Annotated in this window: 125 protein-coding genes and 2 tRNA genes (1 of these 127 running past the window's edge); 102 read left to right on the forward strand and 25 right to left on the reverse strand. The window is 42.3% G+C overall.

What is annotated here, in order from left to right; translation table 11 throughout:
- Positions 1-191 precede the first annotated feature (191 nt).
- The 10 genes from VB083_RS02505 to purC form a co-directional block, all read right to left on the reverse strand.
- Complete coding sequence (locus VB083_RS02505; protein ID WP_213690555.1) at positions 192-1,268, reverse strand: hypothetical protein; 1,077 nt, start codon at positions 1,266-1,268, stop codon at positions 192-194.
- A 104-nt stretch (positions 1,269-1,372) separates the two neighbouring features.
- Positions 1,373-3,187 carry a phosphoribosylamine--glycine ligase gene (gene purD / locus VB083_RS02510; protein WP_323401684.1) on the reverse strand — a complete coding sequence of 605 codons (1,815 nt, stop codon included), beginning with the start codon at positions 3,185-3,187 and terminating at the stop codon, positions 1,373-1,375.
- A 12-nt stretch (positions 3,188-3,199) separates the two neighbouring features.
- Entirely contained in the window at positions 3,200-4,729 is a 1,530-nt protein-coding gene (gene purH, locus VB083_RS02515) for a bifunctional phosphoribosylaminoimidazolecarboxamide formyltransferase/IMP cyclohydrolase (RefSeq protein WP_213690554.1), read from the reverse strand.
- Entirely contained in the window at positions 4,716-5,321 is a 606-nt protein-coding gene (gene purN, locus VB083_RS02520; protein ID WP_213690553.1) for a phosphoribosylglycinamide formyltransferase, read from the reverse strand. The genes purH and purN overlap by 14 nt, the downstream gene beginning before the upstream one ends.
- Positions 5,318-6,316, reverse strand: coding sequence for a phosphoribosylformylglycinamidine cyclo-ligase (gene purM / locus VB083_RS02525; protein WP_213690552.1), 999 nt, complete (start codon positions 6,314-6,316; stop codon positions 5,318-5,320). Before purM ends, purN begins: the two co-directional genes overlap by 4 nt.
- A complete protein-coding gene (purF, locus tag VB083_RS02530) occupies positions 6,300-7,673 on the reverse strand; it encodes an amidophosphoribosyltransferase (protein ID WP_213690551.1) in 1,374 nt (457 codons plus the stop codon). The genes purM and purF overlap by 17 nt, the downstream gene beginning before the upstream one ends.
- Complete coding sequence (purL, locus tag VB083_RS02535) at positions 7,674-9,827, reverse strand: phosphoribosylformylglycinamidine synthase subunit PurL (RefSeq protein WP_323401685.1); 2,154 nt, start codon at positions 9,825-9,827, stop codon at positions 7,674-7,676. It lies immediately after the preceding gene.
- 1 nt (position 9,828) lies between these two features.
- Complete coding sequence (gene purQ, locus VB083_RS02540; RefSeq protein ID WP_213695906.1) at positions 9,829-10,533, reverse strand: phosphoribosylformylglycinamidine synthase subunit PurQ; 705 nt, start codon at positions 10,531-10,533, stop codon at positions 9,829-9,831.
- A 4-nt stretch (positions 10,534-10,537) separates the two neighbouring features.
- Positions 10,538-10,789 carry a phosphoribosylformylglycinamidine synthase subunit PurS gene (gene purS / locus VB083_RS02545; RefSeq protein WP_213690548.1) on the reverse strand — a complete coding sequence of 84 codons (252 nt, stop codon included), beginning with the start codon at positions 10,787-10,789 and terminating at the stop codon, positions 10,538-10,540.
- The gene (gene purC, locus VB083_RS02550; RefSeq protein ID WP_213690547.1) at positions 10,790-11,509 is read right to left on the reverse strand and encodes a phosphoribosylaminoimidazolesuccinocarboxamide synthase; all 720 of its coding nucleotides are present in this window, start codon (positions 11,507-11,509) and stop codon (positions 10,790-10,792) included.
- Between the two features lie 268 nt (positions 11,510-11,777).
- Between purC and lepA the strand changes: the two genes are divergently transcribed.
- The 3 genes from lepA to VB083_RS02565 are packed head-to-tail and all read left to right on the forward strand — an operon-like array spanning position 11,778 to position 15,290.
- Entirely contained in the window at positions 11,778-13,589 is a 1,812-nt protein-coding gene (gene lepA, locus VB083_RS02555) for a translation elongation factor 4 (RefSeq protein ID WP_213701063.1), read from the forward strand.
- An 11-nt stretch (positions 13,590-13,600) separates the two neighbouring features.
- Complete coding sequence (gene hemW / locus VB083_RS02560; RefSeq protein WP_323401759.1) at positions 13,601-14,698, forward strand: radical SAM family heme chaperone HemW; 1,098 nt, start codon at positions 13,601-13,603, stop codon at positions 14,696-14,698.
- Positions 14,699-14,717: 19 nt separating this feature from the next.
- Positions 14,718-15,290 carry a hypothetical protein gene (locus tag VB083_RS02565; RefSeq protein ID WP_213695741.1) on the forward strand — a complete coding sequence of 191 codons (573 nt, stop codon included), beginning with the start codon at positions 14,718-14,720 and terminating at the stop codon, positions 15,288-15,290.
- Positions 15,291-15,308: 18 nt separating this feature from the next.
- On the opposite strand, the gene yedF is transcribed toward VB083_RS02565, so the two are convergent.
- Positions 15,309-15,917 carry a sulfurtransferase-like selenium metabolism protein YedF gene (gene yedF, locus VB083_RS02570; protein WP_213690518.1) on the reverse strand — a complete coding sequence of 203 codons (609 nt, stop codon included), beginning with the start codon at positions 15,915-15,917 and terminating at the stop codon, positions 15,309-15,311.
- A 163-nt stretch (positions 15,918-16,080) separates the two neighbouring features.
- Between yedF and selA the strand changes: the two genes are divergently transcribed.
- From selA to VB083_RS02690, 24 genes are all read left to right on the forward strand, one after another.
- A complete protein-coding gene (gene selA / locus VB083_RS02575; RefSeq protein WP_307880011.1) occupies positions 16,081-17,481 on the forward strand; it encodes an L-seryl-tRNA(Sec) selenium transferase in 1,401 nt (466 codons plus the stop codon).
- 2 nt (positions 17,482-17,483) lie between these two features.
- Positions 17,484-19,418, forward strand: a complete 1,935-nt coding sequence (gene selB, locus VB083_RS02580; RefSeq protein WP_213699397.1) for a selenocysteine-specific translation elongation factor — start codon at positions 17,484-17,486, stop codon at positions 19,416-19,418.
- A gap of 99 nt (positions 19,419-19,517) precedes the next feature.
- Positions 19,518-19,757, forward strand: coding sequence for a Veg family protein (locus VB083_RS02585; protein ID WP_213690520.1), 240 nt, complete (start codon positions 19,518-19,520; stop codon positions 19,755-19,757).
- A gap of 76 nt (positions 19,758-19,833) precedes the next feature.
- Positions 19,834-20,709 (forward strand): 4-(cytidine 5'-diphospho)-2-C-methyl-D-erythritol kinase, encoded by an 876-nt coding sequence (locus VB083_RS02590; RefSeq protein WP_213695739.1) that lies wholly within the window; start codon positions 19,834-19,836, stop codon positions 20,707-20,709.
- A complete protein-coding gene (locus VB083_RS02595; protein ID WP_213690522.1) occupies positions 20,706-21,503 on the forward strand; it encodes a phosphoribosyltransferase family protein in 798 nt (265 codons plus the stop codon). Before VB083_RS02590 ends, VB083_RS02595 begins: the two co-directional genes overlap by 4 nt.
- Before the next feature lie 84 nt (positions 21,504-21,587).
- Complete coding sequence (locus VB083_RS02600; protein WP_213690523.1) at positions 21,588-21,770, forward strand: ferredoxin; 183 nt, start codon at positions 21,588-21,590, stop codon at positions 21,768-21,770.
- A 106-nt stretch (positions 21,771-21,876) separates the two neighbouring features.
- Positions 21,877-21,953, forward strand: a tRNA-Ile gene (locus VB083_RS02605).
- Between the two features lie 83 nt (positions 21,954-22,036).
- Positions 22,037-22,813 carry a Nif3-like dinuclear metal center hexameric protein gene (locus VB083_RS02610; protein ID WP_213690524.1) on the forward strand — a complete coding sequence of 259 codons (777 nt, stop codon included), beginning with the start codon at positions 22,037-22,039 and terminating at the stop codon, positions 22,811-22,813.
- A 72-nt stretch (positions 22,814-22,885) separates the two neighbouring features.
- Positions 22,886-23,881 carry a tryptophan--tRNA ligase gene (gene trpS, locus VB083_RS02615; RefSeq protein ID WP_213695737.1) on the forward strand — a complete coding sequence of 332 codons (996 nt, stop codon included), beginning with the start codon at positions 22,886-22,888 and terminating at the stop codon, positions 23,879-23,881.
- Positions 23,882-23,894: 13 nt separating this feature from the next.
- Entirely contained in the window at positions 23,895-24,659 is a 765-nt protein-coding gene (locus VB083_RS02620; RefSeq protein ID WP_213690526.1) for a segregation and condensation protein A, read from the forward strand.
- Positions 24,631-25,173, forward strand: a complete 543-nt coding sequence (gene scpB / locus VB083_RS02625) for an SMC-Scp complex subunit ScpB (protein WP_213690527.1) — start codon at positions 24,631-24,633, stop codon at positions 25,171-25,173. Before VB083_RS02620 ends, scpB begins: the two co-directional genes overlap by 29 nt.
- Before the next feature lie 4 nt (positions 25,174-25,177).
- Positions 25,178-25,900: a pseudouridine synthase gene (locus tag VB083_RS02630; RefSeq protein ID WP_213690528.1), complete on the forward strand. Its 723-nt coding sequence runs from the start codon at positions 25,178-25,180 to the stop codon at positions 25,898-25,900.
- A gap of 31 nt (positions 25,901-25,931) precedes the next feature.
- The gene (locus VB083_RS02635; protein WP_213690529.1) at positions 25,932-26,822 is read left to right on the forward strand and encodes an HDOD domain-containing protein; all 891 of its coding nucleotides are present in this window, start codon (positions 25,932-25,934) and stop codon (positions 26,820-26,822) included.
- A gap of 3 nt (positions 26,823-26,825) precedes the next feature.
- Complete coding sequence (gene cmk, locus VB083_RS02640; RefSeq protein WP_213690530.1) at positions 26,826-27,503, forward strand: (d)CMP kinase; 678 nt, start codon at positions 26,826-26,828, stop codon at positions 27,501-27,503.
- Positions 27,500-28,126 carry a lysophospholipid acyltransferase family protein gene (locus VB083_RS02645; protein WP_323401686.1) on the forward strand — a complete coding sequence of 209 codons (627 nt, stop codon included), beginning with the start codon at positions 27,500-27,502 and terminating at the stop codon, positions 28,124-28,126. The genes cmk and VB083_RS02645 overlap by 4 nt, the downstream gene beginning before the upstream one ends.
- Positions 28,119-29,246 (forward strand): GTPase HflX, encoded by a 1,128-nt coding sequence (gene hflX / locus VB083_RS02650; RefSeq protein ID WP_323401760.1) that lies wholly within the window; start codon positions 28,119-28,121, stop codon positions 29,244-29,246. The genes VB083_RS02645 and hflX overlap by 8 nt, the downstream gene beginning before the upstream one ends.
- A gap of 25 nt (positions 29,247-29,271) precedes the next feature.
- Positions 29,272-30,156 carry a YicC/YloC family endoribonuclease gene (locus VB083_RS02655; protein WP_213690533.1) on the forward strand — a complete coding sequence of 295 codons (885 nt, stop codon included), beginning with the start codon at positions 29,272-29,274 and terminating at the stop codon, positions 30,154-30,156.
- A gap of 5 nt (positions 30,157-30,161) precedes the next feature.
- Entirely contained in the window at positions 30,162-30,425 is a 264-nt protein-coding gene (locus tag VB083_RS02660; RefSeq protein ID WP_213690534.1) for a DUF370 domain-containing protein, read from the forward strand.
- Positions 30,409-30,993 (forward strand): guanylate kinase, encoded by a 585-nt coding sequence (gmk, locus tag VB083_RS02665; protein ID WP_213690535.1) that lies wholly within the window; start codon positions 30,409-30,411, stop codon positions 30,991-30,993. Before VB083_RS02660 ends, gmk begins: the two co-directional genes overlap by 17 nt.
- A 15-nt stretch (positions 30,994-31,008) precedes the next feature.
- Positions 31,009-31,260, forward strand: coding sequence for a DNA-directed RNA polymerase subunit omega (locus VB083_RS02670; protein ID WP_213690536.1), 252 nt, complete (start codon positions 31,009-31,011; stop codon positions 31,258-31,260).
- Positions 31,241-32,467 (forward strand): bifunctional phosphopantothenoylcysteine decarboxylase/phosphopantothenate--cysteine ligase CoaBC, encoded by a 1,227-nt coding sequence (coaBC, locus tag VB083_RS02675; RefSeq protein ID WP_213690537.1) that lies wholly within the window; start codon positions 31,241-31,243, stop codon positions 32,465-32,467. The genes VB083_RS02670 and coaBC overlap by 20 nt, the downstream gene beginning before the upstream one ends.
- Positions 32,464-34,278: a prephenate dehydrogenase gene (locus VB083_RS02680; RefSeq protein ID WP_323401687.1), complete on the forward strand. Its 1,815-nt coding sequence runs from the start codon at positions 32,464-32,466 to the stop codon at positions 34,276-34,278. Before coaBC ends, VB083_RS02680 begins: the two co-directional genes overlap by 4 nt.
- 30 nt (positions 34,279-34,308) lie before the next feature.
- Entirely contained in the window at positions 34,309-35,619 is a 1,311-nt protein-coding gene (der, locus tag VB083_RS02685) for a ribosome biogenesis GTPase Der (RefSeq protein WP_213699394.1), read from the forward strand.
- 119 nt (positions 35,620-35,738) lie between these two features.
- A complete protein-coding gene (locus VB083_RS02690) occupies positions 35,739-36,014 on the forward strand; it encodes an HU family DNA-binding protein (RefSeq protein WP_213695726.1) in 276 nt (91 codons plus the stop codon).
- Between the two features lie 56 nt (positions 36,015-36,070).
- Here the strand turns inward: VB083_RS02690 and rsmA are convergent, their stop codons facing one another.
- Both rsmA and catB read right to left on the reverse strand, forming a co-directional pair.
- Positions 36,071-36,880 (reverse strand): 16S rRNA (adenine(1518)-N(6)/adenine(1519)-N(6))-dimethyltransferase RsmA, encoded by an 810-nt coding sequence (gene rsmA / locus VB083_RS02695; RefSeq protein WP_213699393.1) that lies wholly within the window; start codon positions 36,878-36,880, stop codon positions 36,071-36,073.
- A gap of 21 nt (positions 36,881-36,901) precedes the next feature.
- A complete protein-coding gene (catB, locus tag VB083_RS02700; protein WP_213699392.1) occupies positions 36,902-37,561 on the reverse strand; it encodes a type B chloramphenicol O-acetyltransferase in 660 nt (219 codons plus the stop codon).
- A gap of 515 nt (positions 37,562-38,076) precedes the next feature.
- Here catB and VB083_RS02705 point away from each other — a divergent pair.
- Positions 38,077-38,661, forward strand: a complete 585-nt coding sequence (locus VB083_RS02705) for a hypothetical protein (RefSeq protein ID WP_323401688.1) — start codon at positions 38,077-38,079, stop codon at positions 38,659-38,661.
- A gap of 269 nt (positions 38,662-38,930) precedes the next feature.
- Here VB083_RS02705 and VB083_RS02710 read toward each other — a convergent pair whose 3' ends face one another.
- From VB083_RS02710 to VB083_RS02730, 5 genes are all read right to left on the reverse strand, one after another.
- Positions 38,931-39,710, reverse strand: a complete 780-nt coding sequence (locus tag VB083_RS02710; RefSeq protein ID WP_323401689.1) for a DUF5131 family protein — start codon at positions 39,708-39,710, stop codon at positions 38,931-38,933.
- Positions 39,711-39,775: 65 nt separating this feature from the next.
- Complete coding sequence (locus VB083_RS02715) at positions 39,776-40,897, reverse strand: three-Cys-motif partner protein TcmP (RefSeq protein WP_323401690.1); 1,122 nt, start codon at positions 40,895-40,897, stop codon at positions 39,776-39,778.
- A 253-nt stretch (positions 40,898-41,150) separates the two neighbouring features.
- Positions 41,151-41,357 carry a hypothetical protein gene (locus VB083_RS02720; RefSeq protein ID WP_323401691.1) on the reverse strand — a complete coding sequence of 69 codons (207 nt, stop codon included), beginning with the start codon at positions 41,355-41,357 and terminating at the stop codon, positions 41,151-41,153.
- Between the two features lie 22 nt (positions 41,358-41,379).
- Positions 41,380-41,994 (reverse strand): PDZ domain-containing protein, encoded by a 615-nt coding sequence (locus VB083_RS02725; protein WP_323401692.1) that lies wholly within the window; start codon positions 41,992-41,994, stop codon positions 41,380-41,382.
- Between the two features lie 186 nt (positions 41,995-42,180).
- The gene (locus VB083_RS02730; RefSeq protein WP_323401693.1) at positions 42,181-42,900 is read right to left on the reverse strand and encodes a LexA family transcriptional regulator; all 720 of its coding nucleotides are present in this window, start codon (positions 42,898-42,900) and stop codon (positions 42,181-42,183) included.
- A gap of 163 nt (positions 42,901-43,063) precedes the next feature.
- Between VB083_RS02730 and VB083_RS02735 the strand changes: the two genes are divergently transcribed.
- The 40 genes from VB083_RS02735 (at position 43,064) to VB083_RS02930 (ending at position 72,025) form a co-directional block, all read left to right on the forward strand.
- The gene (locus VB083_RS02735) at positions 43,064-43,291 is read left to right on the forward strand and encodes a helix-turn-helix transcriptional regulator (protein ID WP_323401694.1); all 228 of its coding nucleotides are present in this window, start codon (positions 43,064-43,066) and stop codon (positions 43,289-43,291) included.
- A gap of 123 nt (positions 43,292-43,414) precedes the next feature.
- Positions 43,415-44,128, forward strand: a complete 714-nt coding sequence (locus tag VB083_RS02740) for a hypothetical protein (protein ID WP_323401695.1) — start codon at positions 43,415-43,417, stop codon at positions 44,126-44,128.
- 256 nt (positions 44,129-44,384) lie between these two features.
- Positions 44,385-44,600, forward strand: coding sequence for a helix-turn-helix domain-containing protein (locus VB083_RS02745; protein WP_323401696.1), 216 nt, complete (start codon positions 44,385-44,387; stop codon positions 44,598-44,600).
- 2 nt (positions 44,601-44,602) lie between these two features.
- Positions 44,603-44,806: a hypothetical protein gene (locus tag VB083_RS02750; RefSeq protein ID WP_323401697.1), complete on the forward strand. Its 204-nt coding sequence runs from the start codon at positions 44,603-44,605 to the stop codon at positions 44,804-44,806.
- Positions 44,807-44,823: 17 nt separating this feature from the next.
- Positions 44,824-45,048, forward strand: coding sequence for a hypothetical protein (locus VB083_RS02755; protein ID WP_323401698.1), 225 nt, complete (start codon positions 44,824-44,826; stop codon positions 45,046-45,048).
- An 84-nt stretch (positions 45,049-45,132) separates the two neighbouring features.
- Entirely contained in the window at positions 45,133-45,816 is a 684-nt protein-coding gene (locus VB083_RS02760; protein ID WP_323401699.1) for a hypothetical protein, read from the forward strand.
- Positions 45,816-46,847, forward strand: a complete 1,032-nt coding sequence (locus VB083_RS02765; RefSeq protein ID WP_323401700.1) for an AAA family ATPase — start codon at positions 45,816-45,818, stop codon at positions 46,845-46,847. The genes VB083_RS02760 and VB083_RS02765 overlap by 1 nt, the downstream gene beginning before the upstream one ends.
- A gap of 179 nt (positions 46,848-47,026) precedes the next feature.
- Positions 47,027-47,449, forward strand: a complete 423-nt coding sequence (locus tag VB083_RS02770) for a hypothetical protein (RefSeq protein WP_323401701.1) — start codon at positions 47,027-47,029, stop codon at positions 47,447-47,449.
- Entirely contained in the window at positions 47,409-48,233 is an 825-nt protein-coding gene (locus tag VB083_RS02775) for a hypothetical protein (RefSeq protein ID WP_323401702.1), read from the forward strand. Before VB083_RS02770 ends, VB083_RS02775 begins: the two co-directional genes overlap by 41 nt.
- A 5-nt stretch (positions 48,234-48,238) precedes the next feature.
- The gene (locus VB083_RS02780; protein ID WP_323401703.1) at positions 48,239-48,667 is read left to right on the forward strand and encodes a hypothetical protein; all 429 of its coding nucleotides are present in this window, start codon (positions 48,239-48,241) and stop codon (positions 48,665-48,667) included.
- Between the two features lie 12 nt (positions 48,668-48,679).
- Positions 48,680-49,060, forward strand: a complete 381-nt coding sequence (locus VB083_RS02785; protein ID WP_323401704.1) for a DUF1937 family protein — start codon at positions 48,680-48,682, stop codon at positions 49,058-49,060.
- Positions 49,039-49,449: a single-stranded DNA-binding protein gene (locus tag VB083_RS02790; protein WP_323401705.1), complete on the forward strand. Its 411-nt coding sequence runs from the start codon at positions 49,039-49,041 to the stop codon at positions 49,447-49,449. Before VB083_RS02785 ends, VB083_RS02790 begins: the two co-directional genes overlap by 22 nt.
- 9 nt (positions 49,450-49,458) lie before the next feature.
- On the forward strand, positions 49,459-49,941 hold the full coding sequence (locus VB083_RS02795) for a hypothetical protein (RefSeq protein ID WP_323401706.1): 483 nt from the start codon (positions 49,459-49,461) through the stop codon (positions 49,939-49,941).
- A complete protein-coding gene (locus VB083_RS02800) occupies positions 49,938-50,372 on the forward strand; it encodes a hypothetical protein (RefSeq protein WP_323401707.1) in 435 nt (144 codons plus the stop codon). The genes VB083_RS02795 and VB083_RS02800 overlap by 4 nt, the downstream gene beginning before the upstream one ends.
- A gap of 192 nt (positions 50,373-50,564) precedes the next feature.
- On the forward strand, positions 50,565-50,909 hold the full coding sequence (locus VB083_RS02805) for an HNH endonuclease signature motif containing protein (protein WP_323401708.1): 345 nt from the start codon (positions 50,565-50,567) through the stop codon (positions 50,907-50,909).
- A gap of 102 nt (positions 50,910-51,011) precedes the next feature.
- On the forward strand, positions 51,012-51,476 hold the full coding sequence (locus VB083_RS02810; protein ID WP_323401709.1) for a phage terminase small subunit P27 family: 465 nt from the start codon (positions 51,012-51,014) through the stop codon (positions 51,474-51,476).
- Positions 51,439-53,118 carry a terminase large subunit gene (locus VB083_RS02815; RefSeq protein WP_323401710.1) on the forward strand — a complete coding sequence of 560 codons (1,680 nt, stop codon included), beginning with the start codon at positions 51,439-51,441 and terminating at the stop codon, positions 53,116-53,118. The genes VB083_RS02810 and VB083_RS02815 overlap by 38 nt, the downstream gene beginning before the upstream one ends.
- Positions 53,119-53,133: 15 nt before the next feature.
- Positions 53,134-55,542, forward strand: coding sequence for a phage portal protein (locus VB083_RS02820; RefSeq protein WP_323401711.1), 2,409 nt, complete (start codon positions 53,134-53,136; stop codon positions 55,540-55,542).
- The gene (locus VB083_RS02825) at positions 55,502-56,107 is read left to right on the forward strand and encodes an HK97 family phage prohead protease (RefSeq protein ID WP_323401712.1); all 606 of its coding nucleotides are present in this window, start codon (positions 55,502-55,504) and stop codon (positions 56,105-56,107) included. Before VB083_RS02820 ends, VB083_RS02825 begins: the two co-directional genes overlap by 41 nt.
- Positions 56,108-56,144: 37 nt before the next feature.
- Positions 56,145-57,326 carry a phage major capsid protein gene (locus VB083_RS02830; protein WP_323401713.1) on the forward strand — a complete coding sequence of 394 codons (1,182 nt, stop codon included), beginning with the start codon at positions 56,145-56,147 and terminating at the stop codon, positions 57,324-57,326.
- Positions 57,327-57,368: 42 nt separating this feature from the next.
- Complete coding sequence (locus tag VB083_RS02835; protein WP_323401714.1) at positions 57,369-57,572, forward strand: hypothetical protein; 204 nt, start codon at positions 57,369-57,371, stop codon at positions 57,570-57,572.
- Entirely contained in the window at positions 57,523-58,089 is a 567-nt protein-coding gene (locus VB083_RS02840; protein WP_323401715.1) for a head-tail connector protein, read from the forward strand. Before VB083_RS02835 ends, VB083_RS02840 begins: the two co-directional genes overlap by 50 nt.
- Positions 58,086-58,415 carry a phage head closure protein gene (locus VB083_RS02845; RefSeq protein WP_323401761.1) on the forward strand — a complete coding sequence of 110 codons (330 nt, stop codon included), beginning with the start codon at positions 58,086-58,088 and terminating at the stop codon, positions 58,413-58,415. The genes VB083_RS02840 and VB083_RS02845 overlap by 4 nt, the downstream gene beginning before the upstream one ends.
- A gap of 3 nt (positions 58,416-58,418) precedes the next feature.
- A complete protein-coding gene (locus VB083_RS02850; RefSeq protein ID WP_323401716.1) occupies positions 58,419-58,832 on the forward strand; it encodes an HK97-gp10 family putative phage morphogenesis protein in 414 nt (137 codons plus the stop codon).
- Positions 58,825-59,187 carry a DUF3168 domain-containing protein gene (locus VB083_RS02855; protein WP_323401717.1) on the forward strand — a complete coding sequence of 121 codons (363 nt, stop codon included), beginning with the start codon at positions 58,825-58,827 and terminating at the stop codon, positions 59,185-59,187. Before VB083_RS02850 ends, VB083_RS02855 begins: the two co-directional genes overlap by 8 nt.
- An 11-nt stretch (positions 59,188-59,198) precedes the next feature.
- Positions 59,199-59,621, forward strand: coding sequence for a phage tail tube protein (locus VB083_RS02860; protein ID WP_323401718.1), 423 nt, complete (start codon positions 59,199-59,201; stop codon positions 59,619-59,621).
- A gap of 14 nt (positions 59,622-59,635) precedes the next feature.
- The gene (locus VB083_RS02865) at positions 59,636-59,983 is read left to right on the forward strand and encodes a hypothetical protein (protein ID WP_323401719.1); all 348 of its coding nucleotides are present in this window, start codon (positions 59,636-59,638) and stop codon (positions 59,981-59,983) included.
- A 32-nt stretch (positions 59,984-60,015) separates the two neighbouring features.
- Positions 60,016-60,324 carry a hypothetical protein gene (locus VB083_RS02870; RefSeq protein ID WP_323401720.1) on the forward strand — a complete coding sequence of 103 codons (309 nt, stop codon included), beginning with the start codon at positions 60,016-60,018 and terminating at the stop codon, positions 60,322-60,324.
- Complete coding sequence (locus VB083_RS02875) at positions 60,311-63,262, forward strand: phage tail tape measure protein (protein WP_323401721.1); 2,952 nt, start codon at positions 60,311-60,313, stop codon at positions 63,260-63,262. The genes VB083_RS02870 and VB083_RS02875 overlap by 14 nt, the downstream gene beginning before the upstream one ends.
- 2 nt (positions 63,263-63,264) lie before the next feature.
- Positions 63,265-63,675 (forward strand): hypothetical protein, encoded by a 411-nt coding sequence (locus VB083_RS02880; protein ID WP_323401722.1) that lies wholly within the window; start codon positions 63,265-63,267, stop codon positions 63,673-63,675.
- Positions 63,676-63,678: 3 nt separating this feature from the next.
- The gene (locus VB083_RS02885; RefSeq protein ID WP_323401723.1) at positions 63,679-66,744 is read left to right on the forward strand and encodes a hypothetical protein; all 3,066 of its coding nucleotides are present in this window, start codon (positions 63,679-63,681) and stop codon (positions 66,742-66,744) included.
- Positions 66,705-67,133 (forward strand): NlpC/P60 family protein, encoded by a 429-nt coding sequence (locus tag VB083_RS02890; protein ID WP_213692102.1) that lies wholly within the window; start codon positions 66,705-66,707, stop codon positions 67,131-67,133. Before VB083_RS02885 ends, VB083_RS02890 begins: the two co-directional genes overlap by 40 nt.
- Positions 67,124-69,298 carry a phage tail protein gene (locus tag VB083_RS02895; protein WP_323401724.1) on the forward strand — a complete coding sequence of 725 codons (2,175 nt, stop codon included), beginning with the start codon at positions 67,124-67,126 and terminating at the stop codon, positions 69,296-69,298. The genes VB083_RS02890 and VB083_RS02895 overlap by 10 nt, the downstream gene beginning before the upstream one ends.
- A gap of 4 nt (positions 69,299-69,302) precedes the next feature.
- On the forward strand, positions 69,303-69,866 hold the full coding sequence (locus tag VB083_RS02900) for a hypothetical protein (protein ID WP_323401725.1): 564 nt from the start codon (positions 69,303-69,305) through the stop codon (positions 69,864-69,866).
- A complete protein-coding gene (locus tag VB083_RS02905) occupies positions 69,866-70,213 on the forward strand; it encodes a hypothetical protein (RefSeq protein WP_323401726.1) in 348 nt (115 codons plus the stop codon). Before VB083_RS02900 ends, VB083_RS02905 begins: the two co-directional genes overlap by 1 nt.
- Positions 70,214-70,225: 12 nt before the next feature.
- On the forward strand, positions 70,226-70,786 hold the full coding sequence (locus VB083_RS02910; protein WP_323401727.1) for an N-acetylmuramoyl-L-alanine amidase: 561 nt from the start codon (positions 70,226-70,228) through the stop codon (positions 70,784-70,786).
- Positions 70,787-70,791: 5 nt separating this feature from the next.
- Positions 70,792-71,034, forward strand: coding sequence for a hypothetical protein (locus VB083_RS02915; protein ID WP_213690226.1), 243 nt, complete (start codon positions 70,792-70,794; stop codon positions 71,032-71,034).
- A gap of 5 nt (positions 71,035-71,039) precedes the next feature.
- Positions 71,040-71,279 carry a hypothetical protein gene (locus VB083_RS02920; RefSeq protein ID WP_213690225.1) on the forward strand — a complete coding sequence of 80 codons (240 nt, stop codon included), beginning with the start codon at positions 71,040-71,042 and terminating at the stop codon, positions 71,277-71,279.
- Positions 71,246-71,602, forward strand: coding sequence for a hypothetical protein (locus VB083_RS02925; RefSeq protein WP_213690224.1), 357 nt, complete (start codon positions 71,246-71,248; stop codon positions 71,600-71,602). Before VB083_RS02920 ends, VB083_RS02925 begins: the two co-directional genes overlap by 34 nt.
- Positions 71,603-71,887: 285 nt before the next feature.
- The gene (locus tag VB083_RS02930) at positions 71,888-72,025 is read left to right on the forward strand and encodes a hypothetical protein (RefSeq protein WP_213690223.1); all 138 of its coding nucleotides are present in this window, start codon (positions 71,888-71,890) and stop codon (positions 72,023-72,025) included.
- A 90-nt stretch (positions 72,026-72,115) separates the two neighbouring features.
- On the opposite strand, the gene VB083_RS02935 is transcribed toward VB083_RS02930, so the two are convergent.
- The 3 genes from VB083_RS02935 to nifJ all read right to left on the reverse strand — a co-directional run bounded on the left by VB083_RS02935 (position 72,116) and on the right by nifJ (position 76,999).
- A complete protein-coding gene (locus tag VB083_RS02935) occupies positions 72,116-73,060 on the reverse strand; it encodes a site-specific integrase (protein ID WP_323401728.1) in 945 nt (314 codons plus the stop codon).
- A gap of 170 nt (positions 73,061-73,230) precedes the next feature.
- A tRNA-Pro gene (locus VB083_RS02940) sits at positions 73,231-73,308 on the reverse strand.
- Positions 73,309-73,441: 133 nt separating this feature from the next.
- Positions 73,442-76,999 carry a pyruvate:ferredoxin (flavodoxin) oxidoreductase gene (gene nifJ / locus VB083_RS02945; protein WP_323401729.1) on the reverse strand — a complete coding sequence of 1,186 codons (3,558 nt, stop codon included), beginning with the start codon at positions 76,997-76,999 and terminating at the stop codon, positions 73,442-73,444.
- 349 nt (positions 77,000-77,348) lie between these two features.
- Here nifJ and trmB point away from each other — a divergent pair, with 349 nt between their 5' ends.
- Genes trmB through coaD form a run of 4 tightly spaced genes read left to right on the forward strand, consistent with a single transcriptional unit; the run spans position 77,349 to position 79,709 of the window.
- A complete protein-coding gene (gene trmB / locus VB083_RS02950) occupies positions 77,349-78,308 on the forward strand; it encodes a tRNA (guanosine(46)-N7)-methyltransferase TrmB (RefSeq protein ID WP_213701069.1) in 960 nt (319 codons plus the stop codon).
- Positions 78,305-78,703 carry an SAM-dependent methyltransferase gene (locus VB083_RS02955; protein WP_213690219.1) on the forward strand — a complete coding sequence of 133 codons (399 nt, stop codon included), beginning with the start codon at positions 78,305-78,307 and terminating at the stop codon, positions 78,701-78,703. The genes trmB and VB083_RS02955 overlap by 4 nt, the downstream gene beginning before the upstream one ends.
- Positions 78,700-79,212: an RsmD family RNA methyltransferase gene (locus VB083_RS02960; RefSeq protein WP_307880014.1), complete on the forward strand. Its 513-nt coding sequence runs from the start codon at positions 78,700-78,702 to the stop codon at positions 79,210-79,212. Before VB083_RS02955 ends, VB083_RS02960 begins: the two co-directional genes overlap by 4 nt.
- Positions 79,209-79,709: a pantetheine-phosphate adenylyltransferase gene (gene coaD / locus VB083_RS02965; RefSeq protein ID WP_213690217.1), complete on the forward strand. Its 501-nt coding sequence runs from the start codon at positions 79,209-79,211 to the stop codon at positions 79,707-79,709. Before VB083_RS02960 ends, coaD begins: the two co-directional genes overlap by 4 nt.
- Here the strand turns inward: coaD and VB083_RS02970 are convergent.
- On the reverse strand, positions 79,685-80,911 hold the full coding sequence (locus VB083_RS02970; RefSeq protein WP_213695722.1) for a nucleotidyltransferase family protein: 1,227 nt from the start codon (positions 80,909-80,911) through the stop codon (positions 79,685-79,687). The two genes, coaD and VB083_RS02970, sit on opposite strands and share 25 nt — an antisense overlap.
- Positions 80,912-81,010: 99 nt before the next feature.
- Between VB083_RS02970 and VB083_RS02975 the strand changes: the two genes are divergently transcribed.
- The 14 genes from VB083_RS02975 to VB083_RS03040 all read left to right on the forward strand — a co-directional run bounded on the left by VB083_RS02975 (position 81,011) and on the right by VB083_RS03040 (position 92,204).
- Positions 81,011-82,207, forward strand: a complete 1,197-nt coding sequence (locus VB083_RS02975) for an acetate/propionate family kinase (RefSeq protein ID WP_213690215.1) — start codon at positions 81,011-81,013, stop codon at positions 82,205-82,207.
- Positions 82,208-82,230: 23 nt separating this feature from the next.
- Positions 82,231-82,800, forward strand: coding sequence for a YceD family protein (locus tag VB083_RS02980; protein ID WP_213690214.1), 570 nt, complete (start codon positions 82,231-82,233; stop codon positions 82,798-82,800).
- Between the two features lie 20 nt (positions 82,801-82,820).
- Complete coding sequence (gene rpmF / locus VB083_RS02985; RefSeq protein ID WP_213690213.1) at positions 82,821-83,027, forward strand: 50S ribosomal protein L32; 207 nt, start codon at positions 82,821-82,823, stop codon at positions 83,025-83,027.
- A 170-nt stretch (positions 83,028-83,197) separates the two neighbouring features.
- On the forward strand, positions 83,198-83,776 hold the full coding sequence (fapR, locus tag VB083_RS02990) for a transcription factor FapR (protein WP_323401730.1): 579 nt from the start codon (positions 83,198-83,200) through the stop codon (positions 83,774-83,776).
- Between the two features lie 20 nt (positions 83,777-83,796).
- Positions 83,797-84,795, forward strand: coding sequence for a phosphate acyltransferase PlsX (plsX, locus tag VB083_RS02995; protein WP_213690211.1), 999 nt, complete (start codon positions 83,797-83,799; stop codon positions 84,793-84,795).
- Between the two features lie 2 nt (positions 84,796-84,797).
- Positions 84,798-85,796 (forward strand): beta-ketoacyl-ACP synthase III, encoded by a 999-nt coding sequence (locus VB083_RS03000; RefSeq protein WP_213695720.1) that lies wholly within the window; start codon positions 84,798-84,800, stop codon positions 85,794-85,796.
- On the forward strand, positions 85,786-86,754 hold the full coding sequence (gene fabK / locus VB083_RS03005) for an enoyl-[acyl-carrier-protein] reductase FabK (protein WP_323401731.1): 969 nt from the start codon (positions 85,786-85,788) through the stop codon (positions 86,752-86,754). The genes VB083_RS03000 and fabK overlap by 11 nt, the downstream gene beginning before the upstream one ends.
- Positions 86,755-86,772: 18 nt before the next feature.
- Positions 86,773-87,726: an ACP S-malonyltransferase gene (fabD, locus tag VB083_RS03010; RefSeq protein ID WP_213690208.1), complete on the forward strand. Its 954-nt coding sequence runs from the start codon at positions 86,773-86,775 to the stop codon at positions 87,724-87,726.
- A gap of 2 nt (positions 87,727-87,728) precedes the next feature.
- Positions 87,729-88,469 (forward strand): 3-oxoacyl-[acyl-carrier-protein] reductase, encoded by a 741-nt coding sequence (fabG, locus tag VB083_RS03015; RefSeq protein ID WP_213699391.1) that lies wholly within the window; start codon positions 87,729-87,731, stop codon positions 88,467-88,469.
- Positions 88,470-88,505: 36 nt separating this feature from the next.
- Positions 88,506-88,757, forward strand: a complete 252-nt coding sequence (gene acpP / locus VB083_RS03020; protein WP_213690206.1) for an acyl carrier protein — start codon at positions 88,506-88,508, stop codon at positions 88,755-88,757.
- A gap of 106 nt (positions 88,758-88,863) precedes the next feature.
- Positions 88,864-90,102: a beta-ketoacyl-ACP synthase II gene (fabF, locus tag VB083_RS03025; protein WP_213699390.1), complete on the forward strand. Its 1,239-nt coding sequence runs from the start codon at positions 88,864-88,866 to the stop codon at positions 90,100-90,102.
- Between the two features lie 8 nt (positions 90,103-90,110).
- On the forward strand, positions 90,111-90,845 hold the full coding sequence (gene rnc / locus VB083_RS03030; protein ID WP_213690204.1) for a ribonuclease III: 735 nt from the start codon (positions 90,111-90,113) through the stop codon (positions 90,843-90,845).
- A gap of 2 nt (positions 90,846-90,847) precedes the next feature.
- Positions 90,848-91,393, forward strand: coding sequence for a bifunctional pyr operon transcriptional regulator/uracil phosphoribosyltransferase PyrR (pyrR, locus tag VB083_RS03035; RefSeq protein WP_213690203.1), 546 nt, complete (start codon positions 90,848-90,850; stop codon positions 91,391-91,393).
- Positions 91,353-92,204 carry a hypothetical protein gene (locus VB083_RS03040; protein WP_213690202.1) on the forward strand — a complete coding sequence of 284 codons (852 nt, stop codon included), beginning with the start codon at positions 91,353-91,355 and terminating at the stop codon, positions 92,202-92,204. Before pyrR ends, VB083_RS03040 begins: the two co-directional genes overlap by 41 nt.
- Here VB083_RS03040 and VB083_RS03045 read toward each other — a convergent pair.
- Together VB083_RS03045 and selD are read right to left on the reverse strand one after the other, a co-directional pair.
- Positions 92,201-93,397 carry an MFS transporter gene (locus VB083_RS03045; protein ID WP_213690201.1) on the reverse strand — a complete coding sequence of 399 codons (1,197 nt, stop codon included), beginning with the start codon at positions 93,395-93,397 and terminating at the stop codon, positions 92,201-92,203. The genes VB083_RS03040 and VB083_RS03045 overlap by 4 nt on opposite strands.
- A 72-nt stretch (positions 93,398-93,469) precedes the next feature.
- The gene (gene selD, locus VB083_RS03050) at positions 93,470-94,516 is read right to left on the reverse strand and encodes a selenide, water dikinase SelD (RefSeq protein WP_307880015.1); all 1,047 of its coding nucleotides are present in this window, start codon (positions 94,514-94,516) and stop codon (positions 93,470-93,472) included.
- 191 nt (positions 94,517-94,707) lie between these two features.
- On the opposite strand from selD, the gene prfB reads away from it, so the two are divergent.
- The 11 genes from prfB to glpX all read left to right on the forward strand — a co-directional run bounded on the left by prfB (position 94,708) and on the right by glpX (position 105,328).
- A protein-coding gene (gene prfB, locus VB083_RS03055) for a peptide chain release factor 2 (protein ID WP_213690199.1) occupies positions 94,708-95,818 on the forward strand; the annotation gives its coding sequence in 2 pieces (ribosomal slippage) (positions 94,708-94,779 and positions 94,781-95,818; 1,110 coding nt in all).
- Positions 95,819-95,844: 26 nt separating this feature from the next.
- Positions 95,845-97,707, forward strand: coding sequence for a SpoIVB peptidase S55 domain-containing protein (locus VB083_RS03060; protein ID WP_307880016.1), 1,863 nt, complete (start codon positions 95,845-95,847; stop codon positions 97,705-97,707).
- Positions 97,708-97,709: 2 nt separating this feature from the next.
- Complete coding sequence (tmk, locus tag VB083_RS03065; RefSeq protein ID WP_213690197.1) at positions 97,710-98,339, forward strand: dTMP kinase; 630 nt, start codon at positions 97,710-97,712, stop codon at positions 98,337-98,339.
- Positions 98,317-98,751: a DUF327 family protein gene (locus tag VB083_RS03070; RefSeq protein WP_213690196.1), complete on the forward strand. Its 435-nt coding sequence runs from the start codon at positions 98,317-98,319 to the stop codon at positions 98,749-98,751. The genes tmk and VB083_RS03070 overlap by 23 nt, the downstream gene beginning before the upstream one ends.
- Positions 98,727-99,494 carry a DNA polymerase III subunit delta' gene (locus VB083_RS03075; RefSeq protein WP_213690195.1) on the forward strand — a complete coding sequence of 256 codons (768 nt, stop codon included), beginning with the start codon at positions 98,727-98,729 and terminating at the stop codon, positions 99,492-99,494. Before VB083_RS03070 ends, VB083_RS03075 begins: the two co-directional genes overlap by 25 nt.
- Complete coding sequence (locus VB083_RS03080) at positions 99,472-100,719, forward strand: PSP1 domain-containing protein (protein ID WP_213690232.1); 1,248 nt, start codon at positions 99,472-99,474, stop codon at positions 100,717-100,719. The genes VB083_RS03075 and VB083_RS03080 overlap by 23 nt, the downstream gene beginning before the upstream one ends.
- Before the next feature lie 23 nt (positions 100,720-100,742).
- Positions 100,743-101,675 (forward strand): signal recognition particle-docking protein FtsY, encoded by a 933-nt coding sequence (gene ftsY / locus VB083_RS03085; protein ID WP_213690194.1) that lies wholly within the window; start codon positions 100,743-100,745, stop codon positions 101,673-101,675.
- Positions 101,665-102,462 carry a hypothetical protein gene (locus VB083_RS03090; RefSeq protein ID WP_323401732.1) on the forward strand — a complete coding sequence of 266 codons (798 nt, stop codon included), beginning with the start codon at positions 101,665-101,667 and terminating at the stop codon, positions 102,460-102,462. The genes ftsY and VB083_RS03090 overlap by 11 nt, the downstream gene beginning before the upstream one ends.
- Positions 102,459-102,992 carry a DUF4416 family protein gene (locus VB083_RS03095; protein WP_213690192.1) on the forward strand — a complete coding sequence of 178 codons (534 nt, stop codon included), beginning with the start codon at positions 102,459-102,461 and terminating at the stop codon, positions 102,990-102,992. The genes VB083_RS03090 and VB083_RS03095 overlap by 4 nt, the downstream gene beginning before the upstream one ends.
- Positions 102,989-104,290: an adenylosuccinate lyase gene (gene purB, locus VB083_RS03100; RefSeq protein ID WP_213701073.1), complete on the forward strand. Its 1,302-nt coding sequence runs from the start codon at positions 102,989-102,991 to the stop codon at positions 104,288-104,290. Before VB083_RS03095 ends, purB begins: the two co-directional genes overlap by 4 nt.
- A 39-nt stretch (positions 104,291-104,329) precedes the next feature.
- Positions 104,330-105,328: a class II fructose-bisphosphatase gene (gene glpX / locus VB083_RS03105; protein WP_213690190.1), complete on the forward strand. Its 999-nt coding sequence runs from the start codon at positions 104,330-104,332 to the stop codon at positions 105,326-105,328.
- Between the two features lie 39 nt (positions 105,329-105,367).
- On the opposite strand, the gene hypF is transcribed toward glpX, so the two are convergent.
- Positions 105,368-107,644 carry a carbamoyltransferase HypF gene (hypF, locus tag VB083_RS03110; RefSeq protein ID WP_213690189.1) on the reverse strand — a complete coding sequence of 759 codons (2,277 nt, stop codon included), beginning with the start codon at positions 107,642-107,644 and terminating at the stop codon, positions 105,368-105,370.
- Between the two features lie 85 nt (positions 107,645-107,729).
- On the opposite strand from hypF, the gene VB083_RS03115 reads away from it, so the two are divergent.
- The 5 genes in view from VB083_RS03115 to VB083_RS03135 are tightly spaced (at most 11 nt apart) and all read left to right on the forward strand, a layout consistent with a single transcriptional unit that may run on beyond the window.
- Positions 107,730-108,266, forward strand: coding sequence for a cob(I)yrinic acid a,c-diamide adenosyltransferase (locus VB083_RS03115; protein ID WP_213690188.1), 537 nt, complete (start codon positions 107,730-107,732; stop codon positions 108,264-108,266).
- Positions 108,266-110,797, forward strand: a complete 2,532-nt coding sequence (locus tag VB083_RS03120; protein ID WP_213690187.1) for a cation-translocating P-type ATPase — start codon at positions 108,266-108,268, stop codon at positions 110,795-110,797. The genes VB083_RS03115 and VB083_RS03120 overlap by 1 nt, the downstream gene beginning before the upstream one ends.
- A gap of 11 nt (positions 110,798-110,808) precedes the next feature.
- Positions 110,809-111,867: a tRNA 2-thiouridine(34) synthase MnmA gene (gene mnmA, locus VB083_RS03125; RefSeq protein ID WP_213699387.1), complete on the forward strand. Its 1,059-nt coding sequence runs from the start codon at positions 110,809-110,811 to the stop codon at positions 111,865-111,867.
- Positions 111,854-114,295: a Lon protease family protein gene (locus VB083_RS03130; RefSeq protein WP_213690185.1), complete on the forward strand. Its 2,442-nt coding sequence runs from the start codon at positions 111,854-111,856 to the stop codon at positions 114,293-114,295. Before mnmA ends, VB083_RS03130 begins: the two co-directional genes overlap by 14 nt.
- Positions 114,270-114,587: the 5' portion of an endonuclease III domain-containing protein gene (locus VB083_RS03135; RefSeq protein WP_307880019.1), read on the forward strand. The gene runs 417 nt beyond the window's last position; 318 of the gene's 735 nt are visible here — the first part of the coding sequence; it begins with the start codon at positions 114,270-114,272; its stop codon lies beyond the right edge, outside the window. Before VB083_RS03130 ends, VB083_RS03135 begins: the two co-directional genes overlap by 26 nt.

A 114,587-nucleotide genomic window follows, 5' to 3' on the forward strand; every position in this document is an offset into this window, starting at 1 on the left:
AAGCCGCAACTTCCATTCCGCCACTACTATTGGACAGGGTGAGCCCATTTATCTTTGAATTGGCGGGAGCCAATCGTACGGACTGGGATTCCCGCCATTCACTTTATCACGTTATCAGGAAGCAAACTATGGCCCCTTACATATCCCCCCTTATATTTTAAAAAATATTCTTAACATATTATTAAATTATTTTACATGGATATTTTTACTTTGTAAAGCAATTCCCTGGCTATGAGAGCAATAAGGTTATCAAAAGCCCAGACAGTTTGCGTTTTGTCTTCTTGTTCGTATCCTAAGAGACCTTTATATTTGCCTTCATCAATAATGAAATCGCTCAATTTAGAATATGCTTTTTCGGCAGCTTCATCAAAACCGCAGTCTTTAAAAAAAAGAGAGGCAAGGGCATAAACAGTAATATTTTCATTGCCGCTTTTATCTGTAATTTTCCCAGTGGAGAGGAGTTCGATAGCGTATTTTCTCCCATATGATGTAGGAATTATTCCAATTGACGATAAGAAGTGTAGGTGAAGCATTGTATTTATGAGGTTTTCCTCATTATAAGTAAATTCTTTTTTTTCAAAGGAATATCCCCACGCATTTTTCTCTTCAAGAAAAAGCCCTGTTATGACGAAACCAGATGTTTTGACAAGTATAGGGAGCCAATTTTCATCACGTTTTGCTAGCATATTCATAGCGCGCAAATCTGCGTATGAGAGAGTCAATTCATTTGTATTTTTAGTGATTGCAAGAGGCTTAAACCAGGATTGTTTCCATGAAGCTCCGTCGAGTAAGGTGTCATTTTCTGTGTTGTATATTCGTATTTTTTCAGCCAAAGTTATAAGAGGTTTTTTAAAGTTTTCTTTTGGCCATAGTTCATCTGCAAGAAGCAGGGCGTAACATGTTCTGAGGTCATCTATACTTGCGTTTGATGTCGCTTTCTTTCCTGTAGATGAGAGTTCCCACGCCAGAAGTCCACTGGGAGAAACGAAATATTTCTGCATAAGCGAAACTAGTGTTTTAAATCGTTTCAGGTCTCCACGCAGAGCAGCAAGTTCCATTTCAAGGGAATGAGTTTCTGAAAGAAAGGTTTTCTTGTCGTTGCGCGTATAGAGAAGCCCATTAGGGGCGCGAAGAACACGTTCCAGGCCTATTTCAACAGCAGGCCCCCAGTCGGGTGATGGCAGCACAATATTATTTGCATAGGCTGGATTACATAAAAACATAGAAAGGCATATACAATTCAAGATTAACATTTTAAGTCTTTTCATAGGGGTTCTCACCTTATAAAAAAGATTTAGAAATAACCATTGATCATATCATAACTCAGGAGAAGAACTCCTGAGTTATGATATGTCTTTATATGTATTCTAAACTAATTTTCTGCGAATGCATCTGAAGGGGCAACTGGCAAATCAACAATACTTTCTCTGCCCTGTTGGATTTTTTGTGCTTCCTCTTTCATATATAAAGAAAGCTTATTTTTTACGTGGTCATCTTGGCGGGCTAAAATGCGAATAGCCATGAGAGAAGCATTTTTAGCGCCATCTATTCCGGTCGCTGCTACAGGTACACCAGGAGGCATTTGGGCTATGGAAAGAAGGGCATCTAATCCGCCTAGGGTTCCAGCTGAGATAGGAACACCTATAACTGGCAGAAGCGTATGGGCAGCAAGTACTCCAGGGAGCGCTGCTGATAATCCAGCCATAGCAATAAGAACCTCAATGCCTCTTTTTTCTGCCAGAGATGCGTATTTTGCAGCATCTTCAGGCGTTCTGTGAGCAGAAGCGATGGTTACTTCAAAGGGAATTTCAAATTGTTTAAGGATGTCTGCCGCTTTATGGGCTGCAGGCAGATCTGATTTCGATCCTAACACAATTCCAACGCGGGGTGTTTGCGCATTCATGCTGATCACTCCTCGTCTGGCTTTAGCCGTTATATCGTTACGATAATGGGCTCCTTCGAAATGTATCTTGGCAACACTGTCATACGACCGTTTCAAAGCCTCATCTAAAGTATCACCAATACCTATTACATTCAGAACTCTTCCTCCAGAAGTAACTATTTCTCCTTTTTCGTTCAGAGCTGTTCCAGCATGGAAGACCATAACGTTATCTGTCTTAGCGACCTTATCCAGCCCCGTTATGGGTAGGCCTTTTGTGTATGGACCAGGATAGCCGCCTGAAGACATGACAACATCAACAGCCCACTTTGCAGAAACTATTTCAGGCAATGTATCAAGTTCTTCATTGCAAGAGGCATTTATAAGCTCTGCGAAATCTACGCTAAGAAGCGGTAAAATGACTTCCGCTTCAGGATCACCGAAACGAACGTTGTATTCTACAACCCGAGGAGACCCATTATTATCTATCATAAGCCCAAAATAGAGAATACCGCAGAACGGAATTTTTTCAGATTGAAGCCCCTTAAAGGTAGGAAGAATGATCTTTTCTTCAATTTTCTGAAGCAATTCTTTTCCCACCCATGGTACTGGAGAATACGCACCCATTCCGCCGGTATTGGGACCTTCATCGTTATCAAAGACCCTTTTATGGTCCTGGCTGCAAGGCAGAATGCGGTAACTTTTCCCATCGCTGATACAAAGTACCGTTAATTCAAGGCCGGGCATAAAGTCTTCTACAACGATCTTTTCTCCTGATACTCCAAGTTCTTTTTTCACAAGGAGATTGGAGACTGTTGTCAAAGCATCCTCTTTTGTCTTTAAGACAAATGCGCCCTTACCTGCTGCCAGACCATCTGCTTTAACAACAAATGGGACAGTGCGTTTATCCAGGGCTTTCTGGGCTTCTTCTACAGTAGTACAAACATCAAAAGGTGCTGTAGGAATAGCGTTGCGCAACATGAACTGTTTAGCAAAGATTTTGCTTCCTTCCAGTTGAGCACCTTTAGAACCGGGACCAAAGACGGTAAATCCATTTTCTCTTAAAACATCTGCGGCCCCATTGACCAACGGAACCTCGGGGCCAATGATGATCACATCAGGATGAAGTGAATTTGCTAAAGAGAGCAGGTCATTGTTATTTGACACGTCAACTTTATGCAAGGTGGCAAGATTTGACATCCCTGCATTTCCTGGAGCGACGTGTATCGTCTCTACATGTTGCGATTGTGATAGAGCCCACACAAGAGCATGTTCCCGGCCGCCACTTCCTATAACGAGAAAGTTCATAGAGCTCACTCCTTAATGACGGAATGTTCGCCAGTCACTGATAAACATACTTAAGCCTAATTCTTCGGTTCTCTTGAAAACTTCTTCGTCTCGTACTGAGCCACCTGGTTGAATAATAGCTACAATCCCAGCTTTAGCAGCTGCTTCTACGCCATCTGCGAAGGGGAAGAATGCGTCACTGGCCATAACTGCTCCCTGCGCTTTTTCTTGTGCCTGCTGTGTAGCAAAATCAACAGCGAAAACGCGGCTGCAGAAACCCATGCCAATACCGACTGCTTCTTTATCTTTAACAATAGCAACCGAATTGCTCTTTGAAAGAGCTGCAACTTTCCATGCCAGAAGCATGTCATTCCACAGATCATCACGACGTTTTCCAATCCATGTGCCTTTATCAGGATTTGGAAGGGGAGGTAACATGTCTTCCTGCATGAGGAAGCCGCTCCACGTACTTGTGATTTGCCATGGAAGGACTCTGCCGCCCTGCCACTTTAAAATACGTAAAGAAGGTTTTTTCTCTTTGAAATAGTTAAGAGTGTCTTCGTCAATATCAGGAGTGAGGATTACCTCTGTGAAGTGTTCAGAAATAACAAGGGCCGTTTCCATATCAAGAGGACGGGAAAGGCCGACAACTCCTCCAAAGGCAGAGAGAGAGTCGCATCTGAAGGCTTTTTCATAAGCTTCCTTTATTGTAGCTCCATATGCCATTCCGCATGGAGTTGTGTGTTTTATAACAAGAGCTCCAGGCGCATCCTGTAAAAGGGAAGCACCTCTCATGGCGCAATCCAAGTCAAGTATATTATTGTAGGAAAGAGGTTTACCAGAAAGTTGCTCCCAAGGCAATTCTTTCAGTGCGGGTGTATATAACGCAGCTTTCTGATGAGGATTTTCTCCGTAACGAAGCTCCTGCTTTTTCTTCAAGGAGAAGTTGAGTTCCTCATGTAATTCTTTTTCTACGCCAATTTCTGCAGAGAGACCTTCTGTGATTGTTCCATCATAGGTGGCAGTATGGGCAAATGCCTTAAGAGCCAGTTTTTGGCGTGTTGCTGTGCGTACGCAACCTTCCGCATCAAGTTCATCAAGCACCGCTTTATAGTCTGACGGATCAGTAAGAATAATAACGTGAGGATAATTCTTTGCGCTGGCACGAATGAGTGTAACGCCACCAATGTCTATATTCTCAAGAAGCTCATCAATGGTTGCTCCCTTTTTTGCAACTTCTTCGAATGGATAGAGGTTACAAACCACCATATCGATAAGAGGAATTTTAAAGTTCTCAACATCCTTTAAGTCGCTTTCTAAATGGCGACGTGCGAGAATTCCTCCAGAGATAAGGGGATGGAGTGTCTTTACTCGTCCACCTAAAATATGGGGAAAACCTGTAAGATCTGAAACTTCAATAACCTCAAGTCCAGCTTCACGAAGTTTTTTAGCGGTTCCAGAACTTGAAACAATTTCCCAACCTCTTTCTACGAGGCTTTTAGCAAATTCTTCAATGCCCTCTTTGTCAAAAACAGAGATAAGGGCTCTTTTAGTTGCAGCCATCGATAGATCTCCTTTCACAAAAAGAATATGAACCTTCAAAAAGTTTTTTCAGAGTTTTCCAATATAATAAATGCTCTGTCTCATGTATTTTCACGGTGAGACTTTCAAGAGTATCTTGATTTTCAATGGGTACTGCCTTTTGAGCCAGAATAATTCCAGAGTCAACACCATGGTCGACTAAATGGATTGTAACACCTGTGATTTTTACCCCATAATCCCAAGCATCTTTTATCCCATTTGTTCCCGGGAAAGAAGGCAGCAAAGCCGGATGTATATTAACAATTTTATTTTCCCAACGACGCACAAATTTTGATGAGAGAATTTTCATGAAACCAGCAAGAACGATCCATTCAATATGTTCGGAAATGCAAAGTTCGTGCAAAAATTCTTCCGCATCTTCTCTTGATTGCGCTTTGTAAGGAAGAACAACTGTTTTTACGCCTATGCTCTCTGCATAGTGAAGTCCTCCGGCATTCGGATTATCACTTGCAACAAAAGCAACATCACATGGGAGGTCGCCTTTGTTAATCTTGTTGAGTATTGTTGCCATATTCGTGCCAGTTCCAGAAATGAGGATGGCTACACGAGTCATGACCGACAAACCTCACCGAATAGTACGGGATGTTCTCCTTCCTCAGTCAATATCTTCATAAAGTCATCAGCTTCTGAGGCAGGAAGAATAAATGTATATCCAATTCCAAGGTTAAATACGTGACGCATTTCTTTTTCTTCAACACCTGCATTGGCTATAACCTCAAAAATAGCAGGACGTTTCCACGATGAAAAGTCGACGTGTAACGTTAAACCTGAGGGAAGAACTCTCTGTATGTTTTCCTCAAGTCCGCCTCCCGTTATATGGGCCATACCATGAATTGGTGCCTTTTTAACGGTTTTCATAACAATTTTAGGGTAGAGGCGAGTAGGGCGAAGAAGAGCTTTCGAAAGAGGCTCTCCAAGCTCTGGAAGCGTAACGTCTATCGATAGGGCATTTTCGCCTTCTAAAAGGACTTTTCTTACAAGAGTATAACCATTGCTGTGAACGCCGGAACTCGGAAGGCCGACAAGCACGTCTCCTTCTTCTACATTGTGCCCATCTATTACATCTTTAGGGGAAACCATTCCGACGGCAAAACCTGCGAGGTCTATGCCTGTTTCGGGATATACGTCGGGCATTTCTGCCGTTTCTCCTCCAAGTAGGGCACATGTACTTTCCTCGCAAGCTTCGGCAACGCTTTTGACAATAGGTTCAAGAACGGTCTCATTGAGACGACCGCACGCAATATAATCAAGAAAGAAGAGAGGCTGGGCTCCGCATGTAATGAGGTCGTTAACGTTCATGGCAACGAGGTCTTGACCAAGTCCGCTGTAATCAGATGCAAGTTTGGCAACCTCAAGTTTTGTTCCCACTCCGTCGCAACATCCAGCAAGGAGAATGTCATCATTTATCTTGTAGAGGCCGCTGAAACCGCCGATTCCACCCACTACGTTCGGATTTTTAGGCAGAGATGACATAATACGGCCAATGGTTTTAACCCATTTGTTACCACCGTCAATATCAACTCCGGCTTCCTTATAACTCAAGCTCATCCTGTGTGTCTCCTTCCATATATTCTCCTGTAAAACAGGCAGTACATAATTCATTTCGGGGCAATCCTATCGCATTGATAAGATCTTCTTGGGTAATATATTCGAGAGAATCGGCCCCAATAATTTTACGAAGTTCCTCTATTTCCATTCGAGCTGCTGCCAGTTCCACCCTGCTGGGCGTATCTATGCCGTAATAACAGGGGAAACATACAGGTGGAGAAGAGATACGTACGTGAACTTCATCTGCTCCTCCGTCACGAATCATGGCGATAATTCGTTGACTTGTTGTCCCTCTAACGATGGAATCGTCGATGACAACCAATTTACGGTTTTTAATAAGATTGCAGATTGGGTTTAATTTTATACGTACGCCAAGTTCTCTTACCCGTTGTGTCGGATCAATGAAAGTACGTCCAACGTAGCGGTTACGAACAATAGCTTTTTCATAAGGAATAGTACTACCTTCAGCGAATCCCATAGAAGCAATAGTTCCGCTGTCTGGCATTCCTGTAACCATATCAGCGCTCGGACAAGGAGCTCTTTTTGCTAAGCAATGCCCCAACGCTTTACGGACGGCGTAAACAGAACGACCTGCAATAATACTGTCAGGACGAGCAAAATAGACGTACTCGAAAGAACACTGGTAATGTCGTTTTGTCTGTACAGGAATTTTAATGCTATGGATTCCTTCTTTATCTATGACAACAACTTCACCAGGAGAAACCTCCCGAACTAATTGAGCCCCAACAAGATCTAACGCACAAGTTTCAGAAGAGACATAAATAATATTGTCACGCTGACCTATTGAAAGGGGACGGAATCCCCAGGGATCTCTTGCAGCTACAAGTTTTCCCTCTAAGATCATTGCCAGAGAGTACGCCCCTCTAAGTCGTCGTAACGAATCGACAAAGGCGTCAATAGTTGGTTTATGGGGCTGATGAGCCATTAGGTGCAGAAGCACCTCTGTATCTGTGAGAGACTGAAAGATAGAGCCCCTATTCTCTAAATATTGTTTTAACGCTTCAGCATTCGTTATGTTTCCATTATGAGAAACAGCTACAGAACCTTTTGAGTTACTAGCTGTTAAAGGTTGTATATTTCGAGGATCGGAACCACCGGCAGTGGAGTAGCGAACATGACCAATTGCACATCGAGTGTCTATCTTTGCAAGTTCACTCTGGTCAAGGGCTAAATGGACAAGCCCGCTTCCCTTTTGTGTTCGTACTGCATTGTTTTCGTCTACCCAGGCCACTCCTGCAGATTCTTGCCCTCTATGCTGAAGAGCATAGAGGCCTAAATAGACATCTTCGAGAACGGGGCCTCCGTTTCTAGTGTAAGCGCCGAAGATTCCGCACATTTAACGACCCTCCCATTTTTCTGTAAGAACGGGAACGGGAAGATCAAAAATATTTTCAAGTGTAAGGTAGTTTCCACCAATCCTTCCCAGCTCAACAAAGGGGAAACCATTCCATATAAGACGGAACTGAACAACTTTGTTTGAAGGAACGGCATAAATAGCACGAGGAGTTCCTTCTCCAAATAAAAATACATCGAGACGGGTGGGGAAAGACATCTTCATGGCGGCACCGATTCCTGTCATGATTGCTTCTTTTGCCAATGCTACGGCAAGGCCTCCACCAGCTAAAGGACGACCGCTATGAGCTAATTCCTCATGGGCTACCTTAAGAGCTCTATCACGAAAATCTTTTTCTGTTTCTGGAGTAAAGGGCAATGGACGTCCTTGGTTTTTCCCAGTGGTGCGCAGAAGATATTGGCTTCCATTCAACGGCGCATTCATAGCACCGACAAGGAAAAGATGATCGCCTTCCTGCCAAGCGCCACTTCGGAGGTAATGTTCTGGAGTATCTATAACCCCTACAGTCCCTACAACAGGTGTGGGGAGAATTCGCTGAGTGGAACTTTCATTATAGAGGCTTACATTTCCTGAAACGACAGGACATTCAAGCTCTTTGCAGCAGTCAGACATTCCGTGAACAACTTCTTCCAGTTCCCAATATTGTTCGGGATTTTCTGGAGAGGGGAAATTCAAGCAGTCAGTCAAACCGAGAGGGGTAGCTCCTGCTACGGCGAGGGCTCTGATTGATCTCGCCACTGTCTCAGCTCCGCCACGATATGGATCAAGATAGCATTTCCAAGGATCCGACTCCATATCCATGGCAACAAGGCGCTTAGAATCTTTTATTCTAATAACGCTGACAGGAGCGCCAGGGCCCTGAACCGTATTAACCTGCACCATCTGGTCGTATTGTTCGTAAACCCATTTTTTGTCAGAAAGAGATGGAGATGTTACGAGATTCAGAACTGTTTCATTGAAATCTTCTGGTAATGGCAGGGTCTCAATTTCAAAATCCCATCGTTTTTCAAGGTCTTCCGGACGTTTTGAAGGCCAGTGAATGCCGGGACACTTATCGCCAATCAATGAAGCAGGCATTTGAGCAACTATTTCTGAATCCCATAAAATAGTATATTGATCACCTGGAACAGTTTCTCCTATATCAGTACAATCGAGTCCCCATTTTTTGGCGATTACTGCGACTTCGTCAAAATCATCAGGCTCGATAATGAGCAACATTCGTTCTTGTGACTCGGAAAGTGCTATTTCCCATGGAGTCATTCCTTCTTCACGAAGGGGAACTTTATCGAAGTGAAGAATCATGCCGACACCGCTTTTTGCGGCGATTTCACTGGATGATGATGTAATTCCTGCCGCACCCATATCCTGCATACTGACGATTAGATTTTTATCTCTTAGCTCAAGACAAGCTTCAATAAGTAATTTTTCTGCGAAAGGGTCTCCAATCTGTATAGATGGGCGACTTGACTTCGTATCATCAGAAAGCTCTGCAGAAGCAAAAGCTGCTCCGGCTATGCCGTCGCGTCCTGTTTTTGAGCCAAGAATGAGTACGCGGAGGCCAGGCTTTGCTGTCTGTGAACTAACGAGCTGATCAAGTCGAACCAGACCGAGATTAAAAGCGTTAACAAGAGGGTTGTCAGTATAACATGTATCATATGCTGTCTTCCCGCCTACTGTAGGAACGCCGACTGCGTTTCCATAGCCGCCTATTCCGGCTACGATTCCCTCAGAAAGGTTTTGAGTCCTCTTGTTTTCAGGATCTCCAAAGAAGAGTCCGTCCATGGAAGCTGCCGGTCTTGCACCCAATGCGAGAATATCGCGGATAATTCCGCCAACACCGGTAGCGGCTCCCTGGTAAGGGGCAACAGCTGATGGATGGTTATGACTTTCTGCTTTAAAAGCAGCTCCCCATCCGTCACCTACATCAACTACGCCTGCATTTTCCCCAGGCCCTAACACTACTTTTTCCCCTTTAGTAGGGAAATTGCGCAAAAGGTGTTTCGTCGATTTATAACTGCAATGTTCTGACCACATAACCCCCATGATTCTGAGTTCATTTTCGTTGGGTTCGCGGCCAAGAACACGTTTCATTTCTTCATATTCATCTTCACGTAATCCAGCCAGTCGATAATCCATATCAGACACCTGCCTTATTTATCCATGCATTGATTGATTGCCACATGAGTGCTCCATCCTCGCCGCCAAGAAGTTTTTCGCTCGCTCTTTCAGGGTGTGGCATAAGTCCGAGGATATTTCCTTTTTTATTTATAATTCCTGCAATATTGTTCAGAGCTCCATTAGGTGTGTGCTCTTCTGAAACTTCCCCGTTGACCGAAGCGTAACGAAATACAACTTGATTATTTTTTTCCAATTCGTTGAGTTCATTTTCGGGAAGATAGAAAAGGCCTTCATGGTGAGCTATGGGAAATTGAACGATCTGACCTTTCGTATAATTGAGAGTAAAGGGTAAATCGTTGCGTTCTACCCGTAAATAGCATGGCTTACAAATGAAGCGAAGAGTTTTGTTGGGGAGCAATGCACCTGGTAAGAGGCCAGTTTCTGTAAGAATTTGGAAACCATTACATATTCCTAAAACAAGGCCTCCCTCTTCAGCATATTTGTGTACGGCGTCCATGATTGGAGAAAGGGAAGCTATAGCGCCCGTACGAAGATAGTCACCGTAAGAGAATCCTCCAGGTAAAACGACAAGATCAGTGCCAGAAGGCAGCTCTTTCTCTCCGTGCCACAAGGTTTCTACTGTGGCTCCCACAACATGTCTGAGGGCATATACGACATCCTGGTCGCAGTTGCTTCCAGGAAAGACAATAACTTGTGCTTTCACGGCCCTAAGCCTCCACTGCGATGATGGAAAAGTCTTCTATAAGTGAATTGACAAGAAGATCATCACACATGTTCTCTACTTGCTTTCGGGCGTCTTCTGCAGTGTCGCTATTGATAGAGAGTTGAATATATCTACCTACACGAACGCTTTTTAAAGCTGTATAGCCTAAAGATGTAAGAGAGCTGGCTACCGCCTTGCCCTGGGTATCAAGTACGCCTTCTTTGGGATAAATGAGAAGTTTTACAAGAAATGACATTTATTTGCCCTCCTTTTCTGATACGCGACGCCAGATTTCTCTGTATGCGCCAAGAACATCTCCGAGATCTTTGCGGAATCTATCTTTATCAAGCTTTTGCATAGTTGTCTTATCCCAGAACCGGCATGTATCAGGGGACATCTCATCAGCAAGAATAATTTGCCCCTCTGTATCAACACCAAATTCCAATTTGAAATCGACGAGGATAATATTTAAAGAGTCAAAATATGCGCTCATTAGTTTGTTTACTTTTAAACTTGTTTCTTTCATAAAAACAATCTGTTCTCTTGTAGCCCACCCGAAGAGTTCTGCGTGATCTTCAAGAATAAGTGGGTCTCCCAGTTCATCGTTCTTATAATAAAACTCTACAAGAGGATGCGGAAGGTGGATGTTTTCTTCAACGCCGAGGCGTTTGCATAAAGTACCAGTCGTTATATTTCGAACGACAACTTCTACGGGAAGGATGCTAACTTTTTTGACGATCTGATGTGTATCGTCAACTTTTTCAACAAAATGATTAGGAATCCCGTTATTTTTCATGTAGGTGAAAAGAGATGAGCTAATAGCGTTATTGAGTGAACCTTTACCTTCGATAGAATCTTTTTTTTGAGCATTAAATGCTGTAAGGTCATTTTTGTATTCCACAAGAATGAGATTTGGATCATTGGTACTGTACATTTTTTTGGCCTTGCCTTCGTACAAGAGCTCTCTTTTTTCCATAAGAGGCACCTCCAGAAAGGTTATGTTGCTTACATTATCATTCCTTCTCTTTTAAATGTCAATGATAACAGGGTTGTTTTGAACACAATAAATAAAAAGTTTTTCCCTTACATTATGGATTCTTGTTCTTTATAAAGGGAATATGTTTGAAGCTTCTTTTCAGGTATAATTTCTCAGTACGATATAGGTGATGTGATATACTTCTGTCCCTTGGACAGAGAAGAAAGTAAGCCTTCGAAAAAGAAGAAGCGGAGGGAATAGTTTAAATATGGATCTTTCAAGAATTCGCAATTTTTGTATTATTGCTCATATCGATCATGGGAAATCAACGCTGGCTGATCGTCTTATTGAATCTACGGGTACTGTAGAAATAAGAAAGATGAAAGCACAGCTCCTTGATTCTCTTGATTTAGAACGAGAACGAGGAATTACCATTAAGCTTGTTCCGGTACGAATGCAATACAAAAGTAAGGATGGCAACAATTATATTTTAAATCTCATTGATACTCCAGGACACGTGGACTTTACTTACGAAGTGTCTCGATCTATAGCATCATGTGAAGGAGCGTTACTCGTTGTTGATGCTTCTCAGGGCGTTGAGGCACAAACAGTTGCAAATGCCTACATGGCTGTTGATCATGGACTAGAGATTATTCCTGTTGTTAATAAGATTGATCTTCCATCGGCTCATCCTGAAGCGGTGCAAAAAGAGATAGAGGAGATTGTTGGAATCGATGCTACTGATGCGATTCTGGCAAGTGCTAAAGAAGGTACGGGAATTGAAGAAATTCTTGAAAGAATAATAGAGCAGGTGCCACCTCCTGAAGGCGATCCTAATGCATCATTGCAGGCTCTTATTTTTGATTCTGTCTACAATAATTATCGAGGTGTCATTTGCTACGTTCGAGTTGTCAATGGCACAATCAAGGCAGGACAGACTGTTCGTTTTATGGTAACGGGCTCTTCCTATCAAATAGAGGAAGTAGGAGTTTTTAGACCATTATTCGAACCTGTAGAGAGTCTTTCGGCTGGAGAAGTGGGATATGTCATCGCAAATATAAAGACAGTTGCAGAAGCCCATGTGGGAGATACTATTACTGATGATGAAAGACCTGCTGTTAAGCCTTTGGCCGGGTATAAAAAAGTAAAACCAGTTGTGTTCTGCGGTTTTTATCCAGTAGAAAGAGACGATTATCCTCAACTTCGCGATGCTCTTGAAAAATTAACATTGAACGATTCGTCCATAACTTTCGAACCAGAGTCGTCTGAAGCTCTCGGATTCGGTTTCAGGTGTGGTTTCTTGGGGCTTTTACATATGGATGTGGCTAAAGAACGGTTACGTCGTGAATTTGGAGTTGAGCTTGTCGCTACGGCGCCTAACGTAATATATGAAGTAACGACAAAAGGGAAGACTGCTATAGAAGCTCATCGGCCTTCTGACTTCCCTGATATTTCTGATATAGAAGAAGTCAGAGAACCTATTATTCGCTTGACAATGTTCCTTCCATCTGAATTTGTAGGTAAGGTTATGCAGCTTTGTCAGGATAAGCGCGGGACATTTGTGTCGATGGATTATCTTTCCCCCGAACGTGTTCGACTTGTATATGATTTGCCTCTGGCAGAATTCATTCTTGATTTCCACGATAAACTGAAATCTCAAACGCGAGGTTTTGCTTCTCTTGATTATGAATATCGTGAATTAAAAGCAGCGGATCTTGTGCGAGTGGATGTTCTTATTAGTGGTGAGGCTGCTGATGCTTTTTCCTTTATTTGTCATAAAGACGCGGCTTTCCATAGAGGACAAGCTGTTGTAAGAAAGTTGAAGGAGCTTATCCCGAGACAGCTTTTCGAAGTTCCCATACAGGCTTCAGTGGGCCGACGTATTATTGTGCGGCAGAATGTAAAAGCTCTTCGTAAAGATGTTTTGGCAAAATGTTATGGTGGAGATATTTCTCGAAAGAGAAAGTTGCTAGAGAAACAGAAGGAAGGCAAAAAGAGAATGAAGCAGTTGGGAAAAGTTTCAATTCCACAAGAAGCCTTCCTTGCATTTCTTAAAGTTGACGAGGATGATGAACAATAGAACCATTATTTATCTATCTTCATGTTCCTTTTTGTTTTCAAAAATGCCCCTATTGTGCTTTTTATAGTATGCGAGGCACAAAAAATGACATTGATGCCTACCTAACGGCTTTGGAAAAAGAATTATTATGGTGGAAAGTGTATCTGGGCGACAAACCCAGGGCACTTTCCATATATATAGGTGGAGGAACTCCTACTTGCCTTTCTGTTGAGCAATGGCAGAGGCTTATTGATCTTTTACAAAGATATGTTAGAGTCAATAGCGATGTAGAAATTTCTGTGGAAGCTAATCCTGATTCCCTCACAGAGGAACATATGAAACTTTGGAAGGGATGGGGTGTCAAAAGGGTCAGTTTAGGCGTTCAAAGTCTATGTGATGAAGAGCTTTTGTGGTTGAAGCGAACTCATACAGCTAAAAGAGCTTTGTGGGCTATTGATCGACTTTTACATTTCGGATTCCACGTAAGTGGAGACCTTATGTTTGGTCTTGCAGGCCAGTCTTTAAGAAAGTGGCATACCTCTCTTTCCAACCTGGTTCATTCTGGAGTAACACATATCTCCATATATCAACTTTCAATAGAAGAAGGATCTGTTTGGGGGAAAAATCCTCCATCTGGAGTGCAGAATGGATATGTTCACTATAGATGGGCCCAATGGTATTTGGAAAAAAGTGGATTTTCCCAGTATGAAATAGCAAGCTTCTCTCGACCGGGATATGAATGTCGACATAATCAGGCATATTGGTTTGAGAAGAACGTGTTGCCTCTCGGCCCTTCTGCGTGGGGATATATAGATGGCACCCGTTTTTGGAATGTCAAAACTCTAGCAGAATACCTAAAAAGGGCCACTATGAATATTTCTCCAGTAGAGGGCAAAGAACGCCTGACTCTCGAAAAAAGCGGAAGAGAATCAGCTGTTCTCGCATTGCGAACTTCACGAGGAATACATATTCCTTCTTTTGAAGAACGTTACGGAGAAGATCTTATTAACTCTATTCTTTTTGAATTCGAAAATGTTCCGGAAGATTGTTTGTGTTGGAAGGGAGATTTTTTGAGCCTTTCTCGAAAAGGTATGCGTGTGGCCAATTCCATATGGTCACTTATTATCTAATAAAGAAAGGAAGAGGATATTGTATTGGTTACTGAAAATTACCGACGTTGACGAAGATCTTTTTCAACATCTCTTGTTTTTGATCCCCAAATTTTACGCAGAAAAAAGCAGACCACCTTTTGGATACGAGTTGAAGGTGAAAGAAGATTTTATGAGATTTATAGATCACATGGCAGATGTTTCAAGTGCCGTATCCTATTGTCTGAAACATATGGTGAGAGTTTATGCTGCTGATAATAAAGATGAGTTGATGGTTCTTTTAGTGGGCTCAGATGCAGAAAATATTGGGGCTTGGATTGAAAAAGATGAGCTTATGCAGAATGCTTCTGTAACAATAGGGAGTTTTTCCACTGTTCCTGAGGCTGATTGGACAATAATGGGCATTGCCTTCCCCGGATGGCTGGTTGTTTTTGATGATACGGCGGAAGTTGCCTGTAGGGATGATACAGATAAGGATTTTGACATTGTATATATTCCTCAAATAGAGAAATTTGAAGAACTCTTTGAGGATATGACTCCTGATAAAAATGCGGAAGAGGCTGCGTCTATCCTATTGGATATGACGTTTCACTCTCTCCCGCTACGTTTGTAATTTGTAAACGAAATAAAGTTACATTGAAATAACTTTTGAGGCTTTTAATAGGGTGTCGGTGATTTCAAACATATTTGAAATTGTTCCGACACCAATTTTTTCTGTAATTCCGAAATGATTAGAGCATGTCCCGCATACGAGAATTGTTGTTCCTTTTGACGCTATATCCTGAAGGTGTTCGCATGTTGGGGTTCCTTTAAGAGCCAGTTTTACGCCTTCGTTCATAAGCGCTATATATGCCGGAGGAACATCAAGCTGGGCCAACGTTCCTAAAAAGCCTTTAATTAAAACTTCCCCTAGCTCTTTGTCATCTCCACCCATTACGTTATGTGAAATAAAAATGGCATTTTTTTCTTCAGGGCAGGATTTTGCCTGAGCTGATGCAGCTTTTTTCTGAGGATCTTGGGAAAGGTTGCCTGTTAGCTGTGCTTCTACTATAAGATCGCCGTTATCATCACGAAGTGATACTGAAAATCCCTGTTTTGATAGAAAACGTTGTACGTTAGATGCAGCTACAGGGTTATCAAGAAAGACTGTCACATCTTTTGCACCGTTATCAACAGCTTGTTTTGTCATCATAACAGGTTGGGGGCATGCTTTGCCACGGGCATCAATTTTGGTTGTCATTGTTTGTTTCCTCCTTTATAGCGTGTACAATGGTTTTAACATCAAAGATATGTTACTCTAACTTTAGGAATAACAGTTATGAATGTATCTCATTATCTTAATTTTTTCCAGTTATTTTTAAGAGCATTGAATAAACTTCAAGTTATCAGGAAGGTAGGGAATAGTGGTGGAATCTGATAAAAACAAAATATTAAAAAATCTACCCGCCATGGATGTTTTGCTTAATCAAAAATGGGTTTCCCCCTATGAAAAAGAGCTCGGAAGAGACATGATCAAGAAGGTTTTTACCTCTTTGTTGGCGGAGACGAGAAAGGCAGTTCTTCAGAACGAACATGTAGAGACATCTATTGAGGGTCTGAACCAGAAAGCCCTTTCAATCTTTAAAAGACGAGTTGCTCATAGCTTGCAGTCTGTAGTTAATGCAACAGGAGTGACTGTTCACACAAATCTTGGACGTTCTTGTCTTCCTTCGGAAGCGGTGGAAGCCGTATGTAATGTGGCAGCGCACTATAATACTCTCGAATTTAACCTGGAGGAAGGAAAAAGAGGGCAAAGGAATTCTCATGTGGAATGGCTTCTTTGTGAAGTGACAGGTGCTGAAGCAGCCATTGTTGTTAATAATAATGCAGGAGCGGTTTTACTCTGTCTTGCCGCTTTGGCCCGTGATAAAGAGGTTATCGTTTCCCGTGGAGAGCTTGTGGAGATTGGTGGTTCCTTTAGAATTCCTGATATTATGACTTTTTCGGGTGCGCGGCTGGTAGAGGTTGGAGCTACGAACAGAACTCATCTCAAAGACTTTGTTCAAGCTTTTTCAGAAGAAACGGCTATGGTGTTAAAAGTACATCCATCCAATTTTAAAATAGAGGGATTTAGTTCTACTGTTCCCCGAGAGGATTTAAGCCGTTTGGCAAAGGATAAAAACGTTATCTTCATGGAAGATTTGGGAAGTGGAGTGCTTATTGATCTCTCTCCGTGGGGACTTTATGGTGAGCCCACAGTTAGGGATTGTATTGCGTCAGGCGTTGATATCGTTACTTTCTCGGGAGATAAAATGCTGGGAGGCCCTCAGATTGGAGCAGTGGTTGGCAAAAAAGAGCTGATAGATAAATTAAGAACGTATCCTCTTCTGCGAGCAATGCGCGTTGATAAGATGACTTTGGCAGCTTTTGAATCTGTTCTGAGAATGTATTTGCAGGGAAGGTGGCAAGAAATACCCACTCTTAATATGCTGACTGCTTCTTTGAAAGACCTAAAGAAAAAGGCACAACGACTTCGTCGGAAAATAAAAAGGGCTTTTCCTGATCTTGATGTTTCGGTTGTTGAGGTCAATGATGCTGTAGGCGGAGGAGCCTTCCCCGTAACGGAGTTAAAAGGGTACGGTGTAGCTCTTAGAAACACGAACAGGGGAAGCGCTGGAACCCTCCAAGCCCTTCTCAGAGAGGCGCCAGAGCCAATAGTTGCAGGTGCAGGTGAAGATACCCTTCTTTTCCATGTTCGAACGCTTTTAGATGGAGATATGGAGCGAATACTCAGCGGACTAGCATGGATGTTGGAGGTGAAATAGTAGTGAATGAACAGGAAATATCCCTTGTTTTGGGTACGGCTGGTCATATTGACCATGGCAAAACAACACTTGTTCGAGCTCTGACAGGTCTTGATTGCGATAGACTCAACGAAGAGAAAAAACGTGGAATAACCATAGAATTAGGGTTTGCTCCTTTAAAGTTGTCTGATGGTCGGATTGTCAGTATTGTGGACGTTCCGGGGCATGAGAAGTTTATTCGACAAATGGTTGCAGGAGCTTCAGGCGTAGATGCAGTAATGTTGGTTGTTGCAGCTGATGAAGGCGTTATGCCTCAGACTCGAGAACATCTAGCTATCCTCAACCTTCTGGGTGTGAAAGATGGGCTGATTGTCATTACAAAGTCAGATATGGTTGATGATGAACTTTTGGAACTTGCAGTAGCTGATGTAGCTGACTTTGTTCAGGGGACCTTTTTGCAAGGGAAGGCAATTATACCGGTCTCTTCTGTAACGAATAAAAACATACCTCTTCTTATGGAAGAATTAGCGAAGTTGGTTGATAGAGTTAATCCTCGAACTCGTAGCGGTCCCTTTTTTATGCCAATAGACAGAGCTTTTCCTATTTCTGGTTTTGGAACGGTAGTGACTGGTACTGCCTATAGGGGGCAGGTGTCACCAGGAATGGATCTTTCTATTTTGCCCGCCGATCAGGAAGTTCGCGTTCGGAGTGTACAGGTGCATAGTCATGGTGTTGAGGTGGCCTGGGCCGGTCAACGTGTTGCTATGAGTCTTTCTGGCGTATCCTTAGACGATCTGACGCGAGGAGACGTCGTGTGTGCTAAGGATATTTACAAAAAGACAAAATGCTGTGACGTAGAGTTGAGGCTTCTTCAATCTTCTCCCGAGCCCCTGAAACACTGGCAACGAGTTCGACTTCACATTGGAACAGCAGATGTTATTGCTCGAGTTTCCCTGTTTGATAAGACTACTCTTTTACCAGGGGAATCGACAGTTGCGCAACTTGTACTGGAAGAAGATATTGTTGCTTCTATTGATCAGCGTTTTGTAATTCGGTTTTACAGTCCCCTTGTTACAATTGGAGGGGGAAGAATATTATTTGCCTATGGAAGAAAACCGAAGGGGAAAGGTGCAAAAAACAGTTACAAGCATCGTCTTGAAAGTTTGATGAGCGCCAATGATTTACAAGAGAGAATCAATATCCTTGTTAAATCTCATGGCTCCATTTCACGTGGAGACATAATATTCGACCTGCAGGAGTTGCCAGAAGATATTATAGTAATGGCCCAAAAATTGGAAGAAGAAGGGGAAATGGTGATACTCTCAGCTTCGACTGATTATTATATGTCCCCAGAAACTTTCAAAGAATATCACGATGCAGTAGAACAATTCTTGACCAACTTCCACAGCGAACGCCCCCATCAGGCGGGGTGTATTATAGATGATATCTTAACAGGTCCTTTAAAGCTGCTTGAGAGAAAACTTGCACGAACATTGCTTGATACGATAAGTCAAAGAAATCTTATTGTCATTGACGGTAATTTTGTACGGTTATCAGATTTTACTCCACAGGATGATACTCTTTTCTTTAAACGTCTTGAGGAATTCCACGCATATTGCGAAGAACTTGGATTTCAACTTCCGCTTATCGAAGAAGTGCAACAAAAGATGGCTATGAGTGAAAAAGATTTTTCGCTCTTCTTAAAAGATCTTCGTGAACGTGGAGAATCCTTTATTGTTGGCAGTAAGTATATTTTGTCAAAAAAAGTTGAGGAAAGACTTCTCTTTATCTTGAAAGATATTAAAGACAACATAACAATTGCTACTGTTCGCGATGTTACTGGAAGTAGTAGAAAATTTGTTTTGCCCCTTCTTGAGTATATGGATGCCAGGGGATATACCCGAAGGGTCGGGGAGAAAAGAGTTTTACTCTTACACAAATTGGAAGCAAAAAGTTAAAAATAAGGTAACAATTTCGCGAGGTTTTAGCCACATTGTTTGTGTTTTATGTATTTTTGTGTTATAATTCATAAAACTTAACAGTAGGAGTGACCCTTTATGGCTGGAAACCTTGCTTCGATTCGTGAGCAAGTGGCATTGTACAAGGGATTGCGCGTGAAATACCGGACATCAAAAGGACGCCGAAAAATTGAAGAAAAACAGGGTGTCGTACTAGAAACATATCCGAACCTCTTTACGCTTTATGTTGAATCTCAAGATAGTAAAGTATCGTTCAGTTATGTGGAACTTCTTACAAAAGAAGTTGAATTGGAGCCGATGTCTGGAGACAATACATAATAAGCCTTGTATGTAACCTTAAGCCCCTGGCGCTGTAATGCGCCGGGGTATTTTTTTTGTCTAGGGAGGAGCATTGATGCGATATTCTGTCTCTTCTGATGGAAAAATAAATTTGACTTTACGGCTGACCCGAAAATTAGAGAATGGATATCATTCCTTGGTTTCTCTTTTTGGGCGGTTACCGGCAATCGAGACATTGACAATTTCCACTAGTAAAGAAGATAATGTCAGGGAATTAGAGCTACGAAGCAATATGAAGATCAATGGAGAAAATTCTGTAGAAAAGACAATGCGCTTTTTAAGAAATGATGGTTGGCTTCTTCCTCATCTTAATATTTATCTATCAAAGCGTATTCCTCCAGGAACTGGCCTGGGGGCGGGAAGTGGAAATGCAGCTTCTTTTGCTCGTTGGGCTCGCTTTTTTGAGGGAAAGCCTGTTTCTCCACATATTTTAGAAAAAGTTGGGGCTGATGTTCCTTTTCTTTACAGTGATTCTTCTCTAGCTCTTGTGCAAGGAGTAGGTGAGAAGTATACATATAAAGCATCCTTTCCACCCTTTAAGATACTTGTTGCCATACCAGAATGGAGGGTGTCTACTCCTTGGGCTTATGCGGAAGTAGATAAATTTTATAAAATAGCTGAGGGAGGAAATTTTCCTCTCGACGAAGAAAAGAGTCTTGACGAAGCAGAAAAGTATTATGAAGCTTTGTCACGGGGCGAAAATGTAGGGCTTTTACCCAATGATTTTTACCCATGGTTGTTTGGAATGCATTCTGAATACGAGGAATTTTTTAATGCGTGTAAACAAAGTGGCGCTATCGCCTATGGACTGTCGGGGAGTGGAAGTAGTGTCTTTGCTTTATTTAACTCTGAAGATGCGTGCGTAAAACTATCCGACTTTGAAAAAATGCAGTGGATTCAACAAATTCTATTTTGGAGTGATGATCGTTGAAAGGACAGAGAACGGAACGTCTTATCAGGACTGTATGCCGTTTTTTGACAACGCCGTCTCGACAAATTTCCCTTACAGCACTTTCGAACGATTTTGGCGTTTCAAAAACCGTTATTAGTGATGATGTGGTAATGATCGATTCGGCTTTAACCCAGGAAGGTCTGGGGGGAATTCAAGTCGACAGGGGGAGAACCGGAGGAGCTTCTTTTGTTCCGGCAATGTCGCAAGAAGTAAAAGATGAACTTTTTAACGAAATAATATCTCTTCTTTCTCACGAAGATCGAATTTTACCTGGAGGACTAATCTATTACAGTGATATCCTCTTCAATCCATATTATACTTCTCGTCTTGGGCTTGTTATGGCGAGCCTTTTTCAGGCATCTAAACCTGACATAGTGATGACATCTGAGGTAAAGGGAATTCCTCTTGGACTTTTTACAGCCCATGCTCTTGGAGTTCCTCTTGCGGTTTGCCGCTTTAGAAATCGTCCCAGTGACGGTTCTGCTGTTGCTGTTCATTTCCCGACAAAGACAGGGGAAGTGAAGGCTATGTATATGGGAACAAAACAGCTTCAGCGAGGCAGTAGAGTCTTAATAGTAGACGACTTCATGAGAGGTGGCAGTACGGCTGCCGGAATGTTGCTTGTTGCGAAAGAGTTTGGAGCAGATGTTTGCGGCATTGGCGTCTTCCTTGCTGCGTCGGAACCGGAAGTAAAGGCTGTTTCTGACTATGTTGCTTTATTCCATCTAAAAGGGATCGGGAAATCAACCCCTGAAGTTACTTTTTCAAAATAAGCTCAAAATAAGATTGAGAACAAAGTTTGACTCTGAATCTGACCTGATATAAAATCCTGCTTCAGGAGGAGGTGACCGGTCTTCATGCGTGTAAGTCTCGACAAAAACGAGTGCATAGGTTGCGGCGTATGTGCTCAGATTTGCCCAGAGGTATTTTCATTGGACGAGGATGCCGGGGTAGCGAAAGTAATGAAGCCGGAAGGTGCTGAGTGTGTTAGCGATGCAGCTGAAAGCTGTCCTGTAGGCTGTATTACAGTTGAGGAATAGATTCTTCGGTTGAAAAATCCCCCTTTAGTTGTGAAAAAAGATATTTTAGTGATTTAGGGCTTGCAATTAGAGGGGAGTCGGGCGTATAATGATCAGCGTTCTTTTCGGGCCTATAGCTCAAGTGGCTAGAGCCACCGGCTCATAACCGGAAGGTTCCTGGTTCGAGTCCAGGTAGGCCCACCATCGAAGATAAGAGCCGTTTCCCTGCAGGAAGCGGCTTTTTTTGTATGGTGTGAATGGCGTAAGAGATTTTGGGAGGTGAAATAATGAAAGTAGCTGATTTGCTTCGTTATATTGAAACTTTTGCCCCCATGAAAATTGCTGAGCCTTGGGATAATAGTGGCCTTATGGTTGGAGATAGAGATTGGATGGTTTCAAAAATCGGGCTAGCCCTTGATCCTTCTTTAGATTCAGTGGAGAAGGCCATTTCAAGAGATTGCGACTGCCTTGTAGTACACCACCCACTGATTTTTTCTCCGCTGAAAGCAATAGATTTAAGTACGCCGATAGCGCGGATTATCGAAAAAGCCCTTGCTCATAAATTAACCATTATCAGCATGCATACTAATTGGGACAAGGCTGACAGAGGTGTAAATACCCAACTTGCCAAAACCTTTTTGCGTGAGGATTTTTCGGCTCTTATAACCGATGAAAATAAAGTTGGGGTAGGGGCATGGGGATGGTTAAAAACGCCATGTTCTTTAAGAGAATTAATGGTTTTCTTAAAGAAAGAGTGGAATCTTACTTGGATTACAGCATATGGTGATGTTGACAGAGTAATACATAAAGCGGCATTATGCGGCGGTTCTGGTGGCGATTTATGGGAAAATGCTTTGGAAAAGTCAGTAGATGTGTATATTACGGCAGATATGAAATACCATCAGATTTTAGATATTTGTGCTTTGGGAATGGCTCTTTGTGTCGTAGATCATGGAGAAATGGAAAGATATTCTCTTCGCGCGCTTAAAGACATTTTTGAAAAACAAGGTGTTTCTGTGGAAATAGTAAGAGAGAATGGGCCAGATAGGCTGCAAATCGAGTAAAATAAACCAGGATATCAAGGTAAAGTGATATATATAAATTTTTACTAAATAAATAATAGAGGTGGGAAGAACATGGCAAAAAGAGTTTTCAGCGGTATGCGTCCTACGGGAAAACTTCATCTTGGCCATTTGGCTGGAGCGTTGACAAATTGGGTTCGCCTTCAAAATGAATACGAGTGTTTTTATAGTATTGTCGATTGGCATGCCCTAATGTCTGATTATGCTGATAGCAGCAAAATTAGAAATAATTCTAGAGAGGCTCTTTTAGACTGGCTTGCAGCTGGCTTGGATCCTGAAAAGTGTACAATTTTCATGCAATCTCATGTTCCTCAGCATGCAGAGTTGCACTTGGCTTTATCGATGGTGTCCCCTCTTGGATGGCTCCAGCGAAACCCCACATATAAAGAACAGATTCTGAATATCCAAAATAAAGATTTGAGTACCTATGCTTTCTTAGGATATCCTGTTCTTATGGCTGCTGATATTTTATTGTACAAGGCAGAGCTCGTTCCTGTTGGAGAAGACCAAAATGCTCATCTTGAGATAAGCAGAGAGATGGCTCGCCGTTTCAATAATTTCTATGGCGAAATTTTCCCAGAGCCTCAGATGCTTTTGACACCAACCCCTAAAGTGCCCGGCACTGATGGACGTAAGATGAGTAAGTCTTATGGCAACGGTATCGATATTGCAGATACCCTTGAGGAAATGTGGGAGAAAATAAGAACGATGATGACGGATCCAGCTCGACAGAGAAGAAAAGATCCAGGCGATCCGGATAAATGTCCTGTATGGGATATTCATAAGGTATTTAACGAAGATAAAGAACAGCATAAAGAGATTGTTCACGGGTGTAAAACGGCAGGAATCGGATGTATCGAGTGTAAAAAGATGCTTATGGAGCATATTACTCACATAATGGAACCAATACATGAACGTCGCCGTTATTTTGAGGCACATTCAGATAATTTAAGAGATATTCTCTTGAGTGGTGCTGAGCGTGCTAAGGTAGTTGCCCAACAAACCATAGATGAGGTCGTAGAGGCTATTGGTTTTGTGCCAAGAGCTTAAAAGGAAATAGCTCGTGGAAAAGGGTACCTTTCCTCTTCGTGTAGAAATAGAGGGGTTTTCAGGGCCTTTGGACTTACTCTGCTATCTTGTAGAAAGTCGCCAATTTGAAGCGACGCAGATAAAGGTGTCAGACTTAGTACATATTTATGGGGCCTATTTAGCTAATTCTAAAAAAACATCGCTCTATGTTATAGCTGAGTTTCTTTCTTTAGCTGCTGGCCTTGTTCTTGAAAAGATACTTGCACTTTTGCCTGGACAGGTAAAAGTGGATCAAATAGAGTCTGAGGGGCCTATATCCGAAGAAGAATTAATGAATAATCTTTCTCGCTATAGGCCCTATCGTCGGGCTGCCTTTTGGCTTTTAGAAAAAAAAGAAAAACACGATAATTTCTTTAAACGAGAAAGTCCGATTGAGGAAACGCCCACATATGATTTAGGAGATTTATATAGTTTAAGTCATCTTTGGTGGCATATGATCGCATCTTATTCTCCTCAGGAGTCAGCAAAAACTTTAGATGAGAGATCAAATATAAATTGGCGAGGAATTCCCGTTGCTGTGCCAGAGGAATTCCAAATTGATAAAAAAATTAAAGAAATTGAGATGTACTTTGAAAAACGTTCTTTTTTGTTGCTTTCTGATATTGTCAAAAACACTGCTTCCCGATCAGTTGTCGTCGTAACACTATTGGCTCTTTTAGAAATGTCCAGAATAGGACGTGTATCCATTACGCAAAAGGAGATGTTTGGTGATGTTATCGTCTCTAGCAAAGCAGATTGAAGTAATTCTCTTCATAGCGACATCCCCTGTCTCAGAAAGTGAGTTGTCTGATCATTTAGGCGTCTCCCTTAAGGATATACGTTCTACATTGAATGAACTGGCAAACCATTATTTAGAAGAGCATGGTCTTGTCTTGTGTAAAGTTGCTGAAGGCTGGGAGATATATACTGATCCAGAATTTTCAGATGTAGTTTCAGCTTTTAGGGAAACATCTTTGAGGCAAAAGGTGCGGTTGAGCAGGGCTGCAGTAGAAAGTCTTGCAGTGATAGCATATAACCAGCCTGTAACGAGGTCGGAAATAGAAGAGATACGAGGAGTACGTTGCGAGCGAGTTCTTGATACACTTCTTTCATACGGACTTATTCGTATTGCGGGGCGTAGAAAAGGAACGGGTTCGCCTCTTTTGTACAGGACTACACCTGTTTTTCTTGAACATTTTGGTCTTGAATCTATATCGGATTTACCAACACTCGAAGAAGTTGAAGAGTTTGTTGCAGAGGAGTGTAAAAAATAAATAAATGGGAATAAGACTGAATAAGTATCTTGCCTCATGCGGCCTTGCTTCACGTAGAAAAGCGGAAGAGCTTATCTCTTCTGGCCGCGTTGCTATTAATGGAAACATTGTACGGGTTTTTTCGACAGTTGTAGAAGATGAAGATACAGTAACTCTTGATGGAGAAGCTATTTCCCCGGATAAAAAAATATATGTTGTTATGAATAAACCTATAGGTGTAGTTTGCGCTGTCGAAGACCGTTTTGATACAACAGTCGTCGATATCCTTCCTACTCAGTATTCGAAACTGAGACTTTTCCCTGTCGGTCGCCTCGATAAAGAGAGCGAAGGATTACTTGTCTTGACCAATGATGGTGATTTCGCACATTTTCTTATGCATCCTTCTTCGAATATTGCGAAACTTTACGAAGTCTTATTGAATAAAGAAATAACAGAAGAAAAGATAGAATCCTGGTTGAAGGGGGTTGAAATAGAAGGAGGGCTCGTTCGTCCTTTAGCAGTGTGCCCTCTTCGAAGATCTCCTTATGGAAGATGGGTCTCTGTTACTATTTCGGAAGGATTGAAAAGAGAAATTCGTCTTATGGCTGAGCAACTTGGATTCAGGGTGAGGATGCTTATTCGTCGAAGAATTGGTAGAATGGAATTGCGAAATCTTAAAAAAGGACAAACTATCGAAATTTCGCGGAGTGAGCTTTTAGAAAAGATACAGCAGGGCGGAGTAGTGTAGGTTCTTTCAATAAGGATATGGGGGGCATGCCATGAACACGATGGACGATCGGTCCAGGGAATTGATCAAGTCGCGCATTATTAATCGCGTAAAGGAAATTAAATCGTTCCCTCAGTTTGTTATCGAAACCCTTAGGTTGTTGAATGACCCTGAAAGTAGTGCTAAAGACGTTGCTCGAAGCCTGGCGCGTGATGAAGGATTAGTTATTCGAACTCTTCGACTTGCTAATTCTGCTGCATATGGGGTATCCCGTGAAATCAGCAGTGTTGCAGAGGCAATAGCTCTCTTAGGGTATAAAAATATTAGTAATATTGTTTTGGCTGCAACCGTTTATTCTTTCATGGATAAACCTTTAAGCGGATATGCTTTAGATCGGGGAGAACTATGGAGACACTCTTTAACAGTTGCTTATGCTTCACGATATATAGCGCAACGAACAGGGAAAGTTTCTTTGGAAGAAGCATATGTTGCAGGTTTGCTTCATGATATCGGAAAAGTTGTTTTAAATGACTATGTACGATTTGGCTACAGTATAATTATTAAACTTGTAGAAGAAGAAAAAGTACCCTTTCTTGATGCTGAAACGCAGGTTTTAGGTTTTGATCATGCTCTTGTTGGTGCGTTGCTTGTGGAAAAATGGGAGCTCCCAGAACAATATCAATACGTTGCCGCTTTTCACCACACACCAGACCGTCTTCCAGAGGAAGGGGAAAAATTTCAGCCTCTTGTCGATACGGTTCATCTAGCCAATGCATTATGTCTTATGCTGGGGGTTGGCATAGGTGCTGAGGGGCTACAGAACCCTCTCTATCCAGAAGTGTTTGAACGCCTTGGCATTTCAGATTATGAACTATTATTATCAGAGATAGTGGATTTTGTCTCAGTAGCAACACAGGAATTGGAAGAGATGGGAGATTTATAATAAATGGCGATGAAAAATCTTGTTGTAGCTATTGATGGACCTGCGGGTGCAGGCAAAAGCTCTGTCGCTAAAAAGGTAGCTGAACAGCTTGGGCTAGACTATCTTGATACAGGTGCAATTTACAGAGCTTTGGCTTTTTATTTAAACACAATGGGGTTTGAAGCGAAGGAAGAACCAGCTCTTATGGAGGTTCTTTCTAAAATAAAAGTTTCTCTCAGTGATGGATGTGTCTATATTAATGGGGCAGATGTCACAGAACATATACGCTCCCCTTGGGTTGATAGTATTGTCTCTGCTTACGCTGCACTTCCAACGGTGCGGCGCTGTTTGCTTTCTATTCAGAGAGAACAAGCTGAAGAAAGTGGATTAGTAGCTGATGGCAGAGATATGGGAACAGTTGTGTTTCCTGAAGCGGCAGTTAAAATCTTCCTTACGGCGACGGATGAGGTTCGAGCGAAAAGGCGTCATTTGCAGTTAATTGACAGGGGAGAGCATGTTTCTTTTGAAGAAGTTTTGCGACAGATCAGAACTCGTGATCAATTTGATTCAACACGAAAGGTTGCTCCCCTTCGCAAAGCTGAAGATTCTATTGTAGTGGATACTTCTTCTATGACTGAAAATGAAGTGGTTGCTTATCTTATAAAAATAGTAAAAGAACATAATAAACAGGTGGCTCTATGAAACGATTATTTTATGCAGTAGTGAAAAATTTTTGTTTGGTCTTTTTTAAACTTTATAATCGTCTTTCTGTTCGATGGATTGCGCCGATGCCTAAAGAAGATCCCGTTATTGTTGTTGCTAATCATTGTAGTAACCTTGACCCAGTTCTTGTAGGATCTGTTTTTCCAAGGCGTTTAAGATATCTTGCAAAGGCAGAGCTTTTTTCTTCGTGGATAATGAAAGTTCTCATTCGAACATTAGGGGCTATTCCAGTAAATAAACAGGATCAACAGAGCGCGGGAATGGCTTTAAAAGCGTTTTTAGAGCTATTGGAGAACGGGGAGAATGTTCTTCTTTTCCCAGAAGGTGCTCGTTCTTTAGATGGGAAGCTTCAATCTTTGCAAGGGGGAGCGGCTCTTATTGCTTTAAAAAGTGGTGCGCCAGTTGTCCCTGCATATATTAAAGGGAGTTTTGAATCAATGCCGCCGGGGGCAAAATTTATACGAGCGACATCGATTACTGTTCTTTTTGGCGAAACTATATATCCCAAAGAGATAAGTGAGGGCGAATCTCCAAAAGAAAGTCGGAAGAAGTTTTTAGATAAGATATCTGAGGCGTTGAGCGACCTTGAAAAGAGTGTTTGATCTTAGAAAAGAACATCGTCATCAGCGTGCAGTTATTGCTGCATTAGATATGCCTGTACAAGCCTATGATACACGAGTTCTTTTAGACGAGCTCGCAATGCTTTTGAGAAGTCTCAATATTGAAGTTGTTGGAGAAATTATTCAAAAACGAGATAAACCAGATCCTGCTTATATGTTAGGCAAAGGGAAAATTGCAGAAAGCGCTCTTTTTTGCAAAGAGGTACGGGCCGATATCTTTGTATGTAATGAGCAACTTACCCCAGGCCAACGTGTCAATATGCAGAAAATTTTAGGCATTGAAATTTGGGACAGGCCTTTCGTTATTATGAAAATTTTTGAGCGGAGAGCTAGAACTACAGAAGCACGTCTACAGGTAGAACTGGCCATGTGTCAATATGAAATCCCTCATTTAAAAGGATTAGGACGACAAATGTCTCGGTTAGGAGCAGGGATAGGAACTCGTGGACCTGGAGAAACCGAGTTTGAACGGCATCGACGGAAACTAGAAAGACGCGTTCGAGATATTAATGGTAAGCTTCTGCAAGTACGTAAGCGGAGAACTTTTCAACGTTATCGACGTGAAAAAGCTGGAATACCGACAGTTGCTTTAGCCGGATACACGAACAGTGGAAAGTCGACTCTTTTACAGCAGTTAAGCGAAGGCCGAGATCTTTATATAGCAGATCAGCTCTTTTCTACATTAGATACTTTTGTTCGAAAAGTTAAGCTCCCTGCAGGACATAATGTGCTTGTGTCTGATACAGTAGGGTTTATACGAGACCTTCCTCCAACGCTTATTGCGGCTTTCCGAACAACTCTAGAAGAAATATCTTTGGCATCGCTCATTCTTCTTGTTCTTGACGGAAGTATGCCTGATGTTCTGGAGACATTGGAAGTTGTTGAGGATACTCTTTTTGACATAGATGCGTCTACTATTCCTCGCATTGTAGTATTGAATAAAATAGATAAGCTTGATTCGACCCTCATACCTTTTCTTCAGACACGTTTGGAACTTCAAAGTAAAGCTTCTGTGAAAGTGATTAGTGCTCTTACGGGAGAAGGTATTGAGGATCTCTTGCAAGAAGTCGAATCTCAGCTTTTTAATAAAACAATTACGTAGCCCATAAAAGACGGGAGGATTTATTGTGCTTTTAAGCATGACAGGTTTTAGTCGGGAGAATCAAACATTTCCATGGGGGACACTCGTTGTGGAAATGTCTACAATTAATCATCGATATCAAGACATATCTATACGATTACCAAGAGAACTTTCTTATTGCGAACCAATCTTGAATAATCAACTGAGGCAATCTATCAGACGAGGTAAAGTTAGGCTTAATGTCGATGTTTCGTGGTCTTCATCGTTTAGGGCTGTTTCGATAGATGCTCAGATTTTGCAGGATTACTATTACCAGATACAGGATATACAAAAAAAACTAAGCGTCTCGGCACCAATTCGAGTAGAATCTTTACTTCATTTACCTGGCGTTACTGATTCTCCTGAGGGAAGAGAATCGATTGAGCAGGAAATACAGAAAACACTTTCTGAAATGGTTTCGAAAGCCGTCGACTCCTTGCAAAATATGCGAGAAAAAGAAGGGAATCATCTGGAAGTCGATATAAGAACACATCTTGATTTGTTTTCATCCTTGATCGATCAAATTTCCTCTCTTTGGGAAAAAGCTCAAGAGGAAGCCATGAATGAGACAAGAGAACGAATTAAAAAGATATTTGAAGATAACGGGCCAATAGTCGATGAAAATAGAATAGCTCAAGAAATAGCCCTTATGGCTGATAAGTGGGATATTTCAGAAGAGATAACCAGAGCACGAAGTCATATCGACAAATTTAATACTATTTTGAGCGGGAAAGTTTCTGAAGGACGGAAAATGGATTTTTTGATTCAGGAGATGAATCGAGAGATAAATACGATAGGGTCTAAAGTGACTCACGCAGAAATACGCTGGCTTGCCGTAGAGGCAAAGACGGCACTTGAGCGGATACGAGAACAAGTACAGAATGTGGAGTGATGGTGATGTCGTATCGATTAGTTCACATTGGCTTTGGCAATATGATTGTAGCAGAGCGTATTGTTGCCATTATTCATCCTAGTTCAGCTCCTATTAAGCGGTTGAAAGAGGAAGCTAAAGACGAAGGGCGATTAATTGATGCTACTCAAGGTAGAAAAACTCGTGCTATCCTCATTACTGATAGCAATCATGTAGTTCTTTCGGCCATTCAACCTGAAACTATAGTTAATCGATTTGAGGAAGAAGCGGACAATGAGGAGTACAAATAAAAAAGGGAACTTATTTGTTATATCGGGACCTAGCGGTGCTGGAAAGGGAACAGTTAGAAAGACACTTTTTCAGCACATGCCTGAATTAGTTTACTCTATCTCTTGTACAACTCGAGAACCTAGAAATGGTGAAATAGATGGGGTTGATTATAGGTTTTTGAATGAGACTACTTTTCAAGGGTTGGTTAAAGAAGAAAAATTTCTCGAATGGGCTAATGTTCATGATCATTCGTATGGGACGTTAAAATCGGATGTAGAGAAAGAGTTGCAGGCTGGGAATGATGTTGTTCTTGAAATAGATGTGCAAGGCGCACTTCAGGTAAAAAACGCTTTTGCTGACGCGGTTCTTATCTTTATAATGCCTCCTTCTACTGAAGAGCTTGAACGGAGACTACGAAAAAGAGGAACGGAAGAAGAGAAGACTGTTCAACTTCGTCTTCACAATGCCATAAAAGAAATGGCAAAGGCAGAAGCTTACGATTTTGTTGTTGTAAATGATTGCGTGGAACGGGCTGCACTTGAAATAAAAAAAATTATTCTCAGTTATAAACTAGAGTGCTGTTTATAGTGGGGAGGTTAAAAAATGAAGTTTTATGATATTGATAGTTTAGAAAAAAAGACTGGAATAGACAATAAATATTTATTAACAGTTCTTGTCGCTAATTGGAGCCGTCGGATAAGTGAACAAAAGAGTCGCATGCTTGAAGAAGACATAGAAGAGCATCTTTCATTAGCAATGGAGGATATCGCGAAAGGACGAGTCAAATACAGAATCCCTTCTTCACGGGCAAAGATATTGTTCCCTGGAGACTCCGATGCTAACGTGGAAAAATAAGCGACGAGTTGTTTTTTGCGTTACTGGCGGAATTGCCGCTTATAAGGCTCCTGAGATTCTTCGTACTCTACAAAAAGCAGACTGTGAAGTCGAAGTTATATTAACAGAGGGAGCAGAAGCTTTTGTAAGTCCAATGGTTCTTTCAACCTTGGCTGGACGTCGTGTATGGAGACAGCAAGATTTTCTTTCAGCAGATCGCGGTTGGGAAATTCCGCATATACATTTGGCAGATTGGGCTGAAATTGTGCTTGTTGCTCCATGTACTGCTGAAACTCTTGCTTGTTTAGCTCAAGGTCATGGAGAACGGTTGCTTGATGCTACTGTTTTAGCTACAGAGGCTCCTGTGTTGCTTTTTCCTGCAATGAATGAGCATATGCTTGTTCATCCTGCTACTGTAAAGAATATCGAAAGAGTGAAAGAGCTGGGATATGTAGTTGTGGAGCCAGATACTGGGAATCTAGCTTGTGGATATGAGGGAAGAGGACGACTACCAGACGCTACCGTAATTATGGAAGAAGTATGGAAAAGTCTCTCTCCTAAGAAAGATTTCTTGAATAGAAGCATACTTGTGACAGCGGGACCTACGTGGGAATTTTTAGATCCCGTTCGTTTTATCAGTAATCCAAGTAGTGGAAAGATGGGTTTTGCTCTTGCTCGTGCAGCTTGGTACAGAGGTGCAACTGTCAAGCTTATTTCGGGACCGGTCTCTCTCTCTGATCCCTATGGCATACCTTGTCAGCGAGTGGAGTCTGGTATGGATATGTATAAAGCAGTTATGGATGAAATGTCCAGTGCTGACATTATCATAAAAGCGGCAGCAGTAAGTGATTATAGAACTGCATCTATTGAAACTGAGAAGATGAAAAGAGAAGGGAAAGATACGCTTTCTCTTGACCTAGTTCAAAATCCGGATATTGCTGCTGAGGTTGGGAAAAGGAAAACTTCTAAACAGGTACTTGTTGGATTTGCTGCAGAAAGTAGTCATCTTATCGAACATGCTAAAGGCAAGATGGAAAGAAAGAACCTTGATCTTATCGTGGCTAACGATATTACGGCTTGTGATGCCGGTTTTGCCGTCGATACGAATCGGGTTAAAGTTATAATGAAAAAGGGCGATTTTTTTGAGCTTGAAGGAAGCAAAGAAGAAGTAGCTTGGGGAATCTTAAATACTGTTGCTGAACTGTGTCACAAGGAAGCGATCAATTGACGTTGATTGATGTTGTTGTTCCTGGGCCGTGGTGGAATTCTCTATCGTATGAGTATGAAGGGGATGTGAAGCCGGGTGTTCGTGTACTTGTTCCCATGGGGCCTTCAAAACGTGTGGGTTTTTCTCTTGGAAGGTCATCTGGCCCATCGGAAAACAAAGAAATATTCCGTATTCGTTCCCTTATTCGGCCATTAGATGAAGAAACTCTATTTCCAAATGATCTTTGGCTGTTGAGTCATTGGATAGGCGTTAATTTTCTGTGTGGTCGAGGAGAGGCATTACGGGTGATGTCTCCCTCTCAACTTTTAAAGGGAGAAGCGACAGAGCCTATCCCCCCTTCTGGAGTAGAAAAGCTCAATAGATCCTTTACGCAAAATTACTATTACTTTTCAGAGGATGAACAACGACATAAAAGGTATGTAGATATCTTACGGAATAACCAGGGCTCGGCTATTTTGCTTTTTCCTGAAAGAGTTTTAGCCGAGCTTTTTTATTCTCTTTTAGAGACACAAGGGTTTGAAAAAGTGCTGCTATGGCCTTCTGTTGGTGGCAAAAAGCTATGGGAAGCCTGGAACAAAGCTCGTATCGGAGATGTTAATATCATAGTAGGTGGTCCTGGTGCTGTTTTTGCCCCTCTATGTAACCCGGAGCTTATACTTGTAGATGAAGAAAGTAGCCCTGCATACCGCCTGCAATCTGTTCCCTTTCTGCAGATACGTTCAGTGGCTGTGCAGAGAGCACGTATAGCAAAAAGTTCTTTATATCTTTGTGGTCGATTACCTTCATCGAAAATATTCCTTCATAAAAAACCGGAGGAACAACTCGTTTCTCCGGAGAAAAGAGCCTTTTTTGTCGATACAAAGTTTGCTCCTAAACCTGATTTCCCGGGAATAAGCTCTTCTTTTCCACTAAGTGAGTCTTTGGTACGAGAAACGATGAAATGCTTGGGCGAGAAAAGAACAGCTTTATGGATTCTTGATCGAAAAGGGTATGCCGGAGAAATTACATGTGAGGAGTGCGGTGGCACACTTGTTTGTCATTCATGTGGAGTGGCATTGAGAGCGGAAGAAGAAGCAGTAAATGTCACCTGCCCGCTATGCGGGTACAAGGCTCCTTTCCCTAAAAAATGTCCAAAATGCGGAGGGTTTTTACTTAGTGGCAAGCGTCCTGGACTAGAGATTGTATTGAAAATAGCTCAGGCACTATGTGGAGAGGGCTATCCAGTGGTAGAATGGCATGCGGAAAAAAATACAAGCAAAAAAAGACTGAGAGAAATTAATGCGCATTTTGTTCATGGAGGAATAGTTGTTGGCTCACGAGCAGCTCTTTCACTTTGTGATTCTATGCTTGTTGGCATGATAGGTTGGATTGACGCCGATGCTGAGGCTCGTAAAGTGGTCTATCGGTCAAAATTTGATGCATATCGTATGGTACTTGAATCTTTCTGGCGTGGAAGAGAAGCGGCGCAAAGACGGGTTATCATACAATCTCGAAGGCCAGGAAAGGGTTGGCAGAGAGGAATTCTTGAGGGATGGACGTCCTTTTGGTATAAAGAGCTCAAAGAACGACAAGAATATGGTTTTCCACCCTTTAGTATTTTAGCAGAGATTACTCCGCCTCCTAACAAGAAAGAGGAGTTATTAGACTATCTTGTAGAGAAAAATATAATGGCTATGGATCCGGGGGGTAAGGAGAAAACTTTATGGATTTTTGTTGAGCGCCCCGGGAAGCTAAAGAAAGTTCTTGAGCCGTGGTTTAATATTTCAAAATCGAGAGAGGGCTTTCCGTTGGTCTCTCTTTGGATCGATTAAATAGAAATTTAAAGGAGGAATATAGGGAAAATGCCCATAATAGCAATAGTGGGAAGACCCAATGTAGGGAAATCTTCTCTTTTCAATAGAATTTTGGGTCGCCGTGATGCCATTGTAGATGATATGCCCGGTGTAACCCGTGATCGCATTTATGGAGAGACAGAGTGGAAAGGGAGAAACTTTTATATTGTAGATACGGGTGGGCTTCTTGTTCGTGACGAACATCCACTTGTTGATGGGATCAGAAAACAGGCGACGTTAGCCATTGAGGAAAGCCAGGTCATATTGTTTGTTATAGATGGTCTTGCGGGTCCTAATTGGATGGATGAAGACGTTGCACACATTCTTCGACGGTCGGGAAAACCAGTCATTGTTGTTGCCAATAAGCTTGATGATGGAGTGCATGAAGATAGAGTTTATGATGCTTACACCCTCGGTTTTGAACATGTAATAGGCATTAGTGCCCTCCATAAACGATATATTGACGATCTACTTGATTTAGCTGTTTCTCTTTTACCTGAAGAGGAAGAGGTGGAGATTGATCCAGAGGAAGTGCGGGTTTCGATTGTGGGGCGTCCGAATGTCGGAAAATCAAGCCTCGTCAATGCCTTTGCGGGCAACGATAGGGTATTGGTGAGTGATATACCAGGAACTACAAGAGATGCTACAGATACGATAGTAGAAACAAAGGAAGGAAAATTTCGTTTTATAGATACAGCGGGACTTCGGAAAAAGAGCCGCATTGATAGCGATATAGAGTATTACTCCTTTGTACGAACCCTTCAGGCGGTTGATCGGAGCGATGTTGCCCTTCTTGTTATGGATGCTAATGAACCAGCTACTGATCAAGATAAAAAGATGGCAGCGCAGGTTCTTGAAAAGGGAAAGGGCATAATTCTCATTGTTAATAAATGGGACACATTACAATCTACCGATAAGTTGGGGGATGCGATGAAAAAGAAAATAAGGGAAGAGATGCCTTTCCTTTCTCATGCTCCCTTGCTTTTTGTTTCAGCTTTGACAAAAAGAGGTTTACATAAACTTACGGAAACAATTATACAAGTTCGGGATAATCGCCGAAAAAGAATAGGGACAAATATATTGAACCGTCTAATACGCGACATTTTGGCTTTTCAGGCGTTGCCTACAAGTCGTAAGGGTAGAATTTTGAAAATCTACTATTGCACACAGACTGATGCGGAACCGCCAACCTTTGTATTTTTTGTAAACGATCCGGAAATTGTTACAACGTCTTTTGCGAGACATATAGAGAATAAGTTAAGAGAAATAGAAACTTTTGATGGGGTCCCATTACGTTTATATTGGCGAGTTAAGTCATAATTTGATATTAGTGAAATTTCTACTTGACCGCAGTGGCAGTTACTGGTAATAATAAATCAGCGCAAAGCTTGTCAATTACATGATTTTATATTAAATCAAAGAAAAGGAGGTAATTAGGGGTGACAAAGACAGATCTTGTTAATGCAGTAGCTAAAGCAACAGGTCTCAACAAGCGTGAAGCAGGTGCTGCCGTAGGTGCAGTGCTTGAGGCCATTGAGAATTCTCTTGCCAAAGGTGACAAAGTTCAGCTTGTTGGTTTCGGCACCTTTGAGGTTCGCGAGAGAGCTGCCAGAGAGGGAAGAAATCCTCAGGATCCTAAAAAAGTAATTAAGATTCCAGCAAAGAAAGTTCCAGTCTTCAGACCGGGTAAAGCACTGAAGGAGAAAGTGGAATAGGAATTTTTCGTTTTTTATTGTAGAGAAGAGGCCCTTTAAAGGGCCTCTTTGTTTTTTTAAAGGGAATTCAACGTTTTCCAGAGAGCGAGCCATTCCTCTCCAGTTAAATCTTCGGCTCTCAATGTTGGAGAAAAATTAAGGATCGAGAAACTTTCAATAAGGTTGTTTTTATTAATACCGTTGCGTGAAGCAGAGTTGATTAATGTTTTTCTTCTCTGAGCAAAAGAAGCGCGAAGAAGATTTCTCCAACTTCCATGTTGGGCTAAATCAAAATTTTTATCAATATTTATCTTTATAACAGCAGAGTCTACATTAGGCTGTGGGAAAAAAGCCTGAGGGGGAACTTTGCGCAATATTTTACTTTTCCCCATGAGTTCTAAAGTAATGCCAAGAGGGTAGCGGTCCTTAGTCTTAGGAGGGGCTATTAAGCGCAAGGCAGCTTCTCGCTGAACCATAAAGAGCATAGATTGTAATCCCCTACCTGAAAACACCTCTAGGAGGCGCCAAATCAAGGGAGTAGTTATATTGTAGGGTATATTTGCCACAACTTTAGTAGGAGTTTCAGGTAAAGAATCTTCATAATCAAAGGTTACGGCGTCACCCCAAAAGATAGTAAGACGAGGTTTATATTGTTCCTCTAACGGATCAAGATATGGATGTAATGATTTATCTATCTCTAGGGCAAAAACAGATTTACATGGAGAAAGAGCGAGTTGCTGAGTGAGGACGCCTTGTCCGGCTCCTACTTCCAAAATGACATCAGATTCTTCAATGGAGGCCCATTTGACAATCTGAGCCAAGATGTTTTTATCTTGTAGAAAGTTTTGTCCTAGACTTGATTTATGTTTAAACGTTTGGTCTTTCATTTCCCCTCCGTGTCTATTTTCTTATTTATCAACCGATTTTGTATTATGCCATAAATTATAGAGAGCGCGAACATTCTTAGAACAAAGAAGATGCATGTTCTCTTTTATCTGTTCCAGTGGCCACTCCCACCACGTCATTTCTAAAAGCATAGTTACTTCTTCGTCGGAGAATCTTTTTCGTATGAAACGAGCTGGATTTCCTCCGACAATAGAATAAGGGGTCACATCTTTTGTAACGAGGGCACGACTTCCGATGACAGCACCATGGCCGATTTTGACTCCAGGCATGATCATAGCTTCAGAGCCTATCCATACGTCACTCCCAATAACAGTATCTCCCATAGGGGCGTAGCCGTCACATGCTTCAGAGAAAGCAAACTTTTCATTATGTGTATATTCATCTTGCGTGTAGAAAAAGGGGAAAGTTGTTATCCAGTCATAACGATGACCCTGGTTACCTGCCATAATAAAACTAGCCCCTGATCCTATAGAACAAAAACTGCCTATAATCAATTTGTCGACATCATTTCGGTCTGGCGATAAATAACGAACACACTCTTCAAAAGAGTGTTCATGATAGTATCCGGAGTAGTAGCTATATCGTCCAACTGTAATATTTGGATTTGTTATTTGCTCGGCAATGGGTTTTCCCCTGAAGGGGCTTTCAAAATAGTTTTTCATTTGTTATTTTGCCTCCCAAATTTGCCAATAAAAAAAGCGGGGTAAATACCCCGCTTGTATACGCATGGTCGGGACGAGAGGATTCGAACCTCCGACCACCTGCACCCCATGCACCTTTGGGGCAAGGTCCTGATAAGAAAAACGCAAAGCCTTGCAAATACTGAATGTAAGGTATTGTTGTCCCTCTCAGCCCCAAAAAAAGTTTATCTGAAAGGAAAAAACGCACACAAACAGCGGCATCCGGCGTTTCTCTCAAATGTCAAGATTCACCTTCCGCATTGTTTACACAATTTTAACCATTCGTAGAGACGGAGTGAATTCCAAAGCGTGGTGTCTGGGAAAGTAGTATAGCATAAATATGGCGAAACGTTATAGATATGAAATATTGCTTATCTACTTTACGATTGGATAAATAATTAATTTTATAATAAGCATGGAGGGTATTTAATTTTGTTCAAAATAAGGTAACATATGGACAAAATACGATGAGATTTGTGCAAAAGGGAGGCAGGGAAGTGTCTTTGGGAAAAGATGAAAACGTTAAAAATGCAATATGTCCAAAAGCGGAAAGGATTCCACTTCTTTTAATTGGTTCAATATTAATAATAGGCCTGATATTGTGGATGAATATGGCAGATTCTTTTGGAAAATATATTCCCTTTGGCAGAAAGTGTGAATTAGTACATAGTTTTGTAGGCGGTTTTATAGGGATGTTGGGGGCATTTATGACATCAATAACAAAAAAAGAAACTAAGATTTACGGAGCCGTTTTTACTGCACTAGGTTTTTATTGGATTACAGCAGCATCTTCATTTTCTATTTTATTAGATAATATATGGCTTGCAGGGTCTTGGGTCGCTTTATGTGCCTTTGCGCTATTTATAGTATTACATATGTATTTTCAGAAAAAATTGGAACACAAGAAAGAAATAAGAGAGAAAATCAAAATAAAACGAATATACCGTTTTATTTTGATAATAATAGTAGTCATTGTAGGCATTGAGAGTTTTGTACTTATGTTAATGTCTTATTTTGAAATTGTTTCTTTTGATAATATTCAAAAAGTTGATTCGATATTGTTTTGTTGTTTGCCTTGGTAGCATAAAACTGTGAATACAAAAAATAACATCTATCGTTGCTTAGAAAACGAGAAGAGAATTTTTCATGTTAGCATCTACGTGATTTCAGAGGTTATATAGTGTCTTATAACAAAAAGCACAATGACTATTTATATTCGTACAAAAAACTAAGTTTGACAAATTGAGATTTTTATAGATAAACATATATTAATTACCCCTCATTGGCGTAATTAAAGCTTTTTCTCGAATTGTAGTGTTATAGCATTAATGTAAAAATTGTAATCTCTATTTTAGAGAACAAGATTTTTTTGTGTTACAAATGGTGTAGGCATAGCATCCCACGTTTTCCCCTTATAAAGTCGTCCCGCTTTCTTTTTGTTCGTGCCTCCCCATTGCTTAAAAAAGAAAAGTGTCCCATATTTTTGACACGAATGATAAACTTCATCTACCCATTTTTCTTCGAGTGGACGAGATCGTGGCCCGGATTCTCCGCCAACTATCGCCCAATCGATGTCTTCTAGATTTACGTTGCCAACAGAACCAATAAGAGGTTCAAAAGATACAAAACGAATAGTTGCTGGTATTTTTTTTAAGATATCAATGCGAGATATAACGTTTTTATTCTCAACACTAGTACCAAGCCAAAGATTAGGAAGTAAAGGAAGATTAAGCTTTTTTATAAGATAAAACATTCTTTGTGGTCTTTTAGTAAGAGTTTGAAACGTATGCCAATAAGCTTTAGACATAACATCCCAAATTTGGACGATAGCTTCTTCAGGAGCATTTTCATGAAAAAGGTCACTCATTGAATTGACAAAAATTAATTGAGGTTTTTTCCATGTTAAAGGTTTTTTTATTGAATCTTGATCCACGTGTATTTTCCCTGTCCAGATAGTTCGACCTTCCCTTGTTTTCTTCGTTAACCCGAAATATTTTTCATGAGACATTGATTCAAGACGGGCGGCCATAGCCATTGCATAACAATTCCGACAGCCTTCAGAAACGCAGGAACACCCTGCTAGAGGATTCCATGTCGAATTTGTCCACTCAATAGATGACTGCAAAGCCATAAAACCACCTCCTTAACAATTCTATTATAACGATAATCCCAGGAAATTACAGGCATTAAGAAAATTTAAGGAAAGCAAACGATGATATCATCTGCAAAAGTTTCTCCTCGAGGTTTTTTTTGAGGAGTAGAGATGCGATTTTCTTTATAAAGTTCATTCAGAGCTTTTTTGTAATTCTTTCTTATGTACTTTGTGTCAAGAGTATGTCTTTCATATATATTTTGCATTGATAGCGTCTCTCCTTCAAATGTTACAAGAAGGTCTTCCTTTAGATCATCAATAGGCGTGCAAAACAGGTTTAACTGATCATTTGGAGATGATAAATCGCATGGGTTAAAACAAAAACTGGGAACGCCTTCTATGTGGCGGCTGCTTTCTTTTGCCATTATTTCTTTCATAACATCATAGCCTTTAAAATTTTTCGTCACAAAAATTAAATGATGGGATGTTTTTTGGCCGTGGTCATCTTTGAAACAAAAAGGGAGAATGTAGTTACAACCACTATTTTCTTTTAAGGCTTCGCGCATTTGACAAATAATGAGTTTCTCCGCTTTTTTAGACCTGATATTTTTTTTAGATAGAACTTCTCTTAGCATAGAGAAACGTTTTTCTCCAAATAACGCTTCCATATGTTTTTTTACTACGTGGTTTTCGATCCCTGGGCGGATACGATTGTAATTGAAGAAAAAAACAGTATCAGAGCCCCATCCTTTTATAGAGGCACCTATCAAGTCTAAAGAGAGTCCTTTGTATCCCCAAGGATCTATAAAACATAATGATGGACAAGATAAGGGTTTTGTATTTAGATGCTGAACTATTTCTTCACCTACATCCATGCTAGTGTATATGGGGTTATTAGGAATATCCGGATAAAGTGCAGAAATTTCATTTTCTAGTTTTTTAATAGCAATGTTGTCTTTGTCATTAAAATAACATAAAAGGCCTCTCATAATCTCATGATCTTTGCTTGCTTTTTCTAAAATGAGCAAGGGGGTAGAGAGATTGTCATCATCGTATCGCCCTGGTCCACAAAAGAGGTCCATATAAATTATTTTTGAATTTATCTTTTTGTGTTTTTGTTTTGTGACTTTTATAATTTGTGCCCATTTTTCAAAATAGGCGCAAAGTATCTTTGTTTTGACACGAGATTGGAGACTTTGGTGTTTATAAAAAGTTTCTGTTCCCATCCAAATACCCCCTATTTATGAGTGTGAAATAAAAATATCTTGATATTCTCATGGGGTTATTCATTTTTAAGAGAAAAAGATAGATGTTTAATAAACGATATAGGAAAAGAGTTTTGAATGAAGGCTGTCGTTATTTTAGCCAAGAAAACTCCATGTTTTGTTACCTATTAAATATATTGGTGAAGTTCCTAGCCTTGTATTGAAGAGCAGTGAAATAAATCTTGACAGAGCCGTCCATGGGCGTTGTTTGGGTCTATAATAATTTCTTTATGATGTAGTAAACTGCAATAAGAAGAAGTGGGCCCCACACAATTACAGTTAGGCTTTTGCCTATGTCCTGCATTGCTTGCCCTACAGTTAAAACTGGTTCGCCATGTTTCCATTTCAATTCTTTTTTACAGTTCGGGCATTTCCGTATCCCGTCCTCAATGGTAGCTTTGCAGCTTGGGCACTTTGTCATGAGCTTCTCCCTTCTCCCTTTGTTACTTTAGAGTAACTAGATCTATTTCTTTATTTCTTTCATAGCTAATAACGACAGTGCGGCCTGCCCCTACACTTTTATCTATATACTGTATAATTTCATTGCTTCCCATTTCAAATACAGATCGGGCATTTATTTCTAAGATAACGTCTCCTTCTTTTAACCCAGCAGTAGCAGCAATGCTTTCCGCTTTAATGCTATTTACTAGAATGCCATTCCCGGACCTCTCTCCAAGGGTGATTCCGCTTAATCGTTTTTTTGATGTTTGTTCTGATGGTAAGGTCGCGAATGCTCCTTCCATTTCCATTATCGGAGTGCCATCAATTTCGTTTTTTAAATGCATGAGATAACTCTCTAGCTTCTTTTGCGCTTCTTTGTTAATGCCAGCTTCTATGCGTTCATAAGCAGTCCCCGCATTCATAACTATCAGGTAATGTGTGCTTACAAACGTATTCTCACTGATTTGAGCTAAAGAAAAAATAAGCCTGACTGTAGGCATTTGGCCAGTATGGATATTCATGAAAAAGATTCCTGTTATATCAGTTATTACTTTTTCTAGAACTATTTGGTTATCAGAATCAGTCTTAAGAGTAAAGCCCTGAGATAGCCAATCCATTAGTATGCGTTCCTTGATCTGGGATTTTGCGCAGTTATTTATCGTTAGGTTGAATATATTAGGACCTGATGCGAATAGAGAATAAGCTGATGAACTTTGCGAGGAAAAGAGTATGAGCAAAATACACAGGAAAGTAAACATAAAACCTTTTTTACTCCACTTGTCATACATTTCTAGATTCCCTCCCTACCAAAAACTTTTGGGCTTCTTCGTTGTTTTAACCTCCACGACTTTTCCTATAATCTTGAACCACATAGGATCTTCTGCCACATCAGCGGGAATCTCCAGATTATACTGGGGCTTCCCGGCGCGGAGAGTGACGCTCCCATCTTTGTTTATAAAGACACCTTTGATGCTCCATTGTCCCCTGTAGACGACCAGGGCGCATTCCCCGTTTCTAGGTTCTTCTGCAGGATTGACGTAAGCGACGGAACCGTCAGGGATATCCATTTCCTCCATGCTGTCTCCCTCGACATACACTCCGAAAGGAGGCCTCATGTCATCATAAGTAGCAATAGATTTTTTCCCAAGGAAATCCCATTCTTCAGCTTCCAGTTCTACATAGTCCAATCCGTTCCCTTCGCCTGCACAGGCAGGGGTACGCATCGTTATGACGGGAACGCGAAGGTAGTCTTTCAGATTGAGAGGGGTTGCTTTGGCGTTTTTGTTGATGTCTGCTTTCTCTTCATTATCAAAGGGAGCAAAGGAGTCTGTTTCTCCCAAGAGATAAGCTACTGAAACATTTAAAACTTTCGCAAGGGCAAGTAACTCCTCACTGCGTGGAGTCCTTTTCCCATTTTCCCATCTTGTTATTGTGGATAACGAAACCCCTATTTTTTCACCTAATTCTGTTTGTGATAACTTGTTTTTTTCACGAGATTCTCTAATTCTCTCTGCGAAAAGCAATTAAATCCCCCCTTTTCTTTATTATGCCAAATGGCTAAATAACCTCAATAGGCAAAATGGACAAGATAATAATGGCCAAACGGACAAAAATAAGGCTAAAGACCTATTGTTTTGGCTAAATAGACTAATATAATATAGCTGTAAGGAAAGGGGGTGGTGGCTAATGCTTTTGGTTCGTCTGTATAGAGAAAAAAGAGGTATATCGCAGGGCCAATTAGCTAAAGAAATAGGGTGTTCTCTTGATACTGTGCATCGTTGGGAAACAGGAAAACGTGAACCCCGTTTGTCCGATTTGCAAAAAATAGCCTCTTTTTTTAATTGCACCATAGATGATTTGTTAAACCCTCAGCCGACCCCGGCGGGAGAGAGCAGAGAAGTAAGAGTGGGGTAATTCGCATCACAAGGGATGGAACGAGCGTGGAGATTGATCTGTAGTAGCCCCGCTGGGGCGATTGAACCTTGAAAATATAATACAGAGAAGGTTTAATTGATTAAAAATGATGGAGGTTAGCTTATGGAAAATTTAGAAATAAACCTTTCATTTCTTTTGATTTTGTTGCTCCCTGGTTTTGTCAGTTTGTGGGTATTCAAAAGAATAACGAAAGAAAATATGGACAAAAGAGGCGAATGGATGGTATTCGTGCTTGGATGCTGTTTTGGAGTGGCAGATATTGCTTCCTTTTCCATACTAAGATCCTTATTAGAATCTGTTTGGCCTCTTCCTGTTTCTTTCCTAGCAGGCGGGAGTAACCTCAAAATTTTATTTTCTCCTCCGTTCTGGATCGAATATTCTTTTTTGTCAGGTATAGCTCTCTTTATGGGAGGATTTGTTGCGTTTTTAAGAGCAAAATCATTCTGGGTCCCTCAAGTTGTGGCAAATTGTGTTGGAAAAATTCTGAATAGGCCAGCATCAATAGATGAGTATGAAACGGGGTTCTCTTATGTTGTAGCCGATCCTGATAAAATCACAAAATCAACTATCATGAAAGTTTCCAATTGGCAAAGCAACAGGGCCTCGCTAGTCGGAACATTTGCTGGAGAATCACATAGCGATATTCTTCTTGCTCACACTGAACTTTTTGATCCTGACGGTTTCCCTTACGGATTTAAGACGGATGTATGTATTGACTGGGAAAAAGGAGTCGTTATCGAGTACGTAGTAAGCTCTATTGAAGATCAACAAAAATTTAGAAACCGCCTGATGGGGGCGGCTTCTAAAAGAGATTAAGATTAATTCTTTTTTTCGTCAGACTTCTTTGGCTTAGGTTCTTTCTTAACAGGATCTTCACGCGGAGGGGTAAAAGATTTTTTCCCGGGATTCTTTGGGGAAATCTTGTCTTGACGTTTATCCAACAAAAAAACCTCCCTTTCATTATGTAGTCCTTTCTAATTTATCCTAAAAAGAAAATGTAAACAACTCAAAAAATATGCGTACAGAAATGTTCTGTACGTTCTTGTACTGTTTTTGTGAAGGAGGTGTTCCCATGAGCGTTGAAACAGTTTGTCAGTGTGAGCAGTTGCAGGAAGCTCTTGAAAGAGGAGAGCGGATAACAGCACTGGAAGCTTTGAGACGTTTTGGATGTCTGAGGCTTTCGGCCAGAATTTATGATCTCAAAAAACGCGGCGTTCCTATAGAAAGTGAAACAGTCAAACGAAACGGGAAGCAGTTCAAGGAATATTTCATGGGGAGGGGGAATTGAAAGTGAGAAGAAGCATGCTGAAAGCTATTGTAAGAGGCGGTCTCATAACATGTCCTTTTAAGAGGAAAACCCTTATTCGCAAAAGCACCTCTTACTTCCTTGACCATCTTTGTTCTGCTGACGAACGCGGCCGTATGAGCGAAGCGGAAAAAAATCTTTCTCTGGCGGATGTAAAACGGCTGAGAAGAATGTGTGAAAACGATTGATAAAGGAGGTCTTTTTTGTGCTGGACAGACTGAATGCCCTTGGTACGACAGAGAAGTTGGCGGAAGCGGTAAGGGAAAGAAAAGAATTTCTTGTTGCGAACCTGGAAGAAAAATTGGAGGAAGTGCTTGAACTTCTGACGGAACTGGAAAAGCTTGGCAGGGTGACAAATGCCATAGACGCAATGCTTGTACTTCCTCCAGGTGGTAAACATCGCAAAAGCGCGGAAAAACCCCTGGCGTGAATGCCAAGGGTCTCCTAAGAAACGCTGTGATTGGGAGCGGCAACTCCCAGTCACATTTTATCACTTGCGAATGGAGTGTGACAAATGAAAACAGAAAAGCTGAAAGGGACAAAGGCTCACCAGAGATACGTTTTAAGCGATGGGACACGGGTTCCAGGGGTAACGACTGTTCTCGGACTTCTCAACAAGCCGGCATTGGTCAAATGGGCGAATAATCTCGGTTTACAAGGCATTGACAGCAGCAAGTATGTGGATGAGACGGCAAAGATCGGAACGTTAGCTCATGAAATGATACAGAACTATCTGGGCGGTCCTATTCCGGATTTCAGCATGTATTCTCCCGAACAGATTGACAGAGCGGAAAACGCAGTCCTTAGCTTTTATGAATGGGAGCGTCAGACGGGATTTCATATGAAGACAAGTCTTATAGAACAACAAATGGTTTCTGAAACGCTTAAGTTTGGAGGAACTATAGATTGGTACGGTTTCATTGGAAATGAACGGTGGCTTATCGACATTAAGACGAGCAAAGCTGTTTATGACGAACATCGCATTCAGGTTTCAGCCTACTGGGGCATGATGGTTGAAAACGGGTATCCACTTGATGGGGCAAGAATTCTCCGTGTTGGACGGACAGAAGACGAAGGATTTGATGACATTGTTCTTGGAAGCGGAGAACTTGATCTTGGCTACCAGTTTTTCGGGAAACTGATGGATGTTTATTACACAAAGAAGGAGCTTGAGAAATACCAGAGGAGGTGTGCCTGATGGCTTTCAGGAAGGCGGAACGGCGCAAGGCGAAGCTTCGCATGGGGCTTGTAGGACCCGCAGGAAGCGGAAAAACCTATTCCTCTCTTATTATTGCCGCTGGCCTGGGGGATAAAATAGCCCTTATCGATACTGAGAACGGGTCAGGCGACCTCTACGCGGGAATGAAAGGCATCCCTGATTATGACATATGCCAGATTGAACCTCCATACACAGTTCAGAAGTATCTTGCTGCCCTAAAAGCAGCTGAGGAAGCCGGGTATGATGTGGCTATCATTGACTCGCTGACTCATGCCTGGGCAGGAGAGGGCGGTCTCTTGGATCAGCAGGGCAAGCTTGCTGATTCGGGACGTGGAAACTCTTATACAGCCTGGAGACAGATTACGCCACTTCATAATAAGCTCGTAGAAGCCATGCTTACCAGTCGCTGTCATATTATCGCCACCATGCGGGCAAAAACTGAGTATGTCCTGAAAGAGGAAACGAAAAACGGACGGACTATTCAGGTTCCTCAAAAGGTAGGGATGGCACCTGTACAGAGAGATGGCATGGATTACGAGTTCACCTTAGTGATAGATCTCGATGTCAATCATAACGCCCAGGCCAGTAAAGACCGAACCAGTCTTTTTGATGGTCAGATATTCACGCCTTCTAAAGATACTGGCCAGCTTCTTAAAAAATGGCTTGAGTCAGGCTCAGACTTTCAACCTGCCCCCCTTTTAAAAGCAAAAACTGAAAAAGCGGAAACATCACAAAAAAGCGTAGATCAGTCCGACAGGCGAAGTGAAATCTGGCGTGGATATCTTATGGTCTGCGGGAACGCCAACCATGCTAAAAATGCCATTCTTAAAATTGTTCCGGGTAAACCTTCCAAAGTATGGAATGAAGACGATATGAAAAAACTGGAAAAGGATCTTCAGCGGCGCATAGATGAAACCATGGAAAAAGAGGCATCTGGCGAAATTTTTCAGGAAGCCGCGGAACTGTCTTCGGAACCCGTTCCGGCGAGCGATGTGAATGGGGCAGTTTAGCCATGGCAAACAGGGGGCTTAAGTGTCCAACCTGTTCAGCGTGGGATTCTAAGATTAAGAGGTGCAGGCGCGGCATATGGCTTCCTGAAATGGACGGCTGTGAAAAATGGCAGCCCATCCCGCAGAACAAAGACACTGAAGGCCAGATGGCTCTCTTTGAAACGAAAGGATGATTTGCAATGGAACAGGTCATTATAGAGGGTTTTAAAGACTTACAGTATGAAGCGGCCTTCAGGAAGGCTGAAAAAGCAAGAGCGGAGGCTGAAGATGCGAAAGAGAGAAAGAAGCATGCTTCCATGGTGGCTGGTGTTAAGGAGGAAAAGGCTGTTTATTGTTCGATTCTCGCCAAAAATGAAGAAGCACGGGTACAGAGCATTGAAATTCCGGAAGAAATATGGATTTCCTATAACTCAGGGGCCGGTATAACTGTTGGAATACTTGACAATTGGGTAAAAATGTCAGGCTTGGAAAAGTCGGAGTCCGCTATTTACTCCGCCTATTCGGGCGGAATAAAGCTTGATGAAGCGGAACTGTCCGCTGAAATAGAGAAGAGGGATCAGGATGGCCAGGAAGCGGTACATATCAACGGAGATCTCAGTTGACAGCCGGATAAATACGTTGGCCAGGGAGTACGGCGATTTCGCCGTGCTCCTCTATACCTGGCTCATTCCGCATGCAGGGGACGACGGAGCGCTTACGGGAAACCCTGAAGAGATAGCCATGATTGTTATTCCCGGCTTCCGCCATCATTCTGTGAGCGACATAACAGAAGCCCTTTCAGGGATGCATGAACTGAAGCTTATTTTCTGGGACAAAGAAAACGAACGTATCTATTTTGATTCCGATACATTTTATAAATATCAGCCGTATGTAAGCCTCTCAAAACGCCGCAGTTCCAACCCGTGGGAACAAAAAACAGCGGAAGAAGAAACAAAAGAAAACAAAACGGCGGTAATTGAAAATTATAAACGAGAAATGGCGGAAAATGGCGACAATAAACGCCTTTTGACGGAAAACCCCGCTTCACCTTCACCTTCACCTTCACCTTCACCTTCACCTACAAAAGAGCAGAGAAGAGAAGAGCATGGCTCCGCCGGCTCTGCTCCGCTCTGCCCGTTCGAAAAAATAAAAGAAATCTGGAATGAGGTGATGGGGCCTCGTGGCAGACCTGAAGCCGGGATTTTGACGGCCAAAAGGAAAAAGCTTTTGAAAGCTATCTGGAACACGCCAGGGTGGAGTGATGTCGGTGTATGGCGTGAATTCTTCGAGTACGTGGCTCAAAGTGATTTTCTTATGGCTCGTTTTCCTGGACTCACTTTTGACTGGGTAATACGCCAGGAGAACTGGGTCAAGATTCGGGAAGGCAATTATCATGACGGAGGTTGAAAATCATGGGAAATGCGAAGCAGGAATGCAGAGCGCCAGAAGAGCCTATCCCCCTCAGCGCCGGTATGGCTGGCATTCAGGCTGTTATCAGGCGTCTTAAGGCTGATGGCGTTGCTTTCAGAAGCCGTAAAGAGCGATGGGCTGAGGTCATGGCCTTTGCCCGCTCTTTTTGCCCGGATATTCAGCCGCATCAGCTTGTTGACGAACTCGAAAAATACGAGCTTATTCTGGCCTGCGATAAAGAATGCAAAGCTTGCCGTAAGGATGCTGATGAGTGGTGCCGCTTTAACAGGCGTCAGTGGGGTTTCAGAGAGACCAGTGTTTTTGGAGGTCGCACGTACGATATGCCTGTTTACATCGCATGGTTTTCAAGATGCTGGAAGTCTACGGATTCTAAAAAAATTGTGCCTTTCAAGCGTGGGTTTGGAAAATAGAGGGCTGAAGCTATGAGAGCAAGCAACAAAGGACTCAAAGTATATCTGGCTATTCCGTATACGGGACTCGAAAGCAAAAGCGTTGAGGCGGCGAACAATGTTGCGGCATGTCTTCTGAAGCATGGAGTTCATGTCTTTTCACCAATCACATATACGCATGCGCTGAGTTTGAAGCATTGCCTTCCGGGAGACTGGCGCTTCTGGGAAGACTTTGATACGACGTTTATTTCATGGGCAGACGAACTGTGGGTAGTGTGTATCGATGGTTGGGAATTGTCAGTAGGTGTACGGCAGGAAATTCAGATAGCCAGACATTTGGGAAAGACTATACGCATGATTTCCGCTGAAGCGGGAGAACAGGAGGAATTGACATGCCTAACAGAAATGCGGTGACGATCATCGGACATCTCGGTAAAGATCCAGAAACCCGTTTTCTTGACAGCGGGCAGAGTTATACGCGTTTCAGTGTGGCCACAAACAATCGATATAAAGGGACTCAGGGAGACTGGGTTGATCAGCTGCCTACGTGGTGGAATATAGTGATATGGGGCGAGCTTGGAAAGAAAATCAGCACTGATTTTGTCAAAGGTGATGCCATTCACGTCGAAGGACGGCTGAAGACCCGGGAATACGAAAAAGACGGGCAGAAGAAGACGGCATATGAGGTTGTTGCAAAATATGTGGCCATTCCGGTCTTTGTAAAAAAAGATTCTTTCGCCGGAGGCCAGGAGAGCGAAGGCGCATATCAGGAAGATTTTGAGGAGTCTGATATCCCTTTTTAGGAGGCTGTCATGTTTTCGATAGGAATTGATCCCGGCATATCCGGGGGAATATGCGCAATAGACGCAAAGAATCTTGAAATAGTATTGCTTGAGGATTGCCCAGTATATAAAACAGGAGCAGGCAAAGACTACGATATAGCGGCCATGGCTGAAATCCTTAGGAGAGTTGCTTTGAAGGGGCCATGCGTGATTATTCTTGAGCGGGCTCAGGCCATGCCCAAGCAAGGGGTAGTCGGAGCGTTCAACTTCGGGAGAGGATATGGAATATGGCTTGGCATACTGGGAACACTCGGGATTCCGTATAGGACGGTCCGTCCTTCAGAATGGACAGGGAAAGTTCTCAAGGGTATGCAGGGAAAGGGTAAAAATAGGGCAATACAATTTGTTTGTCAGGCGTTTCCTGGAATTTCCCTTGTTCCGGAAGGATGCAGGAAAATCCGTGACGGGCGTGCTGATGCCGCATGTCTTGCATATTACGGGGTGATCGTATGAGTCTGCATCCTGGAATCTTCCAGTACGTTGAATCCTGTCTGTACAACTACCGGGAAAACAGGGAAAGGCTTGACCTTAAACGGCTCGAACTGCGGAATATACCACTTTTGCGAAGCACGACTGACTACCAGGAACGAGTCAATGCAGGTATTATGACATCAGAGCCAGTAGCTGTAATTATGCTGAGGATAGAGTCAATCGAGGAAGATATCCGGAGGCTTGAGAAGAAAACGGAACCTGTAACAAGACTTATCTTTACGTTGAGAGAGCAAAGATCACCCTTGGTTGATCTGCTTGACTACAGGTATTTTCAACAGCTGCCATGGGACAGGTGTCTTGAACTCCTTCATGTGTCAAGAGGCACATTCAAGTCATGGCGCGTAAGGCTTATTGAAAAGGCTGCCAGAATGTTGGGATTTGACCCGGAATAAAAAACTATACTAAAACTGAACTGACAACCCGGGTTTTTCATGGTAGCATGGTATCATTGAATAATAGCGGGAAGGCCCCGAAGAGCAGAAACTCTTCGAGGCCTTTTTTTATGCTCAGGAGGTTATCAGCAGGATTAATAACCTAGTTAAAGAGTTAGAGCATAAGCAAGGCTGAAGGGAGAGTGTCGTTGTTTGCCCAACAAACCGGGAGAAGCGTATCTGAACAGGGAAAGAGCAAAGAGAGAGGTTCTTCAAAAACGGTGGAGGAAACACGAAGACAAAGGCTATAACAAATCAAGGCCTGAGGCGCACAAGTTTTATTATTCTCCGAGATGGAAAAAATTAAGGCAGTGGTACAGATCTGGACATCCGCTATGTGAGGCGTGTCTGAAAAGAGGTGTAGTTACATCGGCGGATCTGGTGGATCACATTGTGCCCATAACAGATGGCGGAGATCCTATGTGTGTGAATAATCTTCAGGCTTTATGTCATAGATGCCACAACATTAAACACGCAAAAGAGAGAAACAAAGGGTAGGGGGTATATAAAAAGCTATAAAGCCAGTGATACCAACGGTCGGCGGAATAACGTTTTTTTGTCCCCGAGTTTGCTTGAATTTCCACAAAAGGAAGTGAAGAGATGGGTGTAAGAGGCCCAAAGCCGGCTCCTGCAAAAATAAAAGCTCTTAAGGGCAAATCGCACAAAAAGAAAAGGGAAACGCTCTATATCGAGCCATCTTCTGGTTTGTCTCTCCCGAAGGATCTTCCTGAAAAGGTCCGTGTTCGAGCACAGGAGGTCCTCGATATCCTTTCGGAGAAAAGAATTTTGACTCCCTGTGACCTTGCCGCTTTTGCAAGATATTGTGAACACCTTGAACTGGCTCATGAAGCGAAGGAAACTCTAGATACGGACGGTCTGATTGTCAGGGATGAACGGGGATTGGCGAGAAAACATCCTGCTGCCCAGATTTTCAGGGACAATTCATTAGCCGCCTTACGGTTTGAAGAACAGTTTGGCTTGACTCCGTCTTCAAGGGAACGGCTGTCTAGCCCAGAAGACCGAAAGGATGACGAATATGGTGTGTTCCGGTCGTCAACTGGATAACTGTGGCAAGATCGCTAAAAAATACATCGAAGACGTCCGGAAAGGGAAAACACTAGTCTGTAAGTGGGCCAGTTTGGCGGTTGAAAGGCATCTTCGCGATCTTGATACAGGTAAAGAACGCGGCCTTTATTTCGACGAAGAGTCGGGAGAAAGGATATTGCGTTTCTTCAAGTTTCTCAAACATTCCCAAGGAGAATGGGCGGGACGCACTTTTATCCTCTCACCGTGGCAGCAGTTCTGTCTTTGGACGCTCTTTGGATGGAAAAAAGAGGACGGTTCCCGGCGTTTCCGTACAGCATACAAGGAAATCGCCAGAAAAAACGGAAAATCAACGGAAGCGGCAGGAGTCGGTCTTTATCTTCTTGACGCGGATAATGAGCCTGGAGCAGAAGTATATTCAGCAGCAACAAAACGTGATCAGGCTAAAATAACGCATTCTGAAGCTACGAGGATGGTGCGGTCTTCTAGCCCTCTTAGAAAGCATATACAAATTTTTAAAGACAGATTATCTGTACCTGATACGAATTCAAAATTTGAGCCGCTTAGTTCTGACTACAACAGCCTGGATGGTCTCAATATTTCCGGAGCGATTGTCGATGAACTCCATGCCCATAAAACAAGGGACCTTTGGGATGTCCTTGAAACGGCAACAGGGGCACGGAGACAGCCTCTTCTTTTCGCTATCACTACGGCCGGCGTGTCAAGAGAGGGAATTTGCCGAGAACTTCATGATTACACAGAGAAAATTCTGACGGGAGTCGTAGAAGATGACTCCTTCTGGGGAATAATTTTTACTCTTGATGATGGTGATGAATGGCAGGATGAGCGGCTTTGGATAAAGAGCAATCCCAATTTGGGTATAAGCGTAAAGCTGGATGATTTGCAAAGAAAGGCGCGAAAAGCAAAAAATACGCCGGCAGCGCAAAATGCGTTTCTCAGGCTTCATATGAATGTGTGGACCAGTGCAGAAACAGCATGGATACCTCCAGAAGCATGGGCAAAGTGCTGCGGGGTAACCGATGGTGACTTTTTGGCAAGGATTCCATGTTACGGAGGTCTTGACTTATCGAATACTACGGATATCACGGCTTTTGTACTGAAATTTCCAGCTACAGGTGATTGTAAAGCGTGGTTCTGGCTTCCTGAGAGGAAACTTGAAGAAAGACGGGATCGTGTCCCTTATCAGCTATGGGCCGATCAGGGGTGGATAGAAGTTACTCCAGGGAGCGCTGTTGATTATAGATATGTTCAGGAGAGAATTCTGGGACTGGCAAAGGAATATAGAATTCAGGAAATAGCCTTTGATCCGTGGAATGCTACCCAAACAGCGATAGAACTGGAAGATCATGGTCTTGTTATGGTTCCGACAAGACAAGGTTACAAGACCATGAGTCCTGCTTGTCGAGAACTCGAACGCGAAATTGTCGCAATGGAATTAAAGCATGGCGGCAATCCGGTTCTCCAGTGGATGGCCGCTAATGTTATGGTGACACAGGACCCTGCGGGTAACTTGAAGCCTGATAAATCAAAGTCAATAGACAAAATAGATGGGATTGTAGCTCTTTTGAATGCCATATCGAGACAGATTGAGGATAACTCAACGGAATCAATTTATGAGGAGCGTGGAATTGTTTCGATATAGCGAGGGGTGATGGTTTTGAATCTGATCAAACGAATATTCCGGTCTTTCCATCCATCGCAGATTCCTACAGAACGTGGAGACAGAATCTGGGTTGCATGGGGTGAGACATCAAGCGGTGAAATAGTAAGCGAGGAAGCGGCACTGAGATACAGTGCCGTTTTTTCATGCATTCGTGTCTTGGCTGAATCTATCGCTCAGCTCCCTCTTAAGGTGTACGAAAGATTTGGCGATGACAGCAGACAGGTTGCAAAAGATTTCTACCTGTATCCGCTTCTTTCTCTCCAACCTAATGCATACACGACAGCATTCCATTTCTGGGAATTCATGGGGATGAGTATGGCTGCATGGGGAAATGCATATGCACTTATAGATCGGAGCTATGATGGCCGGGTTTTTGCCCTTCGGCAATTGAGGCCCGATCGCGTTTTTATCCGGAAAACCAGTGCAGGAAAAATCGTCTATGACGTTACAGATGATCAAGGACGGCCCGGGACATATCTTTTTGACGAGATTCTTCATATCCCGGGGATGGGCTTTGACGGAATTCAAGGCTACAGTCCTATCAGACTGGCTGCTGAAACTATAGGGCTTGGAATTTCAGCCACGAAATATGCCGGAGGATTTTTTAAAAATGGAGCTACTCCTGGAGGAGTCCTTGAACATCCGGGGAAATTGTCTGAAGACTCAGCCAAAAGACTCCGTAAAAACTGGTCTGATATTTATGGACGCGTTGATAATGCCCATAAAACAGCAATTCTGGAAGAAGGCATGAAATTTCACGCAATGTCTATAAATCCGGAGGATGCACAGCTTATTGAAACCAGGAAGATGAACAGAACGGAAATATGCGGCATATTTCGGATTCCTCCGCATATGATTGGTGATCTTGATAAGGCGACGTTTTGTCTTCCTGCAGATGTCGAAGTGCTTTCGGAAACAGGTCCGAAATCAATTGCCAATATAAAAGCTGGAGAAAAGGTCTGGTCATGGGACGGCAATACTATGGTTTTAGCGAAGGTAAAAAAGTCCGTATGCAGCGGAGTGGACGAAATACTGACCATTCGTACAACAACCCGCACTTTGAGAGCAAATAAGGCTCATCGTGTTTTGGCGTTGCGGAAAACAAAAGCTTTAAAAACACGATGCGGTTGCTGTCAGCGTGTGAGATGGATGTGCGAGTATGTTCCTGCGGGTGAACTGAAGGTGGGGGACACCATAGTAACTTTTAATAGTTTGCTGCCCTCTTACGGTGGCGAGCAGTGCCCAACAAGAAAGGTCTCCGAAGGGCTTATGGAATTTTGTGGATTGCTCCTTGGTGACGGGCCCGTAAGTAGAAGAGCAGGAGTGACCTTGGCTAAAGCGGGAAAAGCAATATACATGGACTATTGCAGAAACGTGATGCGTGAGGAATCCCGTTCGTTTGACAAAAGCGAAAACGGTAGAACTGGAGCCGGATTAGCCGCATTCGCTGTGTACCTCGAAGGCGTCGACCGCCAGACAGGAGGACCAAGTCTTATGACGGCTGAGGAACTAGAAAAACTCGGCTTTTCTGGCGACGCCCGCACAAAAAAAGTGCCTGGATGGGTATTCGGGCTGGCATCTACATACAGGCTTGCTTTTTTGAGAGGATGCCTAGATTCCTGTGGAAGTGTTGATAAAAGGGGACGCATTTCTTATTACAGCGTTAATCGCGAAAGGCTCTCTCAGATTCGTCATTTATGTATGACGGTTGGTGTCCCAGTAACAAATCTGTGTGAACGGAGGATAACAACACACCTTCCGAACGACTCTCGATTTGATGGAATGATATATGAGTTCACATGCCCTGACCCTGGAGCCAATAAACGAATTAGGTCTCATGATGAAAAATATCGATGCAGAGTAAATGAAGGGCAACTGTTTAGCAGAAAGGGCAGGAAATATCCGCGCTATGGCGGTGTTAATCGGGGATCAACAGAATGCGGTTTGGCACGCATTTCTGAGATCAGCATTGATCTTCCTGAACCTGTTTACGATCTGGAGGTAGCAGAACTCCATACCTTCGTGGCAAATGGAGTAATAGTTCACAACTCCAACATCGAACATCAAGGCATTGAGTTTGTTAAATTTACCCTTTCTCCATGGCTGAAGAGAATAGAGCAGTCTCTGAACGTAAGGCTTATGTCAGAAAAAGAGCAGAAGCGTTATTTTGCAGAATTTAAAGTTGACGGATTAATGCGTGGAGATGTGAAAAGCCGGAATGAAGCTCATTCTCTTGCAATACGAAACGGATGGAAGAGCATAAATGAAGTTCGAAAAGAAGAAAATCTTCCTCCTATTGTCGGGGGCGATCGGCATTTTCTCCAAATGCAGATGGTACCAGTAGAATCTGGGGGACAAGGAGGTGAAAGCAGCAGTGGAAAAAGAAATCAGAACAATGTCTGATTCTATAGAAATCAGAAGTGAAAATAACGAACCAGCCAAAATCATTGGGTATGCGGCAAGGTTCAATTCTCCCTCAGAAGAAATGTGGGGATTTGTAGAGCAGATCAGGCCCGGGGCTTTCCTAAAAGCGTTGGAAAAATCAGATGCCCGAGCCCTTTTTAATCACGATCCAAATCTGATTTTAGGACGGGAGAAGAGCGGAACGCTGAAACTTTCAGAAGATGAAGTTGGATTGAGATACGAGATCACACCGCCAGACACTCAATGGGCTAAAGACTTGATTAGCAGTATTCAGCGAGGGGATGTCAGTCAGTCGAGTTTTGCTTTTTCAATGACAGGTGGAGTTGAAGAATGGGATGACAGCAAGGAGCCGGCAGTTCGCACTATTGTGGAAGTGGGGAAATTATATGACATTTCTCCAGTGACATATCCTGCATACCCATCTACCAGTGTAAATGTGCGTTCTATGGAAGAAGTGGCACAAGAACATCGAAAACGTTCGGCAGATAAAAGACCTCATGTCGAAGTGTTGAAAAGACGCCTTGAGATAGAGGCAGAAATATGACCGGGACATCCGGCACCTTATACAGGAGGGGCAAGAGATGAGTTTAAACGAGATGAAACGTAAAAGAGCGGCATTGGTAGCTGAGGCGAGAAAGATTCTTGATCGGGCCGAAGAGGAAAAAAGGGACTTGTCAGCAGAAGAAAAAGACAGTTATGACAAGTTTTTTGCGGATATCAGGTCTCTTGGTGAAGCCATTAAACGTGAAGAGGAACTTCGCGAAGCGGAGCGGGCTATGGCTGAAGAGGAGCGTAATAAAGAGGGGGAAACTCAAAAAGAAACTCGTAAGGCAGTAGCCTTTCGCAATTTCATTATTAACGGCGACTCTGGCGAATACAGAGCACTCGCAAACGATACAGGCACAGCAGGTGGATACCTTCACGCTCCAGAGGAATTTATAGCGAAACTTCTCAAGGGACTGGATAACAGGGTTTTTGTGCGCAACAATGCTACCATCCTTCCTGTTCAAACCTCTGACAGTCTTGGAGCCCCGACACTCGATGCAGATATGTCTGACCCTACATGGACCACTGAAATAGCCAATGTGGATGAAGATCTTTCCATGGATTTTGGAAAGAGGAATCTTACTCCCCAACAGCTTTCAAAACTTGTAAAAGTATCGATGAAGCTACTCCGGACTGCGGCTATTTCTCCAGAAACTATTGTTGCAGACAGACTGGCCTATCGGTTTGCTATTACACAGGAGAATGCGTATCTAAACGGGGACGGAGCGGGGAAGCCTTTGGGGATTTTTTCAGCATCGGCAAATGGGATTCCTGTTTCAAGAGATGTTTCCGAAGGGAATACCGCTACGGAAATAACCGCTGATGGGCTTATCAGCGTGAAATTTGCGCTTAAAGCCCAATATCGCGGCAAGGCCAGATGGATATTCCATAGAGATGCTCTTAAGAGCATAAGCAAACTGAAGGACAATGATGGACAGTATATATGGAGACCTGGTCTGATCACAACTGAACCAGACACTCTTCTCGGTCTTCCGATTGACGAAAGCGAATATGCGCCTAATACCTTTACGACTGGTAAATATGTTGGTGCTCTATGTAACTGGGAATACTACTGGATAGCTGAACTTATGGGGATGGAGATACAGCGGCTGAATGAACTTTACGCAGCTACAAGTCAGATTGGATTCATAGGCAGGGGCTACTGGGATGGTGCTCCGGTTCTGGCAGAGGCTTTCGCTAGAGTGAAATTGGCATAAAGGGGAGTGTTAAAACTCCCCTTTTTACAAGGAGTGAACGGCATGAGAGTTCGTATGAAAACGACATCTGCTGATCCGGTATCAGTAAGGTTGGCGGGCAAAGAATATGAAATGGAAGACGGAGAGGCAAGGATGTTAATACGTTATGGATACGCCTTGCCTTTGGGATCTCTACATATAAAAGGAGTGGAAAGCCGTGAATCCAAGAATGCTCGTTCCGCCACCCGTCGAACCAGTAAGTCTTGAAGAGGCAAAACAGCATCTAAGGGTGGAACTTACAGATGAAGATCCTCTTATAAGTAATTTAATCCAAACGGCGAGAGAACACGCGGAATCCTTTCAGAACAGATCTTTTATTACCAGAACCTACGAACTTTTTCTTGATATCTGGCCGGATGCTTCTTTTGTCCTCCCTATGGGGCCGATACAGAAGATCATATCCGTTGTTTGCTTGGATGAAAACGGAGAAGAAATCCAAGTGAATCCAGATATCTATTTTCTCAATTCTAAAGGCCATATTTCCCTGAATAAGGGAGAAATATGGCCTGATGTGGTTCTTAGAAAAACGGAAGGCGTAAAAATTACATATGAAGCGGGATATGGCAGTGACAGTTCACGCGTTCCGGCAAATGTAAAACAAGCAATATTGTTAATGGTTGCTCATTGGTATCTTTATAGAGAAAACGTGTCAGAAAAACCTCTGTACATTGTCCCATTAGGAGCATATTTGCTTCTTGGGATAGATCGGGTGTGGCCGTTATGAGACTTGCCGCAGGAGAACTGAGAGATCGCATTCTGGTTAAAAGGGAAGAACGAGTTTCAGATGGACAGGGAGGTTCTACTAAAACGCAAAATGTTCTTATGTCATGCTGGGCCAGAGTTAAGCCTATTGCTGCCAAAGATGCTGTTATTGCCATGAAAGACGTTGATTTCCGGACACATGAAATATTGATTCGTATTCCTAATCCTGACCGTATGCCTTCTATTCACGATCTTGTGATCTGGCAATCATACACTTTGAGGATAAAGGCGACACGTCCAGGAGCAGACAGGGGAAGTTTGTTTCTTGACTGTGTGACGGAGGTGTAAAAGTTGACGACAACCAAAACTGTAGGAGCAAAAGAATTGATCAGAGATCTTCGAAATATTGAGGAAAAAGTCCTCAGTGAGGTTGTCTGGACTGCAATTGAAAAGGGTGCTGAGAAGATAAAAAGAGACGCAGTGAGGAGAGCGCCTGAGGATACGGGGGCATTAAAACAATCGATACGATGTGTTAAATATAGAAAATCACTTGGTGTAAGAGTAGAAGCAGATTATCCAAGAAACAATGGCCGAAGGAAAAGAAAAAAGAAGGGTAAGGGATGGGTCTATTACGCATTTGCAGTTGAGTACGGAACAAAAAATAGGCAAGCTCAGCCTTTTTTACGTCCTGCTTTTAATGCCAAGGAAGATGAAATAGCCAGGGACATTGAGACAGCTATAGAAAGGGCGATTGATTATGGATAGCTTAAACATCGTTTATAGATCTCTCTATTCCTCTCTTACTGAAAATAGTGCCCTTATGTCTGTCATTACAGGAGTGTATGACTATCATCCTGAACAATATGATCCCGGGCCATATATTACATTTTCCAATGCGCAAATCCAGGAAGGCAGATTGTTGGATGACAGTGAAAGGAGAGTTCTTCTTTCAATTGATGTGTGGGCTCCTGGCGAAGGCCGGAAACAACTTATAGAAATAATGGATTTAGTTCAAGCCGCCCTTCCGGCGGTTTTTCTTTTTGAAGATTCCATAGTGTTGTTTGACGAAGATTCAAAATGGTGGCATGGGGTTTTGGAATATCGGATCTATCTTAGATAGGAGGTTATACGATGGGTGCTATCGCAGGAAAAAATGCAGAAGTGATGATCAAAGTGGCGGCTGTCGATACGCCATTTGGAGAGGTAAAAAGCTACAACTTTGAGACGGCCCTCGGAACAATAGATGTGTCGACTCTCTCCACATATTGGAAAAAAAGACTAGTAGGGCAGGTTGGGTGGACCGGGTCTCTTGAATGTTTTTATGATCCCAGTGATCCGGCGCAAGAACAAGCTTGGACGGATATGGTAGCGGGAAATGAAATAGATATTACGATCAGACCAAATGGGACAGGAGATGGAAAACCTCAGCTTACAGGGAAAATAATCCTTACGGGCTGGGCTGAGACTGCTTCTACTGAAGATGCGATTGGCCTGTCTATCAAGTTTGAAGGAAACGGTGAACTTGCAAAAGGGACACAGGGAACAGCCCCTTAATATGAGGTGAGAACATGAAGCTAATAACATTAAATGGTCGCTCCATGACTTTGAAATTTGGTCTTCTTTCTCTTCGGGCGATGGAGAGAGATATGGGAATTTCTTTTCCTCAGATGATAGAGGCTATTAATGGCGGCCGTGTAGGAATAGATATTTTGCTTTCAATAATATGGGCCGGATTATTGTGGGAGAACCGTGATTTGACTGTCGAACAGGTAGGAGAATGGCTGGATAAAGAGTCAGGCGAAAACTTAGAAACGATCATGTCTACCGCCACTAATGAGTTCGTGGCATCGTTTGATCATCTTCTCGTGAAGCCTAATAAAGAATCAGAGAAAGATGGCAAGAAGGAAAAAAACTGACTAAAGGGGATCGAGAGCTATTTTGGAGGCAAGTGTTCTTTTTTGCTCTTGGTCCTCTTAATTTATCGAAAGAAGGTCTTTGGGAAATTTCCTGGGGAGAATATGAAGACTTGCTTTTGTCATGGCAGTATCGAGAATATTTAGAATATAGAAAAACAGCAGCATTGGCAACGTGGGTACTTAATGGAACAGGAAAAAGAAATCATCCCGTCCTTATTGATGATCTTATTGGAGTCTGGGATGACGGAGAGATTATGAGCAAGCAAGAACATTTTGACCGTTCTGTTCAGAAGATAAAAAACAGGAAACAGAAAGGAGGCGATGATAATGGCACGGGGTAGAAATAGAAAGCTTGGTTTCCAGGTTGGAGCGGACATTTCTGATGCTCAGAGAAAACTAGGCATGGTTGCTGAGACCATTGATAAACTGGGAAAGAAGTTTGACCGTTTCGGAGCTTCTATGACAAGAACCTTTTCTACTCCTTTGACTGCGATAGGTGCCATTGCAACAAAAAGCTCTCTTTCTGTTGATGATGCTTTCGATTCTATTGCCGCGGGAACAGGTGCTACGGGGGAAAATCTCAAAAAGCTTCAGGCAACGTTCAGTGATGTTGCCAGGGAAGTCCCAGAAGACCTTGGAATTGTCGCTAAAACCGTTGCAGTTTTAAATACGCGGCTTGGCATTACAGGAAGTACGTTACAAACTGTTTCCAGAATGGCTCTGGAGTCAGCCCGTCTTCTGAATGAGGATGTTGGAGGTATTGTTACAGAAGCATCCAAAGCTATAAAGGACTGGGGGGTAAATGCTTCAGAAGCTGTTCCTTTTATGGACAAACTTTTCAAAGCTTCTCAATCTACAGGGATTGCCATGTCAAGTTTAGGCAGAGCCTTATATCAATATGGGTCTCCGCTTAGACAACTCGGTTTTGATATCGATACGACAACGGCATTGATAGCAAAGTTTGAACATGAGGGTGTCAATATGGAGCTTGTCCTGGGTGCCATGCGTATTGCTCTAGCAAAAATGGCAAAAACAGGCATAACAGATGCGAATGAGGCCTTGAAAAAAGTTATGGAGAGTATTAAAAAAGCGGGAAGCGTCGGAGAAGCCAATGGAAAGGCGATAGAGGCTTTTGGCTCCAGAGCAGGTCCAGATTTAGCTGCTGCTATAAGAGAAGGACGTTTCGAAGTTACAGATATGGTCAAGGCCCTCCAAGAGGCAAATGGAACTATTTCTCAAACCGTTTCAGAAACAGATGGTTTTATTGAAAGGCTTGGGCGAATAAGGAATAGACTTTCCTTGTCTTTTGCCCCCATTGGAGATGAATTGCTTTCGATGGTTGAAGTTGGAATGGAACCAGTGGCTTCTGCCATAGAAAACATAAACAGCAAGGTTGGATCTGTCGCTATTGGTATTTCTCTTTTTGTAGCGGCTCTTGGTCCAGCTATGTGGGCACTTGGAAAATGGGCAGGAAGCCTGGCTCTTTTAACTGGGACTTTGACAGGAATTCCATCTGTATTACGTCATATCGCTAGGGAATTTACTGCCGGAGCAGGGCTTATCCCCGGGTACACGTCTCTTGTTGCACGGCTCGGCATGGCCTTTACGACTTTTCAGGCTGTTCCAGGCATTTTGACAAAAGTCAGGATGGCGTTATTGGCTCTTGGAATTACTCCGGGTGGACTTGTTTTAACAGCTGCCGCATCTTTGTTAGCTCTCGGAATAGCAATGGACGATACTTTTGACAGAGCAAAGCGCGGATTAGGCGATATTACCAAACTTCTCAAAGCCAACCCCACCCTTTTCTCAGGGCGCTTTTTCGGAGGAGATATTCAGGGAAATGGGGGGCTGGTGGCAGCTGCTGAACAGCAAGAACGGATTCAAGCCGCGATTAGGGCTAAAAACAATGAAAAAAACTATGAACAGCTAGAAGCACAACGGCTGGCCAATCTCAGAAGAAATGTGAACAAGCCTGCTTCCGGGCAGTCTGGAACAGATAGGGGCTCTAGTGCTTCAGGAGGCGTAGAGTCTCTTGTCGAGCGTATCCGGGACAGAATCAGATATCTTCATGAAGATGGAAGGAAATTTTTACCAATACTAGATTCATGGGCTGCTAAACTTAAGCCTCTTTCAAAAGATTGGAAAGCGATAGCAGATCTTCAAAGAGAGATACGCGAGAACTTATCAAGGGAAGCAGGCATAGATACGGCGAATGCAGTACGAGCGTCTCTATCTAAAACTGGCGGTATCGATATTGTCAGGCTTTCAAAAGAAGTAGGAGAAATCAAAGAAATAACGCAAGATGCTCAAACAGGCATAGCTAGCTTTTATGAGACGGCGCAAAATGCCTTCTCTTTAGGACTTATGTCTGCTCAAGAGTATTTTTCAATAACGTCTCAAGGATTTCAAGAACTCCAAAATGAACTAAAGAGGCTTGGCGTAGACGCTAAAGATTATTTTGACTGGCCAGAAGAAATGCGGGATAGATTTATGGATTTGCAGGCGGCTGTTTCAAGTCTTGTCGGTCCATCTCTAGAGGTGCTTAATACTGCTTTGCAGGAAGGAAATATTAACGCAGAGCAGTATGCCTCAAGAATAGTGGAGCTTTTATCTCAATTCTCAGAGATTGGCACATTTGCCCCTTCTCTTATAGATGGAGTTCTCGCAAATCTGAAACAACAATGGCAGGATGGCGAAATCGCGACAAACCAGTATATTGCAGCTTTGGAACGACTAAAGTCGATATTAGGAAGCATGCCTGGAATAGTACAGAAAATAGAGACCTCTCAAGAACAGGCAAAACAGACTTCTTCTGATCTTTTTGGCGGAATAATTGAAGGGGCTAATTTATCAGCAAGGGCACTCGCGGAAGGATTTGCCTCAGCGGCTGTTCAAGGTCGCAGCTTTATGGATGTCCTTCGTCAGATAGGCCAGCAACTCCTGCAGTCTATCCTGACGAAAATGCTTACGCCCGTATTTGGGGCTCTTTTCCCCTTTGCGAGCGGTGGCATTGTTACGGGGCCAACTCCGGCTTTAATTGGTGAAGCCGGTCCCGAGGCTGTAGTCCCTTTAACCAATGGAGCGATTCCTGTTCAACTACAGATGCCTCAACTGGCTGAAAATTCCAGAGATATTACGGTGATATGTGCTCTCGATTATCAACTTATAGAAGGAATTGCCACAGAGACTCTGTCAAAGAGGCAGGATATTGTGGTTGCCCATTTCAACAGGGATTACATGGAAAATGGAGTGACCAGGAAAACATTCAGGAGGCGGTAAAGATGGCAGTGCCAACTATAAAGAAATACAACGCATCAGACCTGCCTCTTATTAACGAGGTCTTGACGTCTTTTAGCAGTGTCGAACAGAAGGATAAGCGAGATCAATCAATTTTCCTTTCCCCTTCTGGTGTTTTCCAAGCTGTAGAGTCGTCTCAGTATACGGCGCGGATCTGGCTTATTCAGGCTTTTCTCTTGAGTAATACGGAGAAGAATAATTTCATTTCATTTCGAGAGGGCAGGAACGTACAGATCCTGCCCTTTAAATGGATTGACGACGCTGATTCAGTGAGAAAATTTGTGCGCTTCAATTCCGATGAGATTCGTTATCAGCGGATTAGCGTTACTGCATGGTCTGCGGAATTTGAAATACGAGAGGCCCATCCTCTTGAGATCAACGACAATGAGGTGTGATAAATGGCCCGTGGAAATGAATTCAATGATGAAGTAGTTGATATTCTCAGTGGTTCAGGGCTAAGAATAGCAGAAACGCTTGAAATCCATGATGGGGGAAGTACATGGTGGAATCTGATAAATCATTCGCAGGAGATTGGCGCTAAAGTGCCTCTTGAATCGAAAAAGTCTTCTGGCGGAGGAGCAATAGAGCCGGGGCAAATCAATCTTTCTCAATATGCACTGAAAGAAGACATAATATTGGGGCGCTACAAAATGATTATGGGAATGGATGAAAATAATCAGGAGATCTATATTCGCTTTACATTGGGTGCAGAAACGACAGTAGATGGTTCTTCCATTTTGCCGTCAAATAAAATCAACGCTTATGTTTATGATTCAAATTTGTCTCTGAAGAAATATGTTTCCATAGAAAATGACGGGACCTTTAAATACGGGAAGCGATCAATACTTGAAGATTTTTTTATTTGGGACAATGTTGGAAAGAGAGCTTTTCTGGGTGGAGTTGCCTATGGTGAGAGCGGCTATAGTAACTTTTGTTTTGTGTATAACTATAACGACAATACGTTAATGAATTATACTTCGTATTCTCATAACTACTCAACATTGGAAAGCTCTTATTGGTCTCCTGAAAATCCAGACAGAATCATTATGTTGCATGAAGATACGGAGAACGGCGTTATATTATATAAATACATCCCTGAAGCGGGGGAATCTAATGGATATGTTATTAGCAATTTGACGTATGGCTCTGGAGAAAGTGTGCAGATAGCATTGACTGCTGGGTACAAATCCAGGCAGATTTTTGCGTTTTTTTCGTCTGCGCTGAAAACCCTTGGGGTTGTCTGGATTGATAGCGCTTCTGGAAAATTCTATTACGCGCTTGAGAACGAAAACTGGTCTACCCTTCATGAAATAACGGGATTAAGCGGTCATGAATATGATCTCGTAAAAGCAGGAACTATCCCGGTCTCTCAAATTGGAGAGTTTCTTGCTATATATGCGGATAAAAGATTAGTTTCTAAAGTGATTGTCAGACCTGAGGGTTTTGCGTATGCGGCTAATTCAACACTTTGTGGAGCAGGGCTGATAAGTACAGGTGTCAAGGCTAGGGTTTTTACTCGTTCGGGTGATCAGTGGGTTGCTCATAGCGTGACTTTGGGGAATATGGAAATTTCAGGATCAAGCAGTACCGCTATTACATTATGGGATTCTACGCCAGGGTATGGAATAGCTAATTTATTCTACGAAACAGAAGAAAGGGAATTATGGCAGATAGGACAAAGGTTGCTATGTGTTGAAAAATCGACAGATACCATTCTATGGGGATGGGATGAATGGAAAGTTACTCGTTTTACTAAAAGCAGCATGTCGTTTGGAGTTTTGTGGAAAGTAGGAGACCACTGCTTGTTTTGTCATTTATCAAGCAGTGGGGGACCTAGTTTTGAACCCTATCTTATCCCTTTGGCTTCTCTTGTTGAGGCAAACACTAAAGAGGATGTTAACGTTCTGTTAAACGCTTTGCCGAGTTCTTTTGGAAACGTACCAAGGATCACTCCATCAAGAAGCCTCTACTGGGCGCAATCATTTATGAACGATGGCAGATATCTTCACCCTGACCATAGAACGATTATTGAAGATAATACATATTTCTATGTCCATATACAGACAAATAAAGAACAACTGAAATCATATGGTACAGATTATATCCAACAGGCAAATATCCGAATAAGGAAGTCTAATCTTCACACAGATATGGTCGCCATTTCTCATTATACGAATCCCAATTATTGGGGAAGCGCTGATCCTCATTTTGTTGACGACTCGGGCATCCCTCATATCGATATAACAGGATTGAATTCTGAGTCGGATAACCTTGTATGGGTTTTTGGTACTGAAAATAATATGGCTACAGCAAATAGGGCTGGCGATCGATATGGAATTTTCGACGTGAATGGATCTGTTCAGGCTGCTATAGAGAGAAGATATGGTTATCTTAAGGGGGAAGCTTCAAGCAACAGAGCTTATCTGTATGGTTGTTCAGATGGGTTGCCCGGGAAACATCGTGTAATGGGAGAGTTTTACTATTCACCTTCGAATGGACGAAGAAATGTTTTAGCTCAGGCTTCTTTTTTGGCGGATTCCTCCGTTGGAGTAAACTATGACACTGTCTATTCTTACAGGGAACATCCATTTACGAAAACATATGGAATTATTTTCGATCCTTTGAAACGCAAAATATACCACATTTCTGATGTGATAGATGGGGATGTAAAATCTACTGTTTTGTCTATGGACAGTTTGAGTGATTTTAAATTTTTAGCGTGCAATTTAAATGATGTTTCGGATCAATATGAGATTAAATACGACAACAGTTATTTGGGTGTTCATTTCCCAGACCACCAGCCAGACCCCAAAGGGAAAAGGACTGTCGCTATCGAATTTTACGGTCCATTTTCTATTTTTAGTGACACTTTAGGATACGGCCATGTCTTTAAAACTGCAGAAATAGGAGAAGAAATTCCAATGCAAGGAGGCGGTGACGAAGGATCTGGCAGCATAGAAATTGTTATGGGTGACAAAATCTATTTCCCGTATCCTTTTAAACGGGAAAAAGTTTCTGTTGAGCTTGCTAATCTTCAAAAAACTGTAAAGGTCGCGCTCCCTGATACTCAGGACGATCAGATTCTTCAACTGGTAGCGTCAGGAAAGGATTTTCGGGGGCATCGTTGTATCGTAAGACGGCTTTTCATTGATGCAGATTTGAATAAATATGGTTCCTCCATTGTGCTTATGGATGGATATATACAAGATTGGTCCTATAGAAGGAAGGACAGAACTATCCTTTTTAGCATAGCCCATACGGTTATTGATCTGTCTGCACCTTTCCCGAGGCGAATCATGAGCATGCTCTGTTCCCATCGTTTCAAGGGAAAGCGTTGCCAGTATGCAGGAGCCAGTGTTTTATGCCCTAAAACGTTGTCTGCATGTGAGACGTTAGGGAACACAATTCATTATGGTGGTTTTCCATGGGTAGCCGCAAGGCAGAGACGGGTGATGTTCCGATGAAAATACCTAAACCAAACAGGGAAGAAATTGTGCAAAGGGCGCTCTCGCTTGTGGGAGCGCCCTCTTCTTTCCCGAGGTCTGAAAAATCAAGAGATTGTATGGATCTTGCTCTTTTTGCATATGACTATCAAATGAAACGGCCTGATAACAACGAGAACCCATTTTTAGCCCGGTCTTCTATGGTGAAAGAATTTTTGAGAGAGAGCCGATGGAAACTAGTAGAAGCCCCCTTGCCGGGCGATGCACTCTTCTTCCTCGTGTCTACAGGATGGCATTTTGGTATCTATGTTGGAAATGATCGTTTTGTCCATGCGGGAAACGGAGCTTTTACGACCAGTCTTCTTTCGAGATGGCGCAGATATTTGCGGGGGTGTTATTCATGGCGTTAGCGGCTTTGGGAGGTTCTCTCTTTGGATGGCTGTTTATAGGAGTTGCCATATACGCATATCTTGCCTATTCCGATTATTCCGTTACACAACCAGAGCAGGCGGCATTTTCTGACCCGGGAATAGGGGGCGGACCATGGCAGCCCCCTGTCTCTTCGCAAACGCCTGTTCCTGTGGTTTTCGGAAAAGCGAGAGTTCCTATCCCTATAGCACATTACAGACTTGAAGGCGATCAGTACAGAGATATGTGGCTTGTCGCTTGTGCGGGAGAAGACTGGAGTTCCTTATGGCCAGCTTCAAATGAAGAACCTGGCTATAAAACCGAGGTTGGCGATATATGGGTTAATGATTACAAACTATCAGAACTTCCTGCCTATACGAATCAAGCAGGACAATTTGACCGAACTCATACATGGGCACGTCTCCATGAACATGGGACAGGAATTTCCCTGGCATGGAGTTCGAAAGGCAAACATGCCTTCGTAAAGAAGGTTGAAGTAGGAAATACTGAAGAGACATACCCGCTTCAGGTTGCGCATGATGCTGGCGTGGGTGGAGGGACAGTTCATCTGAAAATAAGGCTCATCCATCAGTTTCAAGCGGGAGGAACTCGTCAGCGTTTCAATTTGAGAGTTTTTTATACTAATGAGGGAGGAAGTTCATGGACTCTCAGGAGTGATTCGTCTGAGACCTTTTACCATAAAACGCAGACTGTCCAAGCCGGGAAAGATACTGAAACTGTCGAGGTTGCCGGAACATCCGACAGTACCTATGAAATGGATATGCCTACTCAGGGCACGTTCAAAGTTTCCCTTGAACTTGTCTCAGCAACAAATAATGGCTGCATTTATCTGGATTCAGTGGAGCTGTCTGATAGCTCACTCCAAAGTGAAATAGTGTCCAGCTATGGTTCTTCTCTAGTTGTTATTCGTCTCTTAGATAAAACGGGGGACATTGGGAGGCCCCAGTTGTCTGCAATGGTTACAGGAGGCCCTTCTAACCCTGCCCTGGCCCTTTTGTGGATTTTGACAAATGGAGAATTGGGGATAGGAGGAAATCTCTCAGATGGTTCGGTTTATGCAGGGCGACATATTGATGAAACATCATTTATCCTTGCGGCAGACAAATGCGATCAGTATGGATATGTTTTTAACAGGGGGTTCTATTCTTTAAGCGACTATGAAAACGTGATCCCTGAAATATGTGCCTGTGGACGTCTTCAGCTTGCTGAATGGAACGGATGGATAACTTGTATTTTTGATGAAGAAGTGCCTTCAGAAGACGTTCGAGTTATAAATCTCAGTAACGATACGGCTGGGGATGTTGAATATGGTGCTGTTTCCTTGGCCAGAGTTCCAAATTCTTTCAAGATAAAATATGTCGATCCTCAAATGGACTATACGGGGCAAGATCTCACTTATGATGACATAGAGAAACAACAGGTAACCGGAGTGGTCAATGAGCAAAATATCGGGCTTTTTGGAGTTACAGACCAGAATAAGGCTTGGGAACTTGGTTGGTATCACGCCAAGTGGGCTCAGTCGGATATGTGGATACATATTCCCTTAGCCCCAAGGCTCTGGGACTTGGCCCCGGGAAGTGTTATCAAGGTAACGGATGATTCAGATCCTTTTATCAACGGCAAAGAATTTAAAGTTGTTTCTATTGAGGAAGGCGATAATTATTCTTATCTTCTTCGCGGTGTCGGGTATGTTCGGGGAGCCTATACGCCTCCGGAATGGAATGAATGGCATCCGGATATTTTCCTTGAAACGCCTGGCATAGGTTCGTCTCAATACGATGCCCCATCTGGAGGTGTTGTATTTTCGGATGTTATTGCTGAACCAACCATAAATGGGACAACCAGAATAACAGTATATCTTTCAGGAATTCCTGATAATGCGGAAAACGTAAAACTTTACAGGAGTTATGACAATAATGGATATTCTCTTATCTCTGAAATAACTCCATCTGGTAGTACAGCGTCATTTCAATACCTGGAGCAAGGGCAATGGACGTGGGTTTATTTTAAGGCAATAGTTCAGGCAAACGACAAAACAACACCCCTTGATGGGGCTCCCATGACTCAGACCTATGTTGTCGGAACGGTTGAAAGCCTTCCAGGATATGGACTGGGCAACTACGGGTATCAGCCGTATGGAGGGTGATTTTATGAAAAAAATACCGGTTTACTTAGGAGGATATTGTTCCATAGGGAAAAATGCATTAGCGGTAAGACTATCACAAATTCTTAATGAAAAAGGGTTTCTTTCACGTCCTATACAAGATCCTGCTGATGTAGTTTTTAGAAAATACTTTGGAATAACATTGCCGAGGTCTCTTGCCGCTAGAATATTTGTTTCTCAGCCTCATGAGTTTTTCAAAGCGAGCATGGACTATCTTGAAACTTTCGAAGCGGCGGCAAAAGAAGAAAAACTTGCTATTGTGGCCGAATCACCATCTTTAGCGTTTTCCCATGCGTTATTCTTTGGAGTGTCTGTTTATTGGTCCACCGAAGAAAAGGAGCTATTCTGGCAAAAATCAATGAGACTGTTGAGAAAAGGCGTACATTTTCTTGTTCAGGGGTGGTGTCATACGAAAGAAAACACCTTACGGTGGGAAATGCAGCGTCTATTTTTAAAGGGACGGACAAATGTCAAAATAATCGGTCCATATAGCTCTTATCAAGAGATTCAGGAAAAAGGCTTGAAGGACATACTGGAGGTGATTCTCTGATGGCAGTTCCTGCTACTCCTCATTATGGCTTAAACCTTCCCGATGCCGGAACCATAAACTGGGATACATATATCAACCCGAATTTTACGGTTATAGACGAGGAACTTCACACAGCAGCCGGTGAACGTGCGTCGGCTAATGAGAGCATATCCGTTATTAATGTTGCTCTGGGCAACAAAGCGGATAAGGCTTCTGGAATTGGCGGGACTATCACCGCAATCACAGCTATCCAGTATGACAGTGCCAACTCTAAATACCAGGTCAAAACGCAGCAGGTAACTGTTACGGATGGCGTCATAACTGCAATTGGTTTGGAAAGCTCTTGGACGGACATACCTGTAGTATAGGGAAGTGATTCAATGTTAAAGAGAATATGTATTGACCCAGGACACGGCGGCAAAGACCCGGGGGCCATTGGTCCGGGTGAGAAAAAAGAGAAGATAATAGTACTTGCAGTAGCTAAAAAACTTGAAAAATTGCTTCAGGGAATACATAAAGTCCTCCTTACACGCCGGGGGGACTTTTTTGTTGGGTTGAACGACAGAGCTATTATGGCTAACGCCTTCAATGCGGATCTCTTTTTGTCGCTTCATTGCAACGGATCAGCTTCCGCACGGGCAAGTGGTTTTGAGGTATGGACGAGCCGTGGAAAAACAAGGGCTGATGATGTCGCTACGAGTATATCGAAAGCGTGGGCGGAAGCATTCCCTGATGTAGTGATCCGTGGAGACTGGAGCGATGGAGATATTGATAAGGAGTCCAATTTTTGTGTGCTTAGAAGGACATCTATGCCAGCAGTTCTTATCGAACTGGATTTTATTACGAATTCAAAAATGGAGACGCTCCTTTCAAATGCTGCGTATCAGGACTTAATGGCAGTTGCACTCTTTAGAGGAATAGAGGCAGCTTTCAAGGAGTGAGCGGTATGACTGGAGAAGACAAAATCCTTCTTGAAATCAGGGACAGAACTATAAGGATAGAACAGCGACTCGATGACAGAGATAGGCAATGCCAACTTCATGCCAATGCTATAGCTACCCTGGATGGTCGTGTAGATAGTATCGAAAGACAATTGTCAGGACTTCGTTCCTGGATTGCTTCCGCCGGACTGATTGGTGGCATTGTAGGATGGGTAGCCCATTCAGTATTGCCGCGGCTAGGGAAGTGAAGCTGATGTTAACTCAAATTGCAAGATGGCCACTGAGAAAACCCTTGGCTGTATTTGCGGCATTGCTCGTAGGCGGATCTGTTTTGTTTTGCCTAGTTACTGGCAGAGATGTCCCACCGAATATGGCAACATTGCTTCAATGGTTTGGCGGCATTACCTTGGCTGCTTACTATACGTCGTCAAGCTTTGAGGCCGCTAAGGGAGTGGAGAAATGGGAACATTCTTCAGAAAACATGAAGCGCTGATTGTAATAGTTGGAGTTTTAGTTGTCATGGCGGCAACAGCTTTTCTTATCTGGACGTTTCCTTTCGGATCATCACCTTCAGTTGGGATTGAGGCTCAGAAAACAGACACGATGACATCGGACTTGTTTAAAAAAATAGAAGATTTGTCTGGAAAATTGAAAGCTATAGATAGCAAAGTCAGGCGAGAGGAGAAGGATCTTTATGAAAAAACGAAAAGGGCTATTCGCTCATTGCCTCCTGACGCTGTTGCTGATGGCCTTAACGATGAACTCAACCTGTTTCGCGGATTGGAAACATGTTCCTCAAGGATGGGTCACCCCTGAAGCAGGTTATTGGGGTGCGGAACAAGACGGGAGAGATACTCTGGCCGCGTTGCAAACATACAGGCAGCAGAAGGAAGCGTGGAGAAACGCCTATGACTCCTTAAGGGGAGATATCCTCATTTATAAAGAAGACACAGGGCAAAAGCTGAAGGAGCTAGAGGAACAAATAAACAAGGAGCGTAGAGTCAGAGAGACAGAATTACAGAGGAGCAGGACAAATAGTTTTATTTGGATGCTGCTTTCATTTGGCGCGGGTTATGCAATATCACAATAGGAGGGATTTATATGGAAGGAAGAACAGTTGCCGATGTAGTTGGGAACGGCGGTGCTATGGTTGGGCTTGTCTTAGTCCTTTTATCGATGGGAAGCGTCATATTCAAAAATCGTAAAGGACGGTGGCCATGGGATAAAAAAGCTAAATAAACGACCCTTCAGAATCGCTCTCAGCAGGCTGTCTTTATCGCAAAGCTATAAATCATCGTCTTCAAAAGATAGCCTGCTGATTTTTCTTTCCTAAATCCGTCCCAAACGTTTACGTTTTGGGAAGAGATTGTTAATAGGGCTTGCTTTGGCATGAGTTTTTTGTATATCCTCGTCTGCAAGAGCAAGATATTTTTGAGTCATAGTCAGATTGGCATGACCCATTTCATGGGAAAGAGTCATAACATCGCCGCCATTTCTCAAAAACTGTATGGCGTGTTGATGACGTAAGTCATAGGCAGAAAAACGTTTTACTCCCGCTTTTTTAGCATATCTGTCCAATTGCCGAGTCCATTCTCGGGTTTCCCAAGGTTCACCATAACTGCTACAGAAAACAGGTGTAGAAACATCCCACTCGGGAGGGCGGACATCTATAAGTTTTTTAACTAGTTCTGCAGTTGGCATGGAAAAGAAAACAACCCGGTTTCGCCTCGTTTTTGCTGTAGTGCCTCTAATGGCACATCGACACAAGCTTGTATCGATATCTTCCACCTTCAATTGCAAAGCCTCGCTTGGACGTATCCCCGAATCAAGACTTAAAAAGAAAAGAGCCTTATCGCGAAGTCCCGTAAATTTAGTAGTGTCCATTACTGCAACCATGGCTTGAAGTGTTTCTAGCGAATGATCAACCATTCTGGGTTCTTCATGGCGAAATTTTAATCCATCGGTAGGATTTGAAGCGAGACCCCCTTCTGAGACACAGTATGCAAAAAAAGGGCGCAAAGTCTTTAAACGGACATTGTAAGTAGAAGGGGCTATTCCATCCTGAGCTAAATAATTTAATAAACAGTCTCGACATGAGTCACCCCAAGCTTTCTCACCATATCTTCTGTAGAAAGCCCTTACATTTTCAACATATCCTTCAATTGTTTTCGGAGCGTACTGTTGGGCTTTCTTTAAAGTGACAAAACGAGATAGAGCTTCTTCCCAGTTTTTTGGCGGCACTTGCTTAATGTCAACAATGGATACTTTTCTCATGACATCATCTCCTAAAAATGTCAGTATACATAAGAGAGAAAACACCCGAATGGAGACCACCTGCCAAAGCTTTTTGAAGGGTAATTTTTTTGAGGTAAAGAAGATTAGAAAAAAGTTAAAAGCAACAAAAAAAGGGACACCTACTAGATTCAGCGTCCCTTGTATATCCATGGTCGGGACGAGAGGATTCGAACCTCCGACCACCTGCACCCCATGCAGGTGCGCTAGCCAGGCTGCGCTACGTCCCGATGACTTGGGTATTTTACCTAATATACCAGACTAGGTCAAGCTTTATAAAGGTCTTTCTATTATACATTCTTAGTCTTTTCAATAAAAAAGAGCTGCCCCTTTCGGAGCAGCTCTTTAGCATCTTAAAATATCTTATGCTTCAGTTTTAACTGCTTCTTTGCCCATCTCGGCAAGCTGCTTATATGTTTCGTATCTTTCTTTAGCGTCAGCAGCTGCTTTCTCAAAGAGCTGATCAGCAATCTCTGGGAAGGATTTCATCAAAGAAGAGTACCGTACTTCGCTCATAAGGAATTCCTGGAAATCAGCCTTTGGCTCCTTGGAATCGAGAACGAAGGGGTTCTTTCCTTCGTCTTTGAGCAATGGGTTATAACGGTACAGGTGCCAGTAACCTGCTTCAACAGCTTTCTTTTCCTGAGCTTGAGATTTGCCCATACCGACCTTAATACCATGGTTGATACAAGGAGCGTAGGCTATAATCAAAGATGGGCCCTTGTAGGCTTCAGCTTCAGTTACAGCCTTCATCAACTGGTTTTTGTCAGCGCCCATGGCTACCTGAGCAACGTACACGTATCCATAGGTCATGGCAATACGGCCAAGGTCCTTTTTCTTAACTCTCTTTCCGGAAGCAGCGAACTTAGCAACAGCTGCTGTCGGAGTAGATTTTGAAGACTGACCACCAGTATTCGAATAAACTTCTGTATCAAATACAAATACGTTGACATCTTCACCAGAAGCAAGAACATGGTCAAGTCCGCCGAAACCGATGTCGTATGCCCAGCCGTCTCCACCGAATATCCAGACAGATTTCTTGACAAGGTAGTCTTTTTTGTCTGCGATCTCAGCAAGAAGTTTGTTAGCATCTTCGTTGCCAAGGTCTTTGCCGAGAATAGCGTAGATTTTTTCGGCAGCGACTTTAGACTTATCACCATCATCCTTGTTTTCAAGCCACTCTTCAAAGACAGCCTTGACGTCGGCACAAATGTCGAGATCAAGCAATTTGCGTACAGCTTCTGTAAGTCCCTTCACGGAGTTCTTCACTGAGAGGTACATGCCGTAGCCATACTCAGCGTTATCCTCAAAGAGGGAGTTGGCCCATGCAGGACCCTGGCCCTTGGCATTTGTTGTATAAGGCATGCTAGGAGCAGATCCACCCCAAATGGAAGAACAACCAGTTGCGTTAGCGATGATCATGCGATCACCATAAAGCTGAGTAACTAATTTGGCATATGGTGTCTCTCCGCATCCTGCACAAGCGCCAGAGAACTCGAACAGTGGCTGGGCAAACTGACTGCCTTTCACTGTATTCTTATTTGTAAGGTCAGATTTATCAGAGACAGTAACAGCAAAATCCCAGTTGGGAACTTCTGCGTCTGTCTGAGACGTAAGAGGTTTCATTTCAAGAGCACTTACAGGGCAGATATCAGCACAGTTTCCGCAGCCGAGGCAGTCAAGTGTATCGACCTGCATACGGAATGCGAGCCCTGCAAACTCCTTGCCTTTCGCATCAACTGTAGCAAAGGTCTCAGGAGCGTTTTTCTTGTCTTCTTCATTGAGAAGCACAGGGCGAATAGCTGCGTGAGGGCAGACCATAGCGCACTGGTTGCACTGAATACATTTATCCTTAAGCCACTCTGGAACGTTTACAGCTACACCGCGTTTCTCATATGCGGATGTTCCTGAAGGGAAGCTACCATCTTCGCGGCCAACAAAAGCGCTCACGGGAAGTTTATCGCCTTCCTGGCGGTTGATAACGTCGCAAACGTTCTTAATGAAATCTGGTCTATCTGCGTCATTATTTTCACAGCAGCACTCGTCTTTAGCTTCTTTCCAGCTTGCAGGGATGTCTATCTTGACGAGAGCGCCTACACCCGCATCTACAGCTTTATAGTTCATTTCGACGATCTTTTCGCCTTTTCGGCCGTAGGTCTTCTTAATAGCTTCCTTCATGTACTTCACGGCGTCTTCAATTGGAATGACATTGGCCAATTTGAAGAAAGCGGACTGCATGATCATATTGATTCTGTTTCCGAGTCCGATTTCGATACCAAGGTCGACACCATTCAATACGTAGAACTCAATCTCGTTCTCTGCAAGATAGCGTTTCATACTGGCAGGAAGATGTTTCTCAAGATCTTCTACTGTTGTCCACTGGGTATTAAGAAGGAACTTTCCGCCTTTTTTAAGCCCTGCAAGAACATCGTACAAATGGACATATTCCTGTTTGTGGCAGGCTATAAAATCAGCTGCCTCAATAAGATATGTTGAGCGAATTGGCTTCTTACCGAAACGAAGGTGAGAAATGGTTACGCCACCTGATTTTTTAGAGTCGTAAGCGAAATATCCCTGTGCATACATATCAGTATTATCGCCAATGATTTTAATGGAGTTCTTATTGGCACCAACAGTTCCATCAGAGCCGAGACCCCAGAATTTGCAACGAATTGTTCCTTCAGGAGCAGCGTTGATATTTTCTTTTATTTCAAGTGAAGTGTGGGTAACATCGTCTACGATACCAACTGTGAAGTGGTTCTTGGGTTCTTCAGCTTTAAGATTGTCAAAAACAGCCTTAATCTGAGAAGGAGTTGTATCTTTTGAACCAAGACCATAGCGGCCACCAACGATAACGGGTTTTTCGTCTTTATCATAGAACAATGTACGAACATCTTCATAAAGAGGCTCGCCAAGTGCGCCCTGCTCTTTAGTTCTATCAAGAACAGCAATTTTCTTTGCTGTTGTCGGAAGAACGTTAAAGAAATATTTTGCAGAGAATGGGCGATAAAGGTGAACTTCAATGATTCCGACTTTTTCGCCTTTAGCGTTGAGATAGTCAACAGCTTCTTCTGCGGCCTGGCAGGCAGACCCCATAAGAATTACAACACGCTCGGCATCAGGAGCACCATAATAGTTGAAAGGATGATACTCTCTTCCTGTAACTTTGGTGATCTCATTCATATATTCTTCGACGATATCAGGAAGATCTGTGTAGAAACGGTTTGCTGCTTCTTTTGCCTGGAAGTATATATCAGGGTTCTGAGCAGTACCTTTCTGGTAGGGGTGCTCAGGATTCAGTCCACGATCTTTAAATCGTTTTACTGCATCCCAATCAACAAGTTTTGCCAAATCATCATAATCCATCAACTCGATTTTCTGAATTTCGTGAGAAGTTCTGAAACCATCGAAGAAGTTGACGAAAGGAATACTTGATTTGATAGACGCAAGGTGTGCTACACCTGTAAGATCCATAACTTCCTGTACGCTTCCAGAAGCGAGGAAGCCAAAACCGGTAGCTCTGCATGCTGTTACGTCGCTGTGGTCTCCAAAAATGGAGAGAGCGTGACCGGCTACTGCACGAGCAGAAACATCAAAAACTCCTGGAAGAAGTTCTCCAGCAATTTTATACATGTTGGGAAGCATGAGTAAGAGTCCCTGGGATGCTGTGAAAGTTGTTGTCAGGGAACCTGCAGAAAGAGAACCGTGTACGGCTCCAGAAGCACCTGCCTCTGATTGAAGTTCAACTACATCAACAGTTCTGCCAAAAATATTTTTCAGTCCATGGGCTGCCCACTCATCAATTACCTCTGCCATTGGAGACGAAGGTGTGATGGGATAGATAGCAGCAACCTCTGTGAACGCGTAGGAAACATGCGCCGCTGCGGTGTTTCCATCCATCGTTTTCCATTGCTTAGCCATTCATGTACCCCCTCTGTATTTTTTCAATAGAGAGCATTATGACCTCTGATTGAATCCAAAGCAATGCTCTCCTACTGAAATATAATAATAATTAAGTGCGAAAAAAGAAACAGCTATATTTAAAGGTGAAATATTTGCAAGATATGAACATTCTAAAATCGCATTTTTCAAAAAAGACAAAAAAATCCATTCTGACATTCGCGTTGATATTATCACAATGAAAAGGACTGTCAATGTTATGATAGTCACGAATGGTATAGACTCTTTATTTTTTATAAAGCTCTGCAAGGAGAACTAAAAGGCTGTTATAATCTATCTGCTTTTAAGTTTTGCTCTTAAGGAGGCGTTGATGCCTGTGGCTTTTGTAACTCTTAAAGATGTTGTAATACGACCTGAGTTTATGCAACTTCCTTTTAAACTTTCCCCTTATAAGAAAGAGGAGGGAAGGGATATTGTAGAAATAGGTTTTGGCAACGGCGAATTCCCCGTTTATATGGCAAAAAATAATTCTCAAGATACCTTTTGGGGAATAGAAGTTTCACAAACATGTGTTTTGAAGGCAGCGAAAAGAGCGCGGAGCTTGGGAATCGCGAATTTATTCCTTATGTGTGGGGATGCACGTTTCTTACTTAGAGAGTGTTTTGAAGATGAGAGCATCGATAAGGTCTATATGAATTTCCCATGTCCTTGGCCAAAATCTCGCCATGAGAAAAGAAGAGTTACATATATTGGTTTCGCAGATATGTTGGCAGCCGTTCTTAAATGTGGTGGAGTTTTCGAACTCGTTACAGATGAAGAATGGTATGCGGAAGAGGTTCGAGATGTTTTATCTTCACACAATGCTCTTCAATTGCGTACTTTCGAGAGGAATCCATCTCGTCCGGTAAAGACGAAGTATGAGAGAAAATGGCTGGCACAAGGTAAGGATATTTTTCTGGTTCAGATAGAGAAAAAAGAGAGATTTACAGTAGAACGCCTCATAAAGGAGGAAGAAACGGTGAACACAAAAATAGAGACTAGTGCATGGACTTTGGCAGACCTTGATTCACTCAATGGGTATGAGGGAACTGAAGAAGATTGCCATTGGACATATAAAGGATACTATACATCGCCTGAGGGTGCCTTTCTTATTCAGACCATAGCATCCGATGGTGGTTTTGAGCAGCGTTATTTTTTAAAGCTGGTAAAGAAAGAAAATGAGACTCTTATAAAACTTGATAGTAATTGTGCAGCTTTTAGAACACCTGCATTAAAAAGATCACTTTATTATCTTGCTGATTATCTGGGCAGGGTAGTTGATCGTTCATGAAGGGGTATTGTGTTAAACCTATTGGTATTGTGAAATCTTCTATAGGCGAACCTGTTTCTCCTGATTCATTTAAGGAACATCATTCTAGCATTCTTCTTGATCCTTTTTATCTTCCTGCTTTTGAAGACATAAAGGAGGGCACCGAAATTTTAGTGATTTTTCGCTTTCACAGGTCTTCTGCCTTTCCTTTTCAGGTTCATCCAAGGGGAGATTTGCGTCGGCCGTTGCAGAGTGTTTGTTCAACATGTTCTCCCCGTCGTCCAAACTTTTTGGGAACGACTCGTTGTCGACTTTTGAAAAAAGAGGGGAACACTCTTTTTGTTGTTGGTCTTGATGCCATAGACGGTACTCCAATTCTTGATATCAAACCCTTTGTAATGGAGTCTTTCAAATGAAGGACGTACGTCCTACATCATCTAAAGTTCTTCAGGCGTTATTTAATATACTGGGGTCTCTTCAAGAGGTGGCTTTTCTTGATCTCTTTGCTGGTACCGGAAAGGTTGGTGCTTTTGCTTATGAGCGGGGAGCAAGGCCAGTTGTAGAGGTTGAGCTTGTGCGTAAGAGGGCTGAAGCTATTCGCAAAAATTTTAAAAAAGAGATAGATAGCGATTCTTATATTGTGCTATCAATGGATATACGAAGGGCTTTGCAGTGGTTACAGAAAAAAAATCATTCTTTTGATATTATTTTTGCAGATCCCCCTTATGAAGAAGGGTGGCCCAATAGAATTCTGGATCTTCTGAAAGAAGCACCTGTTATTTTGAAAGATAATGGTTTAATTATAATAGAGCATTCAATACGAGAGCCTATTATAATTCAAGGTGACGATTTTATTGTGACAGACTCACGTACTTATGGAGATACGAACCTCACCTTTTTAAAGAAGAAGGAGGTCTTTGAATGAAACGCCCTATACGTGCTGTTTACCCGGGGTCTTTCGATCCTATTACGAACGGTCATATTTATATAGCGGAAAGGGCAGCTGCTTTGTTTGACGAACTTGTTGTCAGCGTGTTGCTTAATCCTCAGAAAAAAGCAACTTTTAGTGTAGAAGAGAGAAAAGCAATGGCTAGAGAAGCATTAAGTCATCTTCCTAATGTAAAGGTGAATTCGTTTACCGGACTTCTTGTCGATTTTTTACGCCAAGAGCGAAGTCGTATTATCATTCGTGGTCTCCGTGCTTTATCGGATTTCGAATACGAATTTCAACTAGCTCTCATGAACAGGCAATTAGCGCCGGACATAGAAACATTATTTATCGTTACGGAGGCTAAATACTCGTATCTTTCAAGCCACGCAGTGAAAGAGATTTTCCATTTTGGAGGCCCTGTTCAGGAAATGGTTCCTCCAGGGGTATATCGTCGGCTGCGAGAACGTTACCCTAAGCCGTTTTCCAATTGATAAGGGATTGCTCGTAATTCATGTTCTGTGTACGGAGTATCTACGAGATATTCCCATAATGTCGATGCAATATTCTCAAGTTGGAGTAACCGACGAGATGGTCCTCTGAAAGAAGGAATATATCCTCTGGTAATAATGGGTAACGTTGTTTTGCTACGCATCTCTTTTAGCAATTTTTTCCCGCGGGAAGAAAAACCGAGAACACGTATATATTGAGGTCCCAGCCGTTGAAAGGCTCTGTTTTCCCAATGTTTGATGCCTAAAAGCCAATCAATGGCGAAGCGTTGAATTGTCCCCTTTGTGTAACGCTTAGATGTTGCTTGTGATACGAAATCATCCCAGGAAAGAGAGGTTCCGGCCAATTTATAAAATAGGTTTTCGAGACCTTCTTTCATCTCTGCTGTTTTTGCAATTTCTTGAGGTGTGCTTCGTAAAAGACTTGTTTGGAGAAAGGGCCATAATTTTTGGGCAGAGTATGCAATCCGACCACTCTTGCAGGCTTCTTCTATGAGAGATCGGGAAAAGGATGGAAGAGCATCAAGTATGTTTTCCTGTTTTCCTCCTCTATATGCTTTTCGTATCGCTGAGGCACTTGCCCATGTTCCTTGAAAAGTTTCGTCGTGGTAGCCAGCTCCCTTTCTCTCTATAGGAACACAATGTAATGGGTATTTGTTTTTTTCGATGTGAAGAAGATACGCCAATGCAAGGGAGTTATTAGGTTGAGAGAGTATTGAACCTGAATCTGGAATTAATGCTTCCAGAGCCGAAGCACGCGCTTTCACATATGAAAAGCCTTTTTCAAGATATCTTCTGAGTTCTCTCTTGAAAGGTTCAGGTTCGTGAATTAGAATGTCAAGGATTGTGGATAAATCGCAATTATGGTTTTCCATACCAAAAGAAAGATGGGTTACACTGTGACATGCTGCCAGAATATCTACCGCTCCTGCGGCAAAAACTCCGGCATTATGGCATGAAAAAAATACAGGTAGTTCTAATACTACGTCTGCGCCGGCTTCTAAGGCGAGAGCTGTGCGTTGCCATTTATCTAAAAAAGCAGGTTCTCCTCTTTGTGTAAAATGGGAAGAAAGAACGACGACGATTTCTGAAGCATCTGTTTTCCGTGTTGCTTCATTTAACTGAAAAACATGCCCGTTATGTAAAGGGTTATACTCAGCGATGATGCCAACAACATTTTTTGACATAGGTAATCACGCTTTCTATAAATATATAATAATACAGATACTCTTAAAGATACCCTGTAGAATTCTATCAGGTCAAGGAGAGGGAGGAATCCAAAAGCAATGAAAGTATTGGTTATTAACTGTGGAAGTTCATCTTTGAAGTATCAGCTTTTCGACATGGAGACAGAAGCTGTTCTCGCTAAGGGATTGGTTGAGCGTATTGGTATTGAAGGTTCTCGAATTAAGCACACGAAGGTTGGAATGGATGCTGTCATTCGTAATACAGAAATTTCTAACCATAAAGTGGCTATTAAATATGTTCTTGAGGCCCTTCTTGATCCTCAGCATGGGGTACTTAAGAGTCTTGATGAGCTCAATGCCGTAGGGCACAGAGTCGTTCACGGTGGAGAGAAATTTGCACGTTCAGTTATGATCGATAAAGATGTTATCGAAGCTCTTCAGGAGTGCGTGCCTCTTGCACCTCTTCATAACCCAGCAAACCTTATGGGCATTGAAGCTATGCAGGAAGTTCTTCCCAATGTTCCTCAGGTTGGAGTTTTTGACACAGCTTTCCACCAGACAATGCCTGGACAGGCTTATATGTACGGTGTTCCTTATCACTATTATGAAAAGTACAGAGTTCGCCGTTATGGCTTCCACGGAACAAGCCATTTCTATGTTTCTCATAGAGCAGCTGACTTCCTTGGTAAAAAAGTTGAAGATCTTAAGATTGTCACATGCCATTTAGGAAACGGAAGCTCCATAACAGCTGTTGATGGCGGAAAATCTGTTGATACTAGCATGGGATTCAGCCCCCTCCCCGGAGTTATCATGGGAACACGTGCTGGTGATGTTGACCCTCAGCTTCTTACATTCCTTGCTGAGCAAGAAGATCTTGATCCCAAAGCCATGAGTCACATTTTGAATAAAGAAAGTGGACTCCTTGGTATCTCTGGTGTAAGCAGCGACCTTCGCGATGTAGAGGAAGAGGCAGAAAAGGGTAACAAACGCGCAGAATTGGCAGAGTCTATGCTTTATTACGGTATTAAAAAGTATATTGGTGCTTATGCTGCTGCTATGGGTGGCATAGACGTGCTTGTTTTTACTGCTGGTATCGGAGAAAATAGTGCTAAAGCTAGAGAAAAAGTATGTAGCGGTCTTGAGTTCCTTGGTGTTAAACTTGATGCAGAGAAAAACAACATCCGAGGAAAAGAAGCTGTTATCAGCACAGACGATTCTAAAGTAACGGTACTTGTAATCCCGACAAACGAAGAACTTGTAATTGCTCGAGATACTAGAGATATCGTCTCAAAGTAAGACAGAAAGAAGGAGGAAATCTCATGGCAATTACTGATCTGCCGTCTGACTGGTCATTTTGGGTGCATTTGCCAGACAGGGAGGAAGGGCCGGATGTGGTAGATGCTTCTTGGCAAATAGAGATGAAACAATCTATTGTTTTTGCCCAAGAAGAATTTTCTTTTCTTTCTCCGTTGCAGGTTGTCGCTCATGTAAGTTGGGCTGATCAGTCTGTCATGGTCCAGATTGAACTGGAAACTACACTTTCAGTTCCCTGTGTTCGTTGTCTTGAACTAACAGATATTGCATTACAGACACATTTCATGTATCTTTACTCTTTGCGGGATTCTGTTACATCTGAGCGAGAACAAGAATCAGATGAGCATCTAGTTTTGGTAGACGCTTTGGAGAATAAATTAAATATTACTCCGCAGGTATGGGAAAGTCTCATATTGAGCCTTCCCACCAACCCTCTTTGTAGAGAGGATTGCAAAGGACTTTGTCCTGTTTGTGGCGCTTCTCTCAACGATGGTGATTGTGGCTGCAACCGTGAGACTAGAGACCCCAGACTCGCAGATTTGCTAAAAATCAAGAAAGAAGATTTGGAAGCTTAAGGAAAAGGAGGGGAACGAGTATGGCAACACCTAAAAGTAGAGTTTCTCATGCACGTACGCATAAAAGAAAAGCAAATTGGCTTGGATCTGCTACTGCACCTGGACTTACAACTTGTCCGCACTGTGGAGAGATAATTATGAATTATCGTGCTTGCCCTGAGTGTGGATACTACAGAGGCCGTAAAGTTGTAAAAACGGGAGAAGAAGTAGTAGCCGAGGAAGCATAAGATTTAAGATTAAAATGAGGCGTGAGCTGCATCGAATTGATTTGGCTCACATAAAATAGCGGAGGGCATGTGTCCTCCGCTATTTTTTTCTTGACCAGAAAGCTGAAAAATATTATACTGACCCAGTCATCAGATCAGATATTAGTACCAGGTCTTAAAAACTGGAGGTTGTGACGATTCGTTCGAAACGGAAAAAGCAAAGACAGGAAAAGCTATTAAAGTTTTTAGAACAGAATCCGCTTTATACAGACAAAGAATTAGCTGATGCTTTAGACGTTAGCGTCAGTACCGTCCGTCTTGATCGTGCGTTACTGGGAGTGCCAGAGCTAAGAGAACGTACTAAAAATATGGCCCAAAGGGCTACAAGCAAACTGCGTTCATTGAAACAAAGCGAAGTTGTAGGAGACCTTCTTGAACTCGAGCCCAATAAATGGGCGCTGTCAGTCCTTCAAACAAAAAAAGATATGGCATTCCGCCATACAGATTATGTGTGTGATCATTATATATATTCCCAGGCTAGTTCAATTGCAATAGCGGTAGTTGAGGCCGATATGGTCATAATCGATTCAATGAGTGGCGAGTATAAGAGCCATGCTAAGGTTGGGGATGTTTTGATCGCTCGTGCAAAAGTTGGTGTGCATAAGGATAATAAATATATCGTTAGTGTGCGAACTCGGGTTGGAGATCATGAAATTTTTGTAGGCCGTTTTATAGCCGTGGTCATAAACTCCCTCGAGACGAGAGATTAAGAGGGGAGGCAAACGTAACAATGTTATTGGCTGTTGATGCCATGGGAGGCGATAATGCTCCCCACGAACCTTGTAAAGGTGCGATATTGGCGTGTAGAAAATTTAGAGATCTGGAGATCGTCCTTGTAGGGGACCGTTCTCAAATAGAACCAATTATAGATCAGGCAGAGATTGATGTTCGAAAGAGACTCTCAATAGTCCATACAGAAGAGTTCATTTCTATGGATGAGCATCCAAGTCAAAGTATTCGTAAGAAGAGACACTCCAGCTTACGTCTTGCTATGGAAATGACGAGAAATGGGGAAGCTCAAGGTTGTGTCTCTGCAGGGAATACTGGTGCTATTGTTGCTGGTGGAGTCTTGGTTGTTGGAAGAATATCAGGAATAGACCGTCCTGCACTGGGAGTTGCTCTTCCTACGTTGAACAAGTATACCTTTCTTTTAGATGTGGGCGCTACAGTTCGAGCCAAACCAATAAACCTTTATCAATTTGCACTGATGGGAAATATTTATTCAAAGTGTATTTTGGGAGTGCCGTCCCCTGAGGTAGCGCTTCTTTCTAATGGCTCGGAAGACATAAAGGGCGATGAAGTTATTGCGAGTGCACGAGAGATGTTGAAAGCTAGCTCATTGAAATTTACTGGATATGTAGAAGGCGACGAAGTCCCCTTTAGTAAGGCAGATGTTGTCGTTTGCGATGGTTTTTCAGGAAATGTAGTCTTAAAATTCGCCGAAGGTGTTATACAAGCCGTCTATTCAATTGCAAAAGAGGAATTTGGACGGAGAGTATTGCCTAAAATAGGAATTCTTTTTATGGCCCCAATGCTTAAAGATTTGTGGGGGCGTTTTAATTACGAAAAACATGGAGGGACTCCTCTTCTCGGTGTAAATGGCGTGGTTATAAAAGCTCATGGACGATCTAAAGCTCCCGCTGTAGAAAGTGCAATACGAGTAGCGAGAAACTTTGTTTTACAGAAGGGTGTCGATCTCATTTCTGATGAGCTTGGCAAGGAGGTATAGTAATGGGTCAGTTAAATGGTCGTGATGTTGCGATTCTTGGGACTGGAATGTATGTTCCTAAAAGAATAATGACCAATAATGATTTGTCTGAAATGGTTGAAACAAATGACGAATGGATTCGGGAACGAACAGGGATTCGTGAAAGACGAATTGCAGCTGAAGGTGAGTTGACAAGTGATCTTGCCTATAAAGCGTCTTTAGCCGCATTGAAAAAGAGTGGAGTTTCTGCATCAGAGCTTGACATGGTTATAGTTGCAACCAATACTCCAGACACCCTTTTCCCTGGAGTGGCTCCTAAATTGCAAGGGAAACTTAAGGCTTCTCATGCTGGAGCTTTCGACGTACAGTCGGGATGTACAGGATGTATTTATGCTCTTACTGTTGCGATGACAGGCGTTAGCTGCGGACTTTGGAACAAGGTGCTCGTTGTCGGTGCTGAAGTATTGTCTCACGTTATTAACTGGGAAGATCGCAATACATGTGTTCTTTTTGGAGACGGTGCAGGAGCTGCTGTTCTTGGCCCTTCCGTTGAAGGCACAGGACGTTTCATATCTGCGGAGCTTCGTGCTGATGGCACAAAATCTGACTTTATAACCCTCCCTGGTGGACTTATTGAGAACCCCGCTTCGGAGAAAACGATTGCAGAAGGACTTCATTATGTTCACATGAAGGGAAATGATGTTTTTAAATTTGTAAATCGTGTTCTACCTTCTTTTCTCAAAAAGTTTGTTTCGGCATCTGACGTTGATCCTTCTGAAATTGATTGGTGGTTATTCCATCAAGCTAATCTCCGTATTATAGACGGAGTTATGAAACGTCTTGGAGCTGATCCTGAAAAGACATGGGTAAATCTTGATCGTTATGGAAATACGTCTGCTGCGTCTGTTTTCCTTGTTCTTGCAGAGTTGTTTGAGAGCGGAAAATTAGAAAAGGGGCAGAAGATGGTCCTCTCTAGTTTCGGAGCCGGGATGACATACGGTTCAATTCTGTATGAGATGTAAGGTGAATATTTTGGTTTGGAAAAACAGAGTAACGCAGCTCCTTGGTGTGCAATATCCACTCATACAGGGGGGTATGGCTTGGGTCGCTAACGCAACTTTAGCAGCAGCGGTAAGTAATGGGGGCGGTATTGGCCTCATAGGAGCCGCTAACATGCCGCCTGAGATTTTAGAGCAAGAGCTGATTCGTGCCAGAGAATTGACGGATAAACCCTTTGGACTGAATATTATGCTTATGTCCTCAACTGCTGATGCTGCTATGGAATTAGCAGCTAAGCACCGTGTTCCTATAGTGACAACAGGAGCTGGAAGCCCAGGAAAAGTTATTGAACGATTAAAACCCTTGGGAACAGTCGTTATTCCTGTAATTGCTTCGGTTGCTCAGGCTAAGCGCGTAGAGAAACAGGGTGCTGATGCTGTAGTTGCTGAGGGTACTGAAGCGGGAGGGCACATAGGTGATTTGACGACGATGGTTCTTGTTCCACAAATTGTTGATTCTGTGAATATTCCTGTTATTGCTGCAGGAGGCGTAGCCGATGGCCGTGGAATCGCCGCAGCCTTCAGCCTTGGCGCAGAGGGAGTTCAGATTGGAACTCGAATGGTTTGTTGCTCAGAATGCACCGTTCATCAAAACTACAAAGAAGCAATTTTAAAAGCCAGAGATAGAAGTAATGTAGTAACAGGTCGGCCAACTGGTCATCCTGTACGTTGTTTGAAAAATAAATTATCAGCACGGTTTGAAGAACTTGAAAATGCGGGAGCTTCAATAGATGACATAGAAAAATTAGGAACAGGGCGTTTGAGAGCGGCTGTTGTAGATGGAGACATTGAATGGGGCTCTGTTATGGCTGGCCAAAGCGCCGGAATGATAAACGATATAAAACCAGCGGCTGAGATAATTCAAACTATGTTTAATGAGGCTGCTGATGTTATATCCAGACTTCCACATTTTGAATTTTAAAGAATCGAGGTGTCACAAATGAAATATGCAGTAGTTTTTCCTGGTCAGGGAGCTCAAGAAGTAGGAATGGGAAAAAGTTTATATGACACCTTTGATGTAGCTAGGGATGTATTTGAAAGAGCAGATAAAGCACTAGGTTTTAAACTGAGTGACATTATTTTTAATGGTCCAGACGAGAAACTTACTCTTACTGCTTTTACGCAGCCAGCTATTTTAACGGCGAGTATCGCCGCATATTCAGTATTGACAGAAGCTTTCGGAGTTTCAATAGATGCAGATTATTTCGCTGGCCATAGCCTTGGCGAATATACTGCTTTGGTTGCCACGGGTGCTCTTTCGTTAGAAGATGGCGTTCGTTTGGTTCATCTTCGTGGCTCTCTTATGCAAGAGGCGGTTCCTGAAGGAGTCGGTGCAATGGCAGCTCTTATTGGACTTGATTCCGATGTGGTTTGTGATATATGTGCTGAGTTAGCACCGAATCAAGAATGCCAGCCTGCAAATTTTAATTCGCCTGGGCAAATTGTTATCTCGGGTAAGACTTCCTTTGTTGAAAAAGCAGCAGAAGAGGCTAAAAAAAGAGGAGCTCGTAAGGCAATAATGCTGAAAGTAAGCGCTCCATTCCATAGCTCCTTAATGAGGCCAGTTGCCGATCAGCTTCAGAAGGCTTTTGAGGAATGCGAGTGGCATGTTCCCTCGCGACCGGTTATAGCCAATGTTTCGGCAAAACCAGTTTCCACTGTAGAAGATATACAGAGTGCGCTATACCATCAGACATATAGTCCTGTTTTATGGACAGATTCTGTTATGTATATGGTTTCGCAGAATATAGATTCGTATTTGGAATTAGGGCCAGGAACTGTCTTGGCTGGTTTAATTAAGCGTTGCCAGAAGGGGCTTAAGACGTATTCTGCGATGAATGAAGAAGAGTTACGGGCTATAGCTGCCCTTTTCCAGGAGGAAGGAGCGGAATAGATATGCCAGAGAAGATAGCACTTGTTACAGGCGGAGGTAGAGGGATAGGAAAAGCTATTGCTTTGGAACTCGCTTCACGTGGACACAATGTGGCCATAAGTTACAACAGAAGCGAAAGCGAAGCAATGAACGTCTGTAAGGAAATAGAAGCTATGGGTGTTAAAAGCTTAGCTGTGAAATGTGATGTTACCGACGCTGAGCAAGTAGAGGCTCTTTTTTCAACAATAGAAGATTCATGGGGTATTGTGGAGATTCTTGTAAACAACGCAGGAATAACAAAGGATAATCTTCTGATGCGAATGAAAGATGATGACTGGGATAAAGTAATTGCAGCTAACCTTACCTCAGTATATCGTTGTTCAAAACGAGCCTTGAAGAAGATGGTAAAAGCACGATGGGGGCGTATTATTAATATCTCTTCTGTTGTCGCTTTGATTGGAAATCCAGGCCAGTCGAATTATTGCGCATCAAAAGCTGGAATTGTCGGATTTACCAAAGCTGTTGCGAGGGAATATGGGGCCCGCGGAATTACTTCAAATGCTATTGCTCCAGGTTTCATTGAAACTGATATGACATCCATCTTGAAAGATGAGATTAAACAGTCTATGCTGTCTCAGATTCCTTTAGGTAGAGCTGGAGTTCCTGAAGATATTGCAAAGGTTGCAGCTTTCCTTGCTTCAGATGATTCTGCATATATAACAGGTCAGGTTATTGCCGTCGATGGCGGAATGACTATGTGTTAAATTTATATTATGATGTGAGGAAGGGGGTGAAGGAGAATGAAAAAAGAAGAAGTGTTAGCACGCCTGAAAGAAATTATCATCGATAGATTGGATGTTGAAGAAAGCCAGATCGTTCCGGAGGCTTCTTTTGTTGAAGATCTTGGAGCTGACTCTCTTGATATTGTTGAGCTCATCATGGGTATTGAGGAAGAGTTCGACATTGAAATTCCTGACGAGGATGCGGAAAAGCTCACTTCCGTAGGGGAAGCAATGAAATATACCTTCGACAAGCTTGGAGTAGAAGAGTAAGTCAACAAATAAATGCATTTACAAGGCCGGAGGACACAGGTGTACACCTCCGGCCTTCTCAAAACTGAGAAATGCCCTATCCTTGAACGGTGAGGAGTGACGTATTTTGAGAAGGGTAGTTATCACGGGGTTAGGAGTAGTAAGCCCAATCGCGAATGGTAGGGAAAATTTTTGGCAGGCTCTTAAAGAAGGAAAAAACGGAGTCTTCCCTTTTTCAACATTTGATGCCAGTGATCTTCCTGTGACATTTGGTGCTGAGATTAAAGATTTTGACCCTACGCTTTGGCTTGACAAAAAAGAGGCAAAAAGATCTGATCGGGTTATTCATTTTGCTGTAGCAGCAGCTGATATGGCAGTCGAAGATGCCCATCTTGATATTAGTAGCCTGGATTCGAATAGATTTGGTGTTTATATTGGAACAGGACAGGGTGGCATAGAAACCACTTTTAACAATTTTAAAACTCTGATGGAAAAAGGACCGAGGCGTGTAAGCCCCTTCTTTATTCCTATGATGATCAGCAACATGTCTACTGCATATGTTGCTATTCGCTATGGAGCTAAAGGGCCTAATATGTGTGTTGTTACAGCATGTGCCACAGGAACAAATAGTATAGGTGAAGCCTACTACTCAATAATGAGGGATGACGCAGATATCATTCTTGCTGGAGGAACGGAAGCAGCTCTTCGTTCTATCAGTATTGCAGGTTTTGCTGCTATGAAGGCTCTTTCCACTAGAAATGACGAACCACAACGGGCATCTCGTCCTTTTGACAAGGATCGCGATGGTTTTGTAATGGGGGAAGGGGCAGGTGTTCTCGTTCTTGAGGACTTAGAGCATGCTTTAAAACGCGGTGCTACTATATATGGAGAAATTGTAGGATATGGTTCTACATGCGATGCGAGCCATATTACTGCACCTGATCCTCAAGGGGATGGAGCGGTCAGAGCCATGCGACAGGCCATGCGACAGGCAAAATGGCTTCCTGAAGATGTTGATTATATTAATGCTCACGGAACCTCTACAGAGCTTAATGATAAAATGGAAAGCATGGCAATTCGCACATTGTTTGGTGAGTATACCCCCAATGTTCTTGTCAATTCAACAAAATCAATGATCGGACATTGTCTTGGAGCTGCCGGAGCATTAGAAACAATAGCAGCGTTACAGTCCATAGTGGAAGGTGTCGTTCATCCTACGATCAACTACGAAACACCTGATCCTGATTGTGGAGTCAATGTTGTAGGCCAGGAGGCTGTACATAAATCTGTGTCCCGTCTTTTAGTTAATAGCTTCGGATTTGGTGGACATAATGCAGTTATAGCAGTACAGAAATACGAGGAGTAAGATAAAAAGTGAACGTATCTGAGAAGGAGCAATGGTGGCGACTTGCGCTTGCCTCCTTTCAGGAACGACTAGGATATTCTTTTGTTAATATAGCGACGTTAGAGGAGGCCCTAACCCATGCTTCCTTTGCTCATGAGGCGGGCCTTCCTTTTTTTAACGAGCGCTTAGAGTTCTTGGGCGATGCTGTTCTGGAACTAGTCGTTTCTGCTGGTTTATTTAATGAATACACTCATGAAGATGAAGGAGTCTTGACGCGATATCGTGCAAACCTTGTTTGTAAGGATGCATTGTCTGCGTGGGGGACTTCTATGGAGATTCCGCGCCTTGTTCGTTTAGGCAAGGGATTGGTCCATCAGGGGGCGAATGCATCTATTATTGCAGATGCTTCTGAGGCTGTTTTTGGGGCGGTGTTTTTTGACGGCGGATATGAAGCCGCATCGCAGGTTATACTAAGATATCTCTTTTTTCAGTCTAAAAGTAATGCGTATGATGAAAAACAAGATCCAAAGTCTCTTCTACAAGAAGAAACCCAAAAAAGAGGATTGGGGCAACCTCAATACAAAGTTGTATCATCAGAAGGTCCTTCTCATATGCCCCTTTTTACGGTGCAATTGAGTATAGGAGATCATTTTAAAGCTGTTGGGCGTGGACATTCGATAAAAATGGCTGAAAGTAAGGTTGCGCAACAGGTACTGACTCAAACGGAACTCTGGTGTAAAAATGATATTGATGGAGGGCCTTAGGAATGCTTGTAGAAAAAACGACGATTATGAATGAAGAGGATATAGAACGAGTTCTTAAAAGAATTGCCAATGAAATTATCGAGAGAAACAGGGGAACAGAGAATGTTGCTTTAGTTGGCATTCAAAGACGTGGCGTTTTTTTGGCCAAACGGCTTCAACAATCACTTAAAAAACAAGAGAAAGTCAAAATTCCTGCAGGTGAATTAGATATAACTCTTTATAGAGATGACCTCACTCTTCTTCACGAACAGCCAGTGGTACATAGCACATCTATTCCCTTTGATGTAAATGGAATGAAGGTCGTTTTAGTTGATGACGTCATTTATACGGGCAGAACAGTACGGGCTGCTCTTGATGCTCTTATGGATTTAGGACGCCCCTCTGTAGTTCAACTTGCAGTTTTAATAGATAGAGGCCATCGTGAATTGCCTATACAACCCGATTATTGCGGGAAAAATGTACCTACATCTTCTGATGAAATAGTGGAAGTTCGTGTAGAGGAATTGGATGGCGCCAATAATGTTGTTATCTGCGAAAGAAAAAGTTAGATTTTTACTTGTCATTTTACTGTTGGTTATTTGCCCCATTAAAGTTTTTGCAATGGACTTATGGGTCACATCTCCATGGCTTTCAGTTATAGCCCACTTTATGGGTGGGGTCTTTATAAACGTAAAACCCATAGGCCAATGGACAGAAGATGGCATTGAAAAAAAGGTATCTGTCAAAAAACTGCCCAAAGACGGTCCTTTTTTAGCACTGGATTATAAAAATGCGCAAAAGTATGGGCTTTCCTCACCAAATTTTAAAAACATTCATGTGTTATATTCTCAATTACCCTTTCCGCGGGAAGAAATAGATAGGTATTTTACAGACCCTTCCGTTCTTCCTTTTATAGCGCAAAGAATTCTCAATGTTTTTTCTAGCCTTGATTCAGAACATTACTCTTTTTACCAACGACGGTTAGCTGAATTTCAGGGACGTTTGGAAAGTACTGTTTATTTAGGAAGGCAACTTTTACAAGGAAAAGAAGTATATAGCCTTTCAGAAGACTACCTTGAACTGCTGAAAGCAGCGCAATGTCGCATTATTCAACCTGAAGAAACATTGCGAAAAGCGTGGGAAAAAGGAGAGTCTTTAGATCAACTCAAAGAGAAAATCAAAGAGTGTTCTCAATTGAATATTCCTGTTTTATATGATCATAAAACGCCAGCTCCAGTGAAAAAAGTTTTATTGGAGAGTAAGTCTACGGCAGTTATTCAATTAAAATATCCAACAATAGGGCAAGATCTGATCATAGCTCTCTACGACCAGTACTTAGCAATATGGAATATAGCTACTCCAGGAGATACAAAATCTTAGCTTTCCGATGTAGCTGATTGGTTGTTTTTATTCTTTACAAAGAAAAGAAATGGGATTGTTGCTGAAAAAATAAAGAAGCTCAGCACATGAAATGGACTCAATGGAAAGTTTGATTCAACGATAAAACCATCTAGAACTGGCCCCGTCATCATCCCCAGACTAAAGAAAATATTGAATACGCTCATTGTTCGCCCGCTACCAAATTGAAAACTGTTTTCGGCAGCTATAGCTGCGAGAGATGGAGCAGAGAGTGCGTGCCCCACGCCAAAAATAACACTCGCTATGACGAGACCTGTAAAAGATTCAAAGAAAGGTACGATGATAAAAACACACCCTGAGAAAATACCACCAACAATTATCAGGTGATGACGTGAAATTTTGTCAGAAAGTTGCCCAAAATATCGTTGTAAAACTCCCGTTGTAACGGAGTTAAGGGAGAGGATTATGCCTATTTGTGAAAAAGAAAGAGAGTAACCAGAAGCAAGAAGAGGAATCATCATAAGCATTGTTCCTCGACACATTGCAAAACAAAATTGGTAATAAAAACAGGTTCGAAGAGCGGCATTTTTTATCATGCCTCTAATTGCGGGAAGCATTTTCCCATTAGACTTAGAGCGACTTGGAATCCCGATGGGAAGCTTTTTAATAACCATGAGAAGGGCAATAGTAGTGAGTGTCGTCATAAAATAAAAAGGCACGTGCCATCCTATATGATCAGTAAGAACTCCACTGATAAGAGGTCCAAAACCTACGCCTAAAAAGAGAGCACCCTGAAGTGTACCGAAAAATATGCCTTCTTCGCCTTTTTTTGCTATATCAGCGCCTATTGCCATCGTTATAGGTACAACAAAGGCGGAACCCAGTCCATGGAAGAAACGTATAGTAATAAGAGAAAGTGTAGTATCAGCGTGTACATAAGCGAGGGAAGCTAATGAATAAATTAAAAGACCAAGCGTTAAGAGGCGTTTTCTGTCAAAACGTTCAGCTAACTCTCCACTGAGAATCATTCCGCCTGTTCGCGCGAATGAGAAGGTGCCGAAAACCAGACCAAGAAGAATGCCACTAGCACCAAGCTTTGATGCATAGACAGGAAGAATGGGACTAATAACACCAACGCCAAGCATGGCGCAGAATAAAGACAGAGAGAGCGTAAGTAAAATATAGTCTACGTGGGAGGAATGAGTTTTATTCATAAAATGCCCCTTTAAAAACTCCCTCATGTTTTCACATGAGGGAGTAAAAATCACAACTTATTGTTTATTGTACTAAAGATTATGAACAATTTCAATCTTACCTTGCCCTTCAGAAAAATAACCAATACACGTGCTTCTTTCAAACCCTGCTTCTTTCAATGCGTTCAGCATTGCCGGGGCATGCTCTTGATTCAGAGCTAACAATAAGCCGCCTGACGTTTGGGCATCATACATCATGTCTACACGTTCAGCGGGGAATTCTTCTTTTTCTGTGACGTGATCTTCATATTGAATTCTATTATTATATGTGCCTGCCGGAATCAACCCGCTCTCTGCAAGTTCAATGACACCTGGAAATAACGGGACGTCATGGAGACCCAGCGTGACATTCAACGTTTTTGCTGAAAGCATATCTAGAGTATGTCCAATAAGCCCAAAACCGGTTACGTCTGTACAGGCATGAACATGATCAAGTAATTCTTGAGGAATGACGAGTGGAATATTATTAAGAGTAGACATCCATCGCATGGCCTCTTCTGGTCCTTTGGGATCCACAATCATGTCCGCTTTTATTCCTGTTGCAATGACACCACTTCCTATAGGTTTTGTTAAAAGTAGTGCGTCGCCTGGTTTTGCTCCGACTACTTGCCATGGATTCGATCTTGCAACTTCTCCGTATACAGCAAGTCCATATTTAGGTTCGTCATCTTCTACACTATGACCTCCTACTAGAAACGCTCCTGCTTCTCTAACTTTTGCATAGCCTCCCTCAAGCACTTCCCGTAATATCTCAATATCTAACTTTTTTACGGGGAATCCTACTATATTCAGGGCAACAATAGGGCGTCCGCCCATTGCAAAGACGTCGCTAATAGAATTACACGCTGCTATTTCTCCCCATTTTCTTGGGTCATCTACAATGGGAGTAATGAAATCAAGGGTAAGAACTCCAAGGCGTCTGTCATCAATAATCCAGAGTGCTGCGTCTTCTCCAGATGCCCATGTTGAAATAATACGGTCGTCTCGTACCGAAGGTATGTCTCGAAGTATTTTTTCAAGGTCCGCCGGACCTATTTTGGCGGCTCACCCACTTGTTTTAGAAAGTTCAGTTAATCGCATAGATAGAGGCCCTCCCTTCTTTTATAATAACAATAAGAATTATAACAAACTGACATGATTTTTATTCATGGGATTCATTCATAAATAGCTGATATTTTGCTTTTATGAAAGGAAATACCAGGAGTCAGAATGATATAATGAAAAGCTCGAAGAGAATTATACAGCATTTAGAAAAGGAGTGATTTGGAATAATGGCAACGATTCCAAACTCTACAGTATTGGAGGAACTGCGTTCCTTAAAAGAAGAACTGCAGGAAAGTCTTTGACCTCGTTAGGTTGGAGGGAAATAAAAATGAACTTGAAAGTAAAACCCTTGCTCCAGATTTTTGGGGAAGTGACGAGGCTAAAAAGGTAACGAAAGATTTGGCGCGATGTCAAGATAGACTTGATTCCTGGAGAAAAATAGTATCTGAGTTTCAAGAATTGGAAACTATCGTGGAAATTTTACATGAAGAAGACGACACAGATCTTCAACGAGAATTTGACCAGCGTGCGTTGGCTTTTAAAAGAGAAATAGAACATCTGCAACTCATAGAACTTCTCAGTGAAGATTTTGACCAGGGGAATGCTATTGTTACTGTTCATGCAGGTTCAGGTGGATTAGATTCTCAGGATTGGGCAGAAATGCTTTATAGGATGTACGTTCGGTGGTTGGAACAGAACAAATTCCGCTTCAAAATTCTAGATCTGCTACGTGATGCCGAAGGTGGAATCAGTAGTGTGACCTTGTTTGTAGAAGGGGATTATGCTTATGGATATTTAAAATCTGAGAAGGGGGTTCATCGGCTTGTACGAATATCACCTTTTGATTCGGCAGGTAGACGACATACAAGCTTTGCCTCTGTAGATATAACGCCTGACCTTCCAGAGAATGAAGATATAGAAATACGCCCGGAAGACATTAGAATCGATACGTATCGTTCCAGTGGTGCAGGTGGTCAGCATGTTAATATGACAGATTCGGCAGTACGCATTACCCACTATTCATCGGGGATTGTCGTTAGCTGTCAAAACGAACGGTCACAGCATATGAACAAAATGGTTGCTATGCAAATTTTAAAAAGCAGGCTCTATGAAAGAGCCCTTCAGGAACGTCGGGATGAGATGGATGCCATTCAAGGTGAAAAGAAGGAAATAAGTTGGGGCAATCAGATTCGCTCATATGTTCTCCATCCTTATACTCTTGTAAAAGATCACAGAACAGGGTATGAAACAGGTAACATTCAAGCGGTTCTTGATGGAGACCTTGATGATTTCATAATGGCTTATTTGCGATGGAATAAATTGTCTGGCAATAACTAAGTTTTTCGTAGAGGAGGAGGATTTTTTTGTATAAGCGGCCGCTTTCGCATATTTTTTTTGTTTGTCTGATACTTACGCTTTTAGTGACGACTCATGTGAGTTGGGCTTCTCAATCGTCATTTAAACCAACAGTTCCTGTTCTTCCTCTGGAAGATTTGAAACCAGGAATGAAAGGATACGCTTTAACGGTTATACAGGGTCAGAAAGTCGTCTCCTTTCCCGTGGAAATAATAAGCATTGTTCCGCAATTGGAGAGTCGTCCCCGTCATCTTATTATGATTCGCGTGAGCGGTGATGTTATTGATAAAACTGGTGGAATAGCTGCAGGAATGAGTGGTAGCCCTGTCTATATTGGTCAGAAGCTTATTGGGGCTATAGGCTATGGTTTTAATTTTAGTGAACATAATATTGGCTATGTTACTCCAATAGAGGACATGGCTACTGTTTGGAATTGGCCGGAAGTGAAAAAATCCTTGCCAAAATTTACATTACCTCTTGAAAAAGAAGACGAAAAGGAATCTCATAAAGAAGAAACTCAACCCGAAGAAGATAAGGGTGAAAACGAAGAAATTGGTACAAACGATACAACCTCTCCAGAATCTCCTTCAGACCAAATGACACCGAAAGCCTTACCGTTACAGATTAGTGGTGTCAGTCAAAGGACAGTAAACAAACTTGAAAACGTGTTAGGTGAGAAAGCTGTTCTTGCTGGAGGTATAAGTAGTGATGAACACATAGTTGATTATAAAGCGGCATTTTCCCCGGGAGATGGGGTAGGTGTTCTTCTTGCATGGGGTGATGTTACAGTAGGAGCAATTGGAACAGTAACATCGGTTGATAAGGACGGACGTTTCTTAGCTTTTGGACATCCTTTTTTAGAAAGGGGCGCTGTGGCTTTTCCTGCTGCCAAGGTTAACATTCACAATGTTATTCCTAACTTAGCCAGCCCTTTTAAAATAGGCAGTTTCTCTCAGATTGTAGGAACAATAACCCAAGATCGAGCCGAAGCCATAGGTGGACAGGTCGGTTATTTTACTCCATCTATTGATGCCTCTCTCCGTTTCAAGGATGTTGATAGAAACGTACGAGCTTTAAAAAGATTTCATGTTGTTCCTGATCCTTTTATGAGCTCAGAAATGACATCTATTCTTTATACAGGATTAATAGATCGGTTATGGGGCAGAATAGGCGAGGGAACGGCGAGAGTCTCTCTTCAAATTGAAGGCTATGGGCTTCCCAAGGGCTGGACTCGGAGCAATATGTTCTTTTCTGAATCAAATATTGGAGGAGATTCTCTTCGTGAGATTCAAGAAATAATAAAGGCGATAACGCTCAATCCGTATAAGGACATTTACCCCTTAGGAATACACCTTTCTGTGGAAATGACTCAAAAACCTAATCTTATTTTCATTGAAGGTCTCAAAGTTGAAGGGGAGACCTTCCGTCCTGGAGATAAAATTCCGGTGGAAATAACATTACGTCCTTATAGAGGTGAACAGAGTAAAAAGAAATTCGAACTTATTGTCCCTCAAAATGCAGCTGGTCCAGTTGAAATTGCTGTAAGAGGTGGCGGTATTATGCCTTTAGAAGAAGATGCTATTATTCAAGGATGGAAGACTATAGAAAATTTTGATCAAATGCTCAAGGAAATTAGTGCCTTGGAAACCAATAATGAGGTTATTCTTGAGCTTAATTATGCTAAAGTTCCTGATGAAACGTCTCAACCTGGCCCTACGAAAGAAGATCTTGAACTATTAAGTCAAATTAAAGAGAGAAGACTAAATGAAGGAAGCATGCGTATTTTCAGAACAGATTATGTAGTTGAAGGACTCCTTCGTAAAATTGTACAGATTGTGCCAGAAACCAATAACAGACAAGAAAGGGAATAATAATGTTCATAACTCTTGAAGGGATCGATGGATGTGGTAAAAGTACTCAAGCGGCCCTTTTAAAAGATAAACTGCAAAAAGAGAAACATGCTTCTGTAGTGTGGACCAGAGAACCTGGAGGCTGGAGCCATGGAGATCTTGTACGTACACTTCTTTTGGACAAGGATCTTCACCATGAGTTAAGTGAATTGCTGCTTTTTGTATTTGATCGCTGTGAACACGTTTCTCAAGTTGTCGCTCCTGCCCTTGAAAAGAAGCAGATTGTTCTCTGTGAACGATATACTGATTCAACACGTGCCTATCAAATATGGGGAAGAGGTTTAGAAGAAAGAAAGGTAGAAGATCTTTTTTCATGGTGTCACTTCCCAGATCCAGATTTGACCTTGTGGATCGATACCCCTTTATCTTTGGCAATGGATAGAATTAAAAGATCTAGAGGGCACTTGGATCGTATAGAGTCAGAAACGCAAAAATTTTTATCAAATGTTTGTTCTGGTTATAAGGAGCTATCAGCACGATATCCAGAACGTATAATTCGTATTGATGGGGCGCAACCGATAGAAGACGTTTCACTCCAGATTTGGAAGGCTGTGGAGGTGTACTTTCTCGGTGAAAGTAAAAAAGAGTTCTGATAGAAAATTAGGTACTGATTTTGGAACCTTTTCTTCATCACGTCATCGAGTATCTCAAAGAGAAGACGTTAATTATCCTAAGTTCGACGATTCTTTGGAAGCGGCAGAAATACACGAGCTTCTGAACCGTCTCGATTCTCTTGGCGATAAATTATCACGTTTCCCTTCAGAAACCATATTGCGAGATTATCGCAATGTTGTTGGAGAACTTCTTAAAAGGGCGACTGGTCGTTTACGTTTAAAAAAAGATCTTCGTTGGAGACGGTATGATAAAAATATATTTGTACTTATGGAAAAAACAGAGTCTGCCCTTCAAGAATTATCTGTTGTTTTTTTAAGGGAAGGAGAACGAACACGTTCTCTCCGATTAATGGAGGAAATTAAGGGATGCCTGCTCTCCCTACTTTTATAACATCAAGCCTGATGTGGCTTGAACTGAAAAAAGCTTTAGAAAAAGATAGCTTTCCTCAAAGTTTATCTTTGATGGCGCCTAAACAGTACCAAAATGATATTGTTTTGGCAGTCGCTCGTTATATTTTGTGCGAAAATAAGAATGCATGCGGCGAATGTCTATCATGCCGATCTTGGCATGAAGAATTGCATCCTGATCTCATACAACTTGGCTCACTGGAGAAAGCGCCTGGTATAGAAGAATGTAGAGAGGGTGTAATGGAACTTTCCTTATCGCCAGTTGTGTCTTCTCGACGACTTATCGTTATTTACTCAGCGCATGCGCTCTCTCTTCCTGCAGCGAATAGTCTGTTGAAGATCGTTGAGGAGCCGCCAGAACGCGGAGCAATCATTTTTATGCGAGAGGCCGAAAACTTTTTGCCAACATTAAAAAGCCGATGCTGGAATCTTTCTGTTGTTGAGGAAGAAAGTGTAAAACAGGAAAAAATCCCAACTTCAGAAAATGAGTGGAAGAAATGGTTCGAACGGACATCTTCTATGTCTGCGGAGGAAATGGATAAGCAGCTTTTATCTTGGGAGGCCTGGGCTTTTGAAGCAAAAGAATTTACTTTGGCCTCGCATATTGATAAATTACGTCTTATAAGTGAAAGCCGAAAGTTATCGGCAGGAATGATGATTGATTTAATTTTATTAGCACTCAAGGAGGGTTTTTCTTTTGAGTATGTATTTGACAATCTTTGGTAAACCGCGATATCTGGGTTTGGTCAATATAGATGGAGAAACTGTACACCCTGAAAAAGGAGAAATCATTGTTGCAGAGACAATGAGAGGACTTGAACTCGTTGTCGCCGGAGGAACTATTTCTGGAGAGCAAGAGGATCGCTATAGAAATACATGCTGCGAAGATCTCTCAGATGGGCAACCTAAGGGTGGGGAACCCATGCTTCAGAATATCTCTTTTATTCGAATTGCAACACCTGAAGATATGTTAGCGGCCCAGACCCAGCGAAATGAAGAAGAATCCGTTCTTGTTAAAGCTAGAGAGTTACTTACGCAACATGACCTTCCCATGAAGTTGGTAGATGTAGAGTATTTGCTTGACCGTAAAAAACTTTTCTTTTACTTTACTTCAGATCAAAGAGTTGATTTTAGGGCGTATGTCAGAGATCTTGCTCGTGAATTTAAAACTCGCATTGAGTTGCGCCAGATTGGAGTGCGAGATGAAGCCAAGACCGTAAGAGGATTAGGCCCTTGTGGAAGAGAATGTTGCTGTGGATATTGGCTTCATAAATTTGATCCAATTTGCATAAAAATGGTGAAAGAACAAAATTTAGCATTGAATCCTACTAAAATTTCAGGTGTTTGCGGACGACTTATGTGCTGCATGGCTTACGAACATAAAATGTATGAAACTCTTTGGAAAGACCTTCCAAATCCCGGTTCAAAAATAAAGGCTCCACACGGTTCCTTTGTTATTGTAGGTGTTGACCTTGCCCATGAAGCTTTTCGAGCAAGAACTCCAGAGGGAGCAGAAATACTTGTTCCCGTAAGGGAGTTCGAAAACTTTAAAGAAACGGTACTAAGAGGCGACACATGGGATGCATCGATTTGTGAAACTCCCCCTCTTTTGTTAGATGAAGAGGAAGTTGACGAAGTTGATGAGGGAGGAACAGAAGAGTATATCCTTGAAGATGAAACATGTGTCCTTGCAAGTGTTGTCACTGATTCTGAGAGCTATGAGCAGTCTTCAGATATTTCAGAAAACAATGAAGATAAAAAGGAACACATTAAGAAAGAAAGAAATGAAGCAAGTTCGCGCAATAAAAAACGGAAAAAACGGAAAAAGAGACCGCCACAACAACAAAGCACGGAGAATAAACCACGTGTTGGTGACGATCGTGCACGACCTCGAAGGCATTATCCTCGAAAAAAACAGCGTGACGATGTTCATAAAACCAAAGAAGAATAAGAAAAAGTGTGAGGTGTAGCTAGATGTCTCTGTGGAATAAGTTAAAAGATAGCCTGAAAGAAGTAAAAAATCGTTGGAGTGGAGGATTGGTTTCTCTTTTTTCAGGATCGACAATAGACGAAGAGTTTTGGGAGAGTTTTGAAGAACTTCTCATTTCTGGTGATGTTGGCATCGACTTGACAGAAGAAATAACAGCTGATCTTCAGAAGACAGTGAAACGCGAAGGTTTAAAAACACCAGATCAGCTTACAGAATATTTCATTGCTAATATAACGGAACGCCTTGAAGCAATTGAGGGAATGGGCAAGGAGATAGAAATAAATTCTTCACCGAAGATTATCGTTCTTGTAGGTGTTAATGGTAGTGGTAAGACTACAACAGCAGCTAAACTTGCAGAACAATTTCATAGGCAAGGGAAAAAAGTTGTTTTGGGAGCAGCTGATACATTTAGGGCTGGAGCTATAGAACAGCTGAAAGTGTGGGGAGATAGAACTGGAAGTCGCGTTGTAGCACAACAACAGGGTAGTGACTCTGCCGCAGTTGCCTACGATGCCCTTCAATCTGCCAAGGCATCCAATGCCGATGTTGTAATCATTGATACAGCGGGCCGTCTTCATTCAAAACATAATCTCATGGAAGAACTCATTAAAGTTGTACGAGTTCTTGAAAGAGAAGTCGGTCGGGATTCTATTGAAAACCTTCTTGTTTTAGATGCAGTTATGGGACAAAATGGCTTTGCTCAGGCTGAGACTTTTAATAAAGCATTAACTTTAGATGGCGTTGTATTGTCAAAATATGATAATACAGCGAAGGGCGGAGTCATTCTTGCGATTGCTCATAAATTGGGACTTCCCATTCGATATATTGGTCTAGGAGAGGGTGTCGACGATTTACGGTTGTTTGAACCGCGAGAATTCGTACAGGCGCTATTGGAGAAAAATGGCGATGAAGCCTGATAGTGACGAACTCTTAGGCAAACTGACATTCTCTTCTCCGATTTCAGAGTTAATGCGAGTTCTCTTTTTTTACTCGCTGCAATATGTAGTTTTGGAAAAGAAGAAGAAATATCATATTTTTCGCCAAGAAGATATTGTTGCTTTTTTGCATAAAAGTGAAAAAGATACTTCTATTTCAAACCTTTTCCTCTTTGCAGAAAAAGGTGCTAATACAAGAACTAACCTTCCTTCCAGAATGAAGAATTCGGAGAGAATGCTTTGTATCACAGCTGAAAAAGAAACATATATTACCACCTTTGAAGAAGTTAAATACAGATGTGGTGAGGACGAGGATTTCCCACTTTGGTGGAATATCCCTCTGCCTCTTTTGACTATGAAAGATCATAAGGTGATATTGAATGCTAAAGCTCAGGAAAGTTTTTCCTTGGAAGATTTTTCATTGAAACGCGTCTCAGATGCCTTGCAGCGAGAGGATAGACTTCTTGAAATTAACGCGGACGAAAATGAGAAGCGGGTTTTTTATTTCGAACCTCTTCTTGCTGATATATATTTAATTGATGAAGTTACCAGTGATTTGTCTGCAGCAGAAGATATGGTTTGGTGGGCTGCTGTAGGAAAAGCCTGGGCACAAAAGATGCGCAGAGATGGCTATGAAATTCACCAGGTAGATGGCATTCAACCGTCTCCTATTGATCTTTTAGGTGCAGATGATTATCTGACATGTGTCTGGGATGAAAAAATTTTAGGGTATCTTTGTTTTAAAAAAATGAAGGAGGCCTCAAAATGACCTATCCGGTCAAATTGATAACGGGCGTTCTTTATCCTGATGAGTATTGGCGATTATGGGTAATAGAAAAGGTTTCAGAAATGTGGGGAGAACCTGAATGTATAAGTGAACCTCATCTATTTGACATAACCAATTATTATCATGACATTGCGCCCACTCTGTATAGGCAGTTTATTTCATTTAAAGGACTTCGTGATGGGGGTGACTTGGTTCGCTGGAAGAAAGAAAGTTGCCACATCGAAGAAGGAAGTTACAGGGTAGAGAACGGTGTAAATGTTCGCTCAGTAAATATTGATCCTGGATATATTAATGGAGCTCGCCTCGTCTTGGCTTCAACGAAAGATCATGCTCATCGTATTTATATATCTGATGGAATTTTTGCAGAAGTGACAATGAGGTACCGCTTTAAAAAGTGGGTATCATTCGATTATACTTTCCCTGATTTTGCCAGTGGTCGTTATGATACATTTTTATCAGCGGTCAAAAACTCATGGGGAAAAGAAATGGCTGAGAGGAGACAGAACTCATGATAGAGAGATACGAAACGCCTTCTATGAAAAAAATATGGTCAGACCAAAACAAGTATGAAACATGGCTCAAGGTCGAACTCGCCGTGTGTAAAGCTTGGACCGAAGATGGGCTTATTTCAGAAGAAGCTTTAAAGGATATTGAAGCCAAAGCTGACTTTGATATTGAAAGAATTTATGAGATAGAAAATCAAGTTCATCACGACATGATTGCTTTTGTTTCAGCTGTAGCTGAAAAGGTTGGTCCCAGCGGTCGTTTCATCCATTTGGGCTTAACAAGTAGTGATGTTCTTGATACCGCATCGTCGCTTCTTTTAAAAGAATCTTTAGACGTTGTCTTGACAGAACTAGACACACTTTCATCTCTTATATTAAAGCAAGCGGATGCCCATAAATATACACCTTGCGTAGGGCGTACTCATGGGATTCATGCTGAACCAATGACTTTTGGTCTGAAACTTTTAAATTGGTACTATGAACTTCTTAGAGATCGGGAGAGAATTGAAGAAGCAAAGAGACAAATAAGCTATGGCAAAATTTCTGGAGCTGTAGGTACCTACGCTCACTGTCCTACACGCATAGAGAAACGGGTTTGTTCGTTGCTTGGTCTTGAACCAGCTGCTATTTCCACTCAGATTCTTCAGAGAGATCGCCATGCTCATGTTATGAATGCCATTGCCCTTCTTGGTGCGGGAATAGAGAGAATGTCCGTTGAAATTCGTCATCTTCAGAGAACTGAGGTACTTGAAGCCCTTGAACCTTTTGGGAAGAAACAAAAAGGATCTTCAGCCATGCCTCACAAGAGAAACCCGATTCTTTGCGAACGTTTGGCAGGAATGGCTCGTTTGCTACGAGGATATGCTTCAACAGCTATGGAAAACATTGCTTTATGGCATGAACGAGATATTAGTCACTCTTCTGTAGAAAGAATTATTTGGCCAGACGCATTCCATCTTATTACATATATGCTTCAGAAAATGTCAAAGATCGTAGAAGGCTTGGACATTCAGCCTGAAAATATGTTGGCCAATCTACATAAAACTAAAGGACTAGTTTTTAGCCAGAGAGTTTTGCTTGAACTTGTAGAGAAATTTGGTTTGAGCCGAGAAGATGCTTACGCTGTCGTCCAGGAGAATGCTATGAAATGTTGGCATGGAGAAGGAAGCTTTGCCGAACTTCTTTGGAATGATGAGCGGGTAAATAAATATCTTTCTAAGGAAGAACTCGACAGCCTCTTTAATTTGGATTACTATTTTAGCGCTGTGGATGAAATCTTTTTAAGATTTCATCAGATGTCTTAGATTTTAGATTCAGAATAGAAATTAATAGGAGGATAAACAATGTCAGTTCCAGAACGTAATCTGGCTCTTGAACTTGTTCGCGGAACAGAGGCAGCGGCAATGGCTGCTGGCCGTTGGATGGGGCGGGGCGATAAAAACGCTGCTGACGGAGCGGCTGTTACTGCGATGCGTTATATGCTTAACACTATTGCTATGGATGGCGTAGTTGTCATAGGCGAGGGAGAAAAAGACGAGGCTCCCATGCTTTTTAATGGGGAACGTTTGGGAACAGGGGTCTCCCCTGAGGTCGATATAGCTGTAGATCCAATTGACGGCACACGCTTAACGGCAATGGGACTTCCTGGTGCAATCAGCGTAGTGGCTCTTTCTGAAAAGGGGACAATGTATAATCCCAAAAATATCTTTTATATGAACAAGCTTGCTACGGGGCCTGATGCAGCCGACGTTATTGATATAGAAGCACCTATAGAAGATAATATTAAGAGAGTGGCTGAAAAGAAATCCAAATCTGTCGGTGATGTTACTGTCGTTGTGCTAGACCGTCCACGACATGATGAAGTTAAAACTCGAATTCGTCAAATAGGGGCACGCATAAAGATGATTCCTGATGGAGATGTAGCAGGCGCTCTCCTTACATGCAAGGAGCAAGGTGGAGCCGATCTTCTTGTGGGAATAGGTGGATCTCCTGAAGCAGTCATTACTGCCTGTGCCATCAAATGTCTTGGTGGAAATATGCAATGTAAACTTTGGACGAGAGATGAAAAGGAAGCAGAAGAGAGCAGAGCTTTAGGACTTGATCTCGACGCTGTACTTACTCTTGATGATCTTGTTAAGGGTGACAATGTCTTTTTCGCTGCTACCGGCGTAACAGATGGAGATTTTCTTAAAGGTGTTCGTTATGAAGGCCGGCGTATTCGTACTTTTTCAATGGTTATGCGTTCGAAAAGCGGAACGGTACGCTATATAGAGGCTGTACATCATCCTAAAAAATTATGTACGATCAGTGGTATCGATTACGCTCCTGAATGTGAAGCATAAAATTAAGAAAGAGAGGTCGCTTTTTGAAAGCGACCTCTCTTATTTTTCTCCCCATCGGGCCAAACCTAAAGCTGCCTGTCCGACAGAAATATTTTCATCATTAGGAGAGAGTAAATGGTGGGTAAGTGGTTTTAGACCTCTTTGCTTAAGATATGAGACAGTTAAGGCAAGAAGCCTTTTGTTTTGCCATACTCCTCCAGAAAGAGCTACATGTTTAATTCCAGTCTTTTGGGATAATAATTGGCACATTTCAGCTGTCCAATAGGCTATGCCTCCATGGAAAGCAGCGGCAAGAACTTTTTTTGAATGTAACGAACGATTGCTCATCATCCATTTAACCATTGGACGCCAATCCAGATAAAGGAATCCTTCTTTTTCGAAAATTTTAAAAGGAGCACTCCCGCTCCCGTATGATTGAGATTCAAGCTCCATAGCTGCTTGCCCGTCGTATGTAATTTCCGTGCAAAATCCGAGAAGGGCCGATATCCCATCGAAAAACCGTCCACATGAAGTTGTGACTGGTGATTCGTCCATAATAATTAACTGACTCTGCAAGCGATTCTTCATTTCTGGCCAAATAGAAGAACCTAACGATAGAGCCTCTTCTTTTCCTATCGTATGTGCCAAGAGCGCCAATCCGTATCGCCACGGTTCCAAAACGGCTTTTTCTCCTCCAGGAAGGTTACAAGGAAGGAGTGAACCTTTTCTTTGATAGTGCATGAGATCACCGATAAGAAACTCGCCACCCCAGATTGTTCCATCTTCACCGTAGCCTGTTCCATCGAAAATGGCCCCTATTGCAGGTTCTTCAAAACGATTTTCGAGAAGGCAAGCAGCCATATGGGCATAATGATGTTGAACTCCCAAAGTTTCTTTAAATGTTTCTTTAACTATATCTTTGGCCAAGTAACCAGAAAGATACTGAGGATGAAGATCATAAACGAGATATTGCGGGTGTAAATTGTAAAGCTTAAGGAAATGGCGTAACGCTCGTTTGTAATATTCGACTGTTCCTATTTGTTTCAAATCACCTAGATATTGCCCTGGAAATATAGTTCGATCCTGGGTCAAAGTAAAGGTTGACTTCATTTCTGCTCCAGCTGCTAATATGACAGGTCCTTTATTAAGGGCAGTGAGAGGAATGGGAACAAATCCCCTCGCTCTGCGTATGAGAATGTAATCTCGCCCTTGCGATGCGATTACAGAATCGTCTATGGCCATATGAATATCTCTGTTATGCATGAGAAATATGTCTGCGAGGCCAGATAATGATGAAAGTGCATCATCATTTTTTGAAATAATAGGAGCATCGCTCATATTGGCACTTGTCATAATAAGAGCATCAAATTTTTCGAACAACAAGTGGTGAAGAGGTGTGTATGGAAGCATGATACCCAATGTGTTTTGTTGTGGAGCGACGAGGGGAGAGAGCCGCGTGTTTTTTCTTATAGGGCAAAGTACGATAGGTCTTTTTGATGATGTGAGAATTTTTTCAGCGGTGTTCGTAAGATGAACCAATTGCTTGGCTACTCGTACATTAGCGACCATAAGAGCAAAAGGCTTATCCTTTCTGTTTTTTCGCTCTCTCATTCGCCTCACAGCCTCATCATTGAAAGGGTCGCAGGCGAGATGGAAGCCGCCTAATCCCTTGATAGCAGCTGTCTTGCCTTCTTTCAAAAATGAGCAGCATTTTAAAAGAGCTTCTTCACCTTGTGCAAGAGTGGTGTTTATATGGTCTGTAAGCCATAGCGATGGACCACAGTCGAAGCATGCGTTGGGTTGGGCGTGATAACGGCGATTTGAAGATGTTGTATATTCCCCCGTGCACGTATCACACATTGTAAAGTGACTCATCGTTGTTAACGGCCTGTCATAAGGTAAATCTTGTATAATTGTGTATCGGGGGCCACAGTTCGTACAGTTTATAAATGGATATCTATATCTTCGATTTTCAGGGTCTCTCATTTCACGAAGACAATCGTCACATGTGGCGATATCTGGCGGAATAAGCACCCGCTGATGTTCTAGCCGAAGACTTTTCTCTATGATAAAACTTCCCGTTGTTTCCGCTGTGCTTGTTTCTTGAGAAATATATTCTATTGATGAGATATGCGAGGCGTCTGGTTTCTCTTCTTGTAGTCGAGAGATATACTTCTGTATTTGCTCGATAGATCCCTTAAGCTTTATAACGACACCGTCAGAAGTATTTTTAACAGAACCACCTAGTCCCATTTCTTCTGCAAGTCGAGCACAAAAAGGGCGGAATCCTACTCCTTGAACTATTCCTGTTACAAGAAAGGTCGCGATATTGAGCATTGACAAACCTCCGTTCACAAGGCATTTTAAAACATAGTAAGCTCTACTACAAGAGCTTATAAGAGATAAAGGAGACGAGTACTCCATGAATGAAAATAATGAAAAATTACGGTTGGTCCATATCTATATGGGAAACGGAAAAGGCAAAACCACAGCAGCTTTAGGTTTGGCTATTCGAGCTGTTGGGTGGAAGATGAAGGTCGGAATTATTCAGTTCATGAAAGGGTGGCCTCAATATGGAGAGCTCACCAGTTTATCCCGTTTTCCTGAAATAAAGCTTATTCAGACGGGACGTCCCGATTTTGTCGATAAAAAAGCTCCTCTACAGATCGATATTGACGAAGCGCATCGTGGTCTTGTAATTGCAAGAGAATGGGTAGAAAAAGGACTTTTTGATCTTGTGATTCTTGACGAAATTAACGTTGCGCTTGATTATGAGCTTATTGAATTGAAAGATGTTATCTCGCTTCTACAGAAACGTTCATCACATGTAGAATTAGTTCTTACCGGGCGAAATCCTCCTAAAGATTTGCTTCCCTATGCTGATTTGATTACAGAGATGAAAGAAATTCGTCATCCATACACAAAAGGAATACTTGGTCGAAAAGGTTTTGATTACTGATGAAAATTCTTCCATATGCCGTACCTATTGAGGAAATGGAAAAAGAATTTGGAGCTCGTCTTCAAGAAGGATTTTCAACGGAAGAGGCTACTGCGGCCTTAGAAAAATATGGAAGAAATATTTTAGAAGAGACAGAGGTTATTCCTTGGTGGAAAATATTCTTCCGCCAATTTACAACTCCTATGGTTTATTTGCTGTCAGTAGCGGCTATTATAAGCTTCTTGATGAGAGAGAATCTAGATGGAAGTGCCATTATAGCTGTTATAACAATAAATGGAATTATAGGATTTCTGACTGAGTATAGAGCAGAAAGGGCTTTGCAAGCCTTGAAATCCATGACATCCCCTCATTGTCGCGTCTTGAGAAATGGAGTTGTTGCTCAAATTTCCTCTATGGATGTAGTTCCAGGAGATATTTTGTTACTTGAGGCAGGAGATGTGGTTCCTGCAGATGGACGCCTTTTTAAAATTTCAAATTTTATGGTGAACGAAGCGACCCTTACTGGAGAGTCTCTGCCTGTTGAAAAAGATACAAACCCTTTACCAGCAAAGACGCTTCTTGCTGACCGCAAAAATTCTGTCTATGCTGGAACAAGCGTTGTGAAAGGAACAGCACAGGCGGTTGTCGCCCATACAGGAATGGAGACGGAAATAGGGCGCATCGGGAAAATGCTTCAACATGTCAATGTACAATCTACTCCTTTAGAAGAACGTTTGGCTGCTTTCAGTCAATTTCTTATCTGGGTGACTTTAGGTGTTGCTTTTCTTGTTATTGGAATAGGCATGATACAAGGCAGAGATTTTATTAGAATGCTTGAAACGGGCATAGCTCTGGCCGTAGCCGCTGTGCCTGAAGGTTTGCCCTTTGTTGCTACCATGACATTAGCCCTTGGTGTGCATAGAATGGCTAAAGTAAACGCACTTGTTCGTAATTTGGCTTCAGTCGAGACACTGGGATCGACAACTGTTATTTGTACAGATAAAACGGGAACACTTACCATGAATAATATGACTGTTCGGGAAATTGCTCTGTCTCATCCTAGTGCCCGATCCATTTTTTTACAGACGGCAGTTCTTTGTAATGATGCAGTGCTTTCTGATGATAAAGGCATAGGAGATCCCATGGAAGTGGCTCTTTTGCGCTATGCAGGTGAAGAGGCACTTTCGTTGCGAAAAATTTTGCCTCGTATTAAAGAAGAACCTTTCGATTCAGAGACAATGAGAATGGTTACGTGGCACAAAACGGGAGTTGCCGTTAAAGGAGCTCCGGAGCGCATCCTTGAAGATGTTAAGCAAATCTTTACAGAGAAAGGGATACAATCTATCTCTGGTGAGATGCGCGAAAAATGGAATAGAGAAATTTACGGACTTGCTTCTCGAGGCATGAGGACGATTGCATTTGCTTGGGGCAAATCTCTCGATGACCTTATCTTTTTAGGAGTTGCTGGAATAGATGATCCACCTCGGGAGGAAGTTCCTGAAGCTGTTGCTCTTTGCCATCAAGCGGGAATACACGTTATTATGATTACGGGAGACCATCTTTCCACTGCACAGGCTATTGCACGTGAGATCGGAATTTCAAAAGATGAAAGATCTTCTGCTCTTGTGGGAAGTGAACTTGAACAAATATCAGAGGAAGAACTAGCAGCTAGGTCCCGAAAAATATCTGTTGTGGCCAGGGTTGCACCAGAACACAAACTTAAAATTGTCAGAGGGCTTCAAAAAGCGGGAGAAGTTGTTGCTATGACGGGAGACGGAGTCAATGATGCAGTGGCCTTAAAACAAGCTGATGTCGGTGTAGCAATGGGGATACAGGGAACCGAAGTAAGCAAAGAAGCATCTGATATTATTTTGCAAGATGATCGATTTAATACTATAGTAGAGGCCGTTAAAGAAGGCCGGCGTATTTTTGATAACATTAGGAAGGCCATCCTTTTCTTGCTTTGTTGCAATTTGAGTGAGGTTTTAACTGTTTTTTTAGGTATTTTGTTGAAGTTGCCAGCTCTCCTTATCCCTCTTCAGATTTTATGGATTAATTTGGTAACAGATGTTGTGCCAGCGTTGGCTTTATCTCTTGATAGTGCCGAGCCGGATATAATGTATCGAAAGCCAAAAAGCAGAAGCGAGGATATTATTACCCGACAACATAAAAAAGAAATAATTTTTTATGGACTTCTTATTACAATGGGTGTTTTTGCAGCGTATTACTGGTCTCTTTGGTATCATAAAGAAGACTTTGTGCGAGCAACAGAGATGAGTTTTCATACTTTAGTGTTAGCTCAGCTGTTTTTCGTTTTAAGTGTAAGAAAACATAGTTTTGTGCAGTATCCGTCTCAACTTTGGCAAAATAAATGGCTTTTGGCAGGAATTTGTTTTTCAGGCGCGTTACAGTGTGTAATTACCTATATACCTCTTTTCCAAGAGGTTCTGCGTATAGTTCCTCTTAATATAGAGGAGTGGGGGATTGTGATTTGTGCAGCTCTTATCCCTACTATGATTGCTCAAATTCGCAAGTTAGTCGTTAAATTCTAGGTGATATTATGGTGAAAAAGGTACTTGTAGGCATGAGTGGCGGTATTGATAGTGCCGTTACATCCTTACTTCTCAAAAAAGAAGGATACGATATAACCGGCCTCTTTTTAACTCTTTCGGGGCCAGATGATTCTAGTGCGCAACAACAAGCGAAAGAGCTTGCTCAGAAGCTGAACATTGATTTTGAGATTTTTGATGGAAGGAATTTTTTTTCAAACAATGTCATAACTGAGATCCTTTCTGAATATCAGGAAGGGCGAACTCCCAATCCCTGCGTATTATGTAATCCTTCTGTAAAGTTCAAACTTCTTTTCTCTGTTGCAAAAGAGAGAGGGATTCCGTATGTAGCAACGGGTCATTATGCGCAAATAGTGAAGAATGGCGATAAATATTGCATCTCGCGCGGAGTTGATGAGAGAAAAGATCAAAGTTATATGTTATATCGTCTTCCTCAAGAATGGTTGCCTTTTATTATCTTCCCATTAGGGTCTTTGCGAAAGACGGATGTTCGAGAATTAGCGAAACAAAGTTTTCCTTCGTGGATTGTTCAGAAACAAGAAAGTCAGGACGTGTGTTTTGCTCCCCAAGGGTTGGCTGATTTTTTAATGGGTCGTTTAGACCGTCGAACATGCAGATCTGGTTCTATAGTTGATGAAAAGGGAAGAACAATTGGCGAACATCAAGGTCTTTGGCGTTATACTATAGGGCAACGTAAAGGGTTGGGATTGCCTAACGGACCTTGGTTTGTTATAGCTAAAGATATGAAGAAAAATGTTTTACATGTTTCCCGTAACAACGATATATCTTTATTGCGAATACGTTGCCAAAATCCTGTTTTCCATTGCACAATGAATAATGAAACAGTTTATATGGCGGAGCACAGATATCGAACTCATCCATTCCCTGTAGTTTTAGAAAGGCAGACTGAAGAGTTTTTCGAAGTTCGATCTTTAGAAAAGGGAGGACCAGTTGTGGCTCCAGGACAATCTTTAGTTTTGTATAATAAAAATATTGTATGTGGTGGTGGAATTATTATTTCATCAGAGGAGGTGCCCCATGTCAGTGAATAATATGTACAAATTGCCTCTAGAAAAGTTGAGAAAAAGAACTGATATTAGCGCTCTTTCCTTTAAGACAACGGAAGAGATAGAGTGTCTTGAAAAGTTTATTGGACAAGAACGGGCAGTACGAGCAATTTCCTTTGGCTTAGCTGTTGATAGCAAAGGATACAATATATTTGTTTTGGGAAATCCTGGAAGCGGTAGAACCACCTATTCTCTTGAACGTCTTCGCGAATCTGCCAAAGAAAAAGCAGCACCTGATGACTGGATTTATGTCTATAACTTTGATGATCCGAGTCGTCCTCTTGCGATCAATTTACCTGCAGGAAAAGGCAAAGAGATGGGCGCAGCCTTTAACGAGTTATTGGGAGAGCTCAAAGTAGCCATAAGCAAGGCTTTTGAAAAAAGCCAGTATGAAGATGCCAAAGCACAACTTGTTAAAAACTTTCAAGAGCAGGTTAATACGCTTATGGAAGATGTTCGGGCCTGGGCGACGGAGAAAGACTTTTCATTAAAAAGAACGCCACAGGGTTTTGTTAATATTCCTCTTATTGAGGAGACAAGCGAAGAAGGCGAAACGACGAAAAGAGAGTTGCAGCAAGAGGAATTTGAGGCGCTTTCTGAGGAAAAGCAGAAAGCGCTGCAAGAAAAATCTGAAGAAATATCTCAGAGAACACTTGATACTTTGAGAAAGATTCGAGATCTTGAAAAAGCTCTTAAGGAAGAGATAGGAAAGCTCGAAGAAGAAATTTGCCGAACAGCTATTACTCCATATCTTCAAGATATTAAAGAAAAATATGGAACAACAGAAGTGCTTTGCAAATGGATAGATTCGTTAGCAGAAGATATTATTAGTAACTTTAATATATTTGTAGCTGCGGCTAAGGATGATTCTGCCGATATCGATTTTAATCGATATACTATCAATGTCTTTGTTGCAAACGATCCAGAAGATGGAGCTCCTGTCATTTGGGAAACAAACCCCACTTATTACAATTTGACAGGAAAAGTGGAATATGAAAGTAGACAAGGATATCTTTATACAGATTTTCATAAGATAGTAAGCGGTGCTTTCCAAAAAGCTAATGGGGGGTACCTCATTCTTGATGCAGAAAAAGTGCTTTTAAACTTCATGTCATGGGAGGCTCTAAAACGGGCATTAAGAACGGGAGAGGCAACAATAGAAAATTTAGGTGAACAGTACGGAGCTATTCCGGTTTCTTCTCTCAGGCCCCAACCTATTCCTATCAATGTGAAGGTTGTTATGGTTGGAACACCCCTTCTATATGCTTTGTTGCAGTACTATGATCCAGAATTTCTTAAAATGTTCAAAATCAAGGCTGATTTTGACAGAGATATGCCTCGTACTCCTGAAGCGGAGCAACAGATGGCACAGTTTATTTGTGGTTTTGTTCGAAGAGAAGGGAAAATTCCGTTTTCTGTGGAGGCTGTAGCTGAAGTTATAGAGTGGGCAAGCCGTCTAGCCGAACATCAGAATCGAATAACTACGGAGTTTAATAAAATTATAGAAATTATTGTTGAGGCCACTGCGTGGGCCAAATCGGAAAATGTCAGTCTTATAGAAGCTCGCCATGTCTATAAAGCAATCGAAGAAAAAAGGTTCCGTACTAATCTTATTCAGGAGCGCATTCAGCGAGCATACGAAGAAGGAGTCATTACTATCCAGACAGAAGGAGCAGTGGTTGGACAGATCAACGCTCTTTCGGTCATAGATTTGCGAGACTATATGTTTGGTCACCCTTCCCGTATAACATCTAATGTCTATATGGGGCAAGAAGGAGTCGTCAACATAGAACGAGAAGTCAAGTTGACAGGCCCTATTCATAATAAGGGGCTTCTTATCCTTTCTAGTTATCTTGGAAGAAAGTATGCTCAGGATATGCCCCTTTCGCTTTCAGCACGAATTGCTTTTGAGCAAACGTATGGTGAAATTGATGGAGACAGTGCTTCTTCAACGGAACTTTATTGTTTACTATCTGCTCTTTCAGGCATTCCATTGCGCCAGGATATAGCTGTGACAGGGTCAGTAGATCAATTTGGTAATGTTCAGGCTATTGGCGGTGCTAACGAAAAGATTGAAGGATTTTTCCGCTATTGTAAGTTCCGAGGCCTGACAGGAACTCAAGGTGTTATGATCCCTGCACAAAATATTATTCATCTCATGCTTAATCAGGAAGTGCTGGATGCGGTGGAAGAAGGACAGTTCCATATTTGGGCAGTAAGTAGCATTGATCAGGGAATTGAAATTCTAACGGGGAAACAAGCTGGAATTCCAGATGAAAATGGTGTGTATCCCGAAGATAGCATTCATTTCCTTGTAAAAAAACAGCTTGAATCTTGGATGGAAAAAGCTGCAAAACTTAAGAAAAAATATGGTGTGTCTTCTGAAAATGAGCAAAATGCAAAAAAAGAATAACGTTGAAACTTTGTCGAGAAAAGACATCTGTGACTCTCTTCCAAACGCATCACATGTTGCGGAGGTACTAGATCGTCTTGAAGAGTGTTGGAATATGGAGAAGGACCCTCCAAACCTTTGGCATGAGGAACCTCTTGACGGGTTGATCCTTACTCTTTTATCGCAGAATACAAATGATAAGAACAGAGATCGGGCGTATAACAATCTGAAAAGGATTTACCCTACATGGGAGGGTGTTGCTCAGGCAGCAACAGAGGATATAAAAGAATCCATTCGTGTAGCGGGATTATCT

Source organism: Aminobacterium sp. (genome assembly GCF_034926885.1).
GTDB lineage: Bacteria > Synergistota > Synergistia > Synergistales > Aminobacteriaceae > Aminobacterium.

Coding starts and splice junctions, on each gene's coding strand:
- VB083_RS02505 (WP_213690555.1), bottom strand. CDS start 1,268: ATGAAAAGACTTAAAATGTTAATCTTGAATTGTATATGCCTTTCTATG.
- purD (WP_323401684.1), bottom strand. CDS start 3,187: ATGAACTTTCTCGTTATAGGAAGTGGCGGCCGGGAACATGCTCTTGTG.
- purH (WP_213690554.1), bottom strand. CDS start 4,729: ATGGCTGCAACTAAAAGAGCCCTTATCTCTGTTTTTGACAAAGAGGGC.
- purN (WP_213690553.1), bottom strand. CDS start 5,321: ATGACTCGTGTAGCCATCCTCATTTCTGGAACTGGCACGAATATGGCA.
- purM (WP_213690552.1), bottom strand. CDS start 6,316: ATGAGCTTGAGTTATAAGGAAGCCGGAGTTGATATTGACGGTGGTAAC.
- purF (WP_213690551.1), bottom strand. CDS start 7,673: ATGTGCGGAATCTTCGGCGCTTACACTAGAAACGGAGGCCCCGTTCTC.
- purL (WP_323401685.1), bottom strand. CDS start 9,827: ATGGATTATCGACTGGCTGGATTACGTGAAGATGAATATGAAGAAATG.
- purS (WP_213690548.1), bottom strand. CDS start 10,789: ATGTCATTTCTTGTAAAACTTCTCATTTATCCCAAAGAAGGCGTACTT.
- purC (WP_213690547.1), bottom strand. CDS start 11,509: ATGGAAAAAAGAGAGCTCTTGTACGAAGGCAAGGCCAAAAAAATGTAC.
- lepA (WP_213701063.1), top strand. CDS start 11,778: ATGGATCTTTCAAGAATTCGCAATTTTTGTATTATTGCTCATATCGAT.
- yedF (WP_213690518.1), bottom strand. CDS start 15,917: ATGACAACCAAAATTGATGCCCGTGGCAAAGCATGCCCCCAACCTGTT.
- VB083_RS02585 (WP_213690520.1), top strand. CDS start 19,518: ATGGCTGGAAACCTTGCTTCGATTCGTGAGCAAGTGGCATTGTACAAG.
- VB083_RS02590 (WP_213695739.1), top strand. CDS start 19,834: ATGCGATATTCTGTCTCTTCTGATGGAAAAATAAATTTGACTTTACGG.
- VB083_RS02600 (WP_213690523.1), top strand. CDS start 21,588: ATGCGTGTAAGTCTCGACAAAAACGAGTGCATAGGTTGCGGCGTATGT.
- VB083_RS02610 (WP_213690524.1), top strand. CDS start 22,037: ATGAAAGTAGCTGATTTGCTTCGTTATATTGAAACTTTTGCCCCCATG.
- trpS (WP_213695737.1), top strand. CDS start 22,886: ATGGCAAAAAGAGTTTTCAGCGGTATGCGTCCTACGGGAAAACTTCAT.
- scpB (WP_213690527.1), top strand. CDS start 24,631: ATGTTATCGTCTCTAGCAAAGCAGATTGAAGTAATTCTCTTCATAGCG.
- VB083_RS02630 (WP_213690528.1), top strand. CDS start 25,178: ATGGGAATAAGACTGAATAAGTATCTTGCCTCATGCGGCCTTGCTTCA.
- VB083_RS02635 (WP_213690529.1), top strand. CDS start 25,932: ATGAACACGATGGACGATCGGTCCAGGGAATTGATCAAGTCGCGCATT.
- cmk (WP_213690530.1), top strand. CDS start 26,826: ATGGCGATGAAAAATCTTGTTGTAGCTATTGATGGACCTGCGGGTGCA.
- VB083_RS02645 (WP_323401686.1), top strand. CDS start 27,500: ATGAAACGATTATTTTATGCAGTAGTGAAAAATTTTTGTTTGGTCTTT.
- VB083_RS02660 (WP_213690534.1), top strand. CDS start 30,162: ATGTCGTATCGATTAGTTCACATTGGCTTTGGCAATATGATTGTAGCA.
- gmk (WP_213690535.1), top strand. CDS start 30,409: ATGAGGAGTACAAATAAAAAAGGGAACTTATTTGTTATATCGGGACCT.
- VB083_RS02670 (WP_213690536.1), top strand. CDS start 31,009: ATGAAGTTTTATGATATTGATAGTTTAGAAAAAAAGACTGGAATAGAC.
- coaBC (WP_213690537.1), top strand. CDS start 31,241: ATGCTAACGTGGAAAAATAAGCGACGAGTTGTTTTTTGCGTTACTGGC.
- der (WP_213699394.1), top strand. CDS start 34,309: ATGCCCATAATAGCAATAGTGGGAAGACCCAATGTAGGGAAATCTTCT.
- rsmA (WP_213699393.1), bottom strand. CDS start 36,880: ATGAAAGACCAAACGTTTAAACATAAATCAAGTCTAGGACAAAACTTT.
- catB (WP_213699392.1), bottom strand. CDS start 37,561: ATGAAAAACTATTTTGAAAGCCCCTTCAGGGGAAAACCCATTGCCGAG.
- VB083_RS02710 (WP_323401689.1), bottom strand. CDS start 39,710: ATGGCTTTGCAGTCATCTATTGAGTGGACAAATTCGACATGGAATCCT.
- VB083_RS02715 (WP_323401690.1), bottom strand. CDS start 40,897: ATGGGAACAGAAACTTTTTATAAACACCAAAGTCTCCAATCTCGTGTC.
- VB083_RS02720 (WP_323401691.1), bottom strand. CDS start 41,357: ATGACAAAGTGCCCAAGCTGCAAAGCTACCATTGAGGACGGGATACGG.
- VB083_RS02725 (WP_323401692.1), bottom strand. CDS start 41,994: ATGGATTGGCTATCTCAGGGCTTTACTCTTAAGACTGATTCTGATAAC.
- VB083_RS02735 (WP_323401694.1), top strand. CDS start 43,064: ATGCTTTTGGTTCGTCTGTATAGAGAAAAAAGAGGTATATCGCAGGGC.
- VB083_RS02740 (WP_323401695.1), top strand. CDS start 43,415: ATGGAAAATTTAGAAATAAACCTTTCATTTCTTTTGATTTTGTTGCTC.
- VB083_RS02745 (WP_323401696.1), top strand. CDS start 44,385: ATGAGCGTTGAAACAGTTTGTCAGTGTGAGCAGTTGCAGGAAGCTCTT.
- VB083_RS02760 (WP_323401699.1), top strand. CDS start 45,133: ATGAAAACAGAAAAGCTGAAAGGGACAAAGGCTCACCAGAGATACGTT.
- VB083_RS02765 (WP_323401700.1), top strand. CDS start 45,816: ATGGCTTTCAGGAAGGCGGAACGGCGCAAGGCGAAGCTTCGCATGGGG.
- VB083_RS02770 (WP_323401701.1), top strand. CDS start 47,027: ATGGAACAGGTCATTATAGAGGGTTTTAAAGACTTACAGTATGAAGCG.
- VB083_RS02775 (WP_323401702.1), top strand. CDS start 47,409: ATGGCCAGGAAGCGGTACATATCAACGGAGATCTCAGTTGACAGCCGG.
- VB083_RS02780 (WP_323401703.1), top strand. CDS start 48,239: ATGGGAAATGCGAAGCAGGAATGCAGAGCGCCAGAAGAGCCTATCCCC.
- VB083_RS02785 (WP_323401704.1), top strand. CDS start 48,680: ATGAGAGCAAGCAACAAAGGACTCAAAGTATATCTGGCTATTCCGTAT.
- VB083_RS02790 (WP_323401705.1), top strand. CDS start 49,039: ATGCCTAACAGAAATGCGGTGACGATCATCGGACATCTCGGTAAAGAT.
- VB083_RS02795 (WP_323401706.1), top strand. CDS start 49,459: ATGTTTTCGATAGGAATTGATCCCGGCATATCCGGGGGAATATGCGCA.
- VB083_RS02800 (WP_323401707.1), top strand. CDS start 49,938: ATGAGTCTGCATCCTGGAATCTTCCAGTACGTTGAATCCTGTCTGTAC.
- VB083_RS02810 (WP_323401709.1), top strand. CDS start 51,012: ATGGGTGTAAGAGGCCCAAAGCCGGCTCCTGCAAAAATAAAAGCTCTT.
- VB083_RS02815 (WP_323401710.1), top strand. CDS start 51,439: ATGACGAATATGGTGTGTTCCGGTCGTCAACTGGATAACTGTGGCAAG.
- VB083_RS02830 (WP_323401713.1), top strand. CDS start 56,145: ATGAGTTTAAACGAGATGAAACGTAAAAGAGCGGCATTGGTAGCTGAG.
- VB083_RS02835 (WP_323401714.1), top strand. CDS start 57,369: ATGAGAGTTCGTATGAAAACGACATCTGCTGATCCGGTATCAGTAAGG.
- VB083_RS02845 (WP_323401761.1), top strand. CDS start 58,086: ATGAGACTTGCCGCAGGAGAACTGAGAGATCGCATTCTGGTTAAAAGG.
- VB083_RS02855 (WP_323401717.1), top strand. CDS start 58,825: ATGGATAGCTTAAACATCGTTTATAGATCTCTCTATTCCTCTCTTACT.
- VB083_RS02860 (WP_323401718.1), top strand. CDS start 59,199: ATGGGTGCTATCGCAGGAAAAAATGCAGAAGTGATGATCAAAGTGGCG.
- VB083_RS02865 (WP_323401719.1), top strand. CDS start 59,636: ATGAAGCTAATAACATTAAATGGTCGCTCCATGACTTTGAAATTTGGT.
- VB083_RS02875 (WP_323401721.1), top strand. CDS start 60,311: ATGGCACGGGGTAGAAATAGAAAGCTTGGTTTCCAGGTTGGAGCGGAC.
- VB083_RS02880 (WP_323401722.1), top strand. CDS start 63,265: ATGGCAGTGCCAACTATAAAGAAATACAACGCATCAGACCTGCCTCTT.
- VB083_RS02885 (WP_323401723.1), top strand. CDS start 63,679: ATGGCCCGTGGAAATGAATTCAATGATGAAGTAGTTGATATTCTCAGT.
- VB083_RS02890 (WP_213692102.1), top strand. CDS start 66,705: ATGGGTAGCCGCAAGGCAGAGACGGGTGATGTTCCGATGAAAATACCT.
- VB083_RS02895 (WP_323401724.1), top strand. CDS start 67,124: ATGGCGTTAGCGGCTTTGGGAGGTTCTCTCTTTGGATGGCTGTTTATA.
- VB083_RS02900 (WP_323401725.1), top strand. CDS start 69,303: ATGAAAAAAATACCGGTTTACTTAGGAGGATATTGTTCCATAGGGAAA.
- VB083_RS02905 (WP_323401726.1), top strand. CDS start 69,866: ATGGCAGTTCCTGCTACTCCTCATTATGGCTTAAACCTTCCCGATGCC.
- VB083_RS02910 (WP_323401727.1), top strand. CDS start 70,226: ATGTTAAAGAGAATATGTATTGACCCAGGACACGGCGGCAAAGACCCG.
- VB083_RS02915 (WP_213690226.1), top strand. CDS start 70,792: ATGACTGGAGAAGACAAAATCCTTCTTGAAATCAGGGACAGAACTATA.
- VB083_RS02920 (WP_213690225.1), top strand. CDS start 71,040: ATGTTAACTCAAATTGCAAGATGGCCACTGAGAAAACCCTTGGCTGTA.
- VB083_RS02925 (WP_213690224.1), top strand. CDS start 71,246: ATGGGAACATTCTTCAGAAAACATGAAGCGCTGATTGTAATAGTTGGA.
- VB083_RS02930 (WP_213690223.1), top strand. CDS start 71,888: ATGGAAGGAAGAACAGTTGCCGATGTAGTTGGGAACGGCGGTGCTATG.
- VB083_RS02935 (WP_323401728.1), bottom strand. CDS start 73,060: ATGAGAAAAGTATCCATTGTTGACATTAAGCAAGTGCCGCCAAAAAAC.
- nifJ (WP_323401729.1), bottom strand. CDS start 76,999: ATGGCTAAGCAATGGAAAACGATGGATGGAAACACCGCAGCGGCGCAT.
- trmB (WP_213701069.1), top strand. CDS start 77,349: ATGCCTGTGGCTTTTGTAACTCTTAAAGATGTTGTAATACGACCTGAG.
- VB083_RS02955 (WP_213690219.1), top strand. CDS start 78,305: ATGAAGGGGTATTGTGTTAAACCTATTGGTATTGTGAAATCTTCTATA.
- VB083_RS02960 (WP_307880014.1), top strand. CDS start 78,700: ATGAAGGACGTACGTCCTACATCATCTAAAGTTCTTCAGGCGTTATTT.
- coaD (WP_213690217.1), top strand. CDS start 79,209: ATGAAACGCCCTATACGTGCTGTTTACCCGGGGTCTTTCGATCCTATT.
- VB083_RS02970 (WP_213695722.1), bottom strand. CDS start 80,911: ATGTCAAAAAATGTTGTTGGCATCATCGCTGAGTATAACCCTTTACAT.
- VB083_RS02975 (WP_213690215.1), top strand. CDS start 81,011: ATGAAAGTATTGGTTATTAACTGTGGAAGTTCATCTTTGAAGTATCAG.
- VB083_RS02980 (WP_213690214.1), top strand. CDS start 82,231: ATGGCAATTACTGATCTGCCGTCTGACTGGTCATTTTGGGTGCATTTG.
- rpmF (WP_213690213.1), top strand. CDS start 82,821: ATGGCAACACCTAAAAGTAGAGTTTCTCATGCACGTACGCATAAAAGA.
- plsX (WP_213690211.1), top strand. CDS start 83,797: ATGTTATTGGCTGTTGATGCCATGGGAGGCGATAATGCTCCCCACGAA.
- VB083_RS03000 (WP_213695720.1), top strand. CDS start 84,798: ATGGGTCAGTTAAATGGTCGTGATGTTGCGATTCTTGGGACTGGAATG.
- fabK (WP_323401731.1), top strand. CDS start 85,786: ATGAGATGTAAGGTGAATATTTTGGTTTGGAAAAACAGAGTAACGCAG.
- fabD (WP_213690208.1), top strand. CDS start 86,773: ATGAAATATGCAGTAGTTTTTCCTGGTCAGGGAGCTCAAGAAGTAGGA.
- fabG (WP_213699391.1), top strand. CDS start 87,729: ATGCCAGAGAAGATAGCACTTGTTACAGGCGGAGGTAGAGGGATAGGA.
- acpP (WP_213690206.1), top strand. CDS start 88,506: ATGAAAAAAGAAGAAGTGTTAGCACGCCTGAAAGAAATTATCATCGAT.
- pyrR (WP_213690203.1), top strand. CDS start 90,848: ATGCTTGTAGAAAAAACGACGATTATGAATGAAGAGGATATAGAACGA.
- VB083_RS03040 (WP_213690202.1), top strand. CDS start 91,353: ATGGCGCCAATAATGTTGTTATCTGCGAAAGAAAAAGTTAGATTTTTA.
- VB083_RS03045 (WP_213690201.1), bottom strand. CDS start 93,397: ATGAATAAAACTCATTCCTCCCACGTAGACTATATTTTACTTACGCTC.
- tmk (WP_213690197.1), top strand. CDS start 97,710: ATGTTCATAACTCTTGAAGGGATCGATGGATGTGGTAAAAGTACTCAA.
- VB083_RS03075 (WP_213690195.1), top strand. CDS start 98,727: ATGCCTGCTCTCCCTACTTTTATAACATCAAGCCTGATGTGGCTTGAA.
- VB083_RS03080 (WP_213690232.1), top strand. CDS start 99,472: ATGTATTTGACAATCTTTGGTAAACCGCGATATCTGGGTTTGGTCAAT.
- ftsY (WP_213690194.1), top strand. CDS start 100,743: ATGTCTCTGTGGAATAAGTTAAAAGATAGCCTGAAAGAAGTAAAAAAT.
- VB083_RS03090 (WP_323401732.1), top strand. CDS start 101,665: ATGAAGCCTGATAGTGACGAACTCTTAGGCAAACTGACATTCTCTTCT.
- VB083_RS03095 (WP_213690192.1), top strand. CDS start 102,459: ATGACCTATCCGGTCAAATTGATAACGGGCGTTCTTTATCCTGATGAG.
- purB (WP_213701073.1), top strand. CDS start 102,989: ATGATAGAGAGATACGAAACGCCTTCTATGAAAAAAATATGGTCAGAC.
- glpX (WP_213690190.1), top strand. CDS start 104,330: ATGTCAGTTCCAGAACGTAATCTGGCTCTTGAACTTGTTCGCGGAACA.
- hypF (WP_213690189.1), bottom strand. CDS start 107,644: ATGCTCAATATCGCGACCTTTCTTGTAACAGGAATAGTTCAAGGAGTA.
- VB083_RS03115 (WP_213690188.1), top strand. CDS start 107,730: ATGAATGAAAATAATGAAAAATTACGGTTGGTCCATATCTATATGGGA.
- VB083_RS03120 (WP_213690187.1), top strand. CDS start 108,266: ATGAAAATTCTTCCATATGCCGTACCTATTGAGGAAATGGAAAAAGAA.
- VB083_RS03130 (WP_213690185.1), top strand. CDS start 111,854: ATGTCAGTGAATAATATGTACAAATTGCCTCTAGAAAAGTTGAGAAAA.